Origin of the sequence: Micromonospora sp. LOL_014 (assembly GCF_048060245.1) — a bacterium.
Classification (GTDB): Bacteria; Actinomycetota; Actinomycetes; order Mycobacteriales; family Micromonosporaceae; genus Micromonospora_E.
The window spans coordinates 1-112,047 of sequence record NZ_JBHMIP010000013.1; the positions used below are offsets into that span (position 1 = coordinate 1).

General features: G+C 69.8%; 115 protein-coding genes and 1 tRNA gene (1 of these 116 only partly in view). 68 read left to right on the forward strand and 48 right to left on the reverse strand.

The window, feature by feature from the left end:
* Nucleotides 1-1,651, reverse strand: a 1,651-nt coding sequence (locus tag ACFHW1_RS13430; RefSeq protein ID WP_416615520.1) for an IS1182 family transposase, incomplete at its 3' end; no start/stop codon positions are given.
* 112 nt (nt 1,652-1,763) lie between these two features.
* On the opposite strand from ACFHW1_RS13430, the gene ACFHW1_RS13435 reads away from it, so the two are divergent.
* Nucleotides 1,764-2,375 carry a DUF6879 family protein gene (locus ACFHW1_RS13435; RefSeq protein ID WP_416557626.1) on the forward strand — a complete coding sequence of 204 codons (612 nt, stop codon included), beginning with the start codon at nt 1,764-1,766 and terminating at the stop codon, nt 2,373-2,375.
* 72 nt (nt 2,376-2,447) lie between these two features.
* Here ACFHW1_RS13435 and ACFHW1_RS13440 read toward each other — a convergent pair whose 3' ends face one another.
* Entirely contained in the window at nt 2,448-2,699 is a 252-nt protein-coding gene (locus ACFHW1_RS13440) for a type II toxin-antitoxin system VapB family antitoxin (protein ID WP_416557627.1), read from the reverse strand.
* A gap of 104 nt (nt 2,700-2,803) precedes the next feature.
* Here ACFHW1_RS13440 and ACFHW1_RS13445 point away from each other — a divergent pair, with 104 nt between their 5' ends.
* Both ACFHW1_RS13445 and ACFHW1_RS13450 read left to right on the forward strand, forming a co-directional pair.
* Entirely contained in the window at nt 2,804-3,370 is a 567-nt protein-coding gene (locus ACFHW1_RS13445) for an RNA polymerase sigma factor (protein WP_416557628.1), read from the forward strand.
* A complete protein-coding gene (locus tag ACFHW1_RS13450; protein ID WP_416615522.1) occupies nt 3,363-4,340 on the forward strand; it encodes a CU044_5270 family protein in 978 nt (325 codons plus the stop codon). The genes ACFHW1_RS13445 and ACFHW1_RS13450 overlap by 8 nt, the downstream gene beginning before the upstream one ends.
* Nucleotides 4,341-4,525: 185 nt before the next feature.
* On the opposite strand, the gene ACFHW1_RS13455 is transcribed toward ACFHW1_RS13450, so the two are convergent.
* The 3 genes from ACFHW1_RS13455 to ACFHW1_RS13465 all read right to left on the reverse strand — a co-directional run bounded on the left by ACFHW1_RS13455 (nt 4,526) and on the right by ACFHW1_RS13465 (nt 5,941).
* Entirely contained in the window at nt 4,526-4,720 is a 195-nt protein-coding gene (locus ACFHW1_RS13455; RefSeq protein WP_416569348.1) for a DUF397 domain-containing protein, read from the reverse strand.
* A gap of 121 nt (nt 4,721-4,841) precedes the next feature.
* The gene (locus tag ACFHW1_RS13460; RefSeq protein WP_416615524.1) at nt 4,842-5,048 is read right to left on the reverse strand and encodes a DUF397 domain-containing protein; all 207 of its coding nucleotides are present in this window, start codon (nt 5,046-5,048) and stop codon (nt 4,842-4,844) included.
* Nucleotides 5,045-5,941, reverse strand: coding sequence for a helix-turn-helix domain-containing protein (locus ACFHW1_RS13465; protein ID WP_416615525.1), 897 nt, complete (start codon nt 5,939-5,941; stop codon nt 5,045-5,047). Before ACFHW1_RS13465 ends, ACFHW1_RS13460 begins: the two co-directional genes overlap by 4 nt.
* A gap of 138 nt (nt 5,942-6,079) precedes the next feature.
* Between ACFHW1_RS13465 and ACFHW1_RS13470 the strand changes: the two genes are divergently transcribed.
* The 4 genes from ACFHW1_RS13470 to ACFHW1_RS13485 all read left to right on the forward strand — a co-directional run bounded on the left by ACFHW1_RS13470 (nt 6,080) and on the right by ACFHW1_RS13485 (nt 8,584).
* On the forward strand, nt 6,080-6,409 hold the full coding sequence (locus ACFHW1_RS13470) for a hypothetical protein (protein ID WP_416615527.1): 330 nt from the start codon (nt 6,080-6,082) through the stop codon (nt 6,407-6,409).
* A gap of 159 nt (nt 6,410-6,568) precedes the next feature.
* Nucleotides 6,569-7,252 carry a DUF433 domain-containing protein gene (locus ACFHW1_RS13475; protein WP_416553797.1) on the forward strand — a complete coding sequence of 228 codons (684 nt, stop codon included), beginning with the start codon at nt 6,569-6,571 and terminating at the stop codon, nt 7,250-7,252.
* A complete protein-coding gene (locus ACFHW1_RS13480; RefSeq protein WP_278110879.1) occupies nt 7,249-7,683 on the forward strand; it encodes a hypothetical protein in 435 nt (144 codons plus the stop codon). The genes ACFHW1_RS13475 and ACFHW1_RS13480 overlap by 4 nt, the downstream gene beginning before the upstream one ends.
* 31 nt (nt 7,684-7,714) lie before the next feature.
* Nucleotides 7,715-8,584: a DNA-processing protein DprA gene (locus ACFHW1_RS13485; RefSeq protein WP_416553801.1), complete on the forward strand. Its 870-nt coding sequence runs from the start codon at nt 7,715-7,717 to the stop codon at nt 8,582-8,584.
* Nucleotides 8,585-8,664: 80 nt separating this feature from the next.
* Here the strand turns inward: ACFHW1_RS13485 and ACFHW1_RS13490 are convergent, their stop codons facing one another.
* From ACFHW1_RS13490 to ACFHW1_RS13510, 5 genes are all read right to left on the reverse strand, one after another.
* Nucleotides 8,665-9,150: a hypothetical protein gene (locus tag ACFHW1_RS13490; protein WP_416553803.1), complete on the reverse strand. Its 486-nt coding sequence runs from the start codon at nt 9,148-9,150 to the stop codon at nt 8,665-8,667.
* The gene (locus tag ACFHW1_RS13495; RefSeq protein WP_416615528.1) at nt 9,147-9,608 is read right to left on the reverse strand and encodes an NUDIX hydrolase; all 462 of its coding nucleotides are present in this window, start codon (nt 9,606-9,608) and stop codon (nt 9,147-9,149) included. The genes ACFHW1_RS13490 and ACFHW1_RS13495 overlap by 4 nt, the downstream gene beginning before the upstream one ends.
* A gap of 25 nt (nt 9,609-9,633) precedes the next feature.
* Nucleotides 9,634-10,434: a protein phosphatase 2C domain-containing protein gene (locus ACFHW1_RS13500; protein WP_416553807.1), complete on the reverse strand. Its 801-nt coding sequence runs from the start codon at nt 10,432-10,434 to the stop codon at nt 9,634-9,636.
* Between the two features lie 93 nt (nt 10,435-10,527).
* A complete protein-coding gene (locus ACFHW1_RS13505; RefSeq protein WP_416553809.1) occupies nt 10,528-11,586 on the reverse strand; it encodes a hypothetical protein in 1,059 nt (352 codons plus the stop codon).
* Complete coding sequence (locus ACFHW1_RS13510) at nt 11,583-12,548, reverse strand: hypothetical protein (RefSeq protein WP_416553811.1); 966 nt, start codon at nt 12,546-12,548, stop codon at nt 11,583-11,585. Before ACFHW1_RS13510 ends, ACFHW1_RS13505 begins: the two co-directional genes overlap by 4 nt.
* A gap of 271 nt (nt 12,549-12,819) precedes the next feature.
* Between ACFHW1_RS13510 and drmA the strand changes: the two genes are divergently transcribed.
* The 3 genes from drmA to drmC are packed head-to-tail and all read left to right on the forward strand — an operon-like array spanning nt 12,820 to nt 19,077.
* On the forward strand, nt 12,820-16,428 hold the full coding sequence (gene drmA / locus ACFHW1_RS13515; protein WP_416553813.1) for a DISARM system helicase DrmA: 3,609 nt from the start codon (nt 12,820-12,822) through the stop codon (nt 16,426-16,428).
* Nucleotides 16,425-18,269, forward strand: coding sequence for a DrmB family protein (gene drmB / locus ACFHW1_RS13520; protein ID WP_416553815.1), 1,845 nt, complete (start codon nt 16,425-16,427; stop codon nt 18,267-18,269). Before drmA ends, drmB begins: the two co-directional genes overlap by 4 nt.
* Nucleotides 18,270-18,282: 13 nt before the next feature.
* A complete protein-coding gene (gene drmC / locus ACFHW1_RS13525) occupies nt 18,283-19,077 on the forward strand; it encodes a DISARM system phospholipase D-like protein DrmC (RefSeq protein ID WP_416553817.1) in 795 nt (264 codons plus the stop codon).
* Between the two features lie 80 nt (nt 19,078-19,157).
* On the opposite strand, the gene ACFHW1_RS13530 is transcribed toward drmC, so the two are convergent.
* A complete protein-coding gene (locus tag ACFHW1_RS13530) occupies nt 19,158-20,396 on the reverse strand; it encodes a hypothetical protein (protein ID WP_416553819.1) in 1,239 nt (412 codons plus the stop codon).
* Between the two features lie 277 nt (nt 20,397-20,673).
* On the opposite strand from ACFHW1_RS13530, the gene ACFHW1_RS13535 reads away from it, so the two are divergent.
* Together ACFHW1_RS13535 and ACFHW1_RS13540 are read left to right on the forward strand one after the other, a co-directional pair.
* Nucleotides 20,674-21,930, forward strand: a complete 1,257-nt coding sequence (locus tag ACFHW1_RS13535) for an alpha/beta fold hydrolase (protein WP_416553821.1) — start codon at nt 20,674-20,676, stop codon at nt 21,928-21,930.
* 16 nt (nt 21,931-21,946) lie between these two features.
* Entirely contained in the window at nt 21,947-22,870 is a 924-nt protein-coding gene (locus ACFHW1_RS13540) for an NAD-dependent epimerase/dehydratase family protein (RefSeq protein ID WP_416553823.1), read from the forward strand.
* A 5-nt stretch (nt 22,871-22,875) separates the two neighbouring features.
* On the opposite strand, the gene ACFHW1_RS13545 is transcribed toward ACFHW1_RS13540, so the two are convergent.
* Nucleotides 22,876-23,145: a hypothetical protein gene (locus tag ACFHW1_RS13545; protein ID WP_416553825.1), complete on the reverse strand. Its 270-nt coding sequence runs from the start codon at nt 23,143-23,145 to the stop codon at nt 22,876-22,878.
* Nucleotides 23,146-23,671: 526 nt separating this feature from the next.
* On the opposite strand from ACFHW1_RS13545, the gene ACFHW1_RS13550 reads away from it, so the two are divergent.
* The 9 genes from ACFHW1_RS13550 (at nt 23,672) to ACFHW1_RS13590 (ending at nt 32,404) form a co-directional block, all read left to right on the forward strand.
* A complete protein-coding gene (locus tag ACFHW1_RS13550) occupies nt 23,672-25,066 on the forward strand; it encodes an efflux RND transporter periplasmic adaptor subunit (RefSeq protein WP_416553827.1) in 1,395 nt (464 codons plus the stop codon).
* 80 nt (nt 25,067-25,146) lie between these two features.
* Entirely contained in the window at nt 25,147-26,328 is a 1,182-nt protein-coding gene (locus ACFHW1_RS13555) for an efflux RND transporter periplasmic adaptor subunit (protein ID WP_416553829.1), read from the forward strand.
* Nucleotides 26,325-27,068, forward strand: a complete 744-nt coding sequence (locus ACFHW1_RS13560; protein WP_416553831.1) for an ABC transporter ATP-binding protein — start codon at nt 26,325-26,327, stop codon at nt 27,066-27,068. Before ACFHW1_RS13555 ends, ACFHW1_RS13560 begins: the two co-directional genes overlap by 4 nt.
* On the forward strand, nt 27,056-28,267 hold the full coding sequence (locus tag ACFHW1_RS13565) for an ABC transporter permease (RefSeq protein ID WP_416553833.1): 1,212 nt from the start codon (nt 27,056-27,058) through the stop codon (nt 28,265-28,267). The genes ACFHW1_RS13560 and ACFHW1_RS13565 overlap by 13 nt, the downstream gene beginning before the upstream one ends.
* Nucleotides 28,268-28,278: 11 nt before the next feature.
* A complete protein-coding gene (locus ACFHW1_RS13570) occupies nt 28,279-28,800 on the forward strand; it encodes a hypothetical protein (RefSeq protein WP_416553835.1) in 522 nt (173 codons plus the stop codon).
* Entirely contained in the window at nt 28,793-28,972 is a 180-nt protein-coding gene (locus tag ACFHW1_RS13575; RefSeq protein ID WP_416553837.1) for a hypothetical protein, read from the forward strand. The genes ACFHW1_RS13570 and ACFHW1_RS13575 overlap by 8 nt, the downstream gene beginning before the upstream one ends.
* Before the next feature lie 456 nt (nt 28,973-29,428).
* Nucleotides 29,429-30,793 carry a NarK family nitrate/nitrite MFS transporter gene (locus ACFHW1_RS13580; RefSeq protein WP_416553839.1) on the forward strand — a complete coding sequence of 455 codons (1,365 nt, stop codon included), beginning with the start codon at nt 29,429-29,431 and terminating at the stop codon, nt 30,791-30,793.
* A gap of 11 nt (nt 30,794-30,804) precedes the next feature.
* Complete coding sequence (purD, locus tag ACFHW1_RS13585) at nt 30,805-32,064, forward strand: phosphoribosylamine--glycine ligase (RefSeq protein WP_416553841.1); 1,260 nt, start codon at nt 30,805-30,807, stop codon at nt 32,062-32,064.
* Nucleotides 32,065-32,128: 64 nt separating this feature from the next.
* Nucleotides 32,129-32,404 carry a DUF2795 domain-containing protein gene (locus ACFHW1_RS13590; protein ID WP_123606462.1) on the forward strand — a complete coding sequence of 92 codons (276 nt, stop codon included), beginning with the start codon at nt 32,129-32,131 and terminating at the stop codon, nt 32,402-32,404.
* Nucleotides 32,405-32,436: 32 nt separating this feature from the next.
* On the opposite strand, the gene ACFHW1_RS13595 is transcribed toward ACFHW1_RS13590, so the two are convergent.
* The 6 genes from ACFHW1_RS13595 to queF all read right to left on the reverse strand — a co-directional run bounded on the left by ACFHW1_RS13595 (nt 32,437) and on the right by queF (nt 37,012).
* A complete protein-coding gene (locus ACFHW1_RS13595; RefSeq protein ID WP_416553843.1) occupies nt 32,437-34,017 on the reverse strand; it encodes an AMP-binding protein in 1,581 nt (526 codons plus the stop codon).
* Nucleotides 34,018-34,111: 94 nt separating this feature from the next.
* The gene (locus tag ACFHW1_RS13600) at nt 34,112-34,564 is read right to left on the reverse strand and encodes an SCP2 sterol-binding domain-containing protein (RefSeq protein WP_282232857.1); all 453 of its coding nucleotides are present in this window, start codon (nt 34,562-34,564) and stop codon (nt 34,112-34,114) included.
* Between the two features lie 130 nt (nt 34,565-34,694).
* Complete coding sequence (gene queD / locus ACFHW1_RS13605) at nt 34,695-35,051, reverse strand: 6-carboxytetrahydropterin synthase QueD (RefSeq protein WP_416553845.1); 357 nt, start codon at nt 35,049-35,051, stop codon at nt 34,695-34,697.
* A complete protein-coding gene (queE, locus tag ACFHW1_RS13610; RefSeq protein WP_416553847.1) occupies nt 35,051-35,698 on the reverse strand; it encodes a 7-carboxy-7-deazaguanine synthase in 648 nt (215 codons plus the stop codon). The genes queD and queE overlap by 1 nt, the downstream gene beginning before the upstream one ends.
* Entirely contained in the window at nt 35,695-36,408 is a 714-nt protein-coding gene (gene queC, locus ACFHW1_RS13615; RefSeq protein WP_416553849.1) for a 7-cyano-7-deazaguanine synthase QueC, read from the reverse strand. The genes queE and queC overlap by 4 nt, the downstream gene beginning before the upstream one ends.
* Nucleotides 36,409-36,640: 232 nt before the next feature.
* Nucleotides 36,641-37,012 carry a preQ(1) synthase gene (queF, locus tag ACFHW1_RS13620; RefSeq protein WP_416553851.1) on the reverse strand — a complete coding sequence of 124 codons (372 nt, stop codon included), beginning with the start codon at nt 37,010-37,012 and terminating at the stop codon, nt 36,641-36,643.
* 664 nt (nt 37,013-37,676) lie between these two features.
* Here queF and ACFHW1_RS13625 point away from each other — a divergent pair.
* On the forward strand, nt 37,677-38,501 hold the full coding sequence (locus ACFHW1_RS13625) for an Rmt family 16S rRNA (guanine(1405)-N(7))-methyltransferase (protein WP_416553853.1): 825 nt from the start codon (nt 37,677-37,679) through the stop codon (nt 38,499-38,501).
* A 73-nt stretch (nt 38,502-38,574) separates the two neighbouring features.
* On the opposite strand, the gene ACFHW1_RS13630 is transcribed toward ACFHW1_RS13625, so the two are convergent.
* The 3 genes from ACFHW1_RS13630 to ACFHW1_RS13640 form a co-directional block, all read right to left on the reverse strand.
* A complete protein-coding gene (locus ACFHW1_RS13630; RefSeq protein ID WP_416568061.1) occupies nt 38,575-39,354 on the reverse strand; it encodes a hypothetical protein in 780 nt (259 codons plus the stop codon).
* Nucleotides 39,355-39,517: 163 nt separating this feature from the next.
* Nucleotides 39,518-40,693 carry a tRNA-ribosyltransferase family protein gene (locus ACFHW1_RS13635; RefSeq protein ID WP_416553857.1) on the reverse strand — a complete coding sequence of 392 codons (1,176 nt, stop codon included), beginning with the start codon at nt 40,691-40,693 and terminating at the stop codon, nt 39,518-39,520.
* A 95-nt stretch (nt 40,694-40,788) separates the two neighbouring features.
* Nucleotides 40,789-41,445: an IPT/TIG domain-containing protein gene (locus ACFHW1_RS13640; RefSeq protein WP_416553859.1), complete on the reverse strand. Its 657-nt coding sequence runs from the start codon at nt 41,443-41,445 to the stop codon at nt 40,789-40,791.
* 250 nt (nt 41,446-41,695) lie between these two features.
* Here ACFHW1_RS13640 and purB point away from each other — a divergent pair, with 250 nt between their 5' ends.
* Nucleotides 41,696-43,129 carry an adenylosuccinate lyase gene (gene purB / locus ACFHW1_RS13645; protein WP_416553861.1) on the forward strand — a complete coding sequence of 478 codons (1,434 nt, stop codon included), beginning with the start codon at nt 41,696-41,698 and terminating at the stop codon, nt 43,127-43,129.
* Nucleotides 43,130-43,131: 2 nt separating this feature from the next.
* On the opposite strand, the gene ACFHW1_RS13650 is transcribed toward purB, so the two are convergent.
* Nucleotides 43,132-43,551 carry a YbjQ family protein gene (locus tag ACFHW1_RS13650; protein WP_416615529.1) on the reverse strand — a complete coding sequence of 140 codons (420 nt, stop codon included), beginning with the start codon at nt 43,549-43,551 and terminating at the stop codon, nt 43,132-43,134.
* 281 nt (nt 43,552-43,832) lie between these two features.
* On the opposite strand from ACFHW1_RS13650, the gene ACFHW1_RS13655 reads away from it, so the two are divergent.
* Together ACFHW1_RS13655 and ACFHW1_RS13660 are read left to right on the forward strand one after the other, a co-directional pair.
* Nucleotides 43,833-45,200, forward strand: coding sequence for an SWIM zinc finger family protein (locus ACFHW1_RS13655; RefSeq protein ID WP_416615531.1), 1,368 nt, complete (start codon nt 43,833-43,835; stop codon nt 45,198-45,200).
* Nucleotides 45,201-45,216: 16 nt separating this feature from the next.
* On the forward strand, nt 45,217-47,940 hold the full coding sequence (locus ACFHW1_RS13660; protein ID WP_416553867.1) for a hypothetical protein: 2,724 nt from the start codon (nt 45,217-45,219) through the stop codon (nt 47,938-47,940).
* 116 nt (nt 47,941-48,056) lie between these two features.
* Here the strand turns inward: ACFHW1_RS13660 and ACFHW1_RS13665 are convergent, their stop codons facing one another.
* Nucleotides 48,057-48,731, reverse strand: a complete 675-nt coding sequence (locus ACFHW1_RS13665; protein WP_416553869.1) for a S1 family peptidase — start codon at nt 48,729-48,731, stop codon at nt 48,057-48,059.
* Nucleotides 48,732-49,210: 479 nt separating this feature from the next.
* Here ACFHW1_RS13665 and purS point away from each other — a divergent pair, with 479 nt between their 5' ends.
* Genes purS through purL form a run of 3 tightly spaced genes read left to right on the forward strand, consistent with a single transcriptional unit; the run spans nt 49,211 to nt 52,889 of the window.
* Entirely contained in the window at nt 49,211-49,474 is a 264-nt protein-coding gene (gene purS, locus ACFHW1_RS13670; protein WP_278172523.1) for a phosphoribosylformylglycinamidine synthase subunit PurS, read from the forward strand.
* Nucleotides 49,471-50,154 (forward strand): phosphoribosylformylglycinamidine synthase subunit PurQ, encoded by a 684-nt coding sequence (gene purQ, locus ACFHW1_RS13675; RefSeq protein WP_416553871.1) that lies wholly within the window; start codon nt 49,471-49,473, stop codon nt 50,152-50,154. Before purS ends, purQ begins: the two co-directional genes overlap by 4 nt.
* Nucleotides 50,151-52,889 carry a phosphoribosylformylglycinamidine synthase subunit PurL gene (gene purL, locus ACFHW1_RS13680; RefSeq protein ID WP_416553873.1) on the forward strand — a complete coding sequence of 913 codons (2,739 nt, stop codon included), beginning with the start codon at nt 50,151-50,153 and terminating at the stop codon, nt 52,887-52,889. The genes purQ and purL overlap by 4 nt, the downstream gene beginning before the upstream one ends.
* Nucleotides 52,890-52,977: 88 nt before the next feature.
* Here the strand turns inward: purL and ACFHW1_RS13685 are convergent, their stop codons facing one another.
* Entirely contained in the window at nt 52,978-55,251 is a 2,274-nt protein-coding gene (locus tag ACFHW1_RS13685) for a carboxypeptidase regulatory-like domain-containing protein (protein ID WP_416553875.1), read from the reverse strand.
* A gap of 157 nt (nt 55,252-55,408) precedes the next feature.
* Between ACFHW1_RS13685 and ACFHW1_RS13690 the strand changes: the two genes are divergently transcribed.
* From ACFHW1_RS13690 to amcA, 5 genes are all read left to right on the forward strand, one after another.
* Nucleotides 55,409-55,762: a sterol carrier family protein gene (locus tag ACFHW1_RS13690; RefSeq protein ID WP_416553877.1), complete on the forward strand. Its 354-nt coding sequence runs from the start codon at nt 55,409-55,411 to the stop codon at nt 55,760-55,762.
* A gap of 210 nt (nt 55,763-55,972) precedes the next feature.
* Nucleotides 55,973-57,559 carry an amidophosphoribosyltransferase gene (gene purF / locus ACFHW1_RS13695; protein ID WP_233606602.1) on the forward strand — a complete coding sequence of 529 codons (1,587 nt, stop codon included), beginning with the start codon at nt 55,973-55,975 and terminating at the stop codon, nt 57,557-57,559.
* A gap of 104 nt (nt 57,560-57,663) precedes the next feature.
* Entirely contained in the window at nt 57,664-58,833 is a 1,170-nt protein-coding gene (purM, locus tag ACFHW1_RS13700) for a phosphoribosylformylglycinamidine cyclo-ligase (RefSeq protein ID WP_416553879.1), read from the forward strand.
* A 190-nt stretch (nt 58,834-59,023) separates the two neighbouring features.
* On the forward strand, nt 59,024-60,130 hold the full coding sequence (gene amcB, locus ACFHW1_RS13705; RefSeq protein WP_416554073.1) for a cyclophane-forming radical SAM peptide maturase AmcB: 1,107 nt from the start codon (nt 59,024-59,026) through the stop codon (nt 60,128-60,130).
* Nucleotides 60,102-60,356 (forward strand): multiple cyclophane-containing RiPP AmcA, encoded by a 255-nt coding sequence (gene amcA, locus ACFHW1_RS13710; protein ID WP_416553881.1) that lies wholly within the window; start codon nt 60,102-60,104, stop codon nt 60,354-60,356. Before amcB ends, amcA begins: the two co-directional genes overlap by 29 nt.
* Before the next feature lie 232 nt (nt 60,357-60,588).
* Here the strand turns inward: amcA and ACFHW1_RS13715 are convergent, their stop codons facing one another.
* Both ACFHW1_RS13715 and ACFHW1_RS13720 read right to left on the reverse strand, forming a co-directional pair.
* On the reverse strand, nt 60,589-60,810 hold the full coding sequence (locus ACFHW1_RS13715) for a DUF3073 domain-containing protein (protein ID WP_123606444.1): 222 nt from the start codon (nt 60,808-60,810) through the stop codon (nt 60,589-60,591).
* Nucleotides 60,811-61,128: 318 nt separating this feature from the next.
* A complete protein-coding gene (locus ACFHW1_RS13720; RefSeq protein ID WP_416553883.1) occupies nt 61,129-62,247 on the reverse strand; it encodes a Glu/Leu/Phe/Val family dehydrogenase in 1,119 nt (372 codons plus the stop codon).
* Nucleotides 62,248-62,419: 172 nt separating this feature from the next.
* Here ACFHW1_RS13720 and ACFHW1_RS13725 point away from each other — a divergent pair, with 172 nt between their 5' ends.
* Together ACFHW1_RS13725 and ACFHW1_RS13730 are read left to right on the forward strand one after the other, a co-directional pair.
* Nucleotides 62,420-63,268 (forward strand): hypothetical protein, encoded by an 849-nt coding sequence (locus ACFHW1_RS13725; RefSeq protein WP_416553885.1) that lies wholly within the window; start codon nt 62,420-62,422, stop codon nt 63,266-63,268.
* Between the two features lie 289 nt (nt 63,269-63,557).
* Nucleotides 63,558-63,767, forward strand: a complete 210-nt coding sequence (locus ACFHW1_RS13730; RefSeq protein ID WP_007073996.1) for a BldC family transcriptional regulator — start codon at nt 63,558-63,560, stop codon at nt 63,765-63,767.
* A 159-nt stretch (nt 63,768-63,926) separates the two neighbouring features.
* On the opposite strand, the gene ACFHW1_RS13735 is transcribed toward ACFHW1_RS13730, so the two are convergent.
* The 3 genes from ACFHW1_RS13735 to ACFHW1_RS13745 all read right to left on the reverse strand — a co-directional run bounded on the left by ACFHW1_RS13735 (nt 63,927) and on the right by ACFHW1_RS13745 (nt 66,349).
* Nucleotides 63,927-64,175: a hypothetical protein gene (locus ACFHW1_RS13735; RefSeq protein WP_278172509.1), complete on the reverse strand. Its 249-nt coding sequence runs from the start codon at nt 64,173-64,175 to the stop codon at nt 63,927-63,929.
* Between the two features lie 90 nt (nt 64,176-64,265).
* Nucleotides 64,266-64,853, reverse strand: a complete 588-nt coding sequence (locus tag ACFHW1_RS13740) for a hypothetical protein (RefSeq protein ID WP_416553890.1) — start codon at nt 64,851-64,853, stop codon at nt 64,266-64,268.
* A 149-nt stretch (nt 64,854-65,002) separates the two neighbouring features.
* Nucleotides 65,003-66,349 (reverse strand): ABC transporter substrate-binding protein, encoded by a 1,347-nt coding sequence (locus tag ACFHW1_RS13745; protein WP_416553892.1) that lies wholly within the window; start codon nt 66,347-66,349, stop codon nt 65,003-65,005.
* Nucleotides 66,350-66,480: 131 nt separating this feature from the next.
* Here ACFHW1_RS13745 and ACFHW1_RS13750 point away from each other — a divergent pair, with 131 nt between their 5' ends.
* Nucleotides 66,481-66,882, forward strand: a complete 402-nt coding sequence (locus tag ACFHW1_RS13750; RefSeq protein WP_416553894.1) for a hypothetical protein — start codon at nt 66,481-66,483, stop codon at nt 66,880-66,882.
* Between the two features lie 22 nt (nt 66,883-66,904).
* Here ACFHW1_RS13750 and ACFHW1_RS13755 read toward each other — a convergent pair whose 3' ends face one another.
* From ACFHW1_RS13755 to ACFHW1_RS13770, 4 genes are all read right to left on the reverse strand, one after another.
* Entirely contained in the window at nt 66,905-67,660 is a 756-nt protein-coding gene (locus ACFHW1_RS13755) for a LytR/AlgR family response regulator transcription factor (RefSeq protein WP_416553896.1), read from the reverse strand.
* On the reverse strand, nt 67,657-68,931 hold the full coding sequence (locus ACFHW1_RS13760; protein WP_416553898.1) for a sensor histidine kinase: 1,275 nt from the start codon (nt 68,929-68,931) through the stop codon (nt 67,657-67,659). The genes ACFHW1_RS13755 and ACFHW1_RS13760 overlap by 4 nt, the downstream gene beginning before the upstream one ends.
* Nucleotides 68,932-69,046: 115 nt before the next feature.
* A complete protein-coding gene (locus ACFHW1_RS13765) occupies nt 69,047-70,552 on the reverse strand; it encodes a sugar transferase (RefSeq protein WP_416553900.1) in 1,506 nt (501 codons plus the stop codon).
* A gap of 322 nt (nt 70,553-70,874) precedes the next feature.
* Nucleotides 70,875-71,735 carry an Fpg/Nei family DNA glycosylase gene (locus tag ACFHW1_RS13770; protein ID WP_416553902.1) on the reverse strand — a complete coding sequence of 287 codons (861 nt, stop codon included), beginning with the start codon at nt 71,733-71,735 and terminating at the stop codon, nt 70,875-70,877.
* 46 nt (nt 71,736-71,781) lie between these two features.
* On the opposite strand from ACFHW1_RS13770, the gene ACFHW1_RS13775 reads away from it, so the two are divergent.
* On the forward strand, nt 71,782-72,990 hold the full coding sequence (locus tag ACFHW1_RS13775) for a glycosyltransferase family 4 protein (protein WP_416553904.1): 1,209 nt from the start codon (nt 71,782-71,784) through the stop codon (nt 72,988-72,990).
* Here ACFHW1_RS13775 and ACFHW1_RS13780 read toward each other — a convergent pair.
* From ACFHW1_RS13780 to ACFHW1_RS13800, 5 genes are read right to left on the reverse strand one after another with little or no spacing between them, the layout of a single operon-like run.
* Entirely contained in the window at nt 72,959-73,657 is a 699-nt protein-coding gene (locus ACFHW1_RS13780) for a CDP-alcohol phosphatidyltransferase family protein (RefSeq protein ID WP_416553906.1), read from the reverse strand. The genes ACFHW1_RS13775 and ACFHW1_RS13780 overlap by 32 nt on opposite strands.
* Before the next feature lie 7 nt (nt 73,658-73,664).
* A complete protein-coding gene (locus tag ACFHW1_RS13785) occupies nt 73,665-74,732 on the reverse strand; it encodes an iron-containing alcohol dehydrogenase family protein (RefSeq protein ID WP_416553908.1) in 1,068 nt (355 codons plus the stop codon).
* Nucleotides 74,720-75,451 (reverse strand): sugar phosphate nucleotidyltransferase, encoded by a 732-nt coding sequence (locus ACFHW1_RS13790; protein WP_416568064.1) that lies wholly within the window; start codon nt 75,449-75,451, stop codon nt 74,720-74,722. The genes ACFHW1_RS13785 and ACFHW1_RS13790 overlap by 13 nt, the downstream gene beginning before the upstream one ends.
* Nucleotides 75,452-75,504: 53 nt before the next feature.
* A complete protein-coding gene (locus ACFHW1_RS13795; protein WP_416553912.1) occupies nt 75,505-76,272 on the reverse strand; it encodes a hypothetical protein in 768 nt (255 codons plus the stop codon).
* Entirely contained in the window at nt 76,269-76,727 is a 459-nt protein-coding gene (locus tag ACFHW1_RS13800) for an NUDIX domain-containing protein (protein ID WP_416553914.1), read from the reverse strand. The genes ACFHW1_RS13795 and ACFHW1_RS13800 overlap by 4 nt, the downstream gene beginning before the upstream one ends.
* 103 nt (nt 76,728-76,830) lie before the next feature.
* On the opposite strand from ACFHW1_RS13800, the gene ACFHW1_RS13805 reads away from it, so the two are divergent.
* Together ACFHW1_RS13805 and corA are read left to right on the forward strand one after the other, a co-directional pair.
* Nucleotides 76,831-77,928 (forward strand): PLP-dependent aminotransferase family protein, encoded by a 1,098-nt coding sequence (locus tag ACFHW1_RS13805; RefSeq protein WP_416590668.1) that lies wholly within the window; start codon nt 76,831-76,833, stop codon nt 77,926-77,928.
* 72 nt (nt 77,929-78,000) lie between these two features.
* Entirely contained in the window at nt 78,001-79,152 is a 1,152-nt protein-coding gene (gene corA / locus ACFHW1_RS13810) for a magnesium/cobalt transporter CorA (protein WP_416553918.1), read from the forward strand.
* A gap of 35 nt (nt 79,153-79,187) precedes the next feature.
* Here corA and ACFHW1_RS13815 read toward each other — a convergent pair whose 3' ends face one another.
* Entirely contained in the window at nt 79,188-79,820 is a 633-nt protein-coding gene (locus tag ACFHW1_RS13815) for a hypothetical protein (RefSeq protein ID WP_416615532.1), read from the reverse strand.
* Between the two features lie 124 nt (nt 79,821-79,944).
* Between ACFHW1_RS13815 and ACFHW1_RS13820 the strand changes: the two genes are divergently transcribed.
* The 5 genes from ACFHW1_RS13820 (at nt 79,945) to ACFHW1_RS13840 (ending at nt 84,647) form a co-directional block, all read left to right on the forward strand.
* Nucleotides 79,945-80,472: a peptidylprolyl isomerase gene (locus ACFHW1_RS13820; RefSeq protein ID WP_278172488.1), complete on the forward strand. Its 528-nt coding sequence runs from the start codon at nt 79,945-79,947 to the stop codon at nt 80,470-80,472.
* A 122-nt stretch (nt 80,473-80,594) separates the two neighbouring features.
* Nucleotides 80,595-81,533: a rhomboid family intramembrane serine protease gene (locus ACFHW1_RS13825; protein WP_416553922.1), complete on the forward strand. Its 939-nt coding sequence runs from the start codon at nt 80,595-80,597 to the stop codon at nt 81,531-81,533.
* A 316-nt stretch (nt 81,534-81,849) separates the two neighbouring features.
* Complete coding sequence (locus tag ACFHW1_RS13830) at nt 81,850-83,037, forward strand: thiolase family protein (protein WP_416553924.1); 1,188 nt, start codon at nt 81,850-81,852, stop codon at nt 83,035-83,037.
* A gap of 55 nt (nt 83,038-83,092) precedes the next feature.
* Complete coding sequence (locus ACFHW1_RS13835; protein WP_416553926.1) at nt 83,093-83,545, forward strand: hypothetical protein; 453 nt, start codon at nt 83,093-83,095, stop codon at nt 83,543-83,545.
* Between the two features lie 394 nt (nt 83,546-83,939).
* A complete protein-coding gene (locus ACFHW1_RS13840) occupies nt 83,940-84,647 on the forward strand; it encodes a glycosyltransferase family 2 protein (protein WP_416553928.1) in 708 nt (235 codons plus the stop codon).
* 38 nt (nt 84,648-84,685) lie between these two features.
* Here the strand turns inward: ACFHW1_RS13840 and ACFHW1_RS13845 are convergent, their stop codons facing one another.
* Together ACFHW1_RS13845 and ACFHW1_RS13850 are read right to left on the reverse strand one after the other, a co-directional pair.
* Nucleotides 84,686-85,582 carry a transketolase family protein gene (locus ACFHW1_RS13845; protein ID WP_416553930.1) on the reverse strand — a complete coding sequence of 299 codons (897 nt, stop codon included), beginning with the start codon at nt 85,580-85,582 and terminating at the stop codon, nt 84,686-84,688.
* Nucleotides 85,575-86,402 (reverse strand): transketolase, encoded by an 828-nt coding sequence (locus tag ACFHW1_RS13850; protein WP_416553932.1) that lies wholly within the window; start codon nt 86,400-86,402, stop codon nt 85,575-85,577. Before ACFHW1_RS13850 ends, ACFHW1_RS13845 begins: the two co-directional genes overlap by 8 nt.
* A 47-nt stretch (nt 86,403-86,449) precedes the next feature.
* Here ACFHW1_RS13850 and soxR point away from each other — a divergent pair, with 47 nt between their 5' ends.
* On the forward strand, nt 86,450-86,890 hold the full coding sequence (gene soxR / locus ACFHW1_RS13855; protein WP_416553934.1) for a redox-sensitive transcriptional activator SoxR: 441 nt from the start codon (nt 86,450-86,452) through the stop codon (nt 86,888-86,890).
* On the opposite strand, the gene ACFHW1_RS13860 is transcribed toward soxR, so the two are convergent.
* Nucleotides 86,887-87,900, reverse strand: coding sequence for an NAD(P)H-quinone oxidoreductase (locus tag ACFHW1_RS13860; protein ID WP_416553936.1), 1,014 nt, complete (start codon nt 87,898-87,900; stop codon nt 86,887-86,889). The two genes, soxR and ACFHW1_RS13860, sit on opposite strands and share 4 nt — an antisense overlap.
* 173 nt (nt 87,901-88,073) lie before the next feature.
* Here ACFHW1_RS13860 and ACFHW1_RS13865 point away from each other — a divergent pair.
* From ACFHW1_RS13865 to dmpG, 16 genes are all read left to right on the forward strand, one after another.
* A tRNA-Ser gene (locus ACFHW1_RS13865) sits at nt 88,074-88,160 on the forward strand.
* Nucleotides 88,161-88,754: 594 nt separating this feature from the next.
* Nucleotides 88,755-90,887 carry a hydantoinase/oxoprolinase family protein gene (locus tag ACFHW1_RS13870; protein WP_416553938.1) on the forward strand — a complete coding sequence of 711 codons (2,133 nt, stop codon included), beginning with the start codon at nt 88,755-88,757 and terminating at the stop codon, nt 90,885-90,887.
* Entirely contained in the window at nt 90,884-93,133 is a 2,250-nt protein-coding gene (locus ACFHW1_RS13875) for a hydantoinase B/oxoprolinase family protein (protein WP_416553940.1), read from the forward strand. The genes ACFHW1_RS13870 and ACFHW1_RS13875 overlap by 4 nt, the downstream gene beginning before the upstream one ends.
* A complete protein-coding gene (locus tag ACFHW1_RS13880; protein WP_416553942.1) occupies nt 93,133-93,960 on the forward strand; it encodes a hypothetical protein in 828 nt (275 codons plus the stop codon). Before ACFHW1_RS13875 ends, ACFHW1_RS13880 begins: the two co-directional genes overlap by 1 nt.
* Nucleotides 93,957-94,199: a hypothetical protein gene (locus ACFHW1_RS13885; RefSeq protein WP_416553944.1), complete on the forward strand. Its 243-nt coding sequence runs from the start codon at nt 93,957-93,959 to the stop codon at nt 94,197-94,199. Before ACFHW1_RS13880 ends, ACFHW1_RS13885 begins: the two co-directional genes overlap by 4 nt.
* On the forward strand, nt 94,196-95,683 hold the full coding sequence (locus tag ACFHW1_RS13890; RefSeq protein WP_416615533.1) for a sugar ABC transporter ATP-binding protein: 1,488 nt from the start codon (nt 94,196-94,198) through the stop codon (nt 95,681-95,683). Before ACFHW1_RS13885 ends, ACFHW1_RS13890 begins: the two co-directional genes overlap by 4 nt.
* Nucleotides 95,680-96,651 (forward strand): ABC transporter permease, encoded by a 972-nt coding sequence (locus ACFHW1_RS13895; protein ID WP_416615535.1) that lies wholly within the window; start codon nt 95,680-95,682, stop codon nt 96,649-96,651. The genes ACFHW1_RS13890 and ACFHW1_RS13895 overlap by 4 nt, the downstream gene beginning before the upstream one ends.
* Nucleotides 96,652-96,776: 125 nt before the next feature.
* Entirely contained in the window at nt 96,777-97,697 is a 921-nt protein-coding gene (locus ACFHW1_RS13900) for a sugar ABC transporter substrate-binding protein (protein ID WP_416553950.1), read from the forward strand.
* 27 nt (nt 97,698-97,724) lie between these two features.
* Nucleotides 97,725-98,549 (forward strand): IclR family transcriptional regulator, encoded by an 825-nt coding sequence (locus ACFHW1_RS13905; RefSeq protein WP_416553952.1) that lies wholly within the window; start codon nt 97,725-97,727, stop codon nt 98,547-98,549.
* Complete coding sequence (locus ACFHW1_RS13910) at nt 98,546-99,304, forward strand: dienelactone hydrolase family protein (protein ID WP_416553954.1); 759 nt, start codon at nt 98,546-98,548, stop codon at nt 99,302-99,304. The genes ACFHW1_RS13905 and ACFHW1_RS13910 overlap by 4 nt, the downstream gene beginning before the upstream one ends.
* 13 nt (nt 99,305-99,317) lie before the next feature.
* Entirely contained in the window at nt 99,318-100,172 is an 855-nt protein-coding gene (locus ACFHW1_RS13915; protein WP_416615537.1) for an alpha/beta fold hydrolase, read from the forward strand.
* The gene (locus ACFHW1_RS13920; RefSeq protein ID WP_416553958.1) at nt 100,156-101,025 is read left to right on the forward strand and encodes an alpha/beta fold hydrolase; all 870 of its coding nucleotides are present in this window, start codon (nt 100,156-100,158) and stop codon (nt 101,023-101,025) included. The genes ACFHW1_RS13915 and ACFHW1_RS13920 overlap by 17 nt, the downstream gene beginning before the upstream one ends.
* A complete protein-coding gene (locus tag ACFHW1_RS13925; protein ID WP_416553960.1) occupies nt 101,022-101,741 on the forward strand; it encodes a class II aldolase/adducin family protein in 720 nt (239 codons plus the stop codon). Before ACFHW1_RS13920 ends, ACFHW1_RS13925 begins: the two co-directional genes overlap by 4 nt.
* A 70-nt stretch (nt 101,742-101,811) precedes the next feature.
* Complete coding sequence (locus ACFHW1_RS13930) at nt 101,812-102,630, forward strand: 2-keto-4-pentenoate hydratase (RefSeq protein ID WP_416553962.1); 819 nt, start codon at nt 101,812-101,814, stop codon at nt 102,628-102,630.
* Complete coding sequence (locus ACFHW1_RS13935) at nt 102,623-103,597, forward strand: acetaldehyde dehydrogenase (acetylating) (RefSeq protein WP_416553964.1); 975 nt, start codon at nt 102,623-102,625, stop codon at nt 103,595-103,597. Before ACFHW1_RS13930 ends, ACFHW1_RS13935 begins: the two co-directional genes overlap by 8 nt.
* Entirely contained in the window at nt 103,594-104,604 is a 1,011-nt protein-coding gene (dmpG, locus tag ACFHW1_RS13940; protein WP_416553966.1) for a 4-hydroxy-2-oxovalerate aldolase, read from the forward strand. The genes ACFHW1_RS13935 and dmpG overlap by 4 nt, the downstream gene beginning before the upstream one ends.
* 24 nt (nt 104,605-104,628) lie before the next feature.
* On the opposite strand, the gene ACFHW1_RS13945 is transcribed toward dmpG, so the two are convergent.
* Entirely contained in the window at nt 104,629-104,970 is a 342-nt protein-coding gene (locus ACFHW1_RS13945; protein WP_416553968.1) for a hypothetical protein, read from the reverse strand.
* Nucleotides 104,971-105,068: 98 nt separating this feature from the next.
* On the reverse strand, nt 105,069-105,815 hold the full coding sequence (locus ACFHW1_RS13950) for a VOC family protein (protein ID WP_416553970.1): 747 nt from the start codon (nt 105,813-105,815) through the stop codon (nt 105,069-105,071).
* A gap of 150 nt (nt 105,816-105,965) precedes the next feature.
* Between ACFHW1_RS13950 and ACFHW1_RS13955 the strand changes: the two genes are divergently transcribed.
* The gene (locus tag ACFHW1_RS13955) at nt 105,966-106,967 is read left to right on the forward strand and encodes a helix-turn-helix domain-containing protein (RefSeq protein WP_416615538.1); all 1,002 of its coding nucleotides are present in this window, start codon (nt 105,966-105,968) and stop codon (nt 106,965-106,967) included.
* 20 nt (nt 106,968-106,987) lie between these two features.
* Nucleotides 106,988-107,320, forward strand: coding sequence for a hypothetical protein (locus tag ACFHW1_RS13960; RefSeq protein ID WP_416553974.1), 333 nt, complete (start codon nt 106,988-106,990; stop codon nt 107,318-107,320).
* 8 nt (nt 107,321-107,328) lie between these two features.
* Here the strand turns inward: ACFHW1_RS13960 and ACFHW1_RS13965 are convergent, their stop codons facing one another.
* Entirely contained in the window at nt 107,329-107,466 is a 138-nt protein-coding gene (locus ACFHW1_RS13965; RefSeq protein WP_416553976.1) for a hypothetical protein, read from the reverse strand.
* Nucleotides 107,467-107,546: 80 nt separating this feature from the next.
* Between ACFHW1_RS13965 and ACFHW1_RS13970 the strand changes: the two genes are divergently transcribed.
* Nucleotides 107,547-108,740 (forward strand): helix-turn-helix domain-containing protein, encoded by a 1,194-nt coding sequence (locus ACFHW1_RS13970; RefSeq protein ID WP_416615539.1) that lies wholly within the window; start codon nt 107,547-107,549, stop codon nt 108,738-108,740.
* Nucleotides 108,741-108,767: 27 nt separating this feature from the next.
* On the opposite strand, the gene cutA is transcribed toward ACFHW1_RS13970, so the two are convergent.
* Both cutA and ACFHW1_RS13980 read right to left on the reverse strand, forming a co-directional pair.
* Nucleotides 108,768-109,103, reverse strand: coding sequence for a divalent-cation tolerance protein CutA (cutA, locus tag ACFHW1_RS13975; protein WP_416553980.1), 336 nt, complete (start codon nt 109,101-109,103; stop codon nt 108,768-108,770).
* Nucleotides 109,104-109,295: 192 nt separating this feature from the next.
* A complete protein-coding gene (locus ACFHW1_RS13980) occupies nt 109,296-109,490 on the reverse strand; it encodes a helix-turn-helix transcriptional regulator (RefSeq protein WP_123604313.1) in 195 nt (64 codons plus the stop codon).
* A 155-nt stretch (nt 109,491-109,645) separates the two neighbouring features.
* Between ACFHW1_RS13980 and ACFHW1_RS13985 the strand changes: the two genes are divergently transcribed.
* The 3 genes from ACFHW1_RS13985 to ACFHW1_RS13995 all read left to right on the forward strand — a co-directional run bounded on the left by ACFHW1_RS13985 (nt 109,646) and on the right by ACFHW1_RS13995 (nt 110,555).
* A complete protein-coding gene (locus tag ACFHW1_RS13985; protein ID WP_282232799.1) occupies nt 109,646-109,885 on the forward strand; it encodes a hypothetical protein in 240 nt (79 codons plus the stop codon).
* Nucleotides 109,882-110,130 (forward strand): hypothetical protein, encoded by a 249-nt coding sequence (locus tag ACFHW1_RS13990; RefSeq protein ID WP_416568073.1) that lies wholly within the window; start codon nt 109,882-109,884, stop codon nt 110,128-110,130. Before ACFHW1_RS13985 ends, ACFHW1_RS13990 begins: the two co-directional genes overlap by 4 nt.
* Before the next feature lie 164 nt (nt 110,131-110,294).
* On the forward strand, nt 110,295-110,555 hold the full coding sequence (locus tag ACFHW1_RS13995) for a hypothetical protein (protein WP_416553984.1): 261 nt from the start codon (nt 110,295-110,297) through the stop codon (nt 110,553-110,555).
* A gap of 29 nt (nt 110,556-110,584) precedes the next feature.
* Here ACFHW1_RS13995 and ACFHW1_RS14000 read toward each other — a convergent pair whose 3' ends face one another.
* On the reverse strand, nt 110,585-111,385 hold the full coding sequence (locus tag ACFHW1_RS14000; protein ID WP_416553986.1) for a hypothetical protein: 801 nt from the start codon (nt 111,383-111,385) through the stop codon (nt 110,585-110,587).
* Between the two features lie 257 nt (nt 111,386-111,642).
* Between ACFHW1_RS14000 and ACFHW1_RS14005 the strand changes: the two genes are divergently transcribed.
* Nucleotides 111,643-112,047: the 5' portion of a TetR/AcrR family transcriptional regulator gene (locus ACFHW1_RS14005; protein WP_416553988.1), read on the forward strand. 180 nt of this gene lie beyond the right edge of the window; only the first 405 of its 585 coding nucleotides appear in the window; its start codon is at nt 111,643-111,645; its stop codon lies off the right edge, out of view.

Genomic DNA, 112,047 nt, shown 5'->3' on the forward strand with positions numbered 1-112,047 from the left:
TGCGGGCATCGCTGGTGTTCCTCCCAGGTTTCGATGTCTCCATCAAACCCGGTGCGGGACAGTGTTCGAGTCTGGTCTTGGGCAGGCCCCGGTAACGGGCGGTACGGGTTCCGGTGACATGGGTGCTCTGGCGCATGGTGCCCTCGATTCCGGCGCGGGCGGCGTAGCGGGCCTTCCACTCGGAGGTGTTCTGCTGGATGCGGGCAGCGGTGAGGGCTTCGTGTAGGTCACGGGGGTGGATGGTGATCTGGCGGCGGGTGCCGCGGGTGCATTCCTGGCGGGTGGGGCAGGGCTGGCAGACGGTCTTCGGCCAGGACACCACGATGGTGTCGGTGTCGCGTTGTCGGCAGGGTGACCAGCTTGTGCTGGTGTTGCCCTGGGGACAGACGCCGTGGCGGGTGTCGAAGTCGAAGGTGAACGCGGCTTTGTCGTAGCCTTGCCCGGCGCGGGCCTGGGCGGACGGGTCGATCAGCATCGGGGAGATCAGGGTGATCCCGTGCCGGCGGGCGGCGGTGACGATGATCTCGGCGGACGGGTATCCGGAGTCGACGAGGTGTTCGGCGGGAGTCAGTGCCTTGTCGGCCAGTCGCTGGTGGATGATGGCGGTCATGGCCGAGTCCGGGACGGTCGCGGTGGTGGTGGCCACGTTCGTGATCAGGTTCGGGTGTTCTCCGCGCCCGGTTTCCCGGCCGGTGGTGCCGGTCGGTGGGTCGCGGGTCTCGGTGAAGTGGACCTTGTAGCCGCCCCAGCCGGTGTCGCGTTTGATGCTGTATCGGGCGTCCAGGTCGTATGGGGAGATGACGCGGTCTCTGCCGGGCGGGACACCGTCCCCGTCCGGGGCGTGTTCCCGCCGTCGCACCTCCTGCCCGGCGTTGTCGGTGTCCCGGTAGAACTGCTGGATCCAGATCAGGCGTAGCGTCTGCACCGCTGGGATCTGTGCCAGCCACTGCGGCGCGTCCGGGTGGTGCGCCGCGTCGAGCAGGTGGTAGCCGTCGATGCCGTAGCGGACCATCAACTCGTCGCGTCTGGTCCGGCTCTCGGGTAGGCGCAGGTTGTCGACGCGGGTGCCGTAGACGCCGGTCCAGGAATCGTCGATGACCGAGGTGAGCCAGTGCGGTGCCGCCGCGGCGAGGGCTTCCAACGCCGCCCGTAGTGTCTCTCCGGCCAGTTCGAGGCGGTTGAGGTCGCGGATCGCGCCGAGTATGTGGGTGGAATCGGTGCGCTGGCGGCCCCGGGCCTTGACCAGTCCGAGCCCGGCCAGGCGTTGCAGCAGGGCGTCCAGGGCCAGGCTGGTCAGGTCACCGGCGACCAGCCGGTCCCGGAACTCCGACAGGACGGTGGGGTCGAAACCCGGATCGTCGAGTTCCAGACCGAGGGCGTATTTCCAGGTGATCCGGTCCCGGACCGCGTCGGCGGCCTGACGGTCGGTCAGGTTCTCCGAGAACTGCAACACGCTGGCGGTCATTAACTGTGCCGGGGAGATCCCCGGCCGTCCCCGGACCCCGAACGCCGCCGAGAACCGGGCGTCGTCGTACACCTGGCCGAGTTCGTCACGGATCCGCGTCGCGAGGTTCCCGTTCCGGAACGCCGCCCGCGCCATCCGCGCGGTCTGCTCCGGAACGTCTGGCCACGGCCTCGGTTGCATCGACATGACCACACAACCCTACTGACCCACCAAAGGAGACGGGTACACGGCCGAATAAGCCATCAGGGTCTAGAGGGTGACGATTAGTGGATCACAAGGGCAAGGGTGGAGATGCCTGATGCATGAAGTCCTCGGCGATGACCCAGGTGAGCTGCTGACACTCGACGACTACCTGACCGACTTCTACGAGCACTTCTGGCGGATAGAGTCGGTCGGCTTCTGGAAGCTGGAGCGGCAGCAGTTCTTCAAGGAGCCCGGCAACAAGAGCTGGGAGGCCTTCGTCGACGGTCGGTGGGATGAGTCGCTTCGGTTGATCGACGAGCAGCGCGACGACTTCGCCGACTACTACGGCCGGATCGCGCGACAAGGCTTCGTCAACCGGCGGGTGCGAGTCGTCGAGAAGCAGATCATCCCGTACCTGCAATGGGAGCTGCACCTGCTCCGGCTCCGTCACGAGTACGGCGGCCTGACCAACGTCGTCGGTCCGGAGCAGGTCGCTCCGTACGAGAACGGGGGTCCGCTGCCGGAGATCTATACGCTCGGTCTCGACGTGATGTACGAGGCGGTCTACGACGACACGGGTGTGCTCGCCGCCGCCCGTCGCTTCACCGAGCCGGGCCTGATCGCCCGGTGTCAGCGCCTTGTCGAAGGGCTCTATCACCAGGGCGAGCCGCTGGACTCGTTCTTCGATCGTGAGGTAGCCACACTGGATCCGGCTACCGGTGGATGAGGCCAGGCATGCTTGCCGGTCACCCGTTGACGGCGGCGCACGCACACACCGAGAGATGCACGCAGTACCGGATCACGCAGCGGGTGCTTTGCCCGCTGCCCGAAGCTCCTGCCAACCCTCGTAGTCCCAGCCCTGCGCTACTGCGGCGTGGTGATCGAGTGCCGCGATGCGACGGTGCCGTGCGGCGTACTCGCGCAACGCGAGGTTCACGGTTTCCTTCTTGCGCCTGGCCCCGGAGAGGCGCATCGCCTCGGCCAACGCCTCATCGTCTAGGTCGATCTGCGTGACGGTCATCGTCGCCTCCGCCAGGTCTGAGTTCTTCAAACACAACCAGCATGCACCCTCAGTTGTCCTGTCGGCTGTCATAGTCCGGCTTCCAGTGACACATACGTAGGTGGGAGGTCCAGGTCAGCGGCGATGGAGGTGTGGTGGCGGAGGGAAAACGGCACGACGAGCAGTGGTTCGACGAGGTGTACCGGACGTTCTATCCCAGTCTGGTCAGGTACGGCTACCGCCGGCTGGCGGACACCGACGCCGCCAAGGAGCTTGCCCAGGAGGCCTTCGTCGTCGCCTGGCGGCGACGTGACGAGGTGCCTGCCCACCTGCTGCCCTGGCTGTACGGCGTAGCGCGAAAGCTCCTCGCCAACGAGTGGCGTGCTCGCCGCCGGAGGCCGGAACCGATCGGCTTCGCCGAGCTTGCCGACTACACGCTTCCCGGCTCGCTTGAGGATTCGGTGGCAACCATCATCGACCTGCGGCGTGCACTGTCCACCCTGGGAGACGACGATCAGGAAATTCTTCGGCTCATCGGCTGGGAAGGACTAAAAACTGCTGAGGTCGCCGCCGTGCTGAACTGCTCGCGGCTCGCTGCTTCGGCCCGTCTCATGCGCGCTCGGCGGCGTTTTTCGGCCGCGCTGAAGGAACGGCGAGTCAACCCTGCTGAGCATGAGCCAGTCTGGAAAAGGACCGTCAGGAAGGTGGCGTCTGGTGCGTGATCAGCGGAGTCTCATCGAGCTGATGAAGCTTGCCGACCCGGCCAGGGATCTCGACGTGGCTACACCACCCACGAACCCGCTGGATTTCGTCCGAACCGCGCCGGTGCTGGCGCCGGATGTCGAGGTGCCGAGGCACCGGGCGGACCGGCGCACCCTCGTCGGCAGTCTCACGATTCTGACCTTGGTCGCGGTGGGTGCGATGGTGCTCCTCAACCCGCTGCGTCAGCCGGCTCGAGCCGTCGCCGCTACTCCACCGCTGCTCGCGTTCGAGTACGAGGACAACCCGCTGTCAGCCCGGCCGTACCTGCTCGACCTTGCCGAGCGGTTGACCGACGACGGCGCAGAGCGCGCAGGGCCGGTGACCTACGTCCGAACCGAGGCGTGGAGCCTCGATATCTCGGCCGAGGGTGGGGAAACCACCAGCGCGGTGATCCCGTTGGAGCAGGAGATCTGGCACGCTCCCGACGGTTCGGCGTTGCGGAAGGTGACATGGCCATCTGCTGGCCCTGGGGCCGCGCCTGCGGAGTCCATCAGGTACGCGCCGGGTGAGTGGATCACCCCGACCCCATCGCCGCCGTCCGCCGATCTCGCCCAACTCAAGGCCCAGGTGTACGCCAACCAGCCGCAGGAGAACGGGCTCAAGTCGGCTGTTCGGGGCGTGGCTGACCTTTACCAGGGATGGGTGATCTCGACCTCCGTTCGGGCGCAGCTGCTCCGATTCCTTGCCGAGCATGAGGACCTCAAGTACCGCGGCCACGTCACAGATCGGGCCGGCCGTACCGGGATCGCGATCACCGCTGACTCGGCTGGAGCGCAGGACATCGTCATCCTCGACGAGGCCACTGGTCAGCTGCTGGCGCACGAGAGCGTGATCGTATCCGGCGCCCAGGCACTCGCTGAACTTCCAGCAGTGTTCTCGTACGTCCTGCTCTTGGAGGCGGAGCAGGTCGCAGCGATCCCGTCCCGATGATCTTGTCGTCGGTATAAACCGACTGGAGTGGCAGGCTCGCGGACAGGATGGCTTCCTTTCACCGCTGTCCAATTCTGGCCGGCAGACCGTGAACCAGATTCCCGGGGCGTGTCCTCCACCGGTCAGGCCTACTCAAGCACGCGTTTCACTGTCGTTCGTCAGCCAGACTGACATCTACAACAAGATCAGGGTTGGTTGGGGGTGTGCTTGAGGCCGGTGACGAAGCTGGTCCAGGTGGTGGCGTCGAAGGCGAGGGTCGGGCCGGTGCGGTCCTTGGTGTCGCGTACGTCCACTTGGCCGCCAGCGAAGCGGACCTCGACGCAGTTGGCGTTGTCGGAGCTGCGCGACGACTTGAACCAGTCCCGGTCTTTCCTGACCATCCAGATCTCCTCAACGGCTCGGTCGAGCAGCGGCCAACGGGGGTTGGGCGGGCTGATCCGGGTTGCCGGACCAGCCCGTGTAGCTGATCTCGGGGGAGCCCAGCCCAGCAGGGGCCTGCGGTCAGGGCTGGGTGGGGGTGTGCTTGAGGCCGGTGACGAAGCTGGTCCAGGTGGTGGCGTCGAAGGCGAGGGTCGGGCCGGTGCGGTCCTTGGTGTCGCGTACGTCCACCTGGCCGCCAGCGAAGCGGACCTCGACGCAGGCGGCGTTGTTGGAGCTGCGCGACGACTTGAACCAGTCCCGGTCTGGGGTGCCGACCTGCGGGGTCATCCCATCTCCTTGGCTATCTGGCGGATCAGCGCGAGTGAGTCCTGCGAGCTTAACGCGCGTTCCTCAGCCTCAGCGAAGGTCATCGTGTAGTCGGCTACGCGAGCGGACTGGTCGATGATGTCGCTGGAGGTCAGGACTTCCTGCCAGACCAGGTCAGGCAGCCGGGGCGATGGGAACGAGAGGATTTGGAACGGCCCGCCGAGCGCGGGGTGTGCTCCTGCGGTGAACGGCACGACCCTGATTCGGATCTGATCCGGATGCGAGGACACCAGCTCGGCCAGGTGGTTGAGCTGGTCGTGCATGACCGCTGGGCCGCCGATCTGCTGACGGAGGACTGCCTCGCTGATGACGGTGCTCACGTTCAAGGGGTTGGGGCCGGTCAACCGAGCCTGCCGTGCCATGCGCGCCTTCACTCGCCTGGTCATCTCGGTGAGCCGGACGTAGGTGTTGCCGCCACGGATCACGGCACGGGCGTACTCCTCGGTCTGGAGCAGCCCGTGGAGTAGCTCGTTGTCGTAGCTGCGGACGTGATCCGCGCCGGCCTCGTAGCCGAGGAAGCGGAGGAAGTCAGCGGGGAAGAGTTGAGAGTACTGGTGCCACCAGGCACGACGGGTTGCGCCCACCCGCAGCTCTTCCAGCTCGGCTGCGTCCTCCGGATCGATTTCGTAGATCTCGATGAGTTGAGCCAGTCGACCGGCTGGCAGTTTGACCCGGCCGGCTTCGACGCCCGAGATGTACGCCTGGGCGATGCCGGTCGCCTTGCCGGAAGCAACCGCTGTCATGCCCAACTCCTCACGGCGCACGCGCAGCCTGATGCCGAGTTCCCATGCCTGCACGGTGGGCGAGACGTCTGCGCCGTCGGTTGCCTCTTGGCCCGTCGGTGACTGGATCATGTTCCTCACTCCTTACAGGACCGGATAGCAGGGTGAGCCTACTTCAGGAAGTCGCCACAGACTAGGGGGTTGATATAACAAACGACTTCCCTGATGCTAGTCACGGTCGGCAGTCCCGCCGCAAACGAGGAGGTTCCCGTGTACCGATTCGGAAAGTTGATCTACCAGCAGGAGGCGGAGGAGCGGTACGGGTTCTCGCTCTGCCTCATCGGCAATGCCGGCACGCGCGACCAGACGTACGACCTGCTCGGAGTCATCCGGGTCGCCGTCGACCCGCGTCAGCCGGAGAAGCTGGGGGAGAACCTGCGCGGCTGGGCGATCGCGACCCTGACCGCCGGCGGCCACGGGTTCGGCTGCTACCACGCCACCTTCAGCACCCTCGACGAGAACGACGAACCCGAGAGCGACCTCGGCAACCTCGACATCAACTGGTCCGGCTCGGAAGTCCTCGTCCCTGCCGCCGAATAGCCGTGCTCACCGAAGCGGCAGCGGCCCGGCTGCTCCGCGTACCGCACACCGAGGTGAGGCCCATCCACGCTATCCGTGGAAGTTGACGTGGATGGGGCCTCGCCTCGGCGTGCTCGTCGCTACCCCACAGCGACGGCGACCAGGTGCCAGAATGATGCCATGACCAGTGTGCTGGAGCGCGAGATGTTTTCGGAGGCGGTGGCAGCCCGGCTGCTGCGCGTCCGGCAGTCGACCCTGCACTACTGGCTGGAAGGATCGCAGCGAAGTAGCAAATCCTACAAACCGATCCTACGCGACAAACCGCGCGGCACTCGAAACGTGACCTGGGCGGAGTTCGTCGAAGCCGGCTACCTGCGGGAGTACCGACAGACACACAACGTGCCGATGAAGGAGCTCCGTCGGTTCATCGAGCTGCTGCGTGAAGAGTTCGGCGTGCCGTACCCGCTTGCTGATCGACGTCCGTTCGTGTCCGGTCGGAACCTGGTCTACGACGCCCAGACCACTGCCGGCCTCGGGGTCGACTACTGGATGGTGGCGGTGGCGGGCGACCAGCTCCTCCTCACGACGCCAGCGGATTCCTTCATCCGGCGGGTCGGTTGGTCAGGCGACGTAGCCGTCAGCTACAGCCCAGACGCCAACCTGGAATCACCGGTACGCATCCAGCCGGATGTCCGCTTCGGCAAGCCGTCGATCAAGGGCGTGAGCACCGAGGTCATCGCTGAGCAGCATGACGCGGGCGAGGACGCGGACGCGATCGCCGAGATGTACGCCCTGGACGCCAGCGACGTATCGTGGGCGTTGGCGTACGAGTTCTCCGTGCGGGCTACCGCCAAAGCTGCATGACCAGGACCAAACCGGCGGGAGTCCGCTTCTACTTCGACGCTGATATTCGTGGTCTCGGCATCCTCCTGTCTCGCATCCGCTCGGACGTGACGTACCCGGGAGACCCGGGTGGTGAGGTCCACAAGCGTCTCCGCCCGCCGTGCGTTGTCACCGACGTCGCAGCCAGGGACGACGTGTGGATTCCGCAGGTTACCGAGCAGGGTTGGCTGATTGTGACCCGTGACCGGCACATCCGGACTCGCCCCCGAGAGATCGCCGCCGTCCGCGAGTACGGAGCCCGGATGGTCGCCCTGACCGCCGCCGAAGCGACGAACACCTTCAACCAACTCGAGGTGGTGATGTGTCGTTGGCGGGACCTGGTCAAATGCCTCGATCGGCCTGGTCCGTTCATCTACGCTGCGACCCGGACGAGCTTCGAGCCAGTCATGTGATCCCAGCACCAATGCCATGAGCGGACTGGCGATGCTTGAGCTTGCAGCTTTGGTCGCTCTGCTGCGCCGATCAGCGGCGAACTGGTCGGAGGTCGTCCTCGACATCCAGGAGACCGGCAGCGCCACGCAGGTGCTCGACCAGGCATTGCGTCAGCCCGAGGCGCTGTTCCCAGATCCGACCAGCTCAGCCGACGATCTGATCTCAGCCGCTGCCGACGAGATTGCCGGATGGCGGGCGGACGGGATCGGCGTACACGCCTACTTCGACGACAGCTATCCCGCCCAGTTGCGCGGCATCAAAGAGGCGCCTCCGCTGCTGTTCACCCGTGGCGAGCTGCGGCCCAACGACCGGGCCATCGCCGTCATCGGCAGCCGCAAGGCGTCAGCGCGCGGATCCGGCATCGCGCGATCGGTAGCCGAGACGCTGGCCAACCGGGGAGTGACGGTCGCCAGTGGGTTGGCTCACGGCATCGACACCGCCGCCCACACCGCAGCCCTCGCCGCCGGTGGCCGCACCGTCGCGGTCATTGGCACCGGCATCCGCAACTACTATCCGCCGGCCAATCGGCGGCTGCAGGACCACATCGCCGACGTCGGCCTGGTGGTCAGCCAGTTCCGGCCCGACGCCGGCCCCACCCGGCAGAGCTTCCCGATGCGCAACGCGGTGATGAGCGGGTACGCGGCAGCGACCCTTGTCGTCGAAGCCGGCGAGACCAGCGGCGCCCGGATCCAGGCACGCCTTGCCCTCGGGCAAGGCCGGCCGGTGATCCTGACCAGCCATGTCATGCGAAGTCGATGGGCGCAAGCCTTCGCCACCAGGCCGGGCGTCCACGTCGTACGCAGCACAGCAGAGCTGATCGAAGCCGTCGACGGCATCCTCAACCGACTCCCACTCACGTAGACAGCCGTAGCGGAAGCTCTTGTTGATCGAGCGCCTGTGCGGCGAAGCCATGATCCGATGGTCGATCGAGATCCTGTCGTTCATGGCGTCACGCTGGTGATGGTGTGCAGCATGGCGAACTCGCCGCCACCGGTAAGGCAGTCGGGGGAGACGTCGGGCAGGTCGAGGTCGCTGGTCGAGGGGTTGGTGTAGCCGCCACCGCCGACGACCCGGCTGCCGATCGCGATCGGCTCCCGGCCTGGCGCCTCGACCCCGGCGACCTGCCCACCGTCCCGCCACACCGTCGTGCCGGGCGGCCAGACGGCGACGTTGCGCATCCCGTCCGGCCCGGTCGTCGCGTCCGGTTCGAGGACGAAGCAGTCCGCGTCGGCCAGGTGACGCAGATAGCCGTCGATCTGCGCGTCGTCGCCGCCGCGCCGGACGTCGTGGACGAGCAGCGCCGGGTCCGACTCGGCCATGGAGACCGGCGGACTCGACGTACAGCCGAAACAGACTGCGGCCGACAGCGCGGCGAGGAACACCTGAGCAAGCCGGCTACCCCGGAGGCAGCTTTCCCGCCCGGTCATGTCGTCGCGGGTTGCGTCGAACCGGAGACGAGGTCACGCCAGCGGGTGATCGTCGCTTTGTACGGTGCCGGCATGTGCAGGTCGGGCACCTCGTCGTAGCTGAACACACCGAGTTCCTTGTGCTCGTCGATGTAGGTCAACTCCTCTTCACTGGTGTAGACCGCACCGAAGCTGACGATGAACACGTGTCGGAGCGGGGTGATCTCGTACACCCACGAGTCGATGATCCGTACGCCGGTGATGGTCAGGCCCAGCTCCTCGGCTACCTCCCGGCAGACGCCCTGCTCCGGGGATTCGCCGACCTCCAGCTTGCCGCCGGGTAGCTCCCACTCGTCGCGCTCGTTCTTCAGCAGCGGCACCCGACCGTGGTGGTCGACGACCAGCTTCACCGAGATCGGCAACTGGTACTCGAAGTAGCCCGGGTTGCGTTCGACGAGGTATGGCGGCCGGTCGGACATGGCAGGTGCTCCCATCTGTACTGCCTCAGCCCGCGCAGATCAGGACGGCGGCGACGTCGTCGGCGCGTTTGAAACGGTCACCGCCGACGGCCGGGTCGCTCTCCGTCTGCCGGATCAACTTCCCCAGGTACGCCACCCCACGCTCCCGGGCCTCGGCGACGACCTCGGACCACCCGGCGAAGAGCTGGTAATCGGTGACCAGCCGGGCGAACCCGTCCGTGCAGAGCAGGATGTGGCCGGTCCCTGCCCAGTCCGCGGTGATCCGGTGCGGGACGAGGCGGCGTTGCGGGTGGCCGGAGAAGACCGACTCGACGTCACCGGAGGTCATGGTGTGCCGGCGTCGCTGCTGCATGGCGGCGACGACCATCGCCGGGTCGGTCTCGCGGGCCCGCACCGCCGCCGCCTCTCGCCCGTCGAAGTAGCTGGTGGCGAGGACACGGGTGGTGTCGCCGTCGATGACAGCGGTGGCGTCACCGATGCGGGTCAACTCGAAGCCGTCGCCCCGGTCGACACATAAGCCGATCGAGCAGGCCGGCGGCATCCGGTCCGAGGGGAAGCCGTACGCCTCCTGCTGCCGATGCACCTCGACGGCGATCCGCTCCAACAGGTCGGCGCCACTGCCCTGATAACCGTCCGTCCCGGATTCTGTGAGGAGCGCCCCGACCAGGTCGACCAGCCACACCACGTCACGCTCTGCGGGCAGGGCAGCAACGTCGTACAGGTCGGTGGCACCGTCGATGACCCAGGCCAGCGAACCCGCGTGGCCTACTCGGTCCTCGTTCGACCTGGCCCCGCCGGCTGTGGTGACCGAATCCCGAATCTTCATCTTGATCCAATCCTCGGAACGAGTGCCAGCAGGCTTCCATTTGAGCGAGGGCTGCCGAGTCAGCCTTCCGGGAACGGGTCGTGGATGAAGAAGTTAGGCGGTGCTGGCCAGGGGGCGAGGGCTGATGGCTGCTTGAAGCTCGGGGTCGACCATCTGGAGCGCGGCATCGAAGTGGTGCTGCAGGTTGCTCACCAGTCTGGCGACTGTGTTGCCACAACCATCCTTCCCCAGGTAGATCCTCATCCAGTCGTTGCCGACATCGATCCGTAACTGCTGCCCCACGTGCAGATCCACGGCCGCGACTTCCGCGACGCCGTCAGCGGTGACGGCTGGGCGGCCCCAGAGCCGGAACGGCGCTCTCGATGAGAACAGTTCGCTGAGGAAGGCATCTTGATCATGAATCTCTTTGCTGAATCGGATAGCGATCGGCCCGCCCGTCACGTTGCCGCCGCCATCCTCGGTGCCAAGGGTCGACCAGGAGATGGCCTTGCTTTCACAGAGCGTCACCAGCTTGCTGTACCGGCTCACGGCCCGGCTGACGAAAGCGAGGTGCAGTGGGAAGGAGTCGCCGGACGCGACGAACTTGCCCATCCTACTGACCGCTTCCCGTACTCCACCGAAGTCGGGGTCATCGATATGGCTCTCGATCCGATCGAACGGAACGGCGTCGCGGTAGTCGCTGCGTGAGAGGAAGTCAAGGAACGCCTCGGCGTTGCGGCCAGACAGTTGGAACCCAAGCTCCTCGGTTTCGGCTCCGGCGGATCCGAGCAGAGCCGTACCCTTGAAATTGGTACGCACGCGCCGCGTCTGGGCGTTCGGCCACATGTGCCGTAGATGCTCGGAGGGCAGCCACATCCAGTCGAGGTCACGGCGGTTGGCTACCCAGCCGTTGACCAACGAGCCGGCATTCTTTGTCGGCATGTCCGTGTGCAGGCTCCAGAACCTGGGGTTGAGTTGATCTACCCAGAAATAGCCGAACTCGGTGTGGACCTTGAAGAGGAAGGCGTCGGTGCTTTCCTCGACCCGGCCGGAGCCGGTGAGCCCACGCAGACACTCCAACGGATCCTCTACATGGGCCTCCACGACGAACGTCTTGGTGGGTGAGGTAGGGCTCAGTGCAAGTTCATCTGCCATGGCGGCCCGTGCGGTCAAGATCCACCTCCCTGCTCGTCTTCCTCCTGCGACTCCTCCAGGCCAGTATCCGCGACCTCTAGCTCTTGGAGCAGGTCCAATTGTCCATCAATCTCGGCGCGCCCTGGGCGTTTGATCCCTTTGGTCACCTTTCCGATGCTTTGATATGAGGTGGTGCGGCCTCTGTGATGAAGATCCTCAGGAGTCTTCCTGAACTGGATACGGTCTTCGGATCGAGTCGCTGTGCGTCGCTCGAACGCGAACCATGCAGGCTCGCGGTCGGCGACACTTCGAGCAACCTGAGTGACGAGGCGCCTGAGTCCGGTCTGCGCCTTTTGTCCGTAGATGCTGTAGTAGGGGGCGACCCGCTCGGTAAGGCTAGTCATTGTGACGGCTGGTGCTCTGTGCGTGAGCATGGCGACGAGCGCCGCTAGGACGTACTCCTCAGCTACCTCTACCGGAGAGTCGGGGTCGAACGGAATGATCGAAGGTGGTGGGCCGGCCAGGTCTACGCCTTCGCCGAGAGCCCTGGTGAGTAGTCCTGACGCATGCTCCCTGTTGTGCAGGTCGACGCGTCGGTGAGCGACCGCAAGCAGGGGCGCAGACACTCCCGCACTCTCCAGGCTCAGGCTGATCCGGCTGGCGTGCTTCGACAAGCAGATGTATAGCGTCTCCAGCGTCGGCGGGGTCCGGTGCGTCAGAGTCACGCCTGCGGCCTGCACCAACGACTCAGGGCCCATCGCCGCGTATGCGAAAGCCTGCCGCACCTCGATGTTGGCACCGGACTTCGCTTCGCACTGCACCAGATGATTGCTGGCCTCGTGGAACAGTAGGGCATCGATGACGGCATTGCCGGCGTCGCCGCTGGCGGGAATTTCCAGCCCGGCTGGGCGAAATCCTGCCTGAGCCAGCACGGGCGGAGTGATATCACCGGCCGTCAGCAGCCCGAGCAGGGCGTTGATCGGCAACAGCCGCGCCTCCAATGGCTGACCCTCCTTCGTGATCGCGAGATGACGACAGTAGCGCCGTACGGCCAAGGACCGTACGGCGGCGCACCGTGGCGCGAAGTCATGGCCTTTTGATTTGTCCACATCGGGATGATGGTCCAGGTTCAGCGGGCGATATTGATCTTCAGTTCGCTCATGATCGACATTTGCCGGACGGTCAAAGTACTCAAGTGATCATGCTTTCCGGTCGGCAGGTGCAGTCGATCGCATGAGGACGGTTTTGGTGGGAGCCGTTACGGTGGCGGGCATGGGTGAGGCGGGCGTACTCGGCAGACCAGACGCGGGCGTGATCCGCGACGAGCTGCAGGCGCTGGTCCTGGCCGACCTGCTCGGGCCGCTCGACGGGCCGGACGAGGAGTTCGGCACCCAGGAGAGCCCGCTCGACCGCTACCTGCTCGGCCGGCTCGCCCCCAACGGCCAAGCCGTCGAGCCCGACACCCAGGACGAGCTCTCCGACGCCAGCGCACCGGACATCATGGAGGGCCAGCCGGAGCCGAGCGCCCCCAACGTGCCCAGCCTCGCCCCGTCTGCGCTCGGCTTCACCGCCACCGTGGACGGTGCCGCCACCGCGCTGCGGGTCACCGGCGGCTGGGGCCGCTACGACCGGGCCACCTCGCAGCGCGAGGAATACGCCGGCCGGGTCTGGCAGCGCCAGAGCTACGGCGGCACCATCATCGTCGTACTCGCCGAAGGCCCGCTGCCGCCGCAGGCCCCCGACCCGGACCAACCCGACATCGTGGTACGCGGCCGGGCCCGCCGCCGCGACGGCCGCTGGCTGATCTCCCTGTTCCTGGAGAACCGGCAGCGGCCCGGCGCGCGGCGCGACGCCAGCTCCTGGATCTTCCAGGTGGAGCTGTCCGCCACCGGCGACGGCGACCAGCCGGTCTTCTGGCCCCGACCCGAGCAGATAACCGGCGGCGACGCCTCCGACCAGGCCGAACGCCGCCGGCTCGCGATGGCCTACCGCTTCCATCCCGAGTACGCCGTCGGCCACGGCACGGCCGTGCGGGCCGACCCGGCCGCCGGTGACCACGCGCTGCGCGCCCACCGGATCCGCACCTGCCCGGTGCCCGTACACGAACTGCCGTTCACCGACGTGCCGACCGCCGACACCGACCCCGATCTGCCGGAGCTGGCCGCCGTCGAGCTCGACATGAAACGCCTCGCCGAGCTGGCCGCCACCCCGGCGGCCGCCCCAGCCAAAGGCTCGGCACGCGGTCCAGCCGGTGATCCGCTGCTGGCGGCGCTGACCCCGCTCGTCGACGGCTACCGGGCCTGGATCGCCGGCAACGACGCCGCCGCCGACCAGCCGCACCGCCGGCTCACCGAACACCGGCAGCAGGTCACCGAGGCGCTGCGCGACGCCCGCCGGGCCGCCGACCGGATCACCGCCGGCATCGGCCTGCTCGCCACCGACCCGGCCTCCCGCCGCGCCTTCGGCTTCGCCAACCAGGCGATGTACCTGCAGCGGGTGCACACCAGGGTCGCCGACGCCCGTCGCGAACACCCCGGCCTCGGGCTCGCGGCGGCGACCGACGCCGCCGACCAGCCCGACAACCACCGCTGGCGGCCGTTCCAGCTCGCCTTCCTGCTGATCAACCTGCCGGCGCTGGCCGACCCCCGGCACGCCGAACGCACAGAGGATCTACAGCGAGCCGTCGCCGACCTGCTGTGGTTCCCGACCGGTGGCGGCAAGACCGAGGCGTACCTCGGGTTGACCGCCTTCACCATCGCGATCCGCCGGCTGCAACCCGCCTACGGTGGCCTGGTCGCCGCCGACGGCCTCGCCGTGCTGATGCGCTACACGCTGCGGCTGCTCACCATCCAGCAGTTCGAGCGGGCCGCCACCCTGATCTGCGCCGCCGAAACCCTGCGCCGTGCCGACGAAACCACCTGGGGTGACACGCCGATCCGGATCGGACTATGGGTCGGCGGCAAGGTCACCCCCAACCACACCGACCAGGCCCGGCAGTGGCAGCAGCAGCAGCGTGGCCGGCGCGGTGCCGCCACCCGGGGCCACGGGTCACCACACCAGCTGACCAGCTGCCCGTGGTGCGGCAGCCGGATCGAACCCGGCCGGGACATCATGATCGACCCGACGTACCGCCGGACCCTGGTGCGCTGCCCCGACGTCGAATGCCCGTTCGGCGAGCTCGCCGGCTTCGGCCGGCCCGACGACCAGCGCGGGCTGCCGGTGCTCGTGGTCGACGAGGAGATCTACCGGCACCCGCCGGCCCTGCTGATCGCCACCGTCGACAAGTTCGCCCAACTGGCCTGGAAGGGCGAGACCTCAGCGTTGTTCGGGCAGGTCAGCCGGCGCTGTGAACGGCACGGCTACGTCACCGAAGACCTGGAGCGCACCGACTGGGAAGCGACGTACCACCGGGCCACCGGCAACGCCGGCCCGGCCCGCATCGTCGACTGTCCCCGACTGCGACCCCCCGACCTGATCATCCAGGACGAGCTGCACCTGATCTCCGGGCCGCTCGGCTCCCTCGTCGGCCTCTACGAGACCGCCGTCGACCGGCTCGCCACCTGGCAGCCGATGACCGGCCACTCGACCCGGCCCAAGGTGATCGCCTCCACCGCGACGGTCCGCCGAGCCCACCAGCAGATCGGCGCGCTGTTCCACCGCAGCACCGAAGTGTTCCCGCCGCCCGGTCTCGACGCCGCCGACAGCTTCTTCGCCCGCCAACGTCACCCCGACCAGCGTCCCGGCCGGCGCTACATCGGCATCTGCGCCCACGGCACCCGGATCAAGTCGACCCTGATCCGGGTCTACGTGTCGGTCCTCGGTGCCGCCCAGAAGCTGCACGAACGCTACGGCCGAAACGACGTCACCGACCCGTACATGACCCTGGTCGGCTACTTCAACAGCCTGCGCGACCTCGGCGGCATGCGACGCCTCGTCGAAGACGACGTCTCCACCCGACTTACCCGCGCTGACGAACGCGGCCTCGCCCGCCGCTACGACCCGCTGCTGGAGGAGCTGACCTCCCGGATGCCCTCCGACGCGATCCGGCCGCTGCTGGACCGGCTCGCCGTCCGGTTCACCGGCGGGCGCGGCAAAGCCGGCCCGAGACCGATCGACGTGCTGCTCGCCACCAGCATGATCTCCGTCGGGGTCGACGTGTCCCGGCTCGGCGTGATGGTCGTCGCCAACCAGCCCAAGTCGGCCGCCGAGTACATCCAGGCCACCAGCCGGGTCGGTCGCGCCGCCCCCGGCATCGTCTTCACCGTCTACAACTGGGCCCGCCCCCGCGACCTGTCGCACTACGAACGCTTCGACCACTTCCACGCCACCGTCTACCGGCAGGTCGAAGCGCTGTCGGTCACCCCGTTCGCCGATCGGGCCATCGACCGCGGCCTGACCGGGGTGCTGGTCGCCCTGATCCGCAACCTGGAACACACCTACAACGGCAACCTGAGCGCCCAGCACTTCGACCGCTACGGCCCCCTCGCCGACCACGTGGTGCGTTTCCTCGCCCGGCGCAGCGACGTCGCCGCCGACAACGCCGTACGGCAGCGGGTAGAAGACGAGTTGGAGGCGCGGCTCGACGTGTGGGCGCGGGAACGGGCCATGCCCGCCCGGCGGCTCGCGTACGACAAGCCGCGCCGCAGCGACGACATCGCCGGGCTGCTGCACCGCCCCGAGGAGGGCCGCTGGCGGCAGACCACCTGCCCGACCTCGCTGCGCGACGTCGAACCCGGCGTACAGCTGCAGCTGCAGCTCACCGGGGCCGCCACGGCGGAACCACCGCCACCGTTCGTCCCCCGCGTCGATCCGGCGACCGGCGTCGGGGCCGCCGCCGGTGGGGCCGCTGGCGGAGCCGACGGGCCGGAGGCGCTGGCGTGAGCGACCCACAGCAACGGCAACTGCGGGTCGGCGCGCTGCGCCCCAACCAGCTGCTGCACACCTACGGCATCGGCTCCGTCGCCGACCTGCCCAGCCTGTCGGTGATGCCGCTCGGCCTCGAGCACTGGGAGTTGGCCCGCGCCACCGTCATCACCGAGGACCGGCTGCTCGCCGCCATGCGCGCCAAACTCGGTCACCAGGTGCAGGCGCTGCGGCTGCCGCCACACCTGCCGGAAACCTCCGACCCGTACGCCGAATGGGCCCGCATCGGGGTGCCGGTCGCGTTGTTCCCCGCCTGGTTGCGCTGCTCCGACACCCGGTGCAACCGGCTCGCCCCAGTCGAGTCGGGTCTGTTCGAGCTGGTCTCGGCGCAGACGCCGGACAAGGTCCGCTACGTGCACACCTGCCGGGGCAACGGCGGCGGCCGACCCACCGCCGTACCGGCCCGGTTCGTGCTGGCCTGCGGAAACGGCCACCTCGACGACTTCCCCTGGTCGTACTTTGCGCACCGGGGCAGCGACCCGGGTGCCGGGCACCCGCTGCAACTGTCCGAACGCGGCAGCACCGGCGAGACCACCAACATCTTCGTCACCTGCGATGCCAACGGATGCCACGCCAGCCGGCCCATCTCGGACGCGATCGGGCTCGCCGACCGCAACCTGCCCGCCTGCCGGGGCCGCCACCCGCACCTGGGCAGCTACGAACCGTGCGACGCGACGCCGCGCACCCTGGCGCTCGGCGCCACCAACAGCTGGTTCGCCATGCAGGCGGCGGTGTTCAGCGTGCCGAAGGCCGAACACCCGGTGGACCACCTGGTCGCCGAGTTCTGGCCGACGCTGAGCGTGCTCGCCCCGCTGCCAGCGCAGACCGGCACGATGATCCTGCCCACCCAGACCTGCTGGCCCGAGCTGCAACCGCACGGAGTGGACAAGGTGTGGGCGGCGATCCAGCGGCGGCACGAAGCCGGCGACGCCCCCGGCGGCGGTGACTGGGACAATCTCGACCTGCACCTGCCCGAGTGGCGCGCGTTCACCGCCAGCGTCGGCGCGGCACTGCCGGACTTCACCACCCGGCCGGAGCCGGTCCCGGCCGGGCACCGGGACTGGCTGAGCCAGGTGGTGCTGGTGCCCCGGCTGCGTCGGGTCGCCGCACTGTACGGCTTCACCCGCATCGACGCCCCCGAGCGGGACGTGCTCGACACCCCGGACCAGTGCCGCGCACCGCTGTCCGCCGAGCCGCCCACCTGGGTGCCGTGCGCCGAAACCCGCGGTGAAGGCATCTTCCTGCGGTTCACCGAGGAACGCATCGTCGCCTGGGAGCACGACCCCGCGGTCAAGGCCCGCGAACAGCTGCTGATCCGGGCCCACGACAAATGGCGGGCGCAGCGCCAACTACCCCCCGGAGCCTGGCCCGGCCTGCGCTACCTGCTGCTGCACACCCTCGCGCACACCCTGATCCGGGAGCTGGCGCTGGAGTGCGGCTACAGCGCCTCCGGCATCGGCGAGCGGGTGTACGCGCGTACCGGCGACTCGCCGATGGCCGGGGTGCTGCTCTACACCGCCGCCCCGGACAGTGAAGGCACCCTCGGCGGCCTGGTCACCCTCGGCCGGGCCGACCGGCTCGGCCCACTGATCGACCGCGCGTTGCACGGTGCCCGGCTGTGCAGCTCCGACCCGCTCTGTGCCGAACACGACCCGACCGTGCATGGCCGGCTCGCCGGAGCCGCCTGCCATGCCTGCCTGTACGCCGCCGAAACGTCCTGCGAAGGCGGCAACCACTACCTGGACCGGTCGTTGCTGGTCGACACCCTCGCCGACAGCGAGTGCGGCTTCTGCCGGTGACCGGCTGCCAGCGGTGAACCCGTCCGAGGCCATGGCGCAGACCGTCGCCGAGCTGGCCGCCGAGCTGCCGGCCGGGCACGTCGCCGGGTGGGCCGGTGTACTGGCATCAGTTCAGCGGCCGGACGCCACCGTCGAGGCCGCGCTGATCGACGCCCGACCGGGGTACGCGGTCGCCGGTCACGCCAGACGGCTGGTCGCCGCCTGGCGGACCCACGCCCCCGGCCTGCCCGGCCCGGCCGTCGCGCTCGCTCTGCGCAGCGCCGCCCACCTGCAGCGACGGGCCGAGGCACGGCGTACCGAACTGGTGGTCAGCGGGCCGAGCAGCCCGGCCGTCGCGGTTCGGCTGACCCGGTCGGTGGTGGTCGAGTTGATCCGGCAGGCCCGCCGGTCGCTGCTGATGGTCAGTTTCGCCGCGTACGGCGTCGCCGAGGTCGTGGCCGAGGTGTCCGCCGCCGCCGACCGCGGCGTCCGGGTCGACCTGGTGTCCGAGAGCGGCGCCGCCGACGGCGGACCGCTGCGCGGGGTGACCGGAGCCGACGTCTTCGCCGGCCTCGGTGACCGGGTCGCCTGCTGGCACTGGCCGGCGGCGCGACGACAGCCGGGCCGGTCACTTCCGGCCCTGCACGCCAAGGTGATCGCCGCCGACACCGAGGCCGCGCTGGTCAGCAGCGCCAACCTGACCGACCGGGCGCTGTCGGACAATCTGGAAGTCGGGGTGGTGGTGCGGGACGCGGCGGTGGTACGACGACTCGTTGACCACTTCGCCGCGCTGATGGAACCGCGCACCGGAGTCCTGCGGCGACTCTGACCGGTAGGTCGCGGCCTCACAAGGCACCCGGCCCGGGGTGTCCGCCAGCGGACACCCCGGGCCGGAAGACGGGGCAGGGATCAGCTGGCGGTGGCCGGCCGGTCGTCGGCGAGCTCGCGGCGGGTCTCGAAGCGGGTCGGCGCGGCAGCCCGGCGGGCCGGGCCGGTGCAGAGCTCAGCGATCTGGGCCTCGGTCATCGGGCCGCCCCGGGACCGGGTGACGCCCAGGTGGTCGGGGACCTCGACAGTCGCCTCGAAGTCCCAGATGTACCACTCCTTGCGGCCCCAGGCCTTGTTCTTCAGCTTGATCTCGATCGTGCCCTGGGCGGTCTGCAGCTTGGGGCTGCGGTCCAGCGCGGCCCAGCCCGACGGGCCGGCGTTGAGCGACGTGGTCCGGGAGACCGTCGACTCCCAGTTCCACTGCCGGCCGATGCTCTGGCTGATGCTCGTCGACACGTTGCTCAGCGCGCTGGAGCCGAAGGTGGTCGCGGGCACCTTGGCGGTCATGCTGATCGACCCACCGGTGGTGTCGGACCATTCGACCGACAGGCTGTTGTCGTACGGGGTGCAGTTGAAGTGCGAGGCGACCTCGTGGAAGCCGGCGGTGGTCTCGGTCACCGGCGTTCCCGGAACGAACCGGCAGGACACGGCCCGGCTGTCGCAGTGCTCGAAGAGCTCCGCGCGGGACGGGCCGTCCCAGAACCTGACCGAGCTGTACTGGTTGTCGGCGGGCACCCGCGCGAGCTGGTCGTTCGAGTACCACATGTGGGGGGTGCCGGACTGGTTGGTGTTGACGTAGTAGTTGCTGGCGCAGTCGGTGACGTTCTTGTACGAGCTGATCACGTCGCTCCAGCCGGCGCCGGCGCCGGCAAGGTTGTTGAAGTAGAAGTACTTGCCGCCACTGCAGGTGCCGGATTGCGAGATCATGCTCAGCGAGCCGCCCAAGAAGTTGGCGTCCCGGTACGCGATCCCGAGCACCACCTGGGCGGCTGCGGCCCTACCCGCGGCCATGGCGCGGGTGGCGGTCTCGCCGGCGGCGGCGATCCGCTCGGTGGTCGCCGCGTCGAGTCGGCTGCCGTCGCGCGGGGCGTCGGTGACCGCGCCGTCGGTCGCCACCTTCATCGCGGTCCGGAAGTCGCGGTAGCAGGCCAGCTCATCGGTCGACTCGTAGAGCAGGCAGTCGGCCATCTCCGCGGTGGGCACGGTGGAGGAGGCGGCGGCCGGGGTGCTCACGGCGAGCATCGGACCCAGCATCAGTACGGACAGGACGGTCGCGGTGCGGGCGTGTCGGAACATCCGACGGCGTTGCAGGAATGTCATAGCACGAAGCCTTGCAGCGCTGAACCGCGCAGACTTGGTGGCGATCGAAGGATTCACTGAGGAAAATATGAGGAAGGATTGCGGTCGGTGACCCGTGCGGTGGATTTATGTGATCACTGCAACGCCAATTCTGACCGGAACGCTACACCATTTCTGTCGGGTCTCAAACAGTCCGACTGTGAGAGGTGCTGCTGACCTGCGCATCCGGGCCCACACCAGTCGGAGCTCAAGATCGTCCGCCGAGGGGTGGGCGCGAATTGGGCGGTACGCTCAGCCGATGGCCGGCGACACCTACCGCTTCGGCGAGTACGAACTGGACATGGCCCGCTACCAGCTGCGGCGATCCGGTGAGCCGGTCCACGTGGAGCCCCGGGCACTCGACCTCCTGCAGTACCTCATCGAACACCGGGACCGGGTGGTGTCGAAGAACGAGCTGCTAGACCAGGTGTGGGGCGACCGTTTCGTCAGCGAGGCGGCGCTGACCACCGGGCTGCGTACCGCCCGGATCGCCGTCGGTGACACCGGCCGTCACCAGCGGCTGATCCGGACCGTGCACCGGCGGGGCTACCAGTTCGCGATGCCGGTGACGGTGACGAGGGCCACTGACTCCGCCGACCCTGGGTCGGAGCCCGCCGCGTACCCGACCCGACCGGCACCGGCCCGGTCGGTCGTCGCCGGGGAGACCGGCGGCGCGGACCGCCAGGTCGTCCGGTTCTGCCGGGCCGACGACGGCACCCGGATCGCCTACGCCAGCGTCGGATTCGGCCCGCCGCTGCTCAAGGCGGCCAACTGGATGACCCATCTCGATCTGGAGTGGACCACCCCGGTGTGGTCGCACTGGCTCAACGGGCTGGCCCGGGACCGGCAGCTGGTCCGCTACGACGAGCGGGGGTGCGGCCTGTCCGACTGGGACGTGCCGAGCTTCTCTTTCGACGACTGGGTCGACGACCTGGACACCGTGGTCGAGGCGGTGGGGCTGGACCGGTTTCCGCTGCTCGGTGTCTCCCAGGGCGGTGCGGTGGCGGTCGCGTACGCCGTGCGCCGGCCGGAGCGGGTCAGCCGGTTGATCCTCGCCGGCGCGTACGCCCGGGGCCGCCAGGTCCGGGCCCGCAGCCAGGCCGAGCGGGACGAGGCGGCCCTGGATCTGAACCTGGCCCGGGTCGGCTGGGCGCACCAGGATTCGAGTTTCCTCGGCGTCTTCGCCTCCCAGTTCCTGCCCGAGGGCACCCCGGAGGAGTTGGAAGAGTTCATCGGCTTTCAGCGGCGGACCACCTCGGCGGCGAACGGGGTCCGGTTTCTGGAGGAGTTCGCCCGGATCGACGTCTCGGACATCGCCCACCGGGTGCAGTGCCCGACATTGATCCTGCACTGCCGCGACGACATGCGGGTTCCCGCCTCGCAGGCCAGCGAGCTGGCCACCCTCATCCCGGACAGTCAACTGGTGCTGCTGGACAGCCGCAACCATCTGCTCACCGCCTCGGAGCCGGCCTGGCCGGAGTTCCTGGCCCAGATCGACGCATTCCTGACCGACTGACCAGAGGAGAGCCGACATGAGGATCCTTGTCGTGGGCGGGTCCGGCCTGATCGGTACGCACGTCGTCGACCTGCTGCGCGAGCGCGGCCACGCGGTGACCACGGTGGCACGGACCGCCCGTACCGGGGTCGACCATGTGCTCGACGTCGAGACCGCCTCGGTCGACGATCTGCGGCCGCTGCTCACCGGCCACGACGGCGTCGTGTACGGCACCCGGGTCGACGAGCAGCGGGTGCTCCCCGCGCCGATCCATCCCGTGCTGCGCAGTGAACTCGTCGATCCCGTGGCGCGGATGTTCACCGCTGCCCGGCACGCCGGCCTGACCCGTGGGGTCCTGCTCGGCTCCTACTACACCTACCACGACCGGCTTCGTCCCGAGTGGCGGCTCGGCGAGCGGCACGCGTACATCCGGTGCCGGCTGGAACAGGCCCGGCAGGTGCGGACGGCGGCCGGAACCGACCTGCCGGTCACCGTGCTGGAGCTGCCGTTCGTCTTCGGCCGGGCCGGTGACCGGCTGCCGAACTGGGCCGGTCCGCTGGACCGGTGGGCACGGTCGGCGGCGCCGCTGCTGGTCCCGGTCGGCGGAACCGCCGCGGCCTCGGCCGGCAGCGTCGCCGTCGCGGCGGTCGACGCGATCGAGGGAGCGTGCGGCGGGGACGTTCCGGTCGCCGACGCCAACCTGACCTGGGTCGAGATGGTCGGGCGGATCGCCGAGGCGGTGGGCCGGCCACGCCCGGTCCGGCGGCTGCCCTCCGGTGCGGTCCGCGTGGCCCTGCGGGCCGGCGGCGCACTGCAGGCGCTCGCCCGCAGGGAATCCGGGCTAAACCCCGCTCACCTGGCCGACCTGCTCCTCGACGAGCTGTTCATCGAGCCGCTGACGGGCCGGTCGCTCGAACCGTCGTTGCAGGAGACCTTCGTCGCGTCACCTGCCGGCAGGTGAGTGGGTCACTCGGCCGGCTGCAGGGGTTCGCAGGCGGCCAGCGCCGCGGCGACGGTCGGGTCCGAGGAGTCCAGTTCGTCGGCCCACTCGACGTCGTTCTCTGCCAGGCAGTTGCGGTACGCGACGATGCCGCTGGCGTCCGTCCCGTTCTCGGTGCCGCCGCCGGGACCGCCCCGACCGCCGGGACCGCCCCGACCGCCGGGCGGTAGCTCGGACTGACACGCCTCCTGCGCCGCCGCCCAGGTGTCGTCGTCGACGTCGTCAGGTCGGAGCATGTCGCCGAATCCGCCGCCCGTCCTGCCGCCGCGCGGTTCCGCACCGCCCGGTCCCGCATCACCTGGCGCGCCGGACGGCAACCCCGACGGGAGCTGCTCCGACGGCATCCCGTTCGGGGCACCACGTCGGTAACCACCTCCGGCTTCGGGAACCTCCACGCCGTCGACCCCGTTGTCCCGCAGGCAGTCCACGTACTCCGCCATGGCTCCGGCGCCAGCTGCGGCGGTTTCGCTGTCCGAGTCCGGGTCAGACGCGCTACAGGCGACAATTAGCAGCAGGCAGATGCCTCCGGCAGCGCCCCACATCGAACGACTGAGCGCAACATGCACGATCATGCCCTCCCCATCAGATGGCCTGCGACGGACGTCGCCGGTGCGGGCGTCAGCAGAGCTGACGAACCTCCGCGTCATGTCAGGGTTTGCTGTGACCGCGCTGGGGATGGCGACCAACGCCGGGGTAGGTTCACAGGAAACGCCGAGCTGCCCCCGAGCTGGCCCTGAGCCGGTGCCGGAACACTCTCAATCCATGAAACTCGGCTCCATCAGGGCGCTGGTCAGTCGGCTGCCCGCGAGCCGGCGACTTGTCGCCGTGGCGGCCGGTGCGACGCTGATCCCGGCGGGTGCCGTCGCCTACGCGGTCGCCAGCCCGACGAGCACCGACGGCACCGTACCCGTGGCCATGACGCAGGTGGACAGAGGGACGGTCACTGTTGCGATCGCCGCGACCGGCTCGGTCGCACCGGCCGAGGACCGCCAGCTCGGCTTCGCGGTTACCGGCAGGGTGACCAGGCTGGACGTACGGCTCGGGCAGGACGTCGCCGCCGGTGACGTGCTCGCCGCCGTCGACGACAGCGACGCGGCGGCAGCTGTCGAACAGGCTGAAGAGGCGCTGACGGCAGCGCGGGAAGCCCTTGCCGAGGCGCAGGCGGACGCCCGCACGGACGGGACGGACAGCGACGTGAGCACCGGGTGCACGACGACCGCGCTGGCGGCCTGGACCGCTCCCGACCCCACCACCAGCCCGACGCCGGATGCGACTGGGTCGGCTGCCCCGGACCCGTCCCCAACTGTCGGCACCACCAGCTCGCCGGCACCTTCGCTTACCGCGTCCGTACCGTCGGAAAAGCCCACCCCGACCCCACCGGCCGCGCCGGCCAACTCGCCGGCCGCGCCCACCGGCGACCCCGGAGACCGGGCCGACGGCTCCGACAGCGGTTGCGGCACGGCGGCGGACGGGCGTTCCGGCGGTGGCGGAGCCGGATCCGGGTCAGGACCCGGGTCGTCGGCCGGGGGCGAATCCGGTGGAGACCCGGTGCTGCGGGCCCGGCAGCAGGTCACTGCGGCGCAGCTACGGCTCGCCGTCGCCGAGGACGACCTCGCCGGTACGGTGATCAGCGCTCCGATCGACGGCAAGGTGCTCGGTGTCTCCGGCGCCGTCGGCAGCACGGTACGAGCCGGTGGCACCTTCATCAGACTCGGCGCGGTCGCCGAGATGCAGGTGACCGCGAGCTTCCCCGAGGCCGACGCCGCGCGGTTGTCGGTCGGCCAGCCGGCCGTCGTCACCCTGGCCACCCGGCCGGGCGAGGAGTTCCCCGCCCACCTCGGTCAGGTCGACCCGGTGGGCAGCGTCGAGGGCCAGCTGGTGCGCTACGGCGTGATCGTCGACTTCGACGACGTCCCGGCCGGCCTGCTGGTCGGTCAGAGCGCCGGGGTACGGATCGTCGTCGACGAGGTGACCGACGTGGTACGGGTTCCGGTCACCGCGGTGAGCCGCAGCAGCGTCGGCGGCGAGGACATCGTCGCCGTGCGGGACGGGTCCGGCGTTGAGCAGCAGCGGGTGGTGAGCGTGGGCGTCCGTGGCGACCAGTACGTCGAGGTGACCGACGGGCTGGCGGTCGGCGACGAAGTGGTGGGTGGGTGATGCGATCCGCCGGTCGACTCTCAGCCGCCAACGAGCCCGCTCCGAGTCAGCGTCGAGGAAGCCATCAGAAGCTGTCCGCCATGCCTGTGCGTCGCCTCGCCGGCCTTCGCCGGCCGTTGATCCTCAATGCGGTTCTCGTCCTGGCGGTACTCGGCATGCTCGGCTGGACGTACTACACGGTGGCCGGGCCGGACACCGCCGCTGTCGCCGCCGGTTCGGCGGCAACCGCGACCGTCGTCGTCGAGCAGGCCACGGTCACGGCGACGGTCACCGCCTCCGGTTCGGTACGCAGTGCGAAGACGGCGGTCGCCGACTTCGTCACCGGCGGTACGGTCACCGAGATCCTGGTGTCCGTCGGGCAGCAGGTCGATGAGGGCGCGGTCCTCGCCCGGGTCGACGACACGGTGGCCCTGCGGGAACTGGACGCCGCGCGGGCCGACCTCGACGCCGCGCAGGACGCACTCGACACCGCAGAGGTCGCGGGCGTGTCGACGGCTGACGCCGTCGCCGCGGTGACCGAGGCGGAACTCGCGGTCGACGAGGCGCAGGCGGCCGTCGACGGCACGTCGTTGACAGCCCCGATGGCCGGTACGGTCGTTGCGGTCAACGGCAGCGTCGGCGCGTCGACCGGTGGTGGCACCGGGTCGTCGTCAGCGGGTGGTGGCACCGGGTCGTCCTCGTCGTCGGATGCCAGCGGGTTCGTGGATCTGGCCGACCTGACCCAGCTGGAGGTGACCGCCTCGGTGTCGGAAACCGATGCGACGCGGCTCGAAACCGGTCAGCCGGCGACCGTACGTTGGAACGCGCTGCCGGAAACCGAAGCCAGCGCGAGCATCGGGGTCATCGACCCGAACGCGACCACCACCAACGGCGTGGTGAGCTATCCGATCACCCTCGACCTGGACTCGCTGCCCGAAGGCGTCCGACCCGGACAGACCGTGGAAGTGACGGTGGTCGTCGGCGAGGCGGTGGACGTGCTGACCGTCAGCCCAGCCGCGCTGACCGGCACCGGCACCCGGCAGTCGGTCACCGTACTGGTCGACGGCGCACAGGTCAGCCGTACCGTCGAGGTCGGCCTGCAGGGTGACGACGCGGTGGAGATCGTCTCCGGACTGGCCGTCGGCGAACGGGTGGTGGTGGTCATCCCCACCGAGCCGGAGAGCGGGTCCGGCGGCTTCCCCGGCGGTGGCGGGTTCCCCGGTAGGGGCGGACCGGGTGCCGGTGGTTTCTCCGGCGGCGGCAGGCCGGGCGGTGGCCGGTGAGCCCGGTTCTCGACGTACGGGACGTAACCAAGGTGTACGGCGTCGGTGAGTCGTCGGTCGCCGCTCTGCGGGGCGTGTCACTGCAGGTCGACCGCGGCGAGTTCGTCGCCGTGATGGGCTCGTCCGGTTCCGGTAAGTCGACGCTGATGAACATCCTCGGCTGTCTGGACGTGCCGAGCACCGGCCGCTACCTGATCGACGGGGTGGACGTCAGCCGGCTCACCGAGCGGCAGCTCGCCATGGTCCGTAACCGCCGGATCGGCTTCGTCTTCCAGTCGTTCAACCTGATCCCGTGGAGCACCGCCGTGGCGAACGTCGAGCTGCCGCTGGCGTACGCCCGGGTCCGTCCGACCGTGCGACGTCGGCGGGCGCTGGCCGCGCTCGACCTGGTCGGGCTGGCCGGACGGGCTGGGCATCTGCCGAACCAGCTCTCCGGCGGCCAGCAGCAGCGGGTCGCCCTCGCCCGCGCGTTGGTGACCGAACCGGCGCTGGTGCTGGCGGACGAACCGACCGGCAACCTGGACAGCGCGTCCACCGAGGAGGTGCTGACCATCTTCGACCAGCTCAACGCCGACGGCCGCACCATCATGCTGATCACCCATGAACCGGAGGTGGCTGACCGGACCTGCCGGCTGCTACAGGTCCACGACGGGCGGATCGTCTCCGACGACCGACGCCACGGTGCCGGTCGGCCGGGTGCGGGCAGGTCGTACCGGGAGGTCGCCCAGTGGGGCCGGTAGAGATCATCCGCTCCGGGCTGCGCGGCATCGGCGCGAACAAGCTGCGTTCGGCGTTGACCACACTCGGCATCCTGATCGGCGTGGCTGCGGTGATCCTGCTCGTCGCCGTGGGCAACGGGTCGGCGCAGGCGGTCAACGAGCGGATCGAGGCGCTCGGCACCAACACGATCACCGTGTCGGCGTCCGGCGCTGGCGGCGCCGGGCTGACTGTCGCGGTCGCCGAGGCGCTGCGCGATCCGGTGCTCGCCCCGGACGTCCGTTCGGTGTCGCCGGTGGTGAGCACCTCGGCGACGCTTACCTACGGCGACGCCGACCACTCCGTCGGGCAGTTCGTCGGCAGCTACCCGAGCTACCTGGCGGCGTCGAATACGCCGGTCGGCGAGGGGGTCACCTTCACCGAAGTCGATGTCGCGCAGGGCCGCCGGGTGGCGCTCGTCGGGCAGACCGTGGTCGACGAGCTCTTCGCCGGGACGGATCCGCTGGGCAACCAAGTGATGGTCGACGGCACCCTGTTCACCGTGGTCGGCGTGCTCGCCGAGAAAACCTCCACCGGCGGATTGCAGGACGCCAACGACCTGGTGGTGGCGCCGTTGACTGCGGTGCGTCAGACATTGACCGGGTACGGGTCGATCAACTCAGTGCTGGTGGAGGCGGCTGGGTCGGACCGGGTCGACGCCGCGCAGGCGCAGGTCAGCGCGATCCTGGACCGCAGGCTGGCCACGGACGGCGCTGCCGGCTCCCGCGGCGTCTCCGGCGGCTCCTCGTACCGGATTCAGAACGCGTCACAGCTGCTGGAGACGCAGGCGTCGACGGCGGAGACGTTCACTGTGCTGCTCGGCGCGGTCGCGGCGATCAGCCTGCTGGTCGGCGGGATCGGCATCACCAACATCATGCTGGTGACGGTGACCGAACGGACCCGCGAAATCGGTATCCGCAAGGCGCTCGGCGCCCCACCCGGCACGATCATGGCCCAGTTTCTCGTCGAGGCGACGCTGCTCAGCGCGATCGGCGGCGGGGCGGGGGTCGCGGTCGCGGTGATCGGCAGCCGGTTCACCATCGTCGGGGTGGAGCCGGTGATCGTGCCGGGCTCGGTGCTGCTGGCGTTGGGCGTGTCGGTGGCGATCGGCCTCTTCTTCGGCAGCGTCCCGGCCCGCCGGGCGGCGAACCTGCGACCCATCGACGCCCTGCGGTACGAGTAGGTGACCGACCGATGACAACTGGTGGAGATGACGTGCGCGACGACGACGCCGAATGGCTGGCCGCAGCGACGCCTCGGCCGTGGACGAACCGGCTCACTCCGTGGCTGGTTGCCGTGCTGCTGTCGGTCGCCGGGTTCGCCGTCGGCGTGGCGGTGCCGTTCAACGACGACGACACCGGCGCGGGTGCCGGGCCCGGACTGCGCGGAGCCGGCGCCGGACAGCTCCGATCTGGGGCTGGGGAGTTCCAGCCGGGGGCGGGGCAGTTCCAGCCGGGCGGCGCGGCCGACGCGACGGGCGCCGAAGAGGTCGGCCCGCAGCCGGCAGCGGTCGGCACGGTCAAGCTGGTCGACGGCGACACGGTGTACGTGGAAACCGAGGCCGGGGAGGTGGTGATCGTGCGCACGGGTGACGGGACGGCCGTCCGGGTGCCCGGTGATCTTGAGGGGTTGGCCGTCGGCGTGCCGGTGTCGGTGGCTGGCGAAACCGCGACGGACGGCACCGTCACCGCCGAGTCGATCTTAGCCGGTGACTGACGGCCGAGATCCGCGCCAGCGGGCTGCGCACATCCAACGCGACGGCACCTTCTCGGTGGTGCCGCAGATGAAGGGCGGCTGCACCACCGTGGCCCAGCTGCGCCGGATCGCCGACGTGGCCCGAGAAACACCAGGTGCCGCTGGTCAAACTGACCGGCGGTGTTCCGGCTGACGTCGGGGCAGTTGCGTGCGGTGTCGGCGGTCTGCCCGCAATGCCGGCGGCCCGCTCGCCGACGGGCTGATCGACGCCGAGGTGATGATCTAACCGCTGTACCAGCACGTCTTCGAGTTGGCGACCGGATGCTCCCGCAGCGGGCAGCCGCCGTTGCGCAAGCTACCCGGTCCGGCAAGACCCGGCCGGCACGATGTGGGTGTCGGTGCCGGCGGCACGGGTTTCGACACCGCCCGCCGGTGGCGACGGCCGCGATCTCACAACGTCGGGGCCGGATCGGTGCGAACCATGACCACGCCCCGACATCACCGTTTTCTACGCCAGGAAACATTCGGTTCATAGCCTGACTGCCCAATGCCACCCCGGTAGACGCCCGATCATCGCCGATCCGGAAACGTCGCTCGGCAGCATCTCGATCGCCACCCTACGGCACCCGATGGCTAAGGAGCCAACCTGATGGCCAACGAGACAGTCAACGCGGAGACCATCGAGACCCGCCCCCAGGATAACCGGAAACGGTGGATCGCCCATTGGGAGCCGGAGGACCCCACGTTCTGGCGTACGGTCGGCCGGCCGGTGGCCCGGCGCAACCTCATCTTCTCCATCTTTGCCGAACACATCGGTTTCTCGGTGTGGCTGCTCTGGAGCATCGTGGTGGTGCGGCTGAGCAGCGCCGGGTGGGACCTCAGCGTCAGCCAGACGCTCTGGCTGACCGCCGTACCCAGCGGTGTCGGGGCGTTCCTGCGGCTGCCGTACACCTTCGCGGTGCCGATCTTCGGCGGCCGCAACTGGACGGTCGTCTCCGCCCTGCTGCTGATCATCCCGTGCGCCGGTCTCGCCTGGGCGGTCAACAATCCGGAAATTGGGTACGGCACCCTTCTGGTGATCGCCGCGACAGCCGGATTCGGCGGCGGAAACTTCGCATCCAGCATGGCCAACATCTCGTTCTTCTACCCGGAACGGGAAAAGGGCTGGGCGCTCGGCCTGAACGCTGCCGGCGGCAACGTCGGCGTCGCGGTGGTGCAGTTCCTGGTGCCGAAGGTGATCGTGCTCGGCGGTGGGCTGGCGTTGTCCCGGGCCGGTCTGATGTACATCCCGCTGGCGGTCATCGCGGCGGTCTGCGCCTACCTCTACATGGACAACCTCGCCGAGGCGAAAGCGGACGTCGAACCGGTCTGGTCGTCGCTGCGCCACCCCGACACCTGGATCATGTCGCTGCTCTACATCGGCACGTTCGGCTCGTTCATCGGCTACTCGGCGGCGTTCCCGACCCTGCTGAACGCGGTGTTCAACCGGCCGGACATCGCGCTCGGCTGGGCGTTCCTCGGCGCCGGGATCGGCTCGGTCGCCCGGCCGCTCGGCGGCCGGCTCTCCGACCGGATGGGCGGCGCCCGGGTGACCGCGGCCAGCTTCGTCGTCCTCGCCGCCGGCGCCTACGCGGCCCTGTGGGCGGTGCAGCAGCAGAACCTCGGCGTCTTCTTCATCAGCTTCATGGTGCTGTTCGTCGCCACCGGCATCGGCAACGGGTCGACGTACCGGATGATCTCGAAGATCTTCCGGGTGAAGGGTGAGGACCGGGGCGGCTCTGCGGAGACGATGCTGCGGATGCGCCGGGAGGCGGCCGGCGCGCTCGGCATCATCTCGTCGGTCGGCGCATTCGGCGGCTTCCTGGTGCCGATCTGCTATGCCTGGGCCAAGTCGACATACGGCAACATCGAGCCGGCGCTGCGCTTCTACGTCGTGCTGTTCGTGGTGATGCTGGCCGTCACCTGGTTCGCCTATCTGCGGCGGGGTTCCCGGATGGCGCAGGCCGGCGTCTAGGATCGGCCGTTGTGCGCGTACTTCTCATCGGCAGTGGCGGACGCGAGCACGCGCTCGCGTCCAGCCTGGCCGCCGACCCCGCCGTCGACCAGTTGATCGCAGCTCCGGGCAATCCGGGCATCGCGGAGGTGGCCGAGCTGCGCCCGGTCACCGCCACCGACCCGCAGGCGGTCGCCGCGCTCGCCGTCGAGGTGGCGGCCGACCTGGTCGTGGTCGGCCCGGAGGCGCCGCTGGTCGCCGGGGTCACCGACGCGGTACGCGCCAAGGGCATCGCCTGCTTCGGGCCGTCCGGTGCGGCTGCCGTTCTGGAAGGCTCGAAGAGCTTCGCCAAGGACGTGATGGCCGCCGCCGGGGTGCCGACCGCCCGCGCCGTGACCTGCCGGAGCGCCGACGAGGTGGCCGCTGCGCTGGACGCGTTCGGCACCCCGTACGTGGTGAAGAACGACGGGCTGGCCGCCGGCAAGGGGGTGGTGGTGACCGACGACCGCGCCGCCGCCCTCGCCCACGCCGACTCCTGCGGGCAGGTGGTGGTCGAGGAGTACCTGGTCGGGCCGGAGGTGTCGCTGTTCGTCGTCACCGACGGCACGGCGGCGGTGCCGCTGCTGCCCGCCCAGGACTTCAAGCGCGTCAGCGTCGGCGACACCGGCCCGAACACCGGCGGCATGGGTGCGTACGCGCCGTTGCCGTGGGCGCCGCCGGACCTGGTCGACCAGGTGATGGCCGAGGTGGTGCACCCGACGCTGGCCGAGATGCGCCACCGGGGCACCCCGTTCGCCGGGCTGCTCTACGTCGGGCTGGCGGTCACCGCCGCCGGCCCCCGGGTGATCGAGTTCAACGCCCGGTTCGGCGACCCGGAGACCCAGGTGGTGCTGGCGCTGCTGGAGACCCCGCTGGCCGGCCTGCTGCACGCGGCGGCGACCGGTACGCTCGCCGACCACCCGCCGCTGCGCTGGCGGGACGGGGCAGCGGTGACCGTGGTGCTCGCGTCGGCCGGCTACCCGGCAGCGGCCCGCACCGGCGACGTGATCACCGGCGACGCGATCTCCGGTGCCGGGCAGGCCGGGATCAGCCACGCCGGCACCGCCCACGACGCCACGGGGCAGTTGGTCTCGGCCGGTGGTCGGGTGCTCAGCGCCACCGGCGTCGGTGCCGACCTGGCCGACGCGCGGGACGCCGCGTACCGGCTGCTGGCCGGGGTCGACCTGCCCGGCGGGCACTTCCGGACGGACATCGCCCTGGCCGCCGCCGAAGGTCGGATCACCCTGCCCTGACCCGGGTGCCGGATCACCCCGTGCCGGGCGGATAGCGGGCCGCCCGGCGGGTACGCCCCGGCGCATGGGGACGAGCTACCAGGACGTACTGGACAGTCTGAACGAGCTGGACTTTCCCGCCGACAAGGAACAGATCGTCGCGGAGGCGCGGCGGGTCGGCGCCAGCCCCGGCGTGGTACGCGCGTTGCGCGGCCTGCCGCCGGTCGAGTACGCCAACCGTACGGAGGCGGCCCGCTCGGCGCACATCGACGCCGCGCCGGAGCAGGACCCGGCCCAGCGGGCGGCGCGGGCGCGGTTCCGGGACCACCAGCGGGTGGCGCAGCATCTGCGCCAGCCGTGAGTGCCGGGGTTCACCAAGTCCGGGCCGGGGGGTCAGCTGCCCGAGGGCCGGGGCAGGTCCCGGGTGACCACCTTGCCGGCGGCGTTGCGCGGCAGCGCCGACAGGAAGATCACATGCCGGGGGACGGCGAACCGGGCGCGGTAGCGGCGCACGTACTCCCGGACCGCCTCGGCGTCGAGCGTCTCCTGCGGATGCAGCACCAGGTACGCGGCGAGCCGCTGGCCGTACTCCGCGTCGGGCAGGCCGACCACCGCGGCCTCGCGTACCTGCGGTAGCTGAGCCAGCAGGTCGGCGACGTCGGACGGGAAGATGTTCTCCCCGCCGGAGACGATCATGTCGTCGGCCCGGCCGCCGACGAAGAGCAGCCCGTCGGCGTCGACGTGGCCGAGGTCGCCGGTGCCGAGCAGCCCGTGCCGGCGTTCGGCCATGCCGTCGTCGCTGGTGGTGTAGCCGTCGAAGAGCAGCTCGTTACCGACGAAGATCTGCCCGACCTGCCCGGTCGGCACCGGTTCGCCGTCCGGCCCGAGCACCGCCAGCCGGGTGCCGTACGGCGGCCGGCCGGCGGTGTTCGGTGCCCGGCGCAGGTCGGCCGGGGTGGCGATGGCAGCCCAGGAGACCTCGGTCGACCCGTACAGGTTGTAGAGCACGTCGCCGTACCGGTCCATGAACCGGGTGGCGATGCCGCCGCCGAGCGCCGAGCCGCTGACCGCGACCACCCGCAGCCCGGTCGGCTGCCGCCGAGGCTCCGGTACGTCGTGCAGCAGCCGTTGCAGCATCACCGGCACGGCGAACAGCGCGGTGCAGTCGTGCCGGTCGACGGCGGCCAGCGCGGCTGCCGGCTCGAATCGTCGGTGCAGCACCACCGTGGCCCGCAGCGCGAACGCGATCTGCAGGGCGGCGTACCCCCAGGTGTGGAAGACCGGCGTGGCGATCATGATCCGGTCGTGGACCCGCAGCGGGATCCGGTCGATGATCGACGCCAGCGGTCCGAAGCCGGTCGGGGTCCGTCGCCGGGCGCCCTTCGGGGTGCCGGTGGTGCCGGAGGTGAGCACGATGGTGCGGCCGTCGCGGCGCGGTGGCTCCAGCCGGGTGTCCGTCGGTGCGTCGCGCAGCAGCTGCGCGACCCGGGTCTCGTCGACCCGGACCACCGCGGTGTCGACCTCGACGACCTGTTCGCCGAACTCGCGGTCGTGCAGCAGCACCCGCAGCCGCTGCTCGTCGGCGACGGCGGCGAGCTGCGGCCCGGCCAGCCCGGGGTGCAGCAGGACGGTGTCCGCGCCGAGCAGCCCGGCGGCGACCATCGCGGTCACCATGTCGGGGTGGTTGCGGCAGAGCAGGCCGATCCGGTCCCCGGCGGAGACGTCCAGCGCGGTACGCAGCGCGCCCGCCAACCGCTCGGCGCGGTCCAGCAGCTCCCGGTAGGTCAGCTGTTGTTCGCCGTCGTCGATGAGCGCGACCCGGCGTGGATCGCGGGCGGCGGCCTGGCGCAGTTCGCCGACGAGGGTGAACCCCCAGCGACGCAGTGCGGCGAATTGGGCGACGGTCCGCACCGGCGAGCCGGGGGTGAGCACCCCGCGTCGGGTCAGCGTGGAAATCAGGAACGGCAGGTCCACCGGCACACACCCCCAGCTGCGGGCGTGACCGGTCGGAGGGATGGTCGACCCCGCTGATACAGGACACGTATCAGGCGGGGCTACGGATCGGTGGTCAGCTCTTGGGGATGTCGAACAGGTTGGGGATCTGGGCGGCGAGTCCGAGATCGCCCTTAGCCTTGAGTTTGCCGGTCATGAACATCATCATCGGGTTCGCGGTGCCGGCGACGACCTTGAGGAAGTCGACCGGTCCGAGGGTCAGGCTCAGTCGCGGTTCGCGCTCGGCGGCCGGGGATACCACGCAGGTGCCGTTGTCGACGACGATCTCGTAGGTGTCGGTGCCGCCGTCCGGCCGGCCGGTGATGTTCCAGTGGATCACCGCGCTGGTGGCACCGGCTTTCTCCGGACGGAACAGGACGGGCATCCGGTTGAACACCTCGTCGAGGACCTTGCCGCGCAGGTCGCCCTGCATCACCTCGGCGATCTTGGAATCCGGGGTGGTCTTGACCAGCTTGCTGAACTCCTTCGCGTCGATGGACGCGAAGTTGGCCGGGTCGAACTCGGTCATCAGATACCCTCCAGATCGGAACGTCGGGCCTACCTTAGCGTAATGTTACGCGTCGGTAGGTTCGGCCGGTGGGGCCTGACGCGGACCCCAGCCGCTGCGGTGGCCCGACCACCCGTAGAGTCGGGCGTGCTCAGTCCTCGCCTCGGTAGACGCAGCCGGAGGTGCAGGTTTCCCGAACCACCACCGCCGACAACGGCAACTGACCGGCAAGTCGTTGCCAGATCCATCGGGCCAGCACTTCGCTCGTCGGATTCTCCAGTCCGGCAATCTCGTTGAGGTAGTGGTGGTCGAGTTGGTCGCGGACCGGCGCGAACGCCTGCTTGAGGTCGCCGAAGTCGATCACCCAACCGGTTTGCGCTCCGACCTGGCCACTGACGTGCACGGCGACCCGGTACGAGTGTCCGTGCAGGCGGGCGCACTTGTGGCCTTCGGGTACGTACGGCAGCCGGTGTGCGGCCTCGAAGGTGAACTCCCGGAAGATCTCCATCAGGCAATCCCAATGTATTTGTGGGTCTGTAAACTCAAACGCCACTGTGGATTATCTAGGCAGTACCGCACCGCAGCCGCAGTATTGGCGACTCGATTCGGCCCGTCCATCGGCTGCAGTAGAAAATGGTTGAAGTCGAGGTGCTCGAAGCGAGCCGGGTCGGCCTCTGGCTGGGGAAAGACCAGCTTCAAGTCGTCACCTCGGGTGAGTACGACACTCGCGCCAGCCTTGGGACTGACACAGATCCAGTCGATGCCCGCAGGTGCGGGCAGAGTGCCGTTGGTCTCGACCGCGACCTCGAAGCCTGCTTCGTGCAGGGCGGTCACAGCCGTCTCGTCCAGCTGCAACAGTGGTTCGCCGCCGGTGCAGACCACGTACCGTCGGCTGCGGGGGTGCGCCCGCCCTTGCCAAGCCTCTGCGACGGCGGCGGCCAGCTCGACGGCGGACGAGAACCGCCCGCCCCCAATGCCGTCGGTGCCGACGAAGTCGGTGTCGCAGAATTGGCAGATCGCACGATGTCGATCGCGTTCTCGCCCGGTCCAGAGGTTGCAACTGGTGAAGCGGCAAAAGACTGCGGGGCGACCGGCGTGCGTACCCTCGCCCTGGAGTGTGTAAAAGATCTCCTTGACCCGGTACACGCCGATCATCCGTCGCCGGAGATGGCAGGGTCGATCATGCCGAGCTCGGCGAAACCGCGTTGACGGAGCAGGCAGGAGTCGCAACTGCCACAGGCCCGGTCGTCGATCGGGTCGTAGCAGCTGTGTGTCCAGGCGAAGTCGACTCCCAGCTCCAGGCCCCGCTGGATGATTGCGGCCTTGCTCAGCCGGATCAGTGGGGTGTGGATGCGCAACCGCTGTTGCCCCTCGACGCCGGCCTTGGTGGCAAGATTGGCCATTGCTTCGTACGCAGCGATGTACTCCGGGCGGCAGTCCGGGTAGCCGCTGTAGTCCAGCGCGTTGACCCCGAGGAATATGTCTGAGGCGTTCAGGGTCTCAGCCCAGGCCAGCGCAAACGACAGGAAGATCGTGTTGCGCGCCGGTACGTACGTTACCGGGATGGTGTCATCCATCTCGTCGGTGCTGGTGCGGTGTGGTACCGCGAGCGCGTCGTCGGTCAGTGCCGACCCGCCGAAGGCCCGCAGATCGATGTCGGCGACGATGTGCTGGGCCGCGCCGAGTGCCTTCGTCACGCGGGCGGCGGCGTCAAGCTCGACGGTGTGTCGCTGCCCGTACCGGAAACTGAGCGTGTGGGTCCGGTAGCCCTCGTGTATCGCGATCGCGAGCGCCGTCGTGGAGTCGAGGCCACCGCTGAGCAGCACAACGGCATTACGCGTCCCTGCCGGCAGGTGCTCCGTCACCTTCCACCCCCGTCCGTTGGCATCGGTCTAGCCAGCTGGCAAGCATACCCAGCGTGCCGCCGGAGCCCCGATCAGGGCCAGCGTTCCGGTAGGGATCGGAGTCCTCGTATCAGTCCATTCGAGTAGGGTGTTGTGCCGTTGATGGCCAAGAGGGAATCCCCGTTCCTTGAGGGCAGGGAGGAAGCCAAGTGTTGTGGGCGTCCAGGAAGGCCCTTCATCAGGCGGCCGTGACTCAGCGCCGGTAGGTGCTCGACGCTGCTAGCGCGATGCCGCCGCGGACGTTGAAGTCAACCGTGACCTTGAGAAAGATGGGATCGAGTGCGGCTACCAGATCATCCCGCATCCTCGTGGCCAGGTGCTCGTGGAAGATGCCTTCATCCCGGAAGGTCTCCAGGTAGAGCTTGAGGCTCTTGGTCTCCACACCCCGGTCACCCGGACGGTAGTCGATCCGGATGGTCGCCCAGTCCGGCTGCCCCGTGATGGGGCAGCGGCAGGTGAACTCCCGGCAGTCAATCGTGATCTCCTGCGAGCTGTCCGTAATCGGAAAGGTATCGAGTGTTCCGTCAGGCTTGGCCTGCGCCTGCCCAAGCTTAGTCAGCGCCATGGACCGATCATAGGCTCTGCCGTAATGCGCCCATTTTGCTCCTAACCTCGGCCGCCGCGTGCAGCATGTCCGGTACGTCCACCGTCTTGACTGACAGCAGAGAGTTATGAGTCCCACACCGCCCAATCGAAGGTGACCCGCGTGGCCCACTGGCAAGTGGGACACGTCCGGGAGATCGTGTCGCCGTAGGGTTCCGGATCGCCGACCAGTCGTCGGCGGCACGCGCCCGCTACGAACACTCGCATTGCGATGGCGAAGCTGCTGACCACAGGGCCTACCCCGGGGAACCTGTCGTACGGCAACTCCTCGCTGCTGGTGACCCAAGGCAGCTACCCGCACCCGAGGTTATGATCTTGCTAGTTTCGAAGCCGGGTGGCAGCGTCACGTACCGTGGTGCTGCACGGGGAAGGTCGGAGGTGATTTTCGGGATGAGCCTGGGGGAAATCTGCTCACTCCCCCGGTCCGCTCTGGGCGGTGGAGATCCCGAAGAGAGGTGGTACCAGGATTCTGGGAATTCCCAACGCGGTCAGCCGGGTGGCGCAAATCGCTGCGGTACTGACGCCGGAGCCCGACGAAACTTTGACCTGTCGGAGCAGGAGAACCCCGGAGGGCGGTTCGATCTCTCCGTTGATCACTATCGTTTTCCTGCACTATGGACCGAGCAATGACGCGATCTGCGGGCGACGAGCGAGTCGACGAGATTGTGCAGGCCATTGTGAAGAGTCGGCGCTACCAGACGGTGGCTCCAGTCACCGTGCGACGTCTGGCCAGAGCCGCTCTCGTCGCGGCTCGGGGCGATGTTTCCGATGCGGTGAAACGGACCAAGCGCGGACTACATGAGATTTACGGTGCGTTTTTGCCGCCCAAGCCGCCCAACTATGCAGCGTTACTCAGCCAGATCGAATCTGCCGTTGACACCGGAGATGACGAAGCGCTACAGGGAGCCCTCCGACGTGCGATGTCGGTGCATCTATCCACCCGGGAGCGGCTGCCACACCTGGCGGGGTTCTACCAAGAAGTTTTCCGTGACCTGCCCGAGCCGAGTACGGTGCGTGACTTGGCCTGTGGCCTCAGTCCGCTAGCTGTGCCGTGGATGGGTCTACCCGAGCAGGCCATGTACGTCGCGTCCGACATCGACGCCCGCCTGATCGACTTCGTGGGTTCCGTGCTGACGAGATTGGGTGTACAACACCGGGTGGGGGTGGCTGATATTCTTGAGGATCGGGTTCACGAGCCAATCGATGTCACGCTACTTCTGAAGACCTTGCCCTGCCTGGAAACTCAGCGCCGGGGATCCGGTTGGGAAGCGATCGACCTCGTCAACTCGCCGATTATCGTGATAACCTTTCCGACCAGATCTCTTGGTCGGCGGTCGAAAGGGATGTTTCAGACCTATTCGCGAAGCTTTGAGTCGCAGGTCCGGGAGCGGTCATACAGCTTCCGGCAACTGGAGATTGGCAACGAGCTGGTCTACGTCATTCAGAAGTAGCTTTTGCCTGATTTTTCAGAAGACCTGAAACGAGCGAATTCGCGGCTCAAGGCGGACCGATACCACCTGGGTCTTACCCCTTGTGGATCGCTATCAGCTCCTCCGACGCCAGGCTGGCCCGTGAAAAGCGCCAACCCCGATCGCGGGCCAGCGCGGAGAGCTCTTCGACATGTCGAGAAACGAAGACCGCGGCTCGACCGTTCATGGCCCGGGTAGGGAACGAAACCACCACATCGCGGCAGTCCAGTCGGTCGATCAGCGCCTGCCCGGCACCCGTACGGCGTCCCTCCAGGCAGTGGTACGTCTTCAGTAGTAGCGCCAGGTCCGCGCTCACCGGCCGGCCGTCGGCGAGCACATCCTCGTGCTGGACCTCGCAGTCCGGGTAGGTCCGCGCCAGAAACGCGTTACCCAACGCGACGAACGACGCGTTGAAGTCGTAGCCGACGTACCGGGCCTCGCTGACCTGCCTCAACCAGGGCAGGGTGAACGGGTTCAGCGCGCACGCGAGGTCCGCCACCGTCCGTGGCGGCGGTACCAGTCCGAACAGGATGGGGTAGAAGTCGTCGAGGTCGGGCAGACGCTCGGCGGTGGAAAAGTGGCCACCCAGCATCTGCCGGCACCAGTCCCGCCGGCCCTGCGGATCGTCGAGATCGGCTCGGTCGACGGCCCGTCGTAGCGCCGGTGGCCGGGCGGTGAGCAGATGCAACGCAGCCACTTTGTGTAACCGGGCCCGGACCCGTCGTTCCAGCTCGGTCGGGTCGCCAGTGCCCCGCCCTTCGCGCCGCACCAGGTCGACAATGGTCTCCGGATGGATGTCGCGGTACTTGGCGGCCGAGGTGAGCCGGGCGATCACCTTGTCGACGGCGGGAGGCTCGGCCGTTCGTGCTGTTGACGTGGCGATGCCCGGTGGGTGGGCACCGGCTCGGCCTAGCGGGTGGTGACCTGCTGGCCGCAGGCTGGCCAGTGATTGATCGTGGTCCGGCGCTGGGTCCGGTGGAGGTGTGGTCACCGGTCGGTCATCCCTGCCCGCCCGGCTCGGGTGCGGCGGGTCCGGCCATCTGGCCGGACCGAATCATCTCCAGCAGGCGGGTGTAGAAGCGAAGATTGTGCAGGGTGGCGAGCCGGTCCGCCAGTCCGTCCTTCACCCGGAACAGGTGGTGCAGATAGCTGCGGCTGTACCTCTGGCAGGTCGGACAGTCGCAGGTCGGGCAGATTGGCTGGTCCTTGCGGGAATTCTCCTCGTCGAGGATGTAGATGTTCTGGTAGAAGCTCCGATCCGGAGTGAGCTGCCGGCTGGCGATATCAGGTTTGAACGCGTAGAGGCGGCCGTGTCGGGCGTCGCGAGTTGGGAGCGTGCAGTCAAAGATCCATCGAGTGTCGAGTTCGCAGAGGGCGACCAGATGCTCGGGCCGGCCGACTCCGAGGGCGAACAGCGGCGCGTCGGGCGGAGTGCTCCGGGCGAGCAGGGTGAACATGTCACGCTCCAACTCGCCGGCGGAGTTCAGCGGCCAGCCGCCGAATCCGAACCCCTGCGCCCCCGACTCGACGAGGGCGTCGACGCAGCGTTGCCGCAGGGTCGGATCGGTACCGCCTTGGACCACCCCGACCAACAGGGGCGGCTCCGAGGTCCGGCGCTGCCGACATTGGAGGTCGTACGCCTGTCGGGCCTGCCGGAACCAGCGGATCGTGCGCTCGGTGGAGGCGAGTTGCTGAGCCGGGGAGTCCTCCGGACCGGTGCAGTCATCGAGGGCGATCACCACGTCGGATCTGAGGCCGAATTGCCATTCGATGACCTTTTCTGGGGTGAGTACGATCTTCTTCGTGTCGGGCGATTCTTGAAAAGTCACCCCGTTCGATCGGATTGATCCTGTCTGACCCCGTTTGCGGATGAGAGAGAGTATCTGGAACCCGCCGGAGTCAGAGACGATCACACCGTCCCAGGCCATGAAATGGTGTAGCCCGCCGGCCCGTCGGACGGCCTGGAGCCCGGGGCGCTGGGCCAGGTGCATGGCGTTCACCATCACCGCCTGGATCCCCACTGCTGCCAGGTCACGGCTGTCGACCGCGCGGACCGAGGCCCGCGTGCCGTCGGGTAGGAACGTTGGCAGAGCGATCGAACCGTGAACGGTCTCCAGTCGGTGCCCGGTCTGGGATGGGTGCCCAGCGGGAGCGGCAGGGTCTGCGGAGATCATCAGGTCGCAGCTCCTCGATCGCGGCAGACGGCTTCCCTACGATACGCGACCCGCCGGACACCATCTCAGCCGCCATCTTGTCAAAGAAGCCAAATTCACCTCTTGTCGACGTCGCCGATCCGTCTCGTCTCTGGGTCGAGTTGTCCGCCGGCGGCGAACCGCAGGGCGGCACCAACCAGGATCGCCAGAAGGCCGCTGACAACGAGCGGGCCCAGCGTGCGCCCAGTGACCGGAAGACCGTGATCCGATGCCCCGTAGCCTGGTCCGCCGGTTACCAGTGGCCCTTCCCCGAGGTACCGGAAAGCCATCTCGTTGGAGGTACCGGCCGGGGTGCTGACGGAAATCGTCGTCGCGCCGCCCTCGCAGGCGGGAGCTGGGAAGGTCAACACGTTTAACGCGCCACCGACCGTGACGACCGCCGGCCCGAGCGTCCGGCCGCAGACTGTCACCCGGGTCTGCCCGGGGATGAAGCTGGTACCGCTGACCGTCGCCGTCGTACCGCCGGCGGCGGTACCCTCACCGGGGTTCACCGAGTCGATCCAGGGCGTGGCATCGCTGCGATACGCGGAGCCGATGAGCGCTTCGACGCCCGTAGGTCCTGGTGGAGCCGGGTCGGACGGTTGCGCTGGCCACGCGTACGCCGCCTCGGCAACGGTCGCCGTGGCGACGGGTCCGTCTCCTTCCGCCGCCGTGACCGGCCCGGACGGCGCCAGGCTGGCGAGTGCGCCGGCCAGAGCTGCGACGGCGAGCATGGATGTATCGCGGCGTGTGGTGGTACGCACAGTTCCTCGTCTCGGACTTCGGCCTCACCGACCCAGGTGGGGATGCGACTCGCACCGTCGGGCAGGAGCAGGAGCGGCGTGGCCGGAAGAATCCGGCAACGACAGGCTGAACGACGGAAAATGCGGCCAGTTACGCAATTGTCCCTAGATCCGCCAGATCAGTCAGATTGCCACCGGCTGCCCGGCGGGGCCGGCAGGCCGGCGTGTCAGACTGCCGTACGTGACATCGCGCCCGCAGATCCCCAACGTGCTCGCCGCCCGGTACGCCTCCACCGAGCTCGCCGCTCTCTGGTCCCCGCAGGAGAAGATCCGGCTGGAACGGCGACTCTGGCTCGCCGTCCTGCGCGCCCAGCGCGACCTCGGCATCGCCGTGCCCGATGGGGTGATCGAGGCGTACGAACGGGTCGTCGACCAGGTCGACCTGACCGCCATCGCCGAGCGCGAGCGGGTCACCCGGCATGACGTCAAGGCCCGGATCGAGGAGTTCAGCGCGCTCGCCGGCCATGAGCACATCCACAAGGGGATGACCTCCCGGGACCTGACCGAGAACGTCGAACAGCTGCAGATCCGGGCATCGCTGGAGCTGATCCGCGACCGGGTCGCCAGCACCCTGGCCCGGCTGGCCCGGCTCGCCGTCGAGCACACCGACCTGGTCCTCGCCGGCCGCTCACACAACGTCGCTGCCCAGGCCACCACGCTGGGCAAGCGGTTCGCGTCGGCGGCCGAGGAGCTGCTCATCGCGTACGAACGGTTGACCGACCTGATCGACCGCTACCCGCTGCGCGGCGTCAAGGGGCCGGTCGGCACGGCCGCCGACCAGCTGGACCTCTTCGACGGTGACGCCGCCAAGGTCGCCGAGCTGGAGCGCCGGGTCGCCGGTCACCTCGGCTTCCGGCGGGTGCTGGACAGCGTCGGCCAGGTCTACCCCCGCTCCCTCGACCTGGACGTGCTCTCCGCCCTGGCCCAGGTCGCCGCCGCCCCGTCCTCGCTGGCCACCACCATCCGGCTGATGGTCGGCCACGAGCTGGTCACCGAGGGTTTTCGGCCCGGGCAGGTCGGCTCCAGCGCCATGCCGCACAAGATGAACACCCGATCCAGCGAGCGGGTCAACGGGCTGGCCGTGGTGATCCGGGGCTACCTGTCGATGGTCGGCGAGCTGGCCGGCGACCAGTGGAACGAGGGCGACGTCTCGTGCTCGGTGGTGCGCCGGGTGGCGCTGCCGGACGCGTTCTTCGCCGCCGACGGGCTGTTCCAGACCTTCCTCACCGTGCTCGACGAGTTCGGCGCGTACCCGGCGGTGGTCGCCCGGGAACTCGACCGCTATCTGCCCTTCCTGGCCACCACCCGGATTCTCGTCGCGGCGGTGCGCGGCGGTGTCGGCCGGGAGGTAGCGCACGAGGTGATCAAGGAGCACGCGGTCGCGGTGGCGCTGGCCATGCGGGAGCAGGGTGCCGCCGACAACGACCTGTTCGACCGGCTCGCCGCCGACGGGCGGCTCGGGTTGAGCCGGGACGAGATCGCAATGGTGGTCGCCGACCGGGCTGGCTTCGTCGGCGCCGCGCCGTCGCAGGTGCGGGCGGTGGCGGACCGGGTGGCCGCGGTGGTCGCCGACCACCCGGTGGCCGCCGCCTACCAGCCGGCCCCGATCCTGTAGACCTACCTGCCGCCGGAGCCGGCCGAGCCGCCGGTCTCGTTGCCGGCGCTGGCGTCGGCGTGACTCGCGTCGATCTTCGACTGCTTCGAGTCGTCGCCGGCGTCGGGCCGGAGCTGCAGCACCACGGCGGCCGTCCCGTACGCACAGAGCTCCATGTGGGTGCTGCCCACCTGCCGGGTGTCGAACCGCATTCCGATGACGGCGTTCGCGCCCTTCTTCTTGGCAGCATCGCCCAGCTTGCCGATGATCTCGGTCCGGTACTTGGTGAGGCTGGCCGGTCCGCCCGGGTCGGACTTGCCGCCCCGCAGCGCCTTGACGCCTTCCTTGAAGGGGTTGATCGAGCGGACCACCGAGGTGACCACCTCACCCAGCACAATCCGGATTTCGTATCCCGGTAGATCGTTCGTCGTCACGATCAGCACGGAACCGATGCTATGAGTGATGGCGTGCCCTGCTCGCGGGCATTGGTGGGGCCTGCGCCATCCGTCAAACGGCACAGCGCGGCCACTTGGTACCTCAGCGGAGCCCGCGCCAGCTAGCGGTCAGCCGACACCCGCTGGGCAGGCACTAGTCAACTGCCGGGAATAGAGGATCCACGGCCGCGGAGCGACGGCCCTCCTCGCCAACGAAACGGCAGTTCATCCGTTTCTTAGCTGGTTGGGGCTACTGGGCGGTTCTGGGCACTCCTGCCAGGATTGCCGCCGTGTCCGACTACGACTACGCGTACCGTGGGTTCTCCCGCCTCCAGGGAGATGCAGGCAGGCTGACCATGCTGCTGGAGACATCCGGCGGGGCGACCCCCGAGGGCCCGGTGACGCATCCGCAGCTGTTCACAGGTTTCCTTACCGCCCCCGTCGCTGCCGCGACCGCGTTCCTCGTCGTCGCCGACGTGGCGGCGACGCGTTACTACCGGCCACAGCTCGCCGCCTCGCTGGACCCGGTGGTCACGGCCAACGGCGACCGGCTGCGGATCGAGTCCTTCTCCGGATGCTGTGGGGTCTACGCCCGCCTCGACATCCTCGACGACGGCTTGGACGGCGAGGTGATCCGGCACGGCACCACCAACGTCGACGTCAACTCGGATTTCCGCCGAGCGCTCAACCGGGTCGGTGCTGCCACGCCGCTGCACTTGCTCGTCGGGGCGGACGAGGTTGCCGTCACGACGCTCGACGGGCGGTACGTGGAAAAGCAGGTACCCCTGCCGTCGCGGTGGGTGCGCGGCTTCGCCGAGGCGCAGGTGCTGGCCACCGGGCTGAGCCTGCGGGCGGAGGTGCCGCCGGCGGACGCGGAGGCGGTCCTGCGGGCAGCGCCACGCCCTACCACCCGGTCAGTCATCGGCACCACGCACTGGGTGAGCGCGACCGGCCGCGGCCTGCGCCCGGCCACCCGCCCCGGACCGGGCACGATCGGCCTGCCCGGCGTCGAGCGGCTGACCACGCTGTGGCCGGTCCTGCCGTACGCGGACGCCGTCCGGATCTACGCCCCAGCCGACGGAACCCTCGGGCCCGTCGCGTGGGAGGCACGGCTGCCGGGGATGCGGCTGACCTTGATGCTCTCGCCGGCGGCGGCACGGGGCTTCTCCGGCGAGGGCGGGGTGCTCGACGATCTGGCCACTTCGACGGCGACCGAGGACGCCGCCCTGGTGTCCGCGCTGCTGGCCTGGGACCCGACGATCGATGTCGACCAGCTGGCCCGGATGGCGGACCTGCCGTCACACCGGGTCCGGGCAGCCCTGACCACCCTGGGCACGGCAGGTCAGGTCGGCTATGACCTCGCCGAGCAGTCGCACTTCCACCGCGACCTGCCGTACCGACCGCAGCAGGTCGAAGGGCTCAATCCGCGGCTGCGGGCAGCGCGCAAGCTGGTCGCCGCCGGTGCCGTCACGATCGCCGACGGGTTGGCGACCGTCGGTAAGGGCAAGGAGATCCACACCGTACGGTTCGGTGCCGGTGCCGGTGCCGGTGCCGGTGCCGGGGCGAGCTGCACCTGCCTCTGGTGGGCGAAGTACCAGGGCGGACGGGGGCCGTGCAAGCACGTGCTCGCCGCCCGTATCACCACGAACTCGATGTGAGGCTACAGTGGACATAATGGACCGGATCGTCGCTGGTGACGTGGCCGGGGTGGGCCGGGCGATGAGAAATCTCACCCCGGCGCAGCGCGCCGGACATGCCGAGACGCTCGCCGAGTTCCGGACGGCACTGCTGTGTCACAAGTGGGAGAAACTGCCTCAGCCGGAGCGGTTCGCGCGCCTCGCCGCCGAATTCGCCGCGCAACCCGACCCCAGCACAGCCGGAAAATGGCTCACCCGGATGGAGAACCACTACTGCCAGAAGGCTGACATCAGTTGGGAGGACGACAAGAACAAGACCGCTGGGCCGCACCGGTGGGTGGTCGAGGTGGTCGACCACTGGACGGCCGAGCAGCAGACCGAGCTGGTTGCCGCGATCGACAGCGCAAGGAAACTCTTCCCGCTTGCCGACTACCTGATCCGGCGCACCGGCTGCCCCCCGCCGACCTCCCACCCGTTCCTGCTCAACTGGCTCTCAGCCCGGTGGTACGGCGGGGACCCGGATCTGGTCCCCAACCCGCCCGGCGCGACGTTCGGTGAGCGGATGCGAAACGACCCACTCACGCCGGTCCTGCTGCCCATCGTCGAGAAAGAACCATATTACTATATGTCGGACTCGGCACAGGCCGAACTCATCGAAGCTGGCCTCATCAGCGGGGACTACGTCGTCGACCTCATCTTCCGCCGAGTCGACAACGGCGATCTCTGCTCGCCGCAGGGGGACAAGGCGCTGGTGCGGTTGATCGCTGATGATCCGCGGTGGCGTGCGCTGGCGGCGGCGTACTGGTCCGAAAGGCTGCAAGAGTGGCTGGAGCAGGTCCGGCAGACGAGCGAACGCAGCGTACTGCGCCGTCGTTTGGAGATGGTCGACGATATGCCACCCACCTTGGCGCAACATGCCGCAGTGGGCCGCGACTATCTCACCTTTCTGGACCTGTGGGTTCCGGTGGCCGAGTACGCCCGGGTCCGCCTCGCCGAGCTTGACGAGGCCGGCCTGATCGAGCCGGAGCTGGTCACCGAAACGACCCGACGACTCCTTCGCCGAGCGGACAAGAAGCTCATCCGGGCGCACCTGACGTGGCTCGACCGGACAGCGCGACGAGACCCGGCACGAGCCGGCCAGCTGGTGCGATCGGCAGCTCTGGCGTTCGGACATCCGGACATCGCTCTGCAGGAGCAGGCGCTCAAGGTGGTCGCCCGGCATCTGGATACCGCGTCGGCGGCGGAGCACGCCGGTGCCGACGAGCCGATCCGGACTGCCCTTGCGGCAGCGGCGGCCCGGTTGACGCCCGCACTGTCCGCGCAGGCCGCTGACCTGTTCGGACCGGTGGCGCGGCGCGACGAGCCGTACGTCGAGACGCTGCCGCTGGTCGAGGCGCCCACTGCGGTGCCGGAACCGCTCGGCACGCCCGCCGAGGTCGCCGAACATGTAGCCGCCGTGCTGGCCGGCAGCCCGGACATCGTGGTGTTCGAACAGGCGCTCGACGGACTCGTCCGCCACTCGGTCCGCGACCGGGTCGGACTCGCCGCAGCGCTGGCCCCCGTCGTGCGGCGGGTACCGGGACGGCCGAGTGACTGCACACCCGTACACCTGTGGGTCGTCGTCCAGGCGGTGACCGGAGCGGTGCCAGACGACGACTGGCTCGTTGCGCGCTGCTGCTGTTGCCGCGGCGAGTTCTCGCCTCCAGGTCAGCTGCTCGCCGCACGTATTCGGGAGGCCGCCGGGGCGGTACGCGCCGGTGACCTTCCGTACCTGCTGGCGGTCCCGACCGACGCCACCGGAGCCCTCGACGCGGCGGTACTCGTGGAGCGCCTGACGGGGTATGCCGAGCGTGGCATCGCCGCGCGATCGGTCGATCTTAGTCAGGCCCTGCTGCGGGTCATTCCCACCACCGACGAGCAGATCATCGATGCGGCCGAGAGGCTGCCGGGCGACGCCGGTCGCCGCCTGTCCAGCTGGCTACGGGCCGGCGGCTACCCGCATCAGCCGTCGACACCGGACGACTGGGAAAAAATTAGTGCCTTCAACATCGTGCACAACTTGATCGACCTGCCCGGGGCCGTGACCGATCTACAACTACCGGCCGACGCCGAGCGGCTCTTCCGTACCGGCACGAGGTGGGATCGGCAGTGCCGCAACCAGTTGGCGGCCTGGGTGGCCACGTTGCCGCACCACCGGGACAGGGTGGCGAACTGCTACTACGACTACAGCGCTCGTGAGCCCTACACGGAGCGGGACAGGCGGGCCTGGATGCGTCTGCTTCCGCAACTGGCCGAGTCGGGCGGCCCGGCCGATTTCGCCCTGCATCTCAGACTCGCGCTGGCCATGGACGCCGACCGTCCTCGGGAACGCGCGGCGGCGATTGACGCGATCCTGGTCCTGGCTGCCCGCGGTGACCTCAACGGCGAACTGCTCGGCCGGCAGATCGTGAAGCTTGGTCCCGAGGGGTATTCGTTTGTGACTCTCAGCCGGGCAATCGAGACTCTGAGGGAGATGGCCGCTACCGGTGCGTACGCCACGGTGTGGTCGGTGTGTCGAGGCGCGCTCCCCGGCCTGCTCGAAGGCGAACCGGTGGCGCGGGGGGTAGGGAAGTTGCTGACCCTTGCGGTGGAGTGCGTGCTGCGGTGCGGGGCGAGCGGCGAGATTCCGCGGGTGACCACCGTGGCGGCGCGTCGTGGGTCGAGCGAGCTGGTCAAGAGTGCCCGAGCGCTGGTGGCGGCGCTCGCCGGCACCCGTCGGTAGCGACCGGATGCCGCACAGTCGGTGAGAGCACGGCGGCGCGGACCCCGTGATCTGTCCACGGGGTCCGCGCCGTCGCGCGTCAGCACCAGTCGGTTCCAGACCAGGTTCAGCTCGGGTCAGACGCCGGCTACCGACCGAATCCAGGACCGGTTGTACGCCACGCTGCCGTAGTTCTGGATGTTGACGCCGTTGGCGGTGGAGGCGACGCCGACCTGCTGGCCGTTGTAGAACTGCGGGCCGCCCGAGTCGCCGCGCCACGCGTTGCCGTTGATCCGGGTGCTGCGGATCGCCCGGCCACCGTACGCGTCGCTGACGCTGGTGCTGGTCACCCGGACCGAGGCGGTCTTGAGCTGGGTCGACGCGCCGCAGCCGCTGTAGCAGGTCATGCCCCAGCCGTAGATGCTGTTGGTCGAGCCGACCGGCGGGTAGCTGCTGGACAGCGTCACGTAGCTGGTGCTGACCGGGCTGGAGAAGTAGAGCAGCGCCAGGTCATAGCGGCCGTACGCGGAGCTGATCGTACGGGTGACGCCGCCGGAGGAGCGGTTGACGCTGCCGATCCGGACCGACATGGATCCGCTGACGCAGTGCCGCGCGGTGAGCACCCAGTTGGAGGCGATGATGCTGCCGGAACAGGTGAACGAGCCGTTGCTGAAGACCGCGGCGGCCCATGGGGCGGACGATACCGTCCCGCCGCCGATGATCTCCTCCGGTGCGGCCGTCGCCGCAGTTGGCGTGGCCAGCAGGCCGATCAGGGTGGTGGCTACTGCTGCCGCAGCCAGACGAACGCGCATGGGTGGGGCTCCTTCCGAGGGAACAACCCGGGGTACGGGTCGGTGAGCCACGCCGCCGGACGGGTATCCGGCAGCGGAGTTTGTTACAGCGCCCGTCCGAAGGTCGTCACCGGGCGTTTGACGAATGACGTTAAGCGCTCCGATGGTCATCTACAAGGATCAAATCGAAGTCATACGATGCATTGATGTCCCGCGACGGCGTCCCGCGCCCCTCGGGGCCCCGCGCTGCCCGCGTCGTGTCGGCCGGTGGTCGCCAGCCGGGTGTGGCAGGCCGTTCGTGGGCGCCCGGTCCGCCGATGAGCCGGTCCGTCGGCGGTGACCGATGTCGTCGTTATCGGTTCGTGGCTGATTTGTGGCCCGATCACCGATTCGGCTCTTCGACCGCCGGTGCGTCGTACCCGGTGCCACCAGGTAGGCTGAGGGGTGCGCGGCCCGTTCGAGGCCGGCACCCCCAACGCGTACACGGTCAGGAGTGCCACGTGGCTCGCGTCGTCGTCGACGTCATGCTCAAGCCGGAAATTCTCGATCCTCAGGGTCAGGCTGTCGCGAACGCGCTGCCGAGGCTCGGTGTCAGCGACGTCTCGGCGGTGCGCATCGGCCGGCGGATCGAGATCGAGTTCGCCGGCGAGCCCGACCTGGATCGGGCTCGTGAGATCGCGGACAAGTTACTGGCCAACCCGGTCATCGAGGACTACCAGGTCCGGCTGGCTGAGCAGCCTGAGACAGCCGGTGATCCGTCATGAGCGCCCGGATCGGTGTGGTCACCTTCCCGGGCTCGCTCGATGACGGCGACGCCGCCCGCGCGGTGCGGCTCGCCGGTGGGGAGCCGGTCCGACTGTGGCACGGCGACGCCGATCTGCGCGAGGTCCAGGCTGTGGTGCTGCCCGGTGGCTTCTCGTACGGCGACTATCTGCGCTGCGGAGCCATCGCCCGGTTCGCCCCGGTCATGCAGTCGATCGTCGCCGCCGCTGGTGACGGCCTGCCGGTGCTCGGCATCTGCAACGGCTTCCAGATCCTCTGCGAGGCTCACCTGCTGCCCGGCGCGCTCACCCGCAACCAGCACCTGCACTTCCGCAACCGGGACCAGATGCTTCGCGTCGAGACCGCCCGGACCGCGTTCACCAACGCGTTCTCTCCGAAACAGGAAGTCCTCGTCCCGCTCAAGAGCGGCGAAGGCTGCTACGTGGCCGACGAACAGACCCTCGACGAGTTGGAATCGACCGGCCGGGTGGTGGCCCGCTACGTCGGCGGCAACCCCAACGGTTCGCTGCGCGACATCGCTGGCATCACCAACGCCGCCGGCAACGTCGTCGGGCTGATGCCCCACCCGGAGCACGCCGTCGAGGACCTGACCGGTCCGTCCCGGGACGGGCTTGGCTTCTTCACCTCCATCCTCAAGCACCTCGCGGGAGTGCCGGCATGACCACCCAGTCGGAGGCCGCCGCCGCCGGCCCGGCAGCGACCGACCTCGGCGTACCGGTCGACCGGTACGCCGGTGGCCCGGACACCGTCGAACGCGCCACCGACACACCTGATGAGCTGCAGCCGTACACCGAGCTGGGGCTGCGCGACGACGAGTACGAGCGGATCCAGCAGATCCTCGGCCGTCGGCCGACCCAGTCCGAGCTCGCCATGTACTCGATCATGTGGAGCGAGCACTGCTCCTACAAGTCGAGCAAGGTGCATCTGCGGCAGTTCAGCGAGAAGGCCCCGGCCAGCGACCTGATGCTCGCCGGCATCGGGGAGAACGCCGGTGTCATCCGGGTCTCCGACACCCTCGCCGTCACCTTCAAGGTCGAATCGCACAACCACCCCAGCTTCGTCGAGCCGTACCAGGGTGCGGCCACCGGCGTCGGCGGCATCGTCCGCGACATCCTCGCCATGGGTGCCCGCCCGGTCGCCGTGATGGACCCGCTGCGGTTCGGCGCCGCCGACCACCCGGACACGGCCCGGGTGCTGCCCGGCGTCGTCGCCGGGGTCGGCGGCTACGGCAACTGCCTGGGCCTGCCCAACATCGGCGGCGAGGTCGTCTTCGACCCCTGCTACCAGGGCAACCCGCTGGTCAACGCGCTCTGCCTCGGCGTACTGCCGGTGGACCGGCTGCAGAACAAGGCCGCCGCCGGGGCTGGCAATGTCGTGGTGCTGCTGGGGGCCAAGACCGGCCGGGACGGCATCGGCGGGGTGTCGGTGCTGGCCAGCGCCACCTTCGACGACGCCAGCCAGCAGCGCCGCCCGTCGGTGCAGGTCGGCGACCCGTTCATGGAGAAGCTGCTGATCGAGTCGTGCCTGGAGCTGTACGACGCCGGGCTGGTCGTCGGCATTCAGGACCTCGGCGGCGCCGGCCTGACCTGCGCGCTCACCGAGACCGCCGCTGCGGCCGGCACCGGCATGCGGGTCTGGCTGGAGCGGGTTCCGCTGCGTGAGCCGTCGATGGAGCCACACGAGATCCTGGCCAGCGAGTCGCAGGAACGGATGCTGCTGATCGTCGAGCCGGCGCAGCTCGACGCGGTGCTCGCCACCGCGGAAAAATGGGGCGTGCTGGCCACCGCGATCGGTGAGGTCACCCCGGCCGAGTCGGACGGTCGAGTTGGGCGGCTGGTGATCAGCTGGCGTGACCATGTGGTGGTCGACGTACCGCCGGGGTCGCTGGCCGACGACGGCCCGGTCTACGCCCGGCCGATGCGCGAGCCGGCGGACCTGATCCTGTTGCAGGCCGACCGGGCGGAGACGCTGCCCCGCCCCGGCACCCCGGACGAGTTGCGGGAAACCCTGCTGCGGATGATCGCCTCGCCTAACCTGTGCGACCGCAGTTGGGTGACCGAGCAGTACGACCGGTACGTGCTAGGCAACACTGTGTTGGCCCAGCCCGAGGATGCCGGGGTCATCCGGATCGACGAGCAGAGCGGCCTCGGTGTCGCCCTGTCGGTCGACGGCAACGGCCGGTACGCCCGGCTCGACCCGTACCAGGGGGCGAAGCTCGCCCTTGCCGAGTCGTACCGCAACGTGGCGGTGACCGGTGCCCGCCCGGTGGCGGTCACCAACTGCCTCAACTTCGGCTCCCCCGAGGACCCGAGCGTGATGTGGCAGTTCGCCGAGGCGGTTCGCGGCCTCGCCGACGGCTGCGCCGAGCTCGGTATCCCGGTGACCGGCGGCAATGTCAGCTTCTACAACCAGACCGGTGCCGCCGCGATCCACCCCACCCCGGTGGTCGGTGTGCTCGGGGTGCTCGACGACGTGGCGCAGCGCGTCCCGATGGGCTTCGTCCCGCCGTCACACAGCGACGGTGACCTGATCATGCTGCTCGGCGAGACCGAGCTGGAACTCTCCGGATCGGAGTGGGCCTGGGTCACCCACCGGCACCTCGGCGGTACGCCGCCCAAGGTCGACCTGGATCGGGAGCGGGTGCTGGCCACCGTGATCGGGGCGGCGGCCCGGGTAGGGCACATCACCTCGGCCCACGACCTCTCCGACGGCGGGCTCGCCCAGGCACTGGTCGAGGCGTGCCTGCGCCGGTCGATCGGGGCGCGGATCGCGTTGCCGCCGGAGTTCAGCGACGGTTCGATGCCGTTCGTGTTCCTGTTCAGCGAGTCGGCGGGGCGGGCCATGGTTGCCGTGCCGCGCGGGCATGAGAAGGCGTTCACCGCGCTCTGCGTGGAGCACGGACTGCCCTGGACCATGATCGGAGTGACCGACCCGGCGGCCCGGCTGCTGGAGGTCCGCGACCAGTTCAGCGTCGGCCTGGACGAGCTGCGCGGTGCCCACACCGGTACCCTGCCGGCGCTATTCAGCGCGGTGGGGCCGCGTAACGTGCCGGCGGACCCGCAGGATCCGGACGCCGTCGGGGTGTTGGCCAGCGAGGCGGTCGCGATTGACGCCCCGGCCGGTACGCCGGAGCAGACCACGGCGACGGTGGACGTCGACCCGGACAGCGACGAAGCCGAAGCGGTGACCGAACCTGCTGCCGCGGTGACCGAGCGGGAGACGGAAGCAGTCACCGACAGCGAGGCGGTAGCCGAGGAAGCGGCAGACAGCGGCGGCGTAGCGGCGGCCGAGGAAACGGTGGCCGACGACGCGACCGCCGACGACGCGGCCGACGACGCGGCTCAGCCGGTGGACCGCCCCGACCCGTCCGCCGGCAAGCCGAAGAACCAGAGCTGACCGGGCGGACGGCAGACTGACTCACCGATGAGATGGGCCGGACCCGATCGGGTCCGGCCCATCTCATCGATGAGGCGTCGAGTAGCCGTCAGTCGTCGAGCCAGTCGAGGGAACGTCGCTCACCCCGGTTGCCGGCCTGCGGCGTGGCACCGTGCCGAGTTTGGTCGCCAGGCGGCTGCTCGGCGCCGTAGGGCTGCTGGTCGTAGGGCTGCTGTCCGTACGGCATCTGCTGGTCGTAGCCGCCCCGTTGGTCAGGGACGCGGCGGTCGTCGTAGCCGCCCCCAGGCGGGTAGCCGCCACCTTGGTCGTAGCCGCCACCGGTTGGGGGGCCGTACCCGCCCGGTTCCCGGCCGGACTCGTAGCCCGCCGACCCGCCGGGGCCGTAGTCCGGTGACCCGTAGCCCTGGTCGGAGCCGTATCCACTGCCCCGGTCGCCACCGTAGTCACCGCCCGGGTAGCCCGCGTCGGGGTAACCGCCGGCCTGGGGCGGGCTTTCTCCGTAGCTTCCGCCGTAGCCCGCACTCGCGCCGTAACCACCGCCATCCGGCCCGTAACCGGGGCTGCCGCCCCGGTAGCCGGGCTGCGGCGGCTCCGGACCACGCGGTGGTGGCGGCACGTCGCCGCGCCCCTGATCCGGGCCGGGGTAACCGGCGGATTCGTACGGTGGGCCGGACTGCCCGTAGCTGCCCGGCTCGTAGCGCCCGGTCGGCTCGTCGTAACGATCGGTGCCGTACCCTCCGGCGGAGTCCGCTCCGTACCTGCCGCCGGAGTAGCCTGCGCCGCCGGCGTCGCCGTAGCTTCGGCCACCGCGGTAGCCGCCGGCCTCGTCGGCTGGCGGCCGACCGGCCGGCTCGCCGTACGGGCCGCCGGACGAGGGCGGGGTGCCGTAGGTGCCGGGTGCCCCCGACGACGGGGCGTTGCCGCCGTACTGACTGCCGCCGTAGGTCCCGCCGGAGCGGGCCGCACCGCCCGGTCCATCGTAGCCGGACCCGGCCCCACCACCCGGCTGGTCGGCGCCGGGAACCGCGCCGTAAACGCTGGTGGCACCGGCGGGGTCGGAGCCGTAGCCGGGCTGGGTCGGCGGTCCACCCCAGCCCGGGCGCTGGTCCGCGCCGTACCGTGGCTCGGGCCCGGCCGGTGGGTTCGGACCGGGCGGCGGCGGAGCACCGTACGGGTCGGGGAACTCGTCCTTGATCGGTGGCATCTGGTGCAGCATCGTCGGCGCGTCCGATAGCGACGGCCGGGTCACCATCGTGGCGTCGGAGACCGGGCCGGGCGGCATCGGCGGCATCGCCACCCGGGTCGCGTCGTCGGCACCGTGGTAGACGCCGCGACTGCCCGGCAGTGCGGCCCGCCCGTCAGCTGGGTCGTCGTCGGCCGGCTCTGGGTCGTCGTCGACGTCGCCATCCTTGCGCCGCACCAGCAGCAGCACGATGGCCCCGACACCGAGCGCGACCAGCAGGCCGCCCATGATGATCAGCAGCCAGGAGCCCATCCCCCCGCCGCTGCTCTCGTTCGCCAGGTTCTGGGTGTCGATCGGTGGGGCTTCGGTGGCCGCGCCGCTCGGGGTCGCCTCGGCGGTCGCCGACGGGGTCGCCTCCGGAGTGGCCGACGGGGTCGGCTCCACGTTCGACTTCAGGGTGATCCGGTCGACGGTGATCGACTGCCCGGCGGCGGCGGTGACGACCTTCACGTCGCTGTCGTTGTACTCGTCGGCGGTCGCTGCGATCCGGATGTCGCCGGGGACGATCGGCCGGTCGTTGCTGGAGGTGAACCGGTAGTTGCCGTTGCCGTTGGTGGTGGTGTCGTAGCTGTTGCTCTGCGAGTCGCTCATCACGACCACGGCGCCTTCGATCGGTTCACCGGTGGAGACGTCGGTGACCTTGCCGGCGACCTCCTTGACCCGGGGCGCCTCCTGCGGCCCGCGGACCGAGACGTCGCGCTGGACCCGGCCGTTCTCCCCGTCGACGACGGCGACGATCTCCACCCGGCCGTTGCGGTTCTGGTTGGTCCCGAGGTTGCCGGCGATCAGCTCGACCGTGTAGGTCTTGCTCGCGCCCCGGTCGATCGTGTCGGTGAAGTCGCACTGCCCTTCGCACCGGAGCTCGTTGATGTTCGTGGCGACCCGGATGTTGAAGGAGGTCCCGCCCTCCACCTCTTCGCCCGCCGGGTTGTTGTTGCGGACCTCGAATTCGAGGGTGGCCCGGCCACCGGAGCTGAGGTTGGCGTTGGAGAGGCTGCGGATGGTGACTGTGGGTGCCTCGGCGGCCGCTGGCGCGGCGGGCAGGCCGACTAGTGCGACGGCAGCCAGCGCTGCGACAACACCGGCCCGCGAAAGCCAGGCTCGTAGGTGTGTTGTCACGTCCACCGCCTTCCGGTTTGATCCTTCCCCCGCACCAGGATTCGGGCAGGGGTCACCCGTGACGAGTACACCGTCGGCAACTATGCCTTGCCGAGACGGATGTGCGCGACCCAGGGGCGGGAGCCACTGGCACCGGAGCTAGTCGTATCGTCCCGATGTGTCCTCTCCGTACAGTAAGTTCACTACGGTCGCCGCCGTGCGGGACGCTTTGGCCGCCGGTGCCGTCCCCGCCCGTGTGCAGCTACGCGATGCGGTCCGCCTGCTCTTGGCGGCGCTGGCCGAGCGAGCGCCGGGCCGATCGGTGGAGGTCCGTGTCCCACCTTACGGTGCAATTCAGTGTGTAGCCGGGCCGCGACACACCCGAGGCGCCCCCGCGAACGTGGTGGAGATCGACCCGGTGACCTGGGTGCTGCTGGCGACCGGCGAGCTCGACTGGGCCTCGGCCGTGCTGGATGGACAAATCTCCGCGAGTGGTCCGAGGTCCGATATATCCCCGTACCTGCCGCTGTGAGGCGGGCTGGCGATTTGCCAGCCAGCTGCGGCGGTCACCCGGCTGACTGCGGTGGACACCCGGCGGGTGTGGGGCCAAATGGAGCACACTGGGCCAACCGGAACCTCGCGTACACTGTTCGGCGACGGTAGTCCGGTGACACCCCGCGCTGAGGCGTGCAGGCCACATGCAGGCCAGGCGTCAGTGCAGACCAGTACGAGGGAGCGGCAGGTGCCTCGAGGCGACGGCCGGTTGAGTCACGATCTTGATCCCCAACGACCCGGTCCGCAGGACGCCTGTGGCGTATTCGGCGTGTGGGCACCGGGGGAAGAGGTCGCGAAGCTCAGCTACTTCGGTCTCTACGCCCTGCAACACCGGGGTCAGGAGGCCGCCGGGATTGCGGTGAGTGACGGCTCCGGCGTGGTGGTCTACAAGGATCTCGGCCTGGTGGCCCAGGTCTTCGACGAGCCGACCCTGGCCAGCCTGCGCGGTCACCTCGCCATCGGGCACGCCCGCTACTCCACTACCGGCGGCTCGACCTGGGAAAATGCCCAGCCGACGATCAAGGCGACCAGCGCCGGCACGACGATCGCCCTGGCGCACAACGGCAACCTGGTCAACACCGCCGAGCTGGCCCGCGAGGTGGTCGACCGAGGGCTGTCCGGTGACGGCTCGACCTCGGACACCGCCCTGGTCACCAGCCTGCTGGCCAGCCGCCCGGACCTGTCGGTCGAGGCCGCGGCGCTGGAGGTGCTGCCGACCTTGCGGGGCGCGTTCAGCTTCGTCTTCATGGACGAGACCACGCTGTACGCGGCGCGCGACCCGCACGGCGTCCGGCCCCTGGTGCTCGGCCGGCTGGAGCGGGGATGGGTGGTCGCCAGCGAGACCGCCGCGCTGGACATCGTCGGCGCCACCGTGGTCCGCGAGGTGGAGCCGGGCGAGCTGATCGCCATCGACGAGCACGGGCTGCGGTCGGCCCGGTTCGCCCCGCCGGAGCCCAAGGGCTGCCTGTTCGAGTACGTGTACATCGCCCGCCCGGACACCACCATCGCCGGGCGGAACGTGCACGCCGCCCGGGTGCAGATCGGCCGCCGACTGGCCCGGGAGCACCCGGTCGAGGCGGACCTGGTGATCCCGGTGCCGGAATCGGGCACGCCGGCCGCGATCGGCTACGCCGAGCAGTCCGGCATCACCTACGGCGCCGGCCTGATGAAGAACTCGTACGTCGGCCGTACGTTCATCCAGCCCTCCCAGACGCTGCGTCAGCTCGGCATCCGGTTGAAGCTCAACCCGCTGCGCGAGAACGTCCGCGGCAAGCGCCTGGTGGTGGTCGACGATTCGATCGTGCGGGGCAACACCCAGCGGGCAATTGTGCGGATGCTGCGCGAGGCGGGTGCTCTGGAGGTGCACGTACGCATCTCGTCACCGCCGGTGAGCTGGCCGTGTTTCTACGGCATCGACTTCGCCACCCGGGCTGAACTGCTGGCCAACGGGCTGGACACAGAGGGTATACGCCGGTCCATCGGTGCGGATACTCTCGGTTATGTCTCGCTTGCCGGTCTGATAGCGGCAACCGAGCAGCCGAAGACACGATTGTGTCGGGCATGTTTCGATGGGGAGTACCCGATCGAGTTGCCAGCTGGCAATCTGATCGGCAAGCACGTGCTCGAAGGTGTGGACCGCCGGGTCGCTGGCGGGGTCGGCCATCCGGGGGACATCACCGAGCAGGACTATCAGGCCGGCGGCGACCGGACCGGCCCGGGCGCTCAACGGTTCGCTGTCAGCACTGGCGGCCCCGAGGCCCTGCACCGCCCGTAGCACCGGCCGGACCGGCCTCGGTCGTCCGACCGGCAGCCCGAGTCGAGCGATCCTCGACAGCTACCCGACGCGGCCTCGCCGCGAGAAGCACAAAGGGGAGAACCGTGACGCACGTGACTGAGCGCGGCAGCGCGGACGTCGGCCCGCCCGCCGACGACTCCGGCGCCCGGACGGTCAACCGCCAGCCGTGGACGGCCAGCGCCGGCCGGTCCGGCCGCAAACGCACGGTGACGTACGCGGACGCCGGCGTCTCCATCCATGCCGGTGAGCGCGCCGTCGAGCTGCTCAAGTCGAAGGTGCACAAGACCACCCGGCCCGAGGTGATGGGCGACATCGGCGGCTTCGCCGGGCTCTTCCGGCTCGACGTGCAGAAGTACCGGCAGCCGATCCTGGCCTCGTCGACCGACGGGGTGGGTACCAAGCTGGTCATCGCCCAGCAGATGAACATCCACGAGACGGTCGGCATCGACCTGGTCGCGATGGTGGTCGACGACCTGGTCGCCTGCGGGGCGGAGCCGCTGTTCCTGCTCGACTACATCGCCTGCGGCGAGGTCGTGCCGGACAAGGTCGCCGAGATCGGCGCCGGCATCTCCGATGGCTGCCGGTATGCCGGCTGCGCGCTGCTCGGCGGCGAGACCGCCGAACACCCCGGGGTGCTGCGGCCGGACGAGTACGACGTCTCCGCGACCGGCGTCGGCGTGGTCGAGGAGAGCGAGATCCTCGGCCGGGACCGCGTCGAGGTGGGCGACGTGGTGATCGCGATGCGGTCCTCGGGTCTGCACTCCAACGGCTACTCGCTGGTCCGCCACGTGCTGCTCGGCGCCGGCCGGATGCGGCTGGACACGGTGGTCGAGGATTTCGGCCGGCAGCGGACCCTGGGCGAGGAGCTGCTCACCCCGACGAAGATCTACGCCCGGGACTGCCTGAAGCTGATCGAGGAGTGCGAGGTCCGGGCCCTGGCCCACGTGACCGGCGGTGGCATCCCCGGAAACCTGGTACGGATCCTGCCCGAGCACGTCGACGCGCTGGTCAACCGCGCCACCTGGAAGCCGCAGCCGATCTTCGACCTGGTGCAGGCGAAGGGCCGGATCGAGGACAACGAGATGGAGTCGACGTTCAACATGGGCGTCGGCATGTTCGCCATCGTCTCCGCCCAGGACGCCGACCGGGCGCTCGCCTGCCTGACCGGCAGCGGCATCGAGGCCTGGCAGGCCGGCGACATCATCGAGGGCTCCGGCACCGTACAGATGGTCGGTCACCACACCCGAGGCTGACAGCGGGCCGCTGCCGCGTCACCTCGGCGGGCCGTCGCCGCCGCGCTCCGGCGGGCCGTACCGCCGATTCACCTCGGCAGACCCCGACACCTAGCCTGGAACGACATCCGTCACAGGCAGGAGGATGGGGATGAGCAGGGCCGAAACCCGGCAGGACCCGACCGGTGGGGGGCGGCCGGCCCCCACCGGCATGCGCGGCGTGGCGACCGTCCCGAGTTACGTCGTCATGCAGCCCACCACGCTGTGCAACCTGGACTGCAGCTACTGTTACCTGCCGTTGCGGGCGGCCAACCGGCGGATGCCGGTCCCGGTGGCCGCCGCGGTCGCCCGACCGGTGAACACCTGGGCCGCGCAGCAGGGACGCCGGTTCTCGGTGGTCTGGCACGGCGGTGAGCCGTTGGCCGCCGGGCGGGACCACCTCGCGGCGCTGATCAGCCCGTTCAGCGCCGACGTGGAACACCACGTGCAGACGAACGCGACCTTGATCGACGACCCGTGGTGCGAGTTCTTCCGGGAACACCGGATCCGGGTCAGCGTCAGCGTCGACGGCCCGCGGGCGCGAAACGACGGCCGGCACACCCGGGGTGGTCGGCCCGCCTACGACCAGATCCGGAGCGGTGTCGAGGCGCTACGCCGGCACGGGATCGAATTCTCGGCGCTCTGCGTGGTCAGCGACCCGAGCCCGGGCCTGGCCACCGAGCTGTACCGGTTCTTCCTCGACCTCGGCTGTGACGTGCTGGGCGTCAACATCGAGGAGACGGAGGGCGTGAACGTACGGTCGAACCGCTGGCCGGACCGGGCCGTCGCCGGCTTCTGGGCGGAACTGGTCGGAGCCTGGCGGCAGGCACCGCGGATTCATCTACGCGAGGTGGAATGGTCGCTGCGGTACGCGGCAGCCGTACTCGACGGCACGGCCGACGAGGTGCTGCCCCGCCAGCTCGACCCGATTCCCACCGTCGGGTACGACGGGTCGGTGGTGCTGCTCTCGCCGGAGCTTGCCGGCTTCTCCGACCCGCGGTACGGGGACTTCACCAGCGGGAACGTGTTGGCTAGCGGGCTGGCCGAGATCCTCGCCACGCCGGAACGGACACCCTGGGTCACCGAGTTCGTGGCGGGCGTCGAGGCATGCCGGACCACCTGCCCGTACTTCGGGTTCTGCGGAGGTGGTCACGCTGCCAACCGTTACTTCGAACACGGGCGTTTTGATGGTACGGAGACCAACCACTGCCGTAACAGCAAGATCCATCTACTGGAGGGAGTGTTGGCCCATGCCAGAGACCAGCCGGCAGCGGCCTGAACCGGTCCGCGCAGCCCCGGGAGCCACCGTCGCCGAAGCAGGTGGCGACGATCAGATGGCGGACCGGGTGTACGCCGTCCGGGACGGCCTGGAACTGCTGCTCGCCGAAGCGGAACAGGCCCGGCGGCGTCGCGCCGAGGTAGCCGGCGCCGACGGCGCGGTCTGCGCCTGGAACCACTTCGAGAACATCCCGACCTTCTACAACTGGAACAACCGCCCCCGTTGACCGCTCCGACCAGCCGCGTACCTGGCGCCCTGCCCGGACCCGTCCCCCGGGCAGGGCGGCACCGATCAGTCGCCCGCCTGGCGCGACGACATCCGGTGGTGCCTACCCCGCCGGGGTAGGCACCACCGGATGGTGGCATTCCGACACACGTACGGCGACCAGCCGGGCCGGAGTCCTCGTCGACATGAATCAGCACGCGGACACTGACCGCGTGCTCTGATCAGTCGGACCCTCAGCGGGACGATGAGGGTGTCCAGTTACCCCGGTCGTCGTCGGCTGGGTCGTCCTCGTCATCGTCGTCGAGGTACGGATCGTACTCGTCGTCGAAATCACGGTCCGACTTGCCGCTGCCGGCGAGCTCTCGCTGCAAGGCGGCGAGGTCGGTGTTCGGGGAGTGGTATTTCAGCTCCCTGGCCACCTTTGTCTGCTTGGCCTTAGCACGGCCGCGCCCCATGGCTCGACCCCCTCGCACAGAATTCGGGGCAGCCCGAAGGCGGGCCCCGATGACGTCAGGCATCTCTCGTGGCTCTTACGGTACATGGGCGGACCCAGGTTCGGCACCTCGGGTTGCATCGGGTCGCTCCCGCGCGTCATCGGCGGCCGACATCGTCACGGGCAGCGGCGGGATTCGTCACGGGCAGCGGCGGGGTAAGGAGCCCGATCCCCGCCGCTCGTGACCCGTACGGGTGATTCTCCACACGCCCGGTGACGGCCACCCGGGGCGGACCGGCGGGTCAGCGCCCGGGACGGCGGCGCTCGGGTTGGCGGCCGCTCACCGGAGATGGATCGCGCGCAGCCGACCGACCTCGGCCATCCGGCGTTCGGCGAGCCGGTCGGCCGCCACCGCCGGGGGTACGCCTTCCCGGTCGGCGCTGCGCAGGATCTCCCGGGTGGTCTGGTAAATACCGGTCGCCCGGGCCTTGGCCCGGTCGAAGTCGAACCCGTACCGGCCGTTGGCCGACGGTGTGGCCGCCCCGGTCACCTCATCGGCCACCTGGATCACCCCACCGGCGTTCACCACGTAGTCCGGGGCGTAGAGGATGCCCCGTTCGGCGAGCAGCTTCTCGACGCCGGGGTGGGCCAACTGGTTGTTGGCGGCCCCGGCGACGATCTCGGCCCGCAGCGCCGGCACGGTGTCGTCGTCGAGCGCCCCACCGAGCGCGCAGGGCGCGTAGACGTCGATCTCCTGGCGGATCAGCACGTCGGTGTCGTCCACCAGGTCGACCTGCGGATAGGTGTTCCGGGCCCAGTCCACCGCCCGTTCGCTGACGTCGGTGGCCACCACCGCGGCTCCGTCGTCGAGCAGGTGACCGGTCAGGTAGCGGCCCACCTTGCCGAGCCCGGCGATACCGATTCGCCGCCCGGCGAGGCTGGCCGAACCCCAGCGGTGCTCGGCGGCGGCGCGCATGCCCTGGAACACCCCCCAGGCGGTGAGCTCGGAGGAGTCACCGGCCCCGCCCTGCGCACGGCTACGCCCGGTGGCGAACCGGGTCTCCCGGGCCACGACGTCCATGTCCGGCACGTAGGTGCCGACATCACAGGCGGTGTAGTAGCGTCCGCCGAGCGATTCGACGAACCGGCCGTACGCGCGCAGCAACGGCTCGGTCTTGAGCTGCTCCGGGTCGCCCCAGATGACTGCTTTGCCGCCACCGAGGTCCAGTCCGGCCATTGCGTTCTTGTAGGCCATCCCCCGGGACAGCTCCAGCACGTCGTGCAGGGCGTCGGCCTCGGAGGCGTACGGGTAGAATCGGGTGCCGCCGAGCGCCGGCCCGAGCGCGGTCGAGTAGATGGCGATGATTGCTCGCAGCCCGGTCGGCTGGTCCTGGCAGAAGACGACCTGTTCGTGCCCGGTGGCGGTGCCGGGGCCGGCAGTGGTGGTGAAGACGCCCATGTCTGCTCCTGAGACGGTGTCGGCACCCTCGTGAGGTGCGTCCGGTGCGCCGGGCCGTGGGCCCTGCTGGCTCCGAGCCTAGTATCGGCCGCAGCGCGACGGACCAGCCCGCTGCGGGGGTGTTTGCCCCCGGCCGGGGCGGTGTCGTGCGGTTTCGTGGGAGGATCGCGCCGTGCCGTCCCTCTTCGCTTCCTTCGCCTCATACCTGCGGGTGTACGAGCCGCTGGCCGCGTTCGACCGTGAGCGTCAGGTCTACTGGCGCCGATACGTGCGGGAAGGCCGCGCGGTCGGCCCGCTGGAAGGGCCGGGCCGGCAGCGGACGGCGGTGATCGAGGCACTCGGCGCGGGCTGGACCCGGCTGCCCGACCTGCCGGACGAGGCGTACGTGCTGGAGTCGGACGACACGCTGCTGGTCTGCCCGTGGAACCTGCGGGTGCGGGTAGCGGAGGCGGCGTTGAGCGCGCGCGACGGTGTCCCGTCGGTGTTGGCCGACGCGTTCGTCCCACCGGTACTGGCCGGTCAGGCCAGGGCGGTGATCGACGACTGGCGCAGCGGGGCCCGGGTACTGGAGCACGGGGTGCCGCGGGTGCATGAGCAGGCCGCCACCTGGGGGGTGCCGTTGCGATGGTTCGTCTTCGTGGACCTGGCCGAGCGTGACTTGATCGTCACTGGCGTGCGTCGGGCGCTGCGCTATCGGACCGAAATCTCCAAGGCCCGTCGCCGGGCGTCGCGCGGACTGTCGGTGTTGCGCAAGTCGGTGGGGGATGCGCCGATCACCGAGGCGGTGGAGGAGAGCGCCCGGTGGCTCGAGGAGTTTCATCCCCGGTCGGTGGTGGAGCTTGACTACGGTGGGTTGGTGCGGCTGCTGCCGGACGAGACGCTGGAGGCCGACGATTCGCCGGGTCTGGTGAGCGCCGGGCTGGCGGCGCTCGGCCGGGGCGACGCCGAGGCGGCCGGCGAGGCGTACGAGAAGCTGGTTGCCCGATGGCGTGCCGTTCAGCTACTGGAGCGCTGCAACTAGTGGTCGACCAGAGGGACGAATCGGTTTCAATCACCGGGTATCAGGCGCAGATTCTGCCGCGAATCCTGAATATGATTCGTAATCACCCGTTCACGACCGGTGATCAAGAGTCCGATTATGGTATGTTCTGTCACAAAAAAGGGATAAAAATCGGTCATTGCTCATCCGTCCATCCAAGGACGTTCGGCCGTTCGGCCCATGTCGGACATCGGGGACTAGCCGGACCATGGGAGACGCGTCGGCCGGCGGGACCCCGGCCGATGTCTATAGCACTGTGGAGGAGTGACTGATGGCATCGCGTACGCACGAACCAGAGCCGTTGCTCACGCCGGCCGAGGTGGCGTCGATGTTCCGAGTCGACCCGAAAACCGTCACCCGGTGGGCGAAGGCCGGCAAGCTCAGCGCCATACGGACGTTGGGCGGCCACCGCCGATACCGGGAGTCGGAAGTACGTGCCCTGCTGCAGGGGCAGATTCCCCAGCAGCGGCAGGGTGATTGACTGGCCTCTCCAAGTGGCTGACATCGGCTACGCCAAGGGGCGGTGATCTCGGCTCGTCCGGGGTCACCGCCCCTTGTTTCATGGACGTCGACGTGCACTGCGTCGACGGCGGCCCGGCGGAGATCCGCCGGGCCGCCGTCGTCACGATGCGTACCGTACTCAGCTCGCCGGCGGGTGCCCGCCGTCGCCGTCGACCACCTCGTCCGGGGTGCCGTCCTCGTCCAGATCGACCATGGTGATGTCCACCTTGCCGTCTCCGTCGGTGTCGAACTGGTACATGTCGGCCTTGCCGTCCCCGTCGGTGTCAACCACCCAGACGTCGGTCTGCCCGTCGTTGTTGGTGTCGGCCTTGAGTAGATCGACGCGATCGTCACCGCGCGTCTCCACCGACTCCTGTGCCTCGGTCATCCCAGGTCCCTCCATCGCTCAGTCACAACAGCTGCGGATGTCGACAGTAAAGTGCCATCCGGCCGGTCGCGACCCGGGCGCGACCCGGCCTCACCTTGTCGCGTACGGGTTGACCGTCGGATGCAGATAGGTCACCGTCTCGGGCACGCCGTCCTGGTCGGCGTCGCGCAGCGTCTGGTCCGCCCGACCGTCGTAGTCGGTGTCCTGAACCCAGGTGTCCGTCCGGCCGTCGTGATCGGTGTCGGCCGCCACCTGGTCGATCAGGCCGTCACCGTCGGTGTCGGTGGCGACGACGTCGATCCAGCCGTCGCCGTTGGTGTCCGCGCTGACCTCGTCGACCAGCCCGTCGCCGTCGAAGTCGCGCAGCATGCTCTCCAGCCGACCGTCCCCGTCGCCATCGACGTACGCGGCCTCCGCCAGACCGTCGCCATCGCTGTCGTGCAGGACCACGTCGGCGAGGCCGTCCCCGTCCCGGTCGACCAGCACGTCGGTGGAGCCGTCAAGATTGTGCTGGACGATCGTGTCGGACCCACCGTCGCCGTACGGCTCGACGCCGTAAGGGCCGTCGCCGTACGGCTCGTAGCCGGCATCGTCGTGGCCAGGGCCGCCGCTCGGGCCCAGCCCCTGTTCAGCTTCGACTGCCTCGTCACCGAGGGCCGGATCGACCCACTCACTCATCCTGCCGCCTCTTCCGCAGATCGTCCTGGCCGCTGACAAGGGAAACCGTACGCAGCGGCGACCTGCCTGTGATCCCGAGAAAGTGCCAGCAGGACGGACCGGCCGGCGGGGCCCGGCGACCGCCGGCCCGATCTGCTACCGGCCCGGTCCTACTCGGCGATCGGCAGCCCGGCTGCGGCCAGCGACTTGATCACCTCGGCCGACTCGGCGAAACCGATGATCAGGATCGCGTCCGCGCCGAACGCCTTGATTTCCTGGGCTTCACTGTCGAAGTTCACCGGCGGCGCGTCCGCGCCGGCCGGCGGCTCGTAACTGAGCAGCTTGAGCCGGTCCGGTCCGACCCCGGCACGGTCCAGTTCCGCCCGGACGTTCTCCTGCAGGCCCTCGCCGTACGAGTCCCTGCGGGCCACCAGCGCGATCCGCTGCGACCCGTCCCGCAGGATCACGTCGGCGAGCGCCCGCCCCTGCAGCAGGTCCGACGGCGCGGTACGGAAGTACAGCCCCTGATCGTCGACCTCGCTCAGCCCGGCGTCGGTGTTGCTGGGCGAGAACAGGATCAGCCCGGCGGCCGCCACGTCCGGCAGCACTTCGCGGGAGATGCCGGACGCACCGGCGCCGATGATGACGTGCACCCCTTCGTCGACGTGCCTGGCGACTGTCCGGCGGGCCACATCCGGGTTGGTCCCGTCGTCGCCGTCGAACCATTCGACCGGCTCCCCGAGCACCCCGCCGGCCTCGTTGACTTCCCGAACCGCGAGCGCCGCGCCGGCCGCCAACGGCGGGTACGCCAACGCCAGGTCGCCGGTGCGCGGCAGCAGGCCGCCCAGCTTCAGCGGCGCCTCGGCGCGGGTGACGAAGGTCTCCGGTTCGGCCGGTGGCGGCGCGGCCGTGGTGGTCGTGGACTCGTCTCCGGCGCCGACGAACTCGGTCTTTCCGTCGTTGATCTGGCCGTCGCCGTCGAAGTGCAGGGTGGCGTAGCTGGCGGTGGACGGCTCCCCGGCGTCGGTGAAGCCACCCCGTTTCAGGGAGACCCCCCGGTAGGCGATGTCCGTCCCGTCCCGGGCCAGCTCCAGGCACACCGCGACGACGTCGCACTGCTCGCCGCCGGTGGTCACCCCGTTGATCTGGGCGGCGATGTCGGTCGGGTCGGTGCTGCCGGCCAACTGGGTGGCGAGCGCGCTGATCACCACCGCGTCGTACGCCTCGCCGGCGTACAGGAAGCCGTTGAGTTGCCGGTCGACCGCGCGCAGCCTGCTGATGAAGTCGTCCGGCAGCGGGGTGAGCGGGCTGGTGCCCTTCATCCCGGTCAGCAGCGTGGTCTGCCCCTCGAACTCTGCTCCGAACGAGTTGCTCATGTTGCCGTCGGTGCCGTACAGCCGCACCGAGTTGACCTGGGACTCCTCGGTGGCCGCCGGTTCGGCGCAGCTCGCCGCGCCGACCAGCATGATTGCGCAGAACGCCAGGGCGGCGGTGCGGGAGCCGCGTGACACGAGCATGGGGACGTCCTCCATCGGCCGAAGGTCCGCAGGGCACCTTAGCGCCTCCTCGGCCGGAACGCGACGTCAGCCGGCCCGCCGGTGACGGCGACCCGGCCGGTGCCTTGACCTCGCCGCCTACCCTTCGGCTCATGACCGACCGACGCGATGGGTCCGACGAGGCGTTCACCGACGCTGCGGAGATCCTGCGCTCCGCCCTGGCCGGTGACAGCGACGGCGTCGCGGACGTCTTCGACGCGGTGGTGGACCGCAACGGCGTCACCGGGGCGTACGACGTCGCGTGGTGCCTGGCCGCGACGATGGTCGGCGACGACGTACCAGCCGGTGGCTGGGCCCTCGACTTTCCCGGCATCGACGAGGCGGGCTATGACGCGCGGTGGGTGGCCAGGTTCATCAGCGCGTACGCCAACTCGGACGGCTCGACCGGGGAGGCGCTGTTCGGTGCCGCGCTGGCCGACGGACAGCTGCCGGAGTGCCTGCTCACCCTGGCCGGGTCGGCGGTCGCCACACTGCGTCGCCGCCGGGCCGCCTAATGGGAGCCCGGTTGGCCGCCGGTCACCTGCTCCAGTCGTGTTTGGCCGCCCGGACCAGCTTGTCCTTCAGCTCCCGGGTGTGCCGTCGGGAGACCGGCAGCTCGGTGCCGTCGATCACCACCACGTACCCGGAGTTGGCCAGCCGCAGCTCGGTGATCAGCCGGAGCTGGACCAGGAACGACCGGTGGACGCGGACGAAGCCGGCGTCGGCCCAGCGTTCGCCGAGGGTGGCCAGCGGCACCCGGACCAGGTGCGAGCCGTCGGCCGTGTGCAGCCGGGCGTAGTCGCCCTGCGCCTCCACCCAGCGCACCGCCGACCGGGGCAGCATCCGGGTGGTCCCGGCCAGCTCCACCGGGATCGCCGGGTCCTCCTCGTTGCGGGCGATCGCCGCCGGATGGGTCGGCACCACCCGGGCGGTCAGCACCCGGCGGACCGACTCGGCCAGCCGCTCCGCGCGTACCGGCTTGCGGACGTAGTCGGTGACGCCGAGGTCGAAGGCGTCGACCGCGGCGTCGTCGTACGCGGTGACGAAGACGATCGCCGGCGGCCGGGCGAACCGGCGCAGCACCCGGGCCAGCTCCATGCCGTCCAGCCCGGGCATCCGGATGTCGAGGAATACGGCATCGACGTCGGTGTCGCGCAGCACCCGCAGCGCCTCGGTGGCGTCGGCGGCGGTGTGCAGCCGAGCCACCCGGGGGTCGGCCCGCAGCAGGTACCCCAGTTCGTCGAGGGCGGGGGGTTCGTCGTCCACCGCGAGTACCCGCAGGAACGGGGTCACGACAGCACCTCCCACCGGCCGGTCGCGCCCGCCCCCGGCCGTACGTCGGGGTGGAACTTCGGCACCCGCATGCTCACCTTCGTACCCGCTCCCACCGCCGTCTCCACCACCAGCCCGAACTCGTCGCCGAAGACCGAGCGCAGCCGTTCGTCGACGTTCGACAGGCCGACGTGCTGGCCGGCGTCGTCGGCCGGGTCGGCGCCGCGACGTACCGGGTCGGCGCCGCGACGTACCGGGTCGGCGCCAGCGGTCAGCACCGCCGGGTCCATCCCCACCCCGTCGTCCTCGACGGTGATGTGGCACTCGGTCCCGGCGTCCCGCGCCTCGATGCTGACCGTGCCGAGCCCCGGCTTGCGCGACAGCCCGTGCCGCACCGCATTCTCTACCAGTGGCTGCAGGCAGAGGAAGGGCAGATGCACCGGCAGCACCTCCGGGGCGATCTGCAGCCGGACCTGGAGCCGTTCGCCGAACCGGGCCCGTTCGATGGTCAGGTACCGGTCGATCGACCGCAGCTCCTCGGCGAGCGTGGTGAACTCGCCGTGCGCCCGGAACGAGTAGCGGGTGAACTCGGCGAACTCCAGGATCAGATCCCGGGCCCGTTCCGGGTCGGTGCGGACGAACGACGCGATCGCGGTCAGCGCGTTGTAGATGAAGTGCGGGCTGATCTGCGCCCGCAGCGCCCGTACCTCGGCTCTGGCCAGCCGCTCCCGGGACGAGTCCAACTCGGCGAGCGCCAGTTGGCTGCCGGCCCACCGGGCGGTCTCCAGGGTCGCCTGCACCAGCCCCGGCGCCGGATCGTCGTCGACCACCGCGACCAGCGCGACTGTGGCGTCGCCGTCCGGCCCGGTGAGTGGGGCGACGACGGCCCCGCGCACCAGGCAGTCGGGCCGGTCACAGGGCAGGTCCCGGGCGGTCAGCACGAGGGAGCGGCCGGCGTCGAACGCCTGCTGGGCTGCGGCGGTGAACTGCTCGGCATGGTGCTGGCCGCGGCCGTCGAACGCGAGTACCGCCTCGCTGCCGGTCAGCGCCGCGCCCGGGGCGCCGACCAGCGCCCGCAGATGCCGGACGGCCTTGGCCGCGTCGGTCGCTCCCAGCCCGTTGCGCAGCGGTTCGGCGGCCAGGCCGGCGGTGTGCAGGACCTGGTACGTCGCCCGCTGCGTCGCGGTGGCGATCCCGCGCCGGGCGCGCAGCCGGACGACCGCGTACACCGCGGCGGCCAGCGCGGTCACCAGAGCCAGGACCGCCAGTGGTGCGGATAGGTTTGCCGGCACGGACAGATCCTGTCCGCTACCGGCGGTGCTGCCAAGCGGAAGGCGACGATCGGTCGGTCAGCGGTCGGCTGCCCGCTTTCGACGGACTTCTGTCATCCGTCGGCATCCGGGTCGGTCAGTAGGCACCCTTGCGGGCCAACACGACGCCGATGGTGCGCCACAGGATGCTCAGGTCGTAGGTCAGCGACCAGTTGTCGACGTAGTAGAGGTCCAGCCGGACCGCTTCGTCCCAGGACAGGTCGGACCGGCCGGAGACCTGCCACAGTCCGGTCATCCCGGGCCGGACCAGCAGCCGCCGCCGGACGTCGCCGAGGAAGTCACCGTCGTCGGCGGGCAGCGGCCGCGGCCCGACCAGTGACATCTCGCCCTTGAGCACGTTGATCAGCTGGGGCAGCTCGTCGATCGAGCTGGCTCGCAGGAACCGACCGATCGGGAAGACCCGCGGATCGTTGCGGATCTTGAACAGCATCCCGTCGGTCTCGTTCTGGTCGACCAGCGAGGCGAGCCGCTCCTCGGCGTCGACGTACATGGTCCGGAACTTCCAGACCCGGAACACCCGGCCCTCGTGGCCGACCCGGGGCTGCCGGAAGAAGACCGGCCCCCGGTCGGAGAACCGGATCGCGATCGCCACCGCCAGGAACAGTGGCGCCAGCATGATCAGACCCAGCCCGGCGGCCACCCGGTCCAGCAGGTTCTTGGCCAGCCAGCCGAGCCCGGAGAGGGTGGGCTCCTCGACGTGCAGCAGCGGCAGACCTTCGATCGGCCGAATGTGCACCCGAGGACCGGCGATGTCGGTCAGCTGCGGTGCGACCACCAGGTCGATCCCGCTGCCCTCCAACTGCCAGGCGAGCCGGCGTAGCTCGCCCGGCTCGGAGCTGGCTGAGCCGCAGACCGCGATGGTGTCCGCGCCGACCTCCCGGACCAGCGCGAGGACGTTGCGGCCGGCGTACACCGGCACCGGGGTCTCGAGCCCTCGGGCCGCCGCGTAGCCGTCGGTGAGGTGGATCGCGACCGGCATCAGCCCGGCGGCGGGACTGCGGGTCACCGCAGTGAAGACCTCCAGGGTCTCCGGCAGGGTGCCGACCAGCACCATCCGGTGCGTGGCCTGCCCGATCCGCCGACGCAGTACGTGCAGGGCGTACCGGGCGAGGAAGCGGAACATCAGGATGAACGCCAGGGCGCCGAGCAGCGCGGTGGCCACCGAGAGCCGGGACAGGTCGGTCTTGGTGGCGAAGGCGAGGAACGAGACGCTGGCGGCGACCGTCACCCCACCGCGCAGCACCCGCTTGAACTCGTCGGTGCCGAGCCCGAGGTAGCGCCGGTCGTAGGAGCCGGTGCCCCAGAGCACCACCACCCAGCCGAGTGGCAGTAGCAGGTAGGTGACGGTGTGGAACCAGGTGGCGTCGGCGTCGGAGAACCCGGAGGTCGCCTTCTCGAACAGCGAGATCGACAGGTAGCTGGCCAGCACCGCCGCCGCGAAGTCCAGCGCGAGCAGGGCCGCGGTGTACGGACGGTGCCAGCGCGACGCGCGACGCCGTGCCCGCGCCCAGGCGGACCGGGGTACGCCGTTGGTCGGTGTCGGCGTCGGCGGTTGGATCTCGAAGCTGTCGACGTGGCGCACCCTGTTGCTCCGGCTGGTGTTGGATACCGGGCGCTGGAGGCTTGTCGTCACCTCACCCACGTCCTCCCGCGTGACACGTGCCGCCCACTCTCCGTGAAGGCTTGGCTCGCCCACCAGCTCAGTCTCTCACGGTGCCCGTACACGGACGGTAACCCGAAAGACTCTACGCCCCCCGGCCGAACGGTGGGGACCGGCGGTTCCGGTGGTGTTGGAGCATTGGGACCGGGCCACTATACCGATGGAACGGCTCCGAGGAAGTCTCCGTTGTGGTGCAGATCGCCGTGGCGCGGGACGTACGGCCTTCTGTGCTCTATTTGGTCACCTAACGCACAAGACGGGACAACCGTCGGTCAGCGAGTGGGCGGCCGCCGGTCTGGCAGGTGGGGCAGTACTGCAGGCTCGAATCTGCAAAAGAGACTTCTCGCACCTGATCGCCGCAAACAGGGCAGAGCAGGCCGGTTCGACCGTGCACCCGCATCCCCGAGCGCTTCTCGCCCTTCAGTTCGGCTGCCCGCTGACCCACCGACCGGTCCACCGCGTCGGTCAGCACCCGCCGCGCCGCCTCGTACAACCCCGCCAGCTGCTCGTCGGTGAGCCGGTTCGTCAACGCGAACGGCGACAACCGCGCGGTGTGCAGGATCTCGTCCGAGTATGCGTTGCCGATGCCGGCCAGCACCTCCTGCTGGGTCAGTACCCCTTTGACCTGACCCCGTCGACCGCGCAGCCGCTGCGCGAAGGTGTCCGGGTCCACCGCGAGCGCGTCCGGACCCAGCCGGGCCACCCCGGGCACCTGCGCCGGATCGGTCACCAGGTACGCGGCCAGCTTCTTCTGCGTACCGGCCTCGGTCAGGTCGAAGCCCGAGCCGTCGGCGAGGCGGACCCGTACGGCGATCGGCCCCTTGCCCGGCTTCAACGGCGCGGCCGAGGGAAACGACTCCCGGTAGTGCAGCCAGCCGGCCCGCGCCAGATGCACCACCAGATGGAGGGTGCCGTCCAGTGCGACGTCGAGGAACTTGCCGTGCCGGCCGGCGCCGGTCACCGGTCGACCGGCTACCACCGACGGCGGCGGGTCGTACGTCTTGAGCACGTTGATCGCCGACACTTCGACACGCTCGACCCGGCGGCCGACCGCGCGCTGGCGCAGGTAGGCCGCGAGCGCCTGTACCTCCGGCAACTCGGGCACCCTCAGACGGTAGCGTCTGACGACGTCGAGCAGGAGGGTTGACCGGGTGAGAGTCGTCGTGGCGCACAACCGATACCGGCAGGCCCAGCCGTCCGGCGAGAACGTCATCGTCGACAGCGAGATAGACCAGTTGGCCGCCGCCGGTGTCGAGGTGATCCCGTTTCTGCGCAGCTCCGACGACATCCCGGCGCTGCCGGCCACCGGCAAGGCGCTGCTGCCGATCTCGCCCAGCTACGCCCCGGCCGCCCAACGCGACCTGGACCGGCTGCTCACCGAGCACCGGCCGGACATGCTGCACCTGCACAACCCGTACCCGCTGATCTCGCCCTGGGCGATCCGCACCGCGCACCGGCACCGGGTGCCGGTGGTGCACACCGTGCACAACTACCGGCAGGTCTGCTCGGCCGGGCTGTACTTCCGCGACGGCCGAATCTGCACCGACTGCCGGGGCCGGGCGATCGGCCTGCCCGGCGTGGTGCACCGCTGCTACCGCGGCTCCCGGGCGCAGAGCGCGGTGATGGCCGCGACCCTGGCCCTGCACCGGCCCACCTGGCGGTCGGTCGACCGGTTCATCGCGCTCACCTCGGCGGTCGCCGAGCATTTGCGCGGGTACGGCATCCCCGACGAGCGGATCGTGGTCAAACCGAACGCGATCGCCGATCCCGGCCCGCCCGCACCGCTCGGCGACGGCTTCCTGTTCCTCGGCCGGCTCACCCCGGAGAAGGGCATCGGCCTGCTGCTCGACGCCTGGCAGCGGCACCCGGACGGGGCGCTCGGCACGCTGCGGATCGGCGGCGACGGCGAGCTGCGGCCGCTGGTCGCCTCGGCCGCCGCCGGCCGCACCGACATCGACTTCCTCGGCCCGCTGGACAGATCAGCGGTACGCGACGCGCTGCGCGCCAGCGCCGTGGTGCTGGCCGTCTCCACCTGGCACGACGTGCTGCCGACAGTGGTGATCGAGGCGTTGGCCAGCGGCCGGCCGGTGCTCGGCACCGCACTCGGCGGCATCCCGTACCTGGTCGGTGCCGACACCGGCGCTGCTGGCGTTAGGGCTGCTGGCCCCGCCGGCTGGGTGGTACCGCCGGAGGCCGCCGCACTCGCCGCCGCCCTGCCGGTCGCCCGTGACGGGGCCGCCGCACTGGCCGGCGTCGCCCGCACCCGTTACGAGACCACCTTCCACCCCGACGTGGTGATGAAGCAGCACCTGGCCGTCTACGACGCGGTCAGCGCAGGGCAGCGCGGGCCGAGAAGGTGATGCTGGCCAGCAGGAAACCACCGTTGACCACGGTGAACGCGGCGATCAGCCAGACCGTCAGCGCCGGAGCGGCGATCAGCACCAACCCGGCGACGAAGATCACCGCGCCGTAGTCGCGGATCAGCTTCACCAGCCGTACGGGCAGCGAGGTCGAGGTGACCATGCTGGCCGCGTTCGGGCCGGCCTGCATCACCGAGGTCACCAGGTTCACCATCCAGGTGCCGGCGAACGCCGCGAGCAGCCACACCGGGGTCTCCGGCAGCTGCGCCACCGCCACCGCGGACAGCGCCGTGACCAGCGCGATCTGCGCGGCGACGTCGCAGAGCACGTCGACCCGGGCACCGGCCGCGCTGGTCTGCCCGGTCACCCGGGCCAACTGCCCGTCGGCGCAGTCCAGCGCGTACGCGATCTGCCAGCCGACCAGCGCCACCAGCCCGATCAGCCAGGCCGGGACGGAGCCGTCGGCCACCGCGTCGGCGGTCGCGATCACCATCACCGACGCGGCCAGCCCGAGCAGCAGGTTCGCCACGGTCAGCACGGTCGGTGGCAACCGCAGCCGGGCGGCGGCGTACGCGAACACCGCCCCCAGCCGCTGGCTGACCGCCTCGCTGAACAGCCCGCCCCCTCTGTTCGCCTGAAAGAAGTCCTTCAGGAACGGGGTAGACACTGCTTGTTCACCTTGCGGGCATGCTGAGGGCACCGAGGTATTCTGCCAGCCGCTCCCGGACGGCATCCGCACCGAGGTGCAGGTGTTCCAGGACGGTGTACCGGTCCGGCCGGGTGTGCGGGGCGTGCAGCACGGCGGCGACAAAGTCGTCGTCGGTCAGCCCCAGGTCAGCGGGGCGCACCGGCAGCCCGTGCCGACGCAGTGCCGCCGCCAACTGCCCGAACCGCAGCTGGTCGCCGCGCAGGAAGGTGCAGAACAGCGCACCCAGCCCGACCTGCTCGCCGTGCGAACCGGCACCGGGGTGCAGCAGGTCGAGGGCGTGCGAGATCTCGTGGCAGCCGCCACTGGCCGGCCGGCTCGACCCGCACACCGCCATCGCGATCCCGCCCAGGATCAACGCCTCGGCGAGGGTGGTCAGGAACGCGTCGTCGCCGAGCCCGCCCGGATGGCTGATCAGCGCCTCCGCCCCGGTTCGGGCCAGCGTCACGGCGAGACCGTCGATCGGTTCGTCGCGGACCGCGTGCGCCAACTCCCAGTCGGCGACCGCGCTGAGGTTGCTCAACGCGTCGCCGATGCCGGCCCGGGTCTGCCGGTCCGGGCCGGCATCGACGAAGTCCAGGTCGACCACGATCGCCAACGGGATGTGCACCCCGTACGACCCGCGTCCGCCGTCGTGGTCCAGCGACGCCACCGGGGAGGCGATCCCGTCGTTGGCCAGGCTGGTCGCCACACTCACCATCGGCACGGCGTACCGGGAGGCGGCGTACTTGGCGGTGTCGATGGTCTTGCCGCCGCCGATACCGACGACCGCGTCGTAGGAGCGTTGCCGCAGCTTCTCGCCCAGATCGTGGGCGGCGTCCAGGGTGCCGCCGGCGACGGTGAAGACGTCGGCCCGGCCGAGCCCGGGAGAGATCAACTCGGCGATCCGTTCGCCCTGTCCGGGGCCGACCACCACGGCGACCTCGCCGCCGGCGGAGATCCGGCGGTCGGCGAGTAGCGCGCCCAGGCCGGCGACGGCACCCCGGCGTACGTCGATGGCGAGCGGGGTGTGCACGGTACGGGCTAGTAGCGGCATGCGATGTCCCGAGCCTTGATCAGGTCGTCGTGGTTGTCCACCTCGACCCAGTCGACGTCGCCGATCGGCGCTGCCCGTACCTCGCCGCCACGGTCGGCGTACTCCTGGTAGCCGTCCTCGTAGTAGAGGTTGGGGTCGCGCCGCCAGGTCGCCTCCAGTGCCTCGGCGAGCCCGGCGGCGGCCGACGCCTCGATCAGCGTCGCGCCGATGTACTCGCCGTGCGCCTGCGCCGGATCCATCAGCTTGGTGATCCGGGTCAGCTGTCCGGCGTCGTCTAAGACGACCTTCATCTCCTCGTCGGCGAGCTTCTTGACCGTGTCGACCGCGAGCAGGATGCCCGGCCCGCGCCCGGCCAGCAGCGTCTGCTCGACGCTCGCCGGGTGCACGGTGTCGCCGTTGACCAGCAGCGCACCGGCGGCGAAGTGGTCCCGCGCCAGCCACAGCGAGTACGCGTTGTTCCATTCTTCGGCGCGGTCGTTGTCGACCAGGGTCAGTTTCACGCCGTGCCGGTCCTGCAGGTCGGCCTGCCGGGTCCGGACCGCGTCCGCGGCGTAGCCGACGACGACGACCACGTCGGTGAGCCCGGCGGCGGCGAGGTTGCGCAGCCCGATGTCCAGGATCGTGGTCTCCCCGTCGACCGGTACCAGCGCTTTCGGCAGAGTGTCGGTGTACGGCCGCAGCCGCCGTCCCGCTCCGGCAGCGAGCACGAGACCGATCATCAGACGGTCCTCCTGGTGAGGGGTGGGTGGGATACCGGTGGAGGATAGCGGCATCAGCCGGGAAGCGCGGCGAGGTCGGCGAGCAGCGTCAGCCGCTGCTCCGGCTCCAGCGCCTGGTGCGGGCCGGCCGCCCGGCGGTCGGTCTCCTGCTCAATGGCCAGCCGGGCCGGGCCGGGTGGCAGGTCGACGATGCTGCGGGCGGTGTGCCCGGCGGCGGTCCAGGCGGCGGCGTGCGCGTCTGCCCGGTGGTGACGCAGCACGGTGAGCCGGTTGAGCAGCAGCACCCCGGCCGGGGTGCCCTCCGGCTCGTACGGCGGGGCGACCGCGCGGAACGCGTCCTGCCCGCCGGTGTCACTACCGGCCAGCGCGGCGGCCAGCAGCCGGCCGGTCAGTTCGACCAGCCGGACCAGCCGGGCCGCGTGTTCGGCACCCCAGATCTGCCCGGTGACCGCGGCGTGCAGCCCGTACAGGTCGGTGAGGAAGGCGGCGCCGCGTTCGGTGGCCCGCAGCGCCCCGTCCGGATGGCGTACCAGCATCCCGTACGCGACCTGCTTGTCCAGCACCCGCTGGCAGCTCGCCGCGTCCTGGTAGCGGGTGACGGCGGCGAACCCGGCGGCGTCGACCAGGCCGCTCGGCGCGGCCAGCCGGGTCCGCAGGTCGACCAGGTAGCCGACGGCGGCCGGACCGCCGTACCGCTGACGTAGCTCGACCCCGGCGGTGTCGGCGGCGGCCATCGCGGCCCGGTGCACCCGGTCGATGACGGGGGCGGTGAGCGCCGCGCACCGGTCACCGGGCAGCCACAGCTGGTCGCCGGCGCTCACAGGCCCAGGGAGCGCAGTACGGCGAAGCCGTTCTCGGCGATCCGCCGGATCAGCCCGTCGTTGACGTGAGCCGATTCGTCGAGCACGTCGAGCGCGTCGGCGGCGAGCCAGCGGAACTCGGTGTGCTTGCCGGCTTCGAGCTGCGGATTGGCCAGGTCACCGTCGACCCGTACCAGATAGTCGAGCTCGACCCGGGCGATGCCGTCGTTGCCGACGTAGGTGTACTCGCCGACCTCGGCGAGAATGTGGGAGACGGTCCACCCGGTCTCCTCGCGTACCTCCCGGTGCAGGGCCTCGATCGGCGTCTCGCCGGCTTCGAGGTGGCCGCCGGCGATGTCCCAGGTGTCGGGGAACAGTCGACGCTGCGGCGAGCGGCGCTGGAAGAAGATCCGGCCGTCGTCGTCGACGATCAGCGCCGCGACGCAGCGCAGCGGTTCGGGGGGTGGGGCGGACACGCCTGTGACCCTAGCGAGCACCCCGGGGGAAGAACCAGGACCAGCATGTGTGCTGGCGCACCAGCCGACGGTGATCGGCCGGGCAGGTCGTACGCTGGCACCCATGAGCGCCGAGCAGCTGATCTCGTTCGCCCGTGGGGCGCCCTCGCTGGACATCGTCGACATCGACGGGCTGAAGGCCGCCGCCGGCCGGGCCTTCGACGCCGACCCGGCCGGGGTGACCGCCTACGGCACCTCCGTCGGCTACGTTCCGTTGCGCCGCTGGATCGCCGACAAGCACCGGGTCGCGCCGGAGCAGGTGCTGGTGACCAACGGGTCGCTGCAGGCCGACGCGTTTCTCTTCGACCACCTGGTAAAGCCGGGCGACGCGGTGGTGGTGGAGCGGCCGACGTACGACCGGACGCTGCTCAACCTGCGCCAGCTCGGTGCCGAGGTGCACCCGGTGACGCTGCAGCCGGACGGGCTGGACACCGAGGAGCTGCGCAAGCTGCTGGAGTCCGGGGTGCGGCCGCGGCTGGCGCATGTCATCCCGAACTACCAGAACCCGGCCGGGGTGACCCTGTCGCTGCCGAAGCGGCGAGCGTTGCTGGAGCTCGCGGCCGAGTTCGGGTTCACCATCTTCGAGGATGACCCGTACGCCGACATCCGGTTCCGGGGCGAGGCGCTGCCGTCGATGCTGTCGCTGGACACCGCCGGCGTGGTGGTGCACGCCTCCAGCTTCACCAAGACCGTCTGCCCGGGGGTCCGGGTCGGCTACCTGGTCGGCGAGGTCGGGCTGGTGAAGGAGATCGCGGCGCGCGCCACCAACCTGTACATCTCGCCGGGCATGGTAGCCCAGGCGATCGTGCACCAGTTCTGCGTCTCCGGCGACCTGGACCGGTCGATCACCACGGTGCGCACCGCGCTGGCCGAGCGCGCCCGGGTGCTGGCCGAGTCGTTGCGCAAGCACATCCCGGGGGTACGGTTCACCGAGCCGGACGGCGGGTACTTCCTCTGGGTCGACCTGCCGGACGATGTGGCGGTGGACGCGCTGGTGCCGGCGGCCGCGCAGCGCGGTGTCGCGGTGGTCAAGGGCAGTGACTTCCTGCTCGACGGCGGCGAACACGCGCTGCGGTTGGCGTACTCGGCGGTCACCGTCGATCAGATCGACGAGGGCGTCCGCCGGTTGGCGGCCGCGATCGACGAGGTACGCGCGGGGTAGCCGGCTGGCGTCTCTGCCGGCTTCGGCCGGCCGGGTGCCGGGGAGCCGGAGTGCCGGGAAGGAGACGGGCGGATGGCGGACCAGGACCGTGGGCAGCAGCGGTGGCCGGACGGCGGAAGCAGCCGGGCGTTGTCGCGGGCCTGGACGTCCCCGGTCCGGGCGGTCAGCCGGATGCTCAACTCGACCGAGACCCCGCTCGCGCCGGACCCGGCGCCGGTCGAGGAACGCAGCGGGGTGGTCGACTGCGCGCTCTACATCGACGGCATCCGCCAGCCGGGCTCGTGGCAGCATCCCGAGGCGCTGGCCACCGCCCGTCGGGAGCGCAACGCGTTCGTCTGGCTGGGGCTGCACGAGCCGAGCCTGGCCGAGATGGCCGGCATCGCCGACACGTACGGGCTGCACGAGCTGGCCGTGGAGGACGCGGTCAAGGCCGAGCAGCGACCGAAGCTGGAGCAGTTCGGCGAGGTCAACTTCCTGGTGCTGCGGACCGCCCGGTACGTCGACCACGAGAAGCTGACCAGCGACTCGGAGGTGGTGGAGACCGGCCAGGTGATGCTGTTCATCGGGCAGGGTTTCGTGATCAGCGTGCGGCACGGCGACGCCTGCCGGCTGGCGCCGGTGCGGGCCGACCTGGAACGCAACCGGGACCTGATGGTGCAGGGGCCGTGGGCGGTGGCGTACGCGATCACCGACCGGGTGGTGGACCTCTACCTGGAGGTGGTGGACCGGGTGGAGACCGACCTGGACACCGTCGAGGCGGACGTCTTCTCGCCCGAGGCCAGTGACAAGGTGCACGAGATCTACCAGCTGAAGCGGGAGCTGGTGGAGTTCAAGCGCACCGTCGCGCCGCTGCAGCGGCCGATGATGACCCTGACCGCCGAGATCAACGAGGACGTGCCGGCCGAGATCCGCCGCTACTTCCGGGACGTGCAGGACCACCTCAGCCGGGTGGTGGAGCAGGTCAACGCGTACGACGATTTGCTGAACTCGATCCTGCAGGCCCGACTGGCGCAGGTGACCGTGGCGCAGAACAACGACATGCGCAAGATCGCCGCCTGGGCCGGTATCGCCGCGGTGTGGACCGCGTTGGCCGGCATCTACGGGATGAACTTCGAGTTCATGCCGGAGACCGGCTGGAAGTTCGGCTACCCGGTCGTGCTCGCCCTGATGCTGAGCATCTCACTGGTGCTGTACCGGTCGTTCCGGCGCAACGGCTGGCTCTGAACCCGCCAACCGTGCGCCGGTCCGACCGCCGGTACTCAGGCGCGCCCGTTGTGGGCGGTCGCCGCCGTCGGGTCGCTGTCCATCGCCGAGATCGGGTCGCCGTGCGGCTTGCCGCCGTCGGCCGGCTTCGGCGTGACCGACTCGTGGGTGGCACTACCGGCCGCCCGCATCGTGTCCAGTGCCTGACCCGGGTCGTACTCCTCCCACTGGGCGGCCTGGCGACGCCGTACCGCGATGGTGCCGATCGCGGCTCCCGCCGCGAGCACGCCGACGATCATCGGCCAGCGGCGGCGGCTGTGCTTGGCACGCTTCGACGGGGTGAGCTTCGCCTTCATCGCCGGCATCGCGGTCCGTTTCGCTGCCTTCATGTTCTTCATGTTCTTCGTCTTCGCCTTCCTGGTTGCCCGGCTGGCCTGGCGGGCCCCGTCGGCGGCGGCCACCGCCAGCGGCGCCAGCGTGGCCATGGTCGCGGTCATGCCCTGGGACGCGGAGCCGCGTACCCGGTCGGCGGTGGGTGCCACCGCGTCCCGGGCGGCGTGGATCCGGGGTCCGACGGTGGCCCCCACGCCCCCGGCCGCGTGCGTCGCTGCCTGCATAAAATGATCTAGGCTCTCGCCGAGCTCCGCTCGGACGAGATCCCGCCGCTTGGCGCGCCTGGAGATCCTCAACACCGCTGCCTACCTCCTGTGCCGTCGTTGCAACGTCATCCTCCACCTTCGGGTGCCTCCGTGTGACCGGATCGGGGCACATGGGAGGATCCGCATGGAACTGACCAACAACTGAGGAGTACCCGTGGCTGAGGCTGTCTACGCCACCTTGCACACCAATCACGGACCGATCCGGTTGGAGCTGTTCGCCAACCACGCACCGAAGACGGTCCGCAACTTCGTCGAGCTCGCCGAGGGCACCCGGGAATACACCGACCCGCGTACCGGTCAGCCGGGCAGCGGTCCGTACTTCGACGGAACCATCTCGCACCGCGTGATCAGCGGGTTCATGATCCAGATGGGCGACCCGACCGGCACCGGTCGGGGCGGTCCGGGCTACACGTTCGCCGACGAGTTCCACCCGGAGCTGCGCTTCGACCGTCCGTACCTGCTGGCGATGGCGAACGCCGGACCGGGCACCAACGGTTCGCAGTTCTTCATCACGGTCAGCGCGACCACCCACCTGAACAACCGGCACACGATCTTCGGTCAGGTGGCGGACCAGGACTCGGCGAAGGTCGTCGACTCGATCGCGAACACGCCGACCAACCCGGCGGACCGTCCGCTCAGCGACGTGGTGATCAACCGCGTGGAGATCGAGCGGGTCGGCTGAAACCGGCCGATCACGAGGCGGCAGGCGCGAAACCTGCCGGGTAACCTTGGCGCTCATGAGCGAGCACCGGGGTTGCCGGCTCTCGGCGCGGGTCGTCGGCACCGGCGCAGTGAGGTGGCGTGATGAGTGATCCGGCCCCGACGGTGCCGGTCTGCTACCGGCACACGTCCCGGGAGACCTGGGTCCGGTGCGCCCGGTGCGAGCGGCCGATCTGCCCCGACTGCATGCGGGACGCGGCGGTCGGGCACCAGTGCCCGGAGTGCGTCGCAGAAGGGCGACGGACCCAACGGTCGGCGCGCACTGCCTTCGGTGGCAGTGCCGCCGGCCAACAGGGCACCGTCACCAAGGTCCTGATCGGCATCAACGCGGTCGTCGCACTGATCGGGTTGGCGATCTCCGGCGGTGGTGCGCTGCTCGGCGCCGGGCTCTTCTCGGCCGCCGGGCGGCTGCACGCGTTCGGCGGGGTGATCGGCCCGGACGTCACCGTCCGGCCCAACGGCACCGTGCTCGCCGGTGCGCTGCCCGGGTACGGCGACGTCTTCATCGGCATCGACGGTGGTGGTGTCTACCGGCTGATCACCGCGATGTTCATCCACTACGGGCTGCTACACCTGCTGTTCAACATGTGGGCACTGTGGGTGCTCGGCCGCAACCTGGAGGCGGTGCTCGGGCCGGCCCGGTTCCTGGCGCTGTACCTGATCGCCGGGCTCGGCGGCAATGTCGCGGCCTACCTGGTCGACCCGGGTGCGCTGTCCGCCGGCGCGTCCACTGCGGTCTTCGGCCTGTTCGCCGCGTTCTTCATCGTGCTGCGCCGGCTGAAGCGGGACACCTCAGCGGTGGTCGGCATCCTGGTGATCAACCTGATCCTGACCTTCACCGTGTCCAGCCTGTCGATCGCCGGTCACCTCGGCGGTCTGATCACCGGCGGGTTGATCGGGGCGATCCTGGCCTACGCTCCGCGCACCAACCGCACCGTGGTGCAGGCGGTCGGCAGCGGTGCCGTGCTGCTCTTCCTGATCCTGGTCACGGTGGCCCGGATCGCCCTGGTGCACGCCGGCTGACGGTCCGGGCGCCGCCCGCAGCAGCGCCGCCGCGACCTCGTCCGGCGAGGCACCCAGCTCGTTGCCGCCGATCAGGTGCAGCGAGTCGCCCGCGTCGATCTCCAACAACTCGCTGCGGATGCCCCGGTGGCCGCGGCGGTCCACGCTGTACGGCAACCGCGATCTTGCCGGCCGGGACCTTGCCGGCGACCCGCCAGGTCAGCTCCCTGGGTTCGCTGTGCACGGGTCAAGGATGGCTGTGCACCGGCCGAGGCTGCCACTCGCGCGGGTCGCGGCGTACGATTCGGGAAACGAGGTTACCCGGGAGTAGGTAGGCATGAGGGACGCGGTCATCGTCGGAGCGGTCCGGACCCCGATCGGGCGACGCAAGGGTGCCCTGGCATCGGTGCACCCGGTTGAACTGTCCAGCCACGTGCTGCGGGCGCTCGCCCAGCGGACCGGTCTCGATCCGGCCGACGTCGATGACGTCGTCTGGGGCTGTGTGTTCCAGGCGGGCGACCAGAGCTGGAACATCGGGCGCAACGCCGTACTCGCGGCCGGCTGGCCGGAGTCGGTGCCCGGCACCACCGTCGACCGGCAGTGCGGGTCCAGCCAGCAGGCGCTGCACTTCGCGGCCGCGACGGTGATCGCCGGGCAGGCCGACCTGGTGGTGGCCGGCGGCGTCGAGTCGATGACCCGGGTACCGATGGGGGCCAGCACCGGTGCCGGGCAGCCGTTCGGCGACCAGGTGCGGGACCGGTACCGGGGGGTCGACGGCGTCGTCGCGGATGACCCCGTCCCGTTCAACCAGGGGGTCGGCGCCGAGCTGATCGCGCGGCGCTGGGGATTGTCGCGCACCGCCCTGGACGAGTTCGCGCTGACCAGCCACCAGCGGGCGGCGGCCGCCCAGGACGCCGGCGAGTTCGACGCCGAGATCGCGCCGGTGCCGGTCACCGACGACGCCGGGTCCGGTGCCGACAAGTTCGGTGCCGACGAGGGCATCCGCCGGGACACCTCACTGGCGAAGCTCGGTGAGCTGGCCACGCCGTTCCGGGCCGACGGGGTGGTGACCGCAGGCTCCGCGTCACAGATCTCCGACGGCGCGGCGGCGCTCGCGGTGACCACGTCGGAGTGGGCCCGGGCGCACGGCGTACGGCCGTTGGCCCGGGTGCACACCGCCGTGGTGGCCGGTGATGATCCGGTGATGATGCTGACCGCCCCGATCCCAGCGACGGCGAAGGCATTGCGTCGGTCCGGGCTCGACCTGACCGACATCGGGGTGTACGAGGTCAACGAGGCGTTCGCGCCGGTTCCGCTCGCCTGGCTGGCCGAGACCGGGGCGGACCCGGTCCGGCTGAACCCGCGTGGCGGCGCGATCGCGCTGGGCCATCCACTCGGGGCCAGTGGCGCCCGGATCATGACCACGATGCTGCACCACATGCGCTCCAACGGCATCCGGTACGGGCTGCAGACGATGTGCGAGGGCGGCGGGATGGCCAACGCGACCATCGTGGAAATTCTGTAGCTGAAATTTCGCCGTTACCCCGAGTCATTGCGCATTGACGTGTCGTTAACACGACATGGACGTCTTCTCCCGCACGTTCCTGCCGGCGGCGGCAGAGACCGCCGTCCCGATCTCGACCACCAGCCGGCACATGCCGGTGTTCCGCCGCTGTGTCTCGCCCAACGAACGCACCGTGCTCGTCACCCGGTGCCAACGCCCCGACCAGCCGATGCAGGGTGACTACCTGCTCCTGTTGACCCGGCGGCGACTGGTGGTGACCCAGGAGACACTGCTGTGGCGCCGGCTACGGCTGCACCTCAACAGCGAACTGCGTCACCTCGACCATGTGACCTGGACCACCGATCCGAGGGCCGGCATCGTCGAGCTCGCGGTCACCGCCGTCGACGGCATCCGGGAACGGTTCCTCATCAAGGCCGGCGATCCGGCCCGGGCCGGCCACATCGAAGCCCTGTTCGGCTACGCGTTCCTGGCCCGCCCGTTGGACGCCCGCAGCGGTGCCGCCGCCTGACTGACAGTAACCGACTGCCGGCAGTGGCGTAGTCGTTACGGCCGGCGGTCAGCCGGTCACGGACCGGCGATCGGCGACTGCATCGACCCGGAACAAGCTGAGCACTTCAACCACACCTCGCGGGTGCGGCCACTGATCAGGGCGAAGGTGAAGGCCTTACCGGCGCCGAGGCATTTCGGGCAGATCGGCGGCCGCCGTCTCCTCGGTCCCGGCAGATCATCTTTCTCGCCCATGGAAACGAGATTACCGCCCACCATTACTCCGAGTGGAAGTCGCCGCCGTCGAAGGATCTTTCGGACCACCTGGGGGCGCACCTGCGGCTCGCCTGGCCCGTGCGCCCCCACGGGTTGGGCTAGTCTGGGTCCACTGCCACCGTACGCATTCGGAGACCACCGTGAAGCTCTCGATCCTCATGCCGGTCTACAACGAGGAGGCGCGGGTCGGCGATGCCCTCAAGCAGGCGCTCGCCGTTGACTATCCGTGCGAGATCGAGTTCGTGGTCGTTGACGACGGCAGCCGGGACGGCACCGGTGCGATCCTGGAGAGCGTCGACGACGCGCGGCTGCGGGTGATCACCCATCCACGCAACGCCGGCAAGGGCGCGGCGATCAAGACCGCAGTGGATTCCGCCGAGGGCGACTACATGGTGATCCTCGACGCAGACCTTGAGTACGACCCGCAGGACATCCCGAAGCTGCTCGAGCCGGTGCTGGACGGTCGGGCCACGGTGGTCTACGGCAATCGGACCTTCGGCAGCCACAGCGCTTACAGCTTCTGGTACGTGATGGGTAACAAGGCCGTGACCACGGCTGCGAATGTGATGTTCAACTCCTACATCGGCGACCTGGAGACCTGCTTCAAGCTGCTGCCGCTGTCGCTGTACCGCTCACTCGACGTGCGCTCGCGCGGGTTCGGCATGGAGGCGGAGGTCACCGGCAAGCTGCTGCGTCGCCGGGTTCGCCCGTACGAGGTGCCGATTTCCTATCGGGCCCGGGGCCGCGAGGAAGGCAAGAAAATCACCTGGAAGGACGGGGTCGAGGCACTGTGGATCCTGGGTCGGGAGCGGACCCGGCGCCAGGGGCGTACCGTTCCCGGCGCCTGAGCCCCGCCGTCTTCTCCCCCGGCTGCTAACGGCCCCGTTCAGCCGCTGACGAACCGGGTGACTGAGCGCCGCAGCCCGGCCGGGTCCAGCCCGTGCCAGCGGTCATGGTCCGCCGCGCTGCCGTACCGATGCAGGTCCTCCCGCCCGACGCCCAACGACAGCAGCCGGTACGGCCGGTCCGCCAGCGCGGCGCCGATCAGGTGACTCGACGTCCCGGCCAGGTACGGCTCGACCAGCACCACCACCGGATCGACATAGTCGACGAGCATCCGTAGGCCGGTGACGTCGAACGGGCGCGGCGTGTTCGTGTACGCCACCGTCACGTCCAGCCCGGTGACCGCGTCCAACGTCTGGTCGAGCATCGGGCCGACCGCGACGACGACCGGGGCTCCCCCGCTGCCCCGACGCACCGTCACCAGTCGACCCGACACCCCGTCACCATGCGGGCTGTGGTTGCCGCGTGCGGCCAGCCGCAGGTAAACGGCGTCGTCGTGACCGGCCGCCGCCCGCAGCAACGGCCCGACCTCGTCCGGATGGCCCGGTACGTGCACCGTCCACGGCCCGGCCGTGTCGAGCAGCGCCACGTCACCGGGGGACATGTGGGTACGGCCCTCCGCCGCCGCGTCATACGACCCGCCGATGCTGACCAGCACCGCGCCGACGCCCTGGTGGTCGAGGTCGAGCTTGATCTGCTCGTACGCCCGGTCGACCAGGAACGGCGCGTAGGAGTGGGCGATGGCCCGCAGCCCGGTCAACGCCAGCCCACCGGCCACGCCGATCATCAACTGTTCGCGGATGCCGACGTTGAACATCCGGTCGGGGTGCCGGCGGGCGGCCGGGGCGAACGCCTCGGCCGAGATGTCGGCCAGCACCAACGCGGTACGCGGATCGTCGTCCAGCAGGCCGGTGGTGGCGCGGGTGAAGGCGTCACGCATGATCATTCTCCTTGCCGTGCGGTCTGGTGTACTTGGCCGGGGTCAGGGCGACCACCAGGTGCGGGCGTACTCCGTCATGTCCGGTCAGCGCGTCGGTCAGTGCCTCGTGGTCGCGGCCGTCGACGATCGTCGTGGTCCAGCCGTTCACGCGGAACCGGCTGGCCAGCCCGCCGGGCCAGCCGTGGGTGGCCGAGTCGTTGTCGACGACGATCGCGGTCAGCTCGGCGAGCTGCCGGCTGCCGGCGTACGCGATCGCCTCGTGGTTCGACCCTTCGTCGAGCTCGGCGTCGCCGACCAGGACGTAGACCCGGGCTCCGTTGGCCCTACCGGCCCGACCGACCTCGCCAGCCCCGCCGGCCCGATTGGCTCCGCCGGCCTGGTCGGTCAGGCCCTGGGCACGCAGGCCGAGCAGCGTGCCGACGCCGAGGCCGAGCCCGTGCCCGAGCGAGCCGGAGCCGATCTCCACCCCAGGCACCAGCAGCCGGTCCGGGTGGTGACCGAGCGGGCTGTCCGGCCCGGCCAGGTCGTCGAGCCAGGCGTCGGGGATGAACCCCTTCGCGGCGAGTACGGCGTAGTAGGCGGCCGGACCGTGCCCCTTGGATAGCAGGAACCGGTCGCGGTCGACGGCGTCGACGGTCTGCGGGCTGATCCGCAGAATCCGGTCGTAGAGGACCCACAGCACGTCCAATGTCGAGTTGGCGCTGTGCTCGTGCTTCTCGTCGCCGGTGATCCGGCGTAGCAGCGGCCGAAGGGCCGCGTACCCAATGTCGGTCGGCGGCTGATGCGGCGGCGCGACCGGGCTGGCTACGAAGGCTGACATGACCCTACCCTGCAAGTTGAAGTTGACTTCAACTCAAGGATGTTGTGATGCAGCGGACACTGGCCATCGGCGATTTGGCTGCCCGGTCCGGGGTGGCACCGTCAGCCCTGCGGTACTACGAGCGAATCGGGTTGATCCGAGCCGGGCGTACCGGCGGTAACCAGCGCCGGTACGCCCGCTCCGAGCTGCGCCGGGTGGCGTTCATCCGGATCGCTCAGCAGATCGGCGTGCCGCTGGACGAGATTCGCCAGGCGCTGGACGAGCTGCCCGATTCGCGTACCCCGACGAAGGCCGACTGGGCGCGGCTGTCCCAGCGCTGGCAGGACCGGCTCGACGAGCGGATCGCGCTGCTCACCCGGCTGCGCGACGACCTGGCCGGGTGTATCGGATGCGGCTGCCTGTCACTGCGGTCGTGCACGCTGTACAACCCGGCCGACCGGCTGGCCGCCGCCGGCCCCGGCCCGCGCATCCTGCTCGACGGCGGCTAGCCGTTGCCACTCGACGGCGGTTGGCCCTCGCCGGTCACCAGTAGCACCTTGCCCAGGTGGTCGCTGCTCTCGACGATCCGGTGCGCCTGCGCGGCCTGCGCAATTGGCATCCGGCGGTCGATGACCGGGCGGATCGCACCCGACGCGATCAGCGGCCAGACCTGGTCGTGCACCCGGCGGACGATCTCCGCCTTCTCGGCGAGCGGACGGGACCGCAGCGTGGTCGCGAAAATCGTGGCCCGCTTGGCCAGCAGCGCACCCAGGTTCAGCTCGGCGGTGCGGCCGCCCTGCAACCCGATGATCGTCAACCGGCCGCCGGTGGCCAGCGTTTGGACGTTGCGCTCCAGGTAGCCGCCGCCGATGATGTCGAGGATCACGTCCACCCCGCCGTCACCGTCGCCGGTCAGCTCGCGGGCGCGGGCGACGAAGTCTTCGGCGGTGTAGTCGATCGCGTGGTGGGCGCCGAGCGCCCGCAGCTGTTCGTGCTTGGCCGCGCGGGCGGTGGTCAGCACGGTGGCGCCGAGCGCCGCACCGAGCTGGACGGCGAAGGTGCCGATCCCGCTGCCGCCGCCGTGCACCAGCAGCGACTCGCCGGCCCGCAGCCCGGCGAGCTTGACCACGTTCGACCAGACGGTGCAGGCCACCTCGGGCAGCGCGGCGGCGTCAACCAGGCTCAGCCCGGCCGGCACCGGCAGCAGCTGCCCGGCGGGCACGGCGACCCGCTCGGCGTACCCGCCGCCGGCAAGCAGCGCGCAGACCTGGTCGCCGACCTTGCGGTGGGAGACGTCCGCGCCGACCGCGCTGATCACCCCGGAGCATTCCAACCCGAGGTACGGCGACGCGCCCGGCGGCGGAGGGTAGTGCCCCTGCCGTTGTAGCAGGTCGGCCCGGTTCACGGCGGTCGCGGCGACGTCGACGATCACCTCGTCCGGGCAGGGGGTGGGATCGGGCACCTCGGTCCAGACCAGGGCGTCGGGTCCGCCGGGCTGCGGCACGGTGATCGCGTACATGGCATCAGTCTTACCGGCTCGGCCGGTGTGCCGCCCGCCGAACCCGGCTGGTGAATCCTGATGGCCCCCTCGGCTACCGCCGCGTTAACCTGCGCCGCGGAGTGCTGTCGGACGTCCGTGGCACACTAGGGCACAGTGACGCGGCGGCTGACCGTCTCCGGCCGGCCGCACCGGGAGGGCTCGCCTAGTGGCCGATGGCGCTGGTCTTGAAAACCGGTAAGGCAGCAATGTCTTCGTGGGTTCGAATCCCACGCCCTCCGCTCCAACAAGCAAGTGTCCGTCCGGGGAAAGCCGGATACGATCCAATCGTCGTCAGGTAACTACTGAGAGTTGCCCCGGCAGTCGTCCTCGGCTGGCGGGACGGCTGGGTCCGCAACGTCAGGCGGTAGTGGGCGAGCCAAGGCCAGTTGCCGTCGGGGCGAACCGGCGGACCGTAGCAGGATCGGCCAGCCAGGTCAGCCCGGTAGGTCTGGCTGCCGGCGGCACCGGTGCCCGGGTAGGCATCGCACCGGCTACGGTGCCCCCGAAGAGCCGGCGGGACGCCGGGAGTACCAGCCCCGCGACGATCAGCGCGACGGCAGGTACGCCGGCCGGTGGGGTGGGCGGCGCGGTCGCCGTGAACTCTACTGATCGGTCGACCCGACGGACCGGCCGACCGGTTGTCCGTCCATAGTCGAATGGCTGAGTGACTGGCGCGGACGTGTTTGCCGTTTCGTCGGATGGACCACTCGTCCGATCGGACCAATCATGCGCACCGAGTCCGCCTGGCGGAACGGGGCGTTGAGCTGCCCCGACAGTCGCGACGTATGTTTCGCCAACATTTCATGTAGCACAGGTCGCACCAGGGGGTCACGGTGACGCAAACGGCGCACGATCGGCGTTTCTTCGTCGGCACTGACATCGGTGGCACTTTCACCGATCTCGTCGTGCTTGAGGACGGCGCGCCGCCCCGGCTGTTCAAATCACCGACGACGCTTCCCGACAGGTCCGGCGGCGTGCTCGCCGCACTGGAACTGGCGGCCGAGGCGTACGGCCTTGAACTGCCGGAATTCACCCGGCGTATCGACCACTTCGCCCACGGCACTACGGCGGCGACCAACGCGCTCATCGAACGCAAGGGTGCGCCGACCGCGTTGCTGACCACGCGCGGCTTCGCGGACACGCTGTTGATCCAACGAAGCATGACCTCCTGGGTCGGGCTCGGCGCGGCGACCGGGCACTACAGCCGCCGTCGGAACCCGGAGCCGATCGTGCCCCGGGCCAGCATCGTCGAGGTCACCGAGCGAGTCGACTCGGCGGGCCGCGAGGTGGTGCCGATCGACCTGGCTGCGGTTCGCGCGGCTCTGGTCGAAATGCGCGATGGCGACACCGAGGTCGGGGCATTGGCGGTCAGCCTGCTCTGGTCGTTCGTCAATCCGGCGCACGAACGCGCGCTGGCCGAGTTGATTAAGCAGGAGTGGCCGACGGCGTACGTGACGTTGTCGCATCAGGTGGCCCCGGTGATCGGCGAGTACGAGCGGACCGCCACCACGGTGATCAACTCTTACCTCGGTCCGGTGATTCGGGACTACGTGAACCTGCTGGAGACGCGGCTGCGGCAGGCCGGCTTCACCGGCGAGTTGTCAATCATGGACTCGGGCGGCGGCGTGATGCGGGCCGGCGACGCGGCCGCCCGAGCCGCGTCGATGCTCACCTCCGGCCCGGCCGGTGGAGTGCTCGCCTCCGTGGCGCTCGCCCGCCGGCTCGGTCACCGCAATGTGATCACCAGCGACATGGGCGGGACGAGCTTTGACGTCGGCCTCATTGTCAACGGCGAACCGTTGGTGGAGCGAATCAGCGAGGTGGGCAACTATCACCTGGCACTGCCCCGGATCAAGGTTCAGGCGATTGGTGCGGGCGGCGGTTCGATCGCGTGGGTGGACGAGGTGGGTGCCCTGGTCGTCGGCCCGGAGAGCGCCGGGTCGGTGCCCGGCCCCGCATGCTACGGCCGCGGCGGCGAGCGGCCCACCGTCACCGATGCCGACGTGGTGCTTGGGATCATCGATCCAGACCACTTCCTTGGCGGCCGGATGAAGCTGGACCGCCCCGCCGCGGAGGAGGCCATCCGCCGGCACGTTGCGGAGCCGCTGGGCATGTCAGTCACCGATGCCGCCGCCGGCATCCGGCAGGTCGCGGACAACCAGATGGCAGACCTGTTGCGTAAGGTCACCGTCGAGCAGGGCCATGACCCGCGCGACTTCGTGATCTACGCGTACGGTGGTGCCGGCCCGACCCACGCCTACGCGTATGCCGACGCCGCCGGCATCGGCACTCTGGTGGTGCCCCCGACGGCGACGGTCCACTCCGCGTTCGGGACGGTCATCTCCGATCGTTATCGGGCTGTGCAGACCACCGACCCGCAGCGTACGCCGCCCGGCGCCGATGACCCGGCGGCCCATCTGGACAGCGACCGCATCGCGGCGACCTTCGCGACACTCATCGACCGCTGCCACGCCGACCTCGACCGTGATCCGCGAGCCACCTTCACGCGCATCGTCTACCTCAAGTTCCGCCGGCAGACCCAGGAACTTCCGGTGGTCGTGCCGGCAGGCCGGGTCGACGGGCAGATGGCTCGGCGCCTGGTCGAGGACTTCCTGGCCAGCTACGAACGAATCTACGGCGCGGGCACCGCATTGCGCAGCGCCGGGCTTGAGCTGCTCACCCTGCGGGTGGAGGGGCGGGTCCGGGTAACCGAGCTGGCCGCGGCGGCACCGCGGCGGCGCGGAACGCTCGCCGCGGCGGTGCTCGGACAGCGTTCGGTGCACTTTCCAGAGACCGGGCTGGTGCCGGCCACCGTCTACCGCGGGGAGTCAGTCGGGCCGGGCCTCTCACTGCCCGGCCCGGCAGTCCTGGAATTCGCCGGCACCACCGTGGTCGTCGGCCCTCGCCAACAGGCCGATGTCGACGACGACGCCAACCTGGTGATCACCGCTCGGGAGGATTCATGACCACCGCCAGCTCCACCGGACCCGCCGGCCACTCCACCGCCGGACGGGACGTGGACCCTGTCACCTTCGAGGTGATCCGGCACCGGCTGCTGGCCATCACCGACGAACAGGGCGCCGTCCTGTCCGCCATCTCCGGCTCGCCCCACGTCACCGAGGCCAGCGACTACAACGTCGGGCTCTACCTGCCGGACGGCTCGGTAGCCGCGATGGGCCGTACCATTCTGCTGCACTCCGCGTCGATGGCCGCGATCACTCGGCACGTGATCGCCGATTGCGGCGACGATCCCGGCATCGCGGCCGGCGACATGTTCATCGTGAACGACCCGTGGAAGGGTGCCGTTCACGCTCCCGACCTCGGCATCGTCGCCCCGATCTTCTACGAAGGTGAGTTGCTGGCCTGGAGTGGCGCGATGTGCCACATGGTCGACGTCGGCGCCATGCAACCTGGTGGATTCTGCTCTGCGGCGACCGAGTCGTTCCAGGAGGGGCTGCAGCTTCCGCCGACGAAGCTGATCGACGGTGGCCGGACCCGCACCGACGTGTGGAACATCGTTCTGGCACACACCCGGATGGCGAGCACCGCGAACCTGGACCTTCGCGGACTTGTCGCAGCCAACCACACCGCCGTACGGGCGATGACCGAACTGGCTGACCGGTACGGCGCCGCGACGGTCCGCGAGGTCATGTCAGGTCTGATCGAACTCTCCGAGACCCGGCTGCGCAACCGGCTCCGTGAACTGCCGGACGCCACCGTCCGGTCCCGGGCCTATCTGGACAACGACGGCGGGCTCGCGGCCAGCGAGGTCGACGCGGTCTACGACGTGGACCTGGTGCTCACCAAGCAGGGCGATCGGCTGCACTTCGACTACTCCGGCTCGTCACCCCAGGCAACCGGGTACATCAACTGCACTCGGTCCGGCCTGATGGCTGGAGTCGCTGCGGCGTTGCTGCCGACCCTGGCCTTTGACTCGCCCTGGAACGAGGGGTTGTTCCACCCGGTCGAGGTGTACGCACCGGAAGGGCTGATTATCAACGCCCGTCGACCCGCGCCGGTGAGCGGTGGTGTGCTCGAGGCCGCCTGGCTGGTGGAGATGACAGCGGTGGAGTGCCTGTCCCGGCTGGCGGCCTGCTCCGACGAACTGATCGGTGAGGCTCAGGCCGCGCCGGCCGGCGGCCCCGATCAGTTCGTACTGACTGGCACCAACTCGCACGGCGAGCATTTCACCCACGTGATCCTCGACTGCCTCGCCACCGGTGGCGGCGCGTACGCGCATCGGGACGGGGTCTGGACCCAGGGGCAGCACAACATTGAGCGGCAACGTATCGCCAACGCCGAGACCGTGGAGTTGGACATGCCGTTGCTGTACCTGTGGCGGGGCTTGGTGACCGACTCCGGTGGGGCCGGCCGGCACCGCGGCGGGCAGAGTATCGGGGCACACTACGCCGTGCACGGCAGCGACGACGTCAGCGCCGTCTGCTCCGGGCACGGTTGGTTGGCGCCGAACTCCACCGGGCTGTTCGGCGGCTACCCGTCCGGCCCGAACGGTCGGCGCCTGGTCCGCGATAGCGACCTGCCGGAGCGACTGGCCGGCGGGGAGATTCCGGACCCGGCGACACTCACCGGTGAGCGGCCGCCGATGCGGGGCCGGGCCGGGAAGTTCCGGCTCGGCGCGGCAGCGACGCTCAGCTATACCCACCAGGCCGGCGGTGGTTGGGGAGACCCGCTGGAGCGCCCGATCGAGGCACTGCGGGTGGACCTACGGCAGAGGGCTGTCAGCCCGGAGGCAGCCGTCCGACTCTACGGTGCGGTGCTCGACGCGGCCGGCGAACTCGACGCAGCAGCGACCGCAGACCGCCGGAGTCGGCTGCGTGCCGAGCGCCGGGCCTGGCCGGCGGCCGAGGCGTTGCCTGCACAACCCGCCGCCACCGGCCGGCGCCGGCTGGGTCCGATCGGTGACCGGTTGGAGCGGATCGAGGTCGACGGGGCGCGCTACGTAGCCTGCCACTGCGGCACCGTGCTGGCTCCGTTGGGCCAGTCGTGGCGTCGCCGGGCAGCCTGCCTGGTGAGTACCGACGTGTTCCAGTTCAGCCCGGCCACCCGGCTCGCCGAGGAGTTGGAGATCCGGCAGTACGCCTGCCCCGGTTGCGGACTGCTGCACGCCACCGACGTGAGCCGGCGCGACGCCGACCTCGCCACCGACATCACCTTCGCTGATCACGCGCCGGCCTCGGCGGTGGTGCGCTGATGGGGACCGTGGCGTACGCGGCGGCGACTTCGCATGTCGGCGCGATCATCAAGAACCCGTTGGGAGGCGCCGACCGGTCACGGGCACTGCACGATGCGTGGCAGCGGATGGACGAGGCCATTGGTCGGGCCGACCTGACAGCGATGATCGTGGTAGGCACCGACCACTACGAGACCTTCGGGCTCGACAACTACCCGACGTACTGCCTCGGCCTGGCCGACCGGTACGAGGGTTGGGGCGAGTTCGGCACTCCGGACGGTACCTTCCCGGGCGCGCCCGGGGTCGCCCAGGCGTTGTTGACCGGGTTGGTGGAGCGCGGCTTCGACGCCGCCCGCTCGCACACCATGCGGCTGGACCACAGCTTCACGGTGCCGTTGACCAAGCTTCCGAACGCGGCGCGCGCCGGAGTCGTTCCGCTCTTCCTCAACTGCAACACGCCGCCGCTGCCGTCGCTGCGCCGTTGCCTGGAGTTGGGCAGGGCGATCGGTGCGGCCGTGGCGACGTTGCCCGCCGACAGCAGGGTCGGGGTACTGGGCACCGGCGGCATCTCACACTGGGTCGGCCTACCTCGGTTCGGTGAGATCAACGAGGAGTTCGACCGGGACTTCGTGTCGTGTCTGCGGGACGGTCGTCTGGAGCCGATCCTCGCCCTGTCAGACGAGGAAATCCTGGAACAGGCCGGCAATGGGGCACTGGAGATCCGGACCTGGCTGGTGGCCGTGGGTGCGACAGCTGGTGCGGGGGAGCCCGCGCCGGGAACGCTGCTGGCGTACGCGCCGATGGCCGAGTGGGCGATCGGCGCCGGGATCATGGAGTTCGTGCGATGAGCGTCGTGGAACTCAACCGGCTGGCCTGGGACCTGGAACACAAGCCCGGTTTGCTGGCCCGGGTTCGGGACGGCCTTCTCGACGGCTACGCGCTCGACGAGGAGGAGGTCCGCGCGGTGCGCGCCCGGGACTCCTGGAAGCTGCTGGCCCAGGGGATGAATCCGGTGGCGCTGCGGAACCTGATGGTGATGCTCGGCGTCCCGCACGCCGAGATGTACCCGCCTCGGGACACGCCGTGACCGCCCCGCTGCTGTCGCTGCGTGGCGTGAGCAAGTCCTTCGGGGGCGCTCGCGCTCTGATCGACATAGATCTGGATCTGCACGCCGGCGAGGTCCACGCCCTGCTGGGGATGAATGGCGCCGGCAAGTCGACTCTCGTGGAGATCATTTCCGCGTCGCTGACGCCGGATACGGGAACCCTGTCCGTGGCGGGCGAACCGGCCGGCCCACTCACTCCACGACGGGCCCGGCAGATCGGCATCACCACCGTGCACCAGCGCCGGTCCCTGGTTCCGTCGCTTTCCGTCGCCGAGAACCTGTTGCTCGGCCGGCTGCCGCGTCGAGGCCCGTGGGTGCGCTGGGACGAGATTCGGCGGTCGGCCCGCGCGGCACTTGACGACATCGGGGTACGGATCGATGTCACCGCCCCGGTCCGGACGCTCCCTGCGGCCCAACAGGTGCTGGTGGAGATCGCCCGGGAGGTGCACGCCGGCGGCAGGGTGCTGATCCTCGACGAGCCGACCGCCGCCCTCGGTGGCGGCGACGCTGCCCATGTCCACGAGCTGGTCCGCACCCTCAGCCAGCGGGGAGTCGGCATCGTCTACGTCTCGCATCACCTGGACGAGGTGCTTGCCCTCGCCGACTCGATAACCGTGCTGCGCGACGGCCGCCGGGTCACCACCGTGCCGGCCGAGGGCACCACCGTTTCTGACCTGGTGACCTCGATGACCGGCGGCAAGGCCGACATCGGCCAACGCCGGCCGGCCGTCGAGCCCGGGCCGGTGGTGCTGGACCTGGTCGGCATCGGCACCGGCGACAGGCTGCGTAAACTCAACCTTCAGGTCCGCGCCGGGGAGGTGGTCGGCGTACTCGGTCCAGCCGGCGATGGCCAGTCCCAGCTATTCGGCCTGCTCTCAGGCACCCGTCGCCCGCGCACCGGGAGCATCGTGGTGGACGGCCAGCCGGTACGGCCGGGCAGCGTACGTGACGCGCTGCGGCACGGCATCCGGTGCGTCACCGGGGACCGGCTTGCCCTGGGCCTGATTCCCGAGCTTTCCGTGGACGAGAACGTCACGCTGGCCAGACGGGCGCTATCGGGCCGGCCGTTCGTCCGCTGGCCGGCGCTGCACGCCATGGCCGCCGAGGCCCGCGACCGCTACCGGGTCGTCAGCATCGCCGCCGACCCGCCGGTCCGGGCACTTTCCGGTGGCAATCAGCAGAAGGTTCTTCTGGCCAAGTGGCTGCCGACGGGCGGGCGGGTCTGTCTGCTGGAAGAACCGACGAACGGGGTCGACGTCGCGGCCAAGGCCGAGATCCACGAACTGGTAGAGGGTCTGGCCGCGGATGGAACAGCGCTCCTGCTGACCTCCTCCGACGTCGACGAGGTGCTGCGGCTGGCGGATCGGGTGGTGGTGATCCGGGGCGGCGCGGTGGTGGCCGAGTGCGCCGTGGCGCAGACCAGCAGAGACGAACTGGTGACCATGACGGCCGGAGGGACAGCATGACAACGTCGGCGCTCAACAAGCGGACCCGGCTCGCGGTGCCGGGCGGGTTGACCCACCATGCCGGACTGATCGGCCTGCTGATCGTTCTGGCGATCTTCACGGCGACCCAGTCGGACGCCTTCCTGACGGGGCCGAACCTGCTGAACGTCGTCCGGCAGATCTCCGTGGTGGCCGTGCTCGCCGCGAGCCTCACCCTGCTGATGACGGCCGGCGGTATCGACTTCTCCCTGGCCAGTCTCGCCGGAGTCAGTGCCGGGGTGCTCGCCCGGCTTCTCGAGGCCGGCGTGTCAGAGCTGACGGCGGTGGCGCTCACAGTCGGTGTGGGCATCACCGTCGGCCTGCTCAACGGCGCGATCATCACCGCCTCGGGAGTAGCGCCGTTCGTGGTCACGCTCGGCACCGCGACAGCGTTGGAGGGCGTCGCGCTCCTGGTCATCCGTGGGCAGAGCATCTCGATCGGGCAGAACCTGTCCGGCCTCGGCTTCGGTGAGGTGGTGGGCATTCCGGTGTTGTCGCTGATCGCGCTCGCGGTCTGCGTCGGGGTGGGATTGGTGATGCGCTACACCACGATCGGCCGGCACGCGTTCGCGATCGGTGGGAACGAGGCCGCCGCACGGCTGTCCGGCGTCCCGGTGACCAGTGTGAAGCTGGCCCTCTACGGACTCAACGGAGCGCTCGCCGCCATCGGCGGCACGATGCTGCTGGCCAGGCTGGGAGCGGCCAGCCCGGGCACCGCCGGGTTGCACCTGGAACTGACCGTGGTCGCCGCCGTGGTGATCGGTGGAACGGCGCTGGCCGGTGGCAGCGGCACGATCATCGGCACCGTCCTCGGCGTGATCCTGCTCGGGGTGGTAGCCAACGCGCTGAATCTTCTCCAGATCGACTCCTACTACCAGCAGGTCTCCGTCGGCGCCGTGCTGCTCGTCGCGGCTGTCGCCAATCAGGTACGTCGCCGGCACAGCGGCTGATCTGGTGCCGTTGCCCGGCCGTAGACCGTTCTCCCGTACGACCACACTGGTCCGTCTTTGAGAGGTTGACCGCTATGAAAAGAAAGAGCAGATTCTTCATCGGGGTTGCCGTCGCCGCCCTGACGGTGTCGGCCTCGGCCGGCTGCGGTAGCGACGACGCAACCGTCGACTCCGGTGGCCAGGAGGGATACCGGATCGGCTTCGTGAACGGCAATACCATCCAGTTCCACACTTGCCTGGAAAAGTCGGTACGGGCGCAGGCCGAGGCGAAGGGCGTGGAACTGCTGGTCGCCAACTCCGCCGGTGATCCCGCCAAAGAGATCTCCAACGTGGAAGACATGATCATCAAGCAGGTTGACGCGATCATCGTGCAGACCGTCAACATCGATGCTCAGCAGGGCGATGTCGACCGAGCCAACCGCGCCGACGTCCCGATTTTCCTGACCTCCGTGGCGGCTGTCGATCCCAACAAGATTCTCGGCGCGGCCACCACCGACGTGGAACACGCCGGCGCGCTGCTCGGCCAGTGGGTGGCCGAGGACGGCGGCCAGGAACCGGCCGAGATCGCGATCATCGGCGGCGCCCCCGGCGCCTCGGCCGACCTGATGAACAAGGGGTTCAAGGCAGCCCTCGGAGACGGTCAGCAGGTGGTCTTCGAGCAGCCGGCGCTGTGGCAGCGGGCCAAGGCGCAGGAGGTCGCGGAGAACCTGCTGCAGGGCAACCCCGGCATCAAGTACCTCTTCGTTCACAACGAGGACATGGCGTTCGGCGCGCTCTCCGCGCTCCGAGCAGCCAACCGCGACGACATCAAGATCGTCACAATCAACGGCACCGACGACGGCCTTGCGGCGATCCGCGACGGCCAGATCTCCGCGACGATCAGCCAGCCGCCGCGCCTGATCGGTGAGATGGCCATCGACGCCGTGGTGTCCCTGCTCGACGCCGAGAACGGCGGTTCCGGCCCGGCTGCCCCCAAGGTGCAACAGATCCCCGACCAGCTCATCACCAAGAGCAACGTGGATCAGGCTCCGCAGTACTGCCTGTAGCCCAAGCCCGGTGACGGAAGGCTTCTGATGATCGACCTCGATGATGACCCGGACCGTCGGCGGGGCGTGCGCTCGGTGGCGCGGGCGCTGGACATCCTGACCGCGTTCAGTACCACCCACCCGAGGTTGCACCTGTCCCAGCTTGCGGAGGCCGCCGGGCTGCCGCGCCCGAGCGCCCACCGGATCGCGGTCACGCTCGTCGAACGGGGCTTCCTCCGGCAGGACCCGGACGGGGCGTATCTGCTCGGCATCCGGTTGCTCGAACTGGGCAACCAGGTCTCGGAGAGTTCCGCCCTGACCCACCTGACCCAGCCGGCGGCCGACGAGTTGGCTCGGATCACCGGCGAGACCGTCCTGGTGGCCGAGGTCGACTGGTCGGACTGCACGTTGGTCATCACGGGCAAGCGCCCGGCGGCCCACCCGCTGGCCGTGTCCTCCCCAGTTGGTCGGCGCTCGGTGCTCGGCGGTGGATGCATCGGCAAGGCGGCTCTGTCCGGGCTGCCACCCGAGCGGGTCGCCGAGATCGTGCCCCGGCTACGACTGACCCGGCGCACCCCACGGGCGATCGTCGACCATCAGGAGCTCTGCGCCGAGGTCGAGGTGAGCCGCGCCCGGGGCTACGCGATCGAGTCCGGCGAGTATCTGGTCGGTGTGGCCGGGGTCGCCGTACCGGTGACGGTCAACGGCCGGGTCGCGGGGGCGCTCGCCGTCATCGGCCCCGCGTCCCGGTTCCTGCGGCGCCAACTCGACCGGACCGGGCAACTGGTCCGGCAACAACTCACCTCCGCGTCCCCGGGCGAACGGCGTCCGGTGGCAACCGCGATCGAACCGGAAGGATGGGAACACCTGTGAGCCCCAACGAGACACCCGGTTGGGTCACCTTTCCCAGCGGGACCGACCAGATCCAGGGCTACCTGGCCCTGCCCGAACCGCGCGCCGACCGGCTCCCTCCGGTCGTGCTGATGGCGCACGAGAACCTCGGCGTCACCGAGCACCGGCAGGACGTCACCCGCCGCTACGCGGCGCAGGGGTTCGCCTGCCTGACGGTGAACATGTTCAGCCGCGTCGGTGGCCGACCCCCACAGGACTACACCACTGTGGAGGAGCGACGTGCCAAGGCGTTCCTGGCGGCGACCGACGAGCAGGCCGTACCCGACTTCGAGGCTGCGCTCGACTACCTCGCCGGGCGCGGCGACGTGGACACCTCTCGGGCCGCGGCCGTCGGTTTCTGCCTCGGCGGCGGGACGGTACTGGTCTGGGCGACCCGGACGGACCGGCTGCGCTGTGTCGTGCCGCTCTACGGTCTGCCGGTGCTGCCACCGGAGTACTCCCCGACCGGGCGACCACGCTCCCGGATCGAGGCCGCCGAGTCGGTCCGCTGCCCGGTTCAGGCCCACTACGGGGAGGCGGACCAGTTCATTCCGCTCGACGAGGTCCGCCAACTCAAGCAGGCGTTGGCCCGCAGTGGCCAGTCCACCGAGCTGCACCTGCATCCGGACGCCGGGCACGCGTACCACGACGACACCCATCCGAACTACCACTCCAAGGCGGCCCAGGAGACCGACCGGCTCACGTTCGACTTCCTGCACGCGTACCTCGACCGGTGAGGCGCCGGCTGTGATGACGCTCTGGACCGAACTGCTCGGCGCCGAGGTGCGCTGGGTCGACGCGGGTGGTGTGCGTACCCGGACAGTGACCCAGGGCGACGGCCCGCCGGTGCTTCTCCTGCACGGCCGGGGCGGGCACCTGGAGACCTGGTCGCGCACCCTGCCGGCGCTGTCCCGGCGGCGCCGGGTGATCGCGGCCGACCTGATCGGCCACGGACTGACCGCCGCACCGCCCGGCGAGTACTCCGTCGACCGGCTGCTCAGCCACGTCGTGGACCTGCTCGACGCGCTCCGGCTGCCCCGTGTCGATCTGGTGGGACAGTCACTCGGCGGCTGGGTAGCGGCCCTGCTCGCGATCACCCGACCGGAGCGGGTCGACCGGCTGGTCCTGGTCGAACCGGCTGGGCTGCAGTCCGAGCAGGAACGGCTCGACGACCCGAGGGTACGCGCGGCGTACGAGCGCGGCGGCCGGGCCTTCGCCGAGGCGAGCGGAGACAACGTCCGGACCCGGCTGACCGGCCTGTTGGCCGACCCCGACCTGGTCACCGACGAACTCGTCGAGGTCCGGCGCCGGCTCTACGCTCCTGACGCCGCGCGGGCGGTCCACCAGTCCGTCCGCCGCGCCGACAACAGTCGTTGGCTGCTCACCCCCGAGCAGCTGACCAACGTCGCGTCACCGGTGCTACTGGTGCACGGCGAATCCGGCCATCTCCCGACCACCGTGCTGCGCGCGGCCGTCGCCGCGCTTCCCCGGGCCCGGTTGCGAACCGTGCCCGGCGCCCGGCAGTGGCCGCACTACGAACGTCCGGACCTGGTAAACCCCGAGATCGAGAACTTCCTTGAGGAGAACGATGACATTCTGGCTTGACGCGCTCGGCGCGGAGGTGCGGTTCCGGGACGCGGGCGGCTGGCGTACCCGATCGATCGAAGCCGGCGATGGTGAGCCGGTCATCATGATGGGCGGCCTGACCGGGCACGCCGAGGGCTTCATCCGCAACGTGCTGCCGTTGGCGGAGCGCGGCCTTCGGGTGTACGCGATCGACTGCCTGGGGCACGGGCTCACCGCACGACCCACCGACGTCACGTACCACACGCCGGTCTTCGTGGACCACCTGCTGCGGTTCCTCGACGCGATCGGCGCGCCCCGGGCACACCTGGTTGGTCAGTCACTCGGGGGATGGGTCGCGATGTGGGCGGCGCTGCACCACCCGGACCGGGTGGGCCGGGTGGTCTCCGTCACGGGCGCCGGCCTGCTGCTCGACGACGAGGAGAGCCGCCGGGAGAGCGAGCGGGTGCACCAGCGGGTCGGCGACGTGACCCGGCGTGCCGCCCAGGCTCCGACGCTGGACAGCGTGCGGAAGCGGCTGGAGTGGCTGATGCACGACCCGTCGACAGTCACCGACGAACTGGTGCAGACAAGGTACCGGTACTACACGTTGCCCGGGAGCCAGGAGGCGATGGCGAAGCTGATCGCCGAGCAGCCCGGTGAGGAGAACCGGCGCTACCTGCTACGTGAAGCCGACCTGCGACAGATCCCGCACGAGACCCTGGTGCTCTGGAGCGAGCACAATCCGACTACGCCCGCCACGGTCGGGGAACGGGCCAGCAAGCTCCTGCCGGCCGGGTCGTTCGCCCTGATCGAGGCTGCCGGTCACTGGCCGATGTTCGAACAGCCGGCGGCGTTCAACCGGGTCGTCGGTGACTTTCTGGCCCGGCCGTGACGCGGCCCGTTGCGGCACCGGCGGAACAGGTCGCCCAGGGCTGCCGGGTGCTCGCCGCCAACGGTCATTCGGATCTGGTGTGGGGTCACCTGTCCCTGCGCGACCCGACCGGCGCCGGGATCTGGATGAAGGCGGCCGGGTACGGCTTCGAGGAGGTCGACGCGGACGGGGTGCTCCTGCTCGACTCCGCCGGAACCGTGCTGCCGCTTCCGCAAGCGGGGTCGCGGGCTGTGGGCCGGCGGCACCTCGAGTATCCGATCCACACCGAGATCCTGTCCCGACGGTCTGATGTGAACGCTGTGGTGCACAGCCACGGCGAGGCGGCCGTCACCTTCGCCGCCACCGGCCACCCGCTCCGCCCGCTGGCACACGAAGGCACCCTGTTCAGTCCGCCAGACATCGCCCGGTTCACCACCACCGGCGACCTGATCCGGACCCCGGAGCAGGGGGCGGCGGTGGCCGAGGCGCTAGGTGACCGCAACGCCCTCCTGCTGCGCCATCACGGGCTGGTCACCGTGGGGGTCGATGTCCCGACCGCGGTGCTGACGGCGGTGTTCCTGGAGAAGGCCTGCCGGATGCAGCTCACCGCCATGGCCACCGGCGCCGAGTTCACCTGGTCGGACGACGCGGAGGCGCGCGCCAAGCGGGACCGCTGCTACGGCCCCCGCCAACTCGCCGACGCCTGGGCCTACCTCGTGCGGACCCTGCCCGGGTGACCCCATGACCACCATCGGACCTGTCGTCCGGCCTCGGCGCCGGCCTCCCACATCCGCGAGGAGTCCTGTCGTGTCGCAGCACCCACCCCACCTTCGCGACCGGGCCGCAGCCCGGTTGCGTCGTGCGGCATACGAACGCCTTCCCTGTCAGCCCGTCCGTGACCTGCTCGGATCGGACGATGTCGATGCCGCCTACGCGGTGCAGGCGGCGAACACCCGGCACGCCTGCGAGCTCGGTCGCCACCGGATCGGGCGCAAGGTCGGACTGACCTCGTCGGCAGTGCGACGGCAACTCGGAGTACATCAGCCGGATCTCGGCACGCTCCTCGACGACGCCCTGGTCCCGTCCGCTGGTCGGGTCGATCCGGGCCGGCTGCTGCAGCCCCGGATCGAGGCCGAGGTGGCCTTCGTGCTCGGCCGTGACCTCGACGCCACGACGGCCGACGTCGAGCAGGTCCGGGACGCTGTCGAGTACGCGGTCGCCGCGCTGGAGATATGCGACAGCCGGATCGCCGGCTGGGACATCTCGATCACGGACACCGTCGCCGACAACGCATCGGCCGGGCTGTTCGTGCTCGGTCCGGATCGGGTCGACATCTCCGACTTGGATCTGTCGGCGGTGACGATGACCATGCATCGCAACGGAACGCAGGTCGCCAGCGGGTCCGGCGCGGACTGTCTGGACGATCCGCTCAACGCCCTGCGGTGGTTGGCGAACGCGGCCCTGACCTACGGCGAACCGCTCCAGGCCGGAGAAATCGTCCTCAGTGGGGCGCTCGGTCCGATGGTCCCGGTCACCGCCGGCGACGAGGTCGCCGCCACCATTTCCGCAGTCGGTTCGGTGGCTGTCTCGATCGGGTCCGCCGAGGAGGTCCACACCCATGGCTGAGGCGCTCACGTCCACCGCCGGCAGGTCCGACGGCCGGCCAGCCGCGAAGGCGGCGGTGATCGGTTCGGGCAACATCGGCACCGACCTGATGATCAAGATACTGCGGCAGTCGGCCGTGCTGCGAATGGGTGTCCTGGTCGGCATCGATCCCGACTCCGACGGGCTGGCCCGGGCCCGCCGGCTCGGAGTCCCGGCCACTTCGGACGGGGTGCGAGGGCTGCTGGCCCGGGACGACTTCGACGAGATCGAGGTCGTCTTTGACGCCACCTCGGCCCGGGCACACCGCGACAACGCTGCCGCGCTGCGGCACACCGGAGTACGCATGGTCGACCTCACGCCCGCCGCGATCGGTCCGTACGTCGTGCCCTCGGTCAACCTGGACGCCAACCTGGCGGCACCGAACCTGAACATGGTCACCTGCGGCGGCCAGGCGACGATCCCGGTCGTCGCCGCGGTCGGAAGTGTCGCCCCGGTGCGTTATGCCGAGATCGTCGCCTCGATCGCCTCCCGGTCGGCCGGTCCCGGCACCCGGGCGAACATCGACGAGTTCACCGAGACCACGGCCCGGGCGATCGAGCGGGTCGGTGGCGCGGACCGCGGCAAGGCGATCATCGTCCTGAATCCAGCCGAGCCACCGCTGCTGATGCGGGACACGGTGCTTTGCCTGGTCGACGACTGCGACCCGCAGGTAGTGGAGGCTGCGGTTGCCGAAATGGTTGCTCGGGTGGCTACCTACGTACCCGGCTACCGGCTCAAACAGCGGGTCCAGTTCGATCGGATCAGGGCTGGCGACCCGCGCGCCCAACTGGCGCCATCGGCGAGGAACCTGGCCTGGCAGATCTCCGTGTTTCTGGAGGTCGAGGGTGCCGCGCACTACCTGCCCGCGTACGCCGGCAATCTCGACATCATGACGTCGGCCGCGCTACGGGTCGGTGAGTGTCTGGTTCGGACGGGAGGAGCGGCGTGACTGATCGGCTCTACGTCCAGGATGTAACGCTACGGGACGGCATGCATGCGATCCGCCACCAGTACACCCTGGCGCAGGTCCGGACCATCGCGGCCGCGCTGGACGCGGCCGGGGTGGACGCGATCGAGGTGTCACACGGCGACGGTCTCGCCGGTGGCAGCCTCACCTACGGCCCCGGCGCACACTCCGACCTGGAGTGGATAGCCGAGGTCGCGGAGGTGGTCCGGCGGGCCCGGCTCACCACCCTGCTGCTGCCCGGCATCGGCACCGTCGACGATCTGCGCCGGGCACGGGAGCTTGGGGTCGCCTCCGTCCGAATCGCCACCCACTGCACCGAGGCCGACATCGCCGCACAGCACATCGAGGCCGCCCGGGAACTCGGCATGGATGTGGCCGGGTTCCTGATGATGTCGCACCTGGCGGAGCCCGCCGAACTCGCGGCGCAGGCTCGGCTGATGGAGTCGTACGGCGCACACTGCGTCTATGTCACCGACTCGGGCGGTCGGCTCACGATGACCGGAGTGCGGGACCGGATCCGGGCGTACCGGGACGTGCTCGACCCGCGTACCGGCATCGGCATCCACGCCCATCACAACCTCGGTCTCGGTGTGGCGAACTCTGTCGTCGCGGTGGAGGAGGGCGCCATACGGGTGGACGCGTCGTTGGCCGGTCAGGGTGCCGGCGCCGGCAACTGTCCGATCGAGGCGTTCGTGGCGGTGGCCGAGCTCACCGGGTGGGCCTCCGGCTGCGACCTGTTCGCTCTGATGGACGCCGCCGACGACCTGGTCCGGCCACTGCAGGACCGGCCGGTCCGCGTCGACCGGGAAACCCTCAGCCTCGGCTACGCGGGCGTGTACTCAAGCTTCCTCCGGCACGCCGAGCGGGCCGCGGCCGCCCACGGGGTCGACACCCGCGAGATCCTGGTCGAGGTGGGCCGGCGCGGCCTGGTCGGTGGCCAGGAGGACATGATCGTCGATATCGCCCTGGACCTGGCAGCCGGCCGGTGAGTCGGCGCAGACCGGCCGGTTGGCCTACGGGATCACCCAGATCCGCGCCCACAGCCAGTAGACCAGCGACACCAGCGCCATGATCGCGACGAAGGCCAGCGGCACCGCGATCAACGCGGTCAGGATCGGAAACCGGCGGTGCAGCCGTTGCCGCCGCTGCCAGCGCCACCAGGCCCGGCGGACCCTCGGTCCGCCGGGCAGGCGCAACGCGGCCAGCATCACCCGGCGCCGCCAGGTGACCCGGACCGGCTCCGGGTCACGGATCCAAGCCGGCAGGGTGACCGGCTGCCGGCCACGCCGGGGCTGACCTACCTCGTCGGTACGCGGACCGGCAGCGTCGCTGTGGTCGCCGGACATGTCGGCCATGGCTTCCTCGCTGATCGAAGGGTGTTGGCGTCGGCGATGCCGAACCACGGCCCGATGGTGACAGCGGTACGCCAGCTTGTCGTGATCATTTCGCCTGGTCAGGCAGCCCAGACGAGACAGAACGGGTGGCCGGCGGGGTCGGCGTAGACGCGCCAGTCGGGGCCGGCGCCGTCGAGGCGGGTGGCGCCGATGGCGAGGGCGGCCCGTTCGGCGGTGTCGACGTCCTGGACCTGCACGTCGAGGTGGATCTGCTGCGGGTACGCCGGGTCCGGCCAGCGGGGCGCGGCGTACTGCTCGACCTGCTGGAACAGGACGGGCTGCGCGCCCTGTTCGCCGATCATGGCGATCCCGTCCCCCTCGTAGGTCACCGGTCTGCCGAGCAGCCCCGCGTAGAAGTGGCTCAGCTCCTTGGCGTCGGGGCAGTCGAGCATGACACCCGCCAGAGTGGTACGCGGCTCGTCAGCTTTCAGACACAGGCAGAACGGGTGGCCGGCCGGGTCGGCGAGGGTGTGCCACCGTTCGTTGCGTTGCAACAGGCTGGCACCGAGTTGCTGGGCGCGGTCCGCCGCCGCGTCGATGTCCGACACCTGGAAGTCGAGGTGGGCCTGCTGCGGTCGGTCCTGGCCGGGCCAGTCCGGCGGTACGTGGTCGGCCGCCTGTTGCAGCCCGATCCGCCAGCCGTCGTCGGTGACAAGGGTGATCCAGTCGTCGTCATCGTCGCCGGTGGGGCGGCGTCGCCAGCCGGCGAGCTGTTCGTAGAAGGTGGCCAGGCGGTCGATGCCCGGCGCGTCGATCGCCACGGCCCGCAGTGAGCCGACCGCCTGCCGGTCTGGTCCGGTGGTCATTCCCCCGATCCTGCCGACCCCAGCGCCGGCCCGCCACCGGAATTCGGCGTCGGTCGCCGTTGCCAGGACGCGTGGCCTACGGGTGATCTCGGTGGTGCAGGGTCGCTGGTACGCCACCTCCGTCTACCTGTTATCCGTTCCGCCCGATCGATGGCCAGCAGCGACAAGATGGTCTCGGCGGTACGGTTGGCGGCGGCGGTCGATGCGGCGTGCCGGATTCCGTACGGCCGGGGGCGGGTTTCGGTAGGCGGCGCGATGAGTTCGACGGTGGGCGACAACGTAGGGCGGCTACGTCGACTCAGGGGACTCACTCAGGAGCAGTTGGCGGAGGCGGCCGGGCTTGCGGTCGAGACGATCCAGAAGCTGGAGCAGAACAAGCCGGGATCACCGCGGATGTCGACCTTGCGAGCGGTCGCCGCCGCGCTTGCCGTGCCGACGTCCGTACTGGTCGGGCCTCCTGTCGCCAGCCCGGCGGCCGGTGCCGGAGCCGATGACGACGAGATCGCGGTTGGCCTGCTACGGCGGGCGCTGACTCCGGCCCGTGGCTTGAGCGGGACGACCGTCGGTGGTGTCTCGACAGATCCGCCGACAGTGCGGGAACTGCAGACGTCGATTGCCGATATCGATCGGATCTACCATGGCGACGATTACGCCACCGCGCTCGCCCGGTTACCGGCGCTGATCGGCGAAGCCCGCACCCTTGTCGACGCGAGTGGCGGCGATCAGCGGACCGCAGGTGCGGGGCAGCTCGCTCAGGCGTACCAGATCGCCGGGACGGCGTTGATCCAGCTCCGGCGTTTCGATCTTGCCTATCATGCGCTGAGTCTCGCGCTCGACGTCGCGGACGAGTCCGGAGACGAACTGGTCGCCGCGTCAGTCGTCACCACGATGTGCTGGCTGTTGCTCCGGCAGGGGCGGTTCGACGAGGCCGAGCGGTTGGCCCTCGCCACGGCGGACGCGATCGAGCCACGCTTTTCACGTACTGACCCGACCCGGCTCGCGGTCTGGGGCTGGCTCATGCTGCACGGGTCGGCCGCGGCGATCCGCGACGGTCGCGCCGACGACGCCAGAGAAATGCTGACGCCGCCGGTGCGGCAGCGGTCCGGATCGGCGAGCAGCTACCAGCAGACGTGGCTCTTCGCATGCCGGTGACCACGGGTGCCTTCTGTCCGGTGACCGTGCAGATGAAGCGGGTGGAGATGTCGGTCGTGGCGGGCGACCCGGTCACGGCGCTCGCGTTGGCGGAACGCGTACCTCCGGGGCGCGGCCGGGCCACGTCGGACAACCGGAATCGTCACCAGCTCGACCGTGCCTGGGCCAACTCTGAGCGCGGCGACCTGGTCGAAGCGACGCGCATTCTGTCCGGGCTCCGAGCGGAGTCGCCGACCTGGTTGCGGCATCAGCGGTACGCCCGGGACATCGTCACCACGGTCCTGGCCCGCCACCGTCGATCGGTAAGCCAGGAGCTGGCCACGCTGGCTGACCTGCTGGGTGCGGAGTCCTGAGCGTCCTTTCACAGGGGCGCCTGTCCGCATCGGGGCATGATCGACGCGGTCGCCTCGGACGCGATGCGGTAGGCGATCACTCGATCCTGCGCCGCTGTGGAAGCGAGCGCGTCGGTCACATCAGGCAGTGACAAGATGATCATCATTCTGCGGTACGGTTGTCAGCGGTGAGCGTCGAAGTCTCGCTGACGCGGCGCTGATCTTCCGGCGATCAGGGATGGTCGAGATGGCAGAGTCAGAAGGTTCGAGCTTCTCCCGTCGACTGGGTCAGCTGCGGACTGAGCGCGATATGTCGCTGCGTCAGCTCGCCAGGGCGACCTTTTACAGCAAGTCCTATCTCCATGAGCTGGAAAGCGGCTCCAAGCGACCAACGGCGCAGGCTGCCCAGCGGCTCGATTCTGCGCTCCGAGCCGGCGGTGAATTGTCAGCACTAGCTGACACTCAAAGGGCTCTCAGCCGCCGCCAGTTCGTAGCTGGAGCTGGTCTCGCTGCCGCGCTTCCGCATACCTATCTGGATCACGGCTGCCAGATCGGTGCAGATCTTCCGAATCAATTGGTGGAGCGTACCGCGCGGTTGCATCGTCTGGACGACTTCCTTGGCGGCGCGGACACGTACCAGATGTACGCTGCCGAGCTTGATTCGACAGATCGGCTCATCCGGGACGGACGTTACGCCGAGGACATCCATCGACGGTTGTTGGCGGTGCTCGCCGAGCAGGCGCAGTTGGCCGGCTGGGCCGCCTTCGACGCGGGCCGTCACGGCGACGCGGAGCGGCTGTATCAGGCGAGTCTGACCGCTGCGCAGCAGGCGGACAGCCCGGCGCTTGCCGGCAACGCGCAAGCGTTTCTTGCCTACCAGGCGATCGCGCTCGGCCGGTCCGGCTTGAATCTAGCTATCGCGGCGTGCGAGACAGCGAAAGATGGCGCAACCCCTCGGGTCCTGACTCTCCTGCACTGCCGCCGGGCCTGGACTCACGCCCTTCAAGGACAGGCAGCAGAAGCGGAACGGCAACTCGATACAGGCGCACGGTGGCTGAGCGCCGCCGGTGACCGAGTTGAACCAGATTGGGTCTACTGGGTGGACGACGTCGAGGTCGACATCATGACTGGCCGCTGCTGGTCGGTGCTGCACCGGCCGATGCGCGCGATATCGGTGCTGGAGCACGTCCTGGCGCTGTACAGCGACACGCATGCCCGTGACAAGGCGCTCTATCTGACCTGGCTCGCTGACGCCTACCTCGACGCCAACGAGGTGGAACAGGCGTGCTCCGTGGCGGGCAAGGCAATGCGGCTGGCGGCGGGAGTCGGGTCGATCCGCCCAGCTCAGCGAATCGACTCATTCATGTCGAGGCTGGAGCCTTACGCGGCTCTCCCATGTGTCGTCGACCTACATGGCCAGGCGGCGGAGATGAGCCGGTAGCGTCGCCCGGCCAGGGCAGCTTCAATGTCAACTGCCTGGTGCGGCTTCGTCCGTCGACGATCGAAGCCACTCCAGACATGCTGCCGACCCTGCCACGATTGCCGTGGCGGTGATCTGCGGGTTCTGCCAGGGATGGTGCGCGAGTAGGTGGCGCTCCAAGGCTTCGTACCGGGCGGCCGTCGTGTTGAGTAGCACCTGCCACTCTTCACCCTCGCCCTGGTCGCCGAGATGCCAGAAGACGCTGATCACGGGGCCAACCACCTGGGCGTTCCCAGCCAGGCGAGCACGTACCGCCGATCGGGCGAGGGCTACTGCGGCATCACGTGTCTCGACTGCGGTTGACACCTGTAGATAGTCGCTCATGGTCTGAGGTTAACTCCCGCTCTAGCCGATCCGGTGTCTGCGGACAGCAGATGGTATTCGGCGGACGTCCCCGCTATCGCGTCTTGCGCCAGCGGCCGTGAGTATCGGTTTGTCCTTGCGGACTCCGGTCCTGTTGCGGGTTTTTGGTAAACGGACGCCACTGTACGAGGGAGCACGAAGGTGAATGAGGCATCAGTCTTCTTGTTGGGTCGGGCGGTGGGTGCGGATCCATTCGGCGACCTCGTCGCGGTCCCAGATCCGCATCCGGCCGGAGGCGACGAGCGCGACTGGTGCCGGGAAGCTCGCCCGGTTGGTGATCTCGGTGGCGCGGGTGCGCGATACACCGCCGAGCATCTCGGCGACGTCGGATAGCGCGACGACTCTCACGAGTCGAACGTATGCACCGGCACCCCGTGAACCTTGACAGTTGCAAGGTTGCCTGTGGACGGTCATGGAAGCTGTCCGGGCGAGACATCAGCGGTGTAGCGCCGTGAGCTTGATCGGTTGGGTAACACCAAAACGATCTTGAGAAGGAGAGAGCAGTGATCGTCGAGATGATTCGTGAACTGGTGGTGCGGTGGCGGGAGTGGCGGGACGGGCGGTCGGCGGCGTCGAAGCGCCTGGCCCGGCTCGACCAGGAGCGTGCGGCGGCCAGGCAGCGGCGGTTGGCGGGCAACCGTGGGCACCGCTGGTCGTCCGAGCCGACGATGCTCACTCCGACGCTGCGTCCGCTGATGACCTACGGCCAGATGGTCGGCTACCGCGTACCGGCAGGGTTGTGAGCCTGGTGGACGACGGTGCGAGCGAGTTGGGTCCGAAGGCCGATGCCGATGCCGATGCCGACGACGCCTACTCCACCCGAGAGTGCGAAACCGACGAAGCGGCCGAGGTGGCTCTCACGCTGCGGTGGAGCTTCGAGGACTTGAAGGCCGAGCACGGTGAGGCCGGTGCCCGCCGGATCGTCGCCGAGATCCTTGCCCGGTGGCAGGCCAACGGCGGCGAGCCCGTGTCACTCGACGACGCGTGACCGCTTGGAATCGTCATCTCTTGGAAGGGACGGAACGATGTGGGACATCGGGGCGCTGTTCAGTGCGGCGTTGCTGGGCTTCTGCGCCGGGCTGTGGTCGTTCAAGGTGAAGTCGCGATGGTGTCCGGACTGCGGGCGTAGGACATATCCGTTGGCGGATCGGCGTGGCGGGTAGTCGGCTGCTCCGTGCGCCCGAGCCGAGGCCGGGTGACGTGCTGGTGGTCGGCGGTGAGGCCAGTGTGCAGTTCGCTGGTGAGCGCAGGCTGAGGTTCCGGGTCATCTCGGTCGACCCCGAGCCGACGTACGAGGGCTGGCTCTGGGTCACGGGTTACGTGCTTGACAGGTCCGGCGATGCCGCCGAGCGGCGGGAGATATTCGTGCAACGTGACGGACTCTATCGTCTGCCCTGGCCCGACGGGTCGTAACCTCGCCCGGCCGCCGGGTCGGGCGGTGGTCAGGCGGCGCGGTTGTAGACCGTGATCGTCAGGTTGATCCAACTGAAGACGGTGTATCCCATCCGGACGTCTTCGCGGTTGAACCGCACCGAGGCGAAACGGTCCTCGTTGGTGATCGCGCAGGTGTACCTGGTATCGGGCAGGTCCTCGTCCAACGTCAGCCGGTATTGCGCCGTCGCCTGCTGGCAGAGCTCCGGGCCGTCCCCGGCGGCCTCCCGTAGCTCGGCGTTGTTGATCGCGTCGAGGCCGCTGATGCTGAACCGCAGATCGGCCCGGCCCGTCTCGTCGTAGCCCGTGACGTCCCAGTCCGGGGCGAGTGAGTCGAGGTCGATCTCCGATGTCGCGGAGAGGGGGACGATGGTTTCTGCCCGGTGCACCGTCACCGATGTGCCGCCGGTCGCGGGATCCGGTCCGGCAGTGGTTGGCGACGAACCCGACGAACTCGACGCAGTGGTCCTGGTCGAGCTCGGTGCCGGCGCGCCGGCCTCCCGTGCCGCGTCCGGCCGCGCCGACCAACCGAAGAGGCCCGCCCCGATCAGCGCCAGCACCAGCGCGCTGGTGAAACCAAAGCGAGGGCCGCCGGCCGTACGCCATCTGAAAGCGAGCGCGACCCCGCCGACGAGCAGGCTGCCCGCGATGAGCCGCAGCCCCGCAGTGGGGTGCTCAGTAAAAAAGGACGCGACACCGGCGATCGACCCGGCGACGGCCGCCGCCTGAATGAGTCGGTCGACCCAGTTGATCTTTTGCCGGGGCATGGACGAATCGGTACGCGGCGGCGGTGGATCCACGGTGGCCGACACGACCTCAGGCTATCAAGCAACACACAGCAAGACCGCGACAAATGATTGATCTGCGCCGCTTCCATCTTCGGGTCGGACTCTTAACAACTCTCATCAGGTTCTCGTCAGGCTTCCACCCGCTTCGGGTGCGATCTGCTGGTCGAGATCGAGGTTGAGCGGGCCGTTTGTGTGAGCTGCTTCACCTTCTGACCGATCGGTCAGGATTCCCGGGTTGGCTCCGGCATCCTTGGTTGCGACAGGTGACCTTAGGAACGGAGGTGAGCAAGGTGACGCAGGCCGGCCGGGGCGGCGCAGGCCGGCCCGAACTACGCGAACAGATCCTCGACGTGGCCGCCCAGCGCTTCGCGGAGGTCGGCTTCCGGGGTGCCTCCCTTCAGGACATCGCCGCCGAGGTGGGCTGCGCCAAGGCGTCCCTGCTCTACCACTTCGACAGCAAGGACGCGATCCTCGCCGCCCTGATGAACCCGGCGGTCGCCAGCCTTGCCCAACTCGACCAGCAACTGGCCGGACTCGACGACGAGACCGCCCGCCGTACGGCGATCGACGGCTTCATCGAACTCTGCCTGCGCTACCAGCGGCAGATCGCGGTGCTCTACGCCGAGATCCCGCAGATGCTGCACCAACCCGCCTTCTGCGACCTGGAACAGATGATCGACCGGCTG

Coding starts and splice junctions, on each gene's coding strand:
- purQ (WP_416553871.1), top strand. CDS start 49,471: ATGAGCGCCCGGATCGGTGTGGTCACCTTCCCGGGCTCGCTCGATGAC.
- queE (WP_416553847.1), bottom strand. CDS start 35,698: ATGATCGGCGTGTACCGGGTCAAGGAGATCTTTTACACACTCCAGGGC.
- ACFHW1_RS13550 (WP_416553827.1), top strand. CDS start 23,672: ATGAAACTCGGCTCCATCAGGGCGCTGGTCAGTCGGCTGCCCGCGAGC.
- ACFHW1_RS13955 (WP_416615538.1), top strand. CDS start 105,966: ATGGCCAGCAGCGACAAGATGGTCTCGGCGGTACGGTTGGCGGCGGCG.
- ACFHW1_RS13665 (WP_416553869.1), bottom strand. CDS start 48,731: ATGCGCGTTCGTCTGGCTGCGGCAGCAGTAGCCACCACCCTGATCGGC.
- ACFHW1_RS13805 (WP_416590668.1), top strand. CDS start 76,831: ATGAGCGCCGAGCAGCTGATCTCGTTCGCCCGTGGGGCGCCCTCGCTG.
- ACFHW1_RS13845 (WP_416553930.1), bottom strand. CDS start 85,582: ATGCGTGACGCCTTCACCCGCGCCACCACCGGCCTGCTGGACGACGAT.
- ACFHW1_RS13495 (WP_416615528.1), bottom strand. CDS start 9,608: ATGTCCGACCGGCCGCCATACCTCGTCGAACGCAACCCGGGCTACTTC.
- ACFHW1_RS13825 (WP_416553922.1), top strand. CDS start 80,595: ATGAGTGATCCGGCCCCGACGGTGCCGGTCTGCTACCGGCACACGTCC.
- ACFHW1_RS13500 (WP_416553807.1), bottom strand. CDS start 10,434: ATGAAGATTCGGGATTCGGTCACCACAGCCGGCGGGGCCAGGTCGAAC.
- drmA (WP_416553813.1), top strand. CDS start 12,820: ATGGGTGAGGCGGGCGTACTCGGCAGACCAGACGCGGGCGTGATCCGC.
- ACFHW1_RS13580 (WP_416553839.1), top strand. CDS start 29,429: ATGGCCAACGAGACAGTCAACGCGGAGACCATCGAGACCCGCCCCCAG.
- ACFHW1_RS13945 (WP_416553968.1), bottom strand. CDS start 104,970: ATGGCCGACATGTCCGGCGACCACAGCGACGCTGCCGGTCCGCGTACC.
- ACFHW1_RS13920 (WP_416553958.1), top strand. CDS start 100,156: ATGACATTCTGGCTTGACGCGCTCGGCGCGGAGGTGCGGTTCCGGGAC.
- ACFHW1_RS13480 (WP_278110879.1), top strand. CDS start 7,249: ATGACCAGGACCAAACCGGCGGGAGTCCGCTTCTACTTCGACGCTGAT.
- cutA (WP_416553980.1), bottom strand. CDS start 109,103: ATGAGCGACTATCTACAGGTGTCAACCGCAGTCGAGACACGTGATGCC.
- ACFHW1_RS13660 (WP_416553867.1), top strand. CDS start 45,217: ATGGACCGGATCGTCGCTGGTGACGTGGCCGGGGTGGGCCGGGCGATG.
- ACFHW1_RS13735 (WP_278172509.1), bottom strand. CDS start 64,175: ATGACCGAGGCACAGGAGTCGGTGGAGACGCGCGGTGACGATCGCGTC.
- ACFHW1_RS13485 (WP_416553801.1), top strand. CDS start 7,715: ATGCTTGAGCTTGCAGCTTTGGTCGCTCTGCTGCGCCGATCAGCGGCG.
- ACFHW1_RS13830 (WP_416553924.1), top strand. CDS start 81,850: ATGAGGGACGCGGTCATCGTCGGAGCGGTCCGGACCCCGATCGGGCGA.
- ACFHW1_RS13730 (WP_007073996.1), top strand. CDS start 63,558: ATGGCATCGCGTACGCACGAACCAGAGCCGTTGCTCACGCCGGCCGAG.
- ACFHW1_RS13965 (WP_416553976.1), bottom strand. CDS start 107,466: ATGATGATCATCTTGTCACTGCCTGATGTGACCGACGCGCTCGCTTCC.
- purL (WP_416553873.1), top strand. CDS start 50,151: ATGACCACCCAGTCGGAGGCCGCCGCCGCCGGCCCGGCAGCGACCGAC.
- ACFHW1_RS13970 (WP_416615539.1), top strand. CDS start 107,547: ATGGCAGAGTCAGAAGGTTCGAGCTTCTCCCGTCGACTGGGTCAGCTG.
- ACFHW1_RS13860 (WP_416553936.1), bottom strand. CDS start 87,900: ATGTACGCGATCACCGTGCCGCAGCCCGGCGGACCCGACGCCCTGGTC.
- ACFHW1_RS13835 (WP_416553926.1), top strand. CDS start 83,093: ATGGACGTCTTCTCCCGCACGTTCCTGCCGGCGGCGGCAGAGACCGCC.
- ACFHW1_RS13540 (WP_416553823.1), top strand. CDS start 21,947: ATGAGGATCCTTGTCGTGGGCGGGTCCGGCCTGATCGGTACGCACGTC.
- ACFHW1_RS13895 (WP_416615535.1), top strand. CDS start 95,680: ATGACAACGTCGGCGCTCAACAAGCGGACCCGGCTCGCGGTGCCGGGC.
- queD (WP_416553845.1), bottom strand. CDS start 35,051: ATGGAGATCTTCCGGGAGTTCACCTTCGAGGCCGCACACCGGCTGCCG.
- corA (WP_416553918.1), top strand. CDS start 78,001: ATGGCGGACCAGGACCGTGGGCAGCAGCGGTGGCCGGACGGCGGAAGC.
- ACFHW1_RS13750 (WP_416553894.1), top strand. CDS start 66,481: ATGACCGACCGACGCGATGGGTCCGACGAGGCGTTCACCGACGCTGCG.
- ACFHW1_RS13720 (WP_416553883.1), bottom strand. CDS start 62,247: ATGGGCGTCTTCACCACCACTGCCGGCCCCGGCACCGCCACCGGGCAC.
- ACFHW1_RS13465 (WP_416615525.1), bottom strand. CDS start 5,941: ATGATCCAGTCACCGACGGGCCAAGAGGCAACCGACGGCGCAGACGTC.
- amcA (WP_416553881.1), top strand. CDS start 60,102: ATGCCAGAGACCAGCCGGCAGCGGCCTGAACCGGTCCGCGCAGCCCCG.
- ACFHW1_RS13435 (WP_416557626.1), top strand. CDS start 1,764: ATGCATGAAGTCCTCGGCGATGACCCAGGTGAGCTGCTGACACTCGAC.
- ACFHW1_RS13530 (WP_416553819.1), bottom strand. CDS start 20,396: ATGACATTCCTGCAACGCCGTCGGATGTTCCGACACGCCCGCACCGCG.
- amcB (WP_416554073.1), top strand. CDS start 59,024: ATGCGCGGCGTGGCGACCGTCCCGAGTTACGTCGTCATGCAGCCCACC.
- ACFHW1_RS13935 (WP_416553964.1), top strand. CDS start 102,623: ATGGCTGAGGCGCTCACGTCCACCGCCGGCAGGTCCGACGGCCGGCCA.
- ACFHW1_RS13475 (WP_416553797.1), top strand. CDS start 6,569: ATGACCAGTGTGCTGGAGCGCGAGATGTTTTCGGAGGCGGTGGCAGCC.
- ACFHW1_RS13950 (WP_416553970.1), bottom strand. CDS start 105,815: ATGACCACCGGACCAGACCGGCAGGCGGTCGGCTCACTGCGGGCCGTG.
- ACFHW1_RS13490 (WP_416553803.1), bottom strand. CDS start 9,150: ATGACCGGGCGGGAAAGCTGCCTCCGGGGTAGCCGGCTTGCTCAGGTG.
- ACFHW1_RS13635 (WP_416553857.1), bottom strand. CDS start 40,693: ATGATCTCCGCAGACCCTGCCGCTCCCGCTGGGCACCCATCCCAGACC.
- ACFHW1_RS13460 (WP_416615524.1), bottom strand. CDS start 5,048: ATGACCCCGCAGGTCGGCACCCCAGACCGGGACTGGTTCAAGTCGTCG.
- ACFHW1_RS13915 (WP_416615537.1), top strand. CDS start 99,318: ATGACGCTCTGGACCGAACTGCTCGGCGCCGAGGTGCGCTGGGTCGAC.
- ACFHW1_RS13740 (WP_416553890.1), bottom strand. CDS start 64,853: ATGAGTGAGTGGGTCGATCCGGCCCTCGGTGACGAGGCAGTCGAAGCT.
- ACFHW1_RS13905 (WP_416553952.1), top strand. CDS start 97,725: ATGATCGACCTCGATGATGACCCGGACCGTCGGCGGGGCGTGCGCTCG.
- ACFHW1_RS13640 (WP_416553859.1), bottom strand. CDS start 41,445: ATGCTCGCCGTCGCAGCTCTGGCCGGCGCACTCGCCAGCCTGGCGCCG.
- ACFHW1_RS13590 (WP_123606462.1), top strand. CDS start 32,129: ATGGGGACGAGCTACCAGGACGTACTGGACAGTCTGAACGAGCTGGAC.
- ACFHW1_RS13745 (WP_416553892.1), bottom strand. CDS start 66,349: ATGCTCGTGTCACGCGGCTCCCGCACCGCCGCCCTGGCGTTCTGCGCA.
- ACFHW1_RS13625 (WP_416553853.1), top strand. CDS start 37,677: ATGACGCGATCTGCGGGCGACGAGCGAGTCGACGAGATTGTGCAGGCC.
- ACFHW1_RS13850 (WP_416553932.1), bottom strand. CDS start 86,402: ATGTCAGCCTTCGTAGCCAGCCCGGTCGCGCCGCCGCATCAGCCGCCG.
- ACFHW1_RS13885 (WP_416553944.1), top strand. CDS start 93,957: ATGAGCGTCGTGGAACTCAACCGGCTGGCCTGGGACCTGGAACACAAG.
- ACFHW1_RS13535 (WP_416553821.1), top strand. CDS start 20,674: ATGGCCGGCGACACCTACCGCTTCGGCGAGTACGAACTGGACATGGCC.
- ACFHW1_RS13570 (WP_416553835.1), top strand. CDS start 28,279: ATGACAACTGGTGGAGATGACGTGCGCGACGACGACGCCGAATGGCTG.
- ACFHW1_RS13875 (WP_416553940.1), top strand. CDS start 90,884: ATGACCACCGCCAGCTCCACCGGACCCGCCGGCCACTCCACCGCCGGA.
- queF (WP_416553851.1), bottom strand. CDS start 37,012: ATGGCGCTGACTAAGCTTGGGCAGGCGCAGGCCAAGCCTGACGGAACA.
- ACFHW1_RS13600 (WP_282232857.1), bottom strand. CDS start 34,564: ATGACCGAGTTCGACCCGGCCAACTTCGCGTCCATCGACGCGAAGGAG.
- ACFHW1_RS13880 (WP_416553942.1), top strand. CDS start 93,133: ATGGGGACCGTGGCGTACGCGGCGGCGACTTCGCATGTCGGCGCGATC.
- ACFHW1_RS13455 (WP_416569348.1), bottom strand. CDS start 4,720: ATGGTCAGGAAAGACCGGGACTGGTTCAAGTCGTCGCGCAGCTCCGAC.
- soxR (WP_416553934.1), top strand. CDS start 86,450: ATGCAGCGGACACTGGCCATCGGCGATTTGGCTGCCCGGTCCGGGGTG.
- ACFHW1_RS13790 (WP_416568064.1), bottom strand. CDS start 75,451: ATGATCGGTCTCGTGCTCGCTGCCGGAGCGGGACGGCGGCTGCGGCCG.
- ACFHW1_RS13555 (WP_416553829.1), top strand. CDS start 25,147: ATGCCTGTGCGTCGCCTCGCCGGCCTTCGCCGGCCGTTGATCCTCAAT.
- ACFHW1_RS13715 (WP_123606444.1), bottom strand. CDS start 60,810: ATGGGGCGCGGCCGTGCTAAGGCCAAGCAGACAAAGGTGGCCAGGGAG.
- ACFHW1_RS13785 (WP_416553908.1), bottom strand. CDS start 74,732: ATGCCGCTACTAGCCCGTACCGTGCACACCCCGCTCGCCATCGACGTA.
- ACFHW1_RS13545 (WP_416553825.1), bottom strand. CDS start 23,145: ATGCTCCGACCTGACGACGTCGACGACGACACCTGGGCGGCGGCGCAG.